The organism is Mucilaginibacter sp. P1_A3 (genome assembly GCF_056406855.1).
This window is the reverse complement of sequence record NZ_JBFTZJ010000004.1, coordinates 403,699-519,041: the sequence shown is the minus strand read 5'-3', so window position 1 is coordinate 519,041 and position 115,343 is coordinate 403,699. Positions and strand designations below refer to the sequence as shown.

Annotated in this window: 107 protein-coding genes (2 of these 107 only partly in view); 59 read left to right on the top strand and 48 right to left on the bottom strand. The window is 41.4% G+C overall.

Annotated elements, in window-relative coordinates; translation table 11 throughout:
* Window positions 1-1,459: the 3' portion of a zinc-dependent metalloprotease gene (locus AC1D0K_RS11105; protein WP_477395774.1), read on the top strand. The gene continues 968 nt to the left of window position 1, outside the view; the window shows 1,459 of its 2,427 coding nt (coding positions 969-2,427); its start codon lies beyond the left edge, outside the window; its stop codon occupies window positions 1,457-1,459.
* Between the two features lie 244 nt (window positions 1,460-1,703).
* Window positions 1,704-2,087 (top strand): hypothetical protein, encoded by a 384-nt coding sequence (locus AC1D0K_RS11100; protein ID WP_477395776.1) that lies wholly within the window; start codon window positions 1,704-1,706, stop codon window positions 2,085-2,087.
* 66 nt (window positions 2,088-2,153) lie between these two features.
* Here the strand turns inward: AC1D0K_RS11100 and AC1D0K_RS11095 are convergent, their stop codons facing one another.
* Together AC1D0K_RS11095 and AC1D0K_RS11090 are read right to left on the bottom strand one after the other, a co-directional pair.
* Entirely contained in the window at window positions 2,154-3,053 is a 900-nt protein-coding gene (locus AC1D0K_RS11095) for a nucleotidyltransferase family protein (protein WP_477441751.1), read from the bottom strand.
* 86 nt (window positions 3,054-3,139) lie between these two features.
* Window positions 3,140-4,255, bottom strand: a complete 1,116-nt coding sequence (locus tag AC1D0K_RS11090) for a M42 family metallopeptidase (RefSeq protein ID WP_477395780.1) — start codon at window positions 4,253-4,255, stop codon at window positions 3,140-3,142.
* A gap of 267 nt (window positions 4,256-4,522) precedes the next feature.
* Between AC1D0K_RS11090 and AC1D0K_RS11085 the strand changes: the two genes are divergently transcribed.
* Window positions 4,523-5,437: a DUF6340 family protein gene (locus AC1D0K_RS11085; RefSeq protein WP_477395782.1), complete on the top strand. Its 915-nt coding sequence runs from the start codon at window positions 4,523-4,525 to the stop codon at window positions 5,435-5,437.
* Window positions 5,438-5,557: 120 nt separating this feature from the next.
* Here AC1D0K_RS11085 and AC1D0K_RS11080 read toward each other — a convergent pair whose 3' ends face one another.
* Together AC1D0K_RS11080 and AC1D0K_RS11075 are read right to left on the bottom strand one after the other, a co-directional pair.
* Window positions 5,558-6,022 carry a GNAT family N-acetyltransferase gene (locus tag AC1D0K_RS11080; protein WP_477395784.1) on the bottom strand — a complete coding sequence of 155 codons (465 nt, stop codon included), beginning with the start codon at window positions 6,020-6,022 and terminating at the stop codon, window positions 5,558-5,560.
* 150 nt (window positions 6,023-6,172) lie between these two features.
* Window positions 6,173-7,714 carry an acyl-CoA carboxylase subunit beta gene (locus tag AC1D0K_RS11075; protein ID WP_477395786.1) on the bottom strand — a complete coding sequence of 514 codons (1,542 nt, stop codon included), beginning with the start codon at window positions 7,712-7,714 and terminating at the stop codon, window positions 6,173-6,175.
* Window positions 7,715-7,782: 68 nt separating this feature from the next.
* Here AC1D0K_RS11075 and AC1D0K_RS11070 point away from each other — a divergent pair, with 68 nt between their 5' ends.
* The 5 genes from AC1D0K_RS11070 (at window position 7,783) to can (ending at window position 12,180) form a co-directional block, all read left to right on the top strand.
* Window positions 7,783-8,154, top strand: a complete 372-nt coding sequence (locus AC1D0K_RS11070) for a hypothetical protein (protein ID WP_477395788.1) — start codon at window positions 7,783-7,785, stop codon at window positions 8,152-8,154.
* A gap of 77 nt (window positions 8,155-8,231) precedes the next feature.
* A complete protein-coding gene (locus AC1D0K_RS11065; protein WP_477395790.1) occupies window positions 8,232-9,836 on the top strand; it encodes a SulP family inorganic anion transporter in 1,605 nt (534 codons plus the stop codon).
* A gap of 9 nt (window positions 9,837-9,845) precedes the next feature.
* The gene (locus tag AC1D0K_RS11060; RefSeq protein ID WP_477395792.1) at window positions 9,846-10,568 is read left to right on the top strand and encodes a carbonic anhydrase; all 723 of its coding nucleotides are present in this window, start codon (window positions 9,846-9,848) and stop codon (window positions 10,566-10,568) included.
* A gap of 174 nt (window positions 10,569-10,742) precedes the next feature.
* Window positions 10,743-11,480 carry a YoaK family protein gene (locus tag AC1D0K_RS11055; RefSeq protein WP_477441755.1) on the top strand — a complete coding sequence of 246 codons (738 nt, stop codon included), beginning with the start codon at window positions 10,743-10,745 and terminating at the stop codon, window positions 11,478-11,480.
* Between the two features lie 37 nt (window positions 11,481-11,517).
* Window positions 11,518-12,180, top strand: a complete 663-nt coding sequence (can, locus tag AC1D0K_RS11050; protein ID WP_295721006.1) for a carbonate dehydratase — start codon at window positions 11,518-11,520, stop codon at window positions 12,178-12,180.
* A gap of 275 nt (window positions 12,181-12,455) precedes the next feature.
* On the opposite strand, the gene pruA is transcribed toward can, so the two are convergent.
* Complete coding sequence (gene pruA / locus AC1D0K_RS11045) at window positions 12,456-14,093, bottom strand: L-glutamate gamma-semialdehyde dehydrogenase (protein ID WP_477395797.1); 1,638 nt, start codon at window positions 14,091-14,093, stop codon at window positions 12,456-12,458.
* A 152-nt stretch (window positions 14,094-14,245) separates the two neighbouring features.
* Here pruA and AC1D0K_RS11040 point away from each other — a divergent pair, with 152 nt between their 5' ends.
* From AC1D0K_RS11040 to AC1D0K_RS11030, 3 genes are all read left to right on the top strand, one after another.
* Window positions 14,246-14,695, top strand: coding sequence for a WapI family immunity protein (locus AC1D0K_RS11040; protein ID WP_477395799.1), 450 nt, complete (start codon window positions 14,246-14,248; stop codon window positions 14,693-14,695).
* Between the two features lie 231 nt (window positions 14,696-14,926).
* Window positions 14,927-15,223 carry a hypothetical protein gene (locus tag AC1D0K_RS11035; protein ID WP_477395801.1) on the top strand — a complete coding sequence of 99 codons (297 nt, stop codon included), beginning with the start codon at window positions 14,927-14,929 and terminating at the stop codon, window positions 15,221-15,223.
* Between the two features lie 49 nt (window positions 15,224-15,272).
* Entirely contained in the window at window positions 15,273-15,620 is a 348-nt protein-coding gene (locus AC1D0K_RS11030) for an MmcQ/YjbR family DNA-binding protein (protein WP_477395803.1), read from the top strand.
* Window positions 15,621-16,257: 637 nt separating this feature from the next.
* On the opposite strand, the gene rpsJ is transcribed toward AC1D0K_RS11030, so the two are convergent.
* The 4 genes from rpsJ to rpsL form a co-directional block, all read right to left on the bottom strand.
* Window positions 16,258-16,563: a 30S ribosomal protein S10 gene (gene rpsJ / locus AC1D0K_RS11025; RefSeq protein ID WP_022830652.1), complete on the bottom strand. Its 306-nt coding sequence runs from the start codon at window positions 16,561-16,563 to the stop codon at window positions 16,258-16,260.
* A gap of 132 nt (window positions 16,564-16,695) precedes the next feature.
* A complete protein-coding gene (gene fusA / locus AC1D0K_RS11020) occupies window positions 16,696-18,807 on the bottom strand; it encodes an elongation factor G (protein WP_295721010.1) in 2,112 nt (703 codons plus the stop codon).
* 144 nt (window positions 18,808-18,951) lie between these two features.
* A complete protein-coding gene (rpsG, locus tag AC1D0K_RS11015; protein WP_091149764.1) occupies window positions 18,952-19,419 on the bottom strand; it encodes a 30S ribosomal protein S7 in 468 nt (155 codons plus the stop codon).
* 19 nt (window positions 19,420-19,438) lie between these two features.
* Complete coding sequence (gene rpsL, locus AC1D0K_RS11010; RefSeq protein ID WP_067190071.1) at window positions 19,439-19,861, bottom strand: 30S ribosomal protein S12; 423 nt, start codon at window positions 19,859-19,861, stop codon at window positions 19,439-19,441.
* 239 nt (window positions 19,862-20,100) lie between these two features.
* Between rpsL and AC1D0K_RS11005 the strand changes: the two genes are divergently transcribed.
* Complete coding sequence (locus tag AC1D0K_RS11005) at window positions 20,101-20,421, top strand: hypothetical protein (protein ID WP_477395806.1); 321 nt, start codon at window positions 20,101-20,103, stop codon at window positions 20,419-20,421.
* Between the two features lie 381 nt (window positions 20,422-20,802).
* On the opposite strand, the gene AC1D0K_RS11000 is transcribed toward AC1D0K_RS11005, so the two are convergent.
* The gene (locus AC1D0K_RS11000) at window positions 20,803-20,997 is read right to left on the bottom strand and encodes a hypothetical protein (RefSeq protein WP_477396590.1); all 195 of its coding nucleotides are present in this window, start codon (window positions 20,995-20,997) and stop codon (window positions 20,803-20,805) included.
* Window positions 20,998-21,119: 122 nt separating this feature from the next.
* Window positions 21,120-21,242, bottom strand: a complete 123-nt coding sequence (locus AC1D0K_RS10995; protein WP_477396587.1) for a hypothetical protein — start codon at window positions 21,240-21,242, stop codon at window positions 21,120-21,122.
* Between the two features lie 82 nt (window positions 21,243-21,324).
* Here AC1D0K_RS10995 and AC1D0K_RS10990 point away from each other — a divergent pair, with 82 nt between their 5' ends.
* Window positions 21,325-23,079: a DUF885 domain-containing protein gene (locus tag AC1D0K_RS10990; RefSeq protein WP_477396585.1), complete on the top strand. Its 1,755-nt coding sequence runs from the start codon at window positions 21,325-21,327 to the stop codon at window positions 23,077-23,079.
* A gap of 12 nt (window positions 23,080-23,091) precedes the next feature.
* Here AC1D0K_RS10990 and AC1D0K_RS10985 read toward each other — a convergent pair whose 3' ends face one another.
* The 10 genes from AC1D0K_RS10985 to AC1D0K_RS10940 all read right to left on the bottom strand — a co-directional run bounded on the left by AC1D0K_RS10985 (window position 23,092) and on the right by AC1D0K_RS10940 (window position 32,956).
* On the bottom strand, window positions 23,092-23,433 hold the full coding sequence (locus AC1D0K_RS10985; protein WP_477396583.1) for a type II toxin-antitoxin system RelE/ParE family toxin: 342 nt from the start codon (window positions 23,431-23,433) through the stop codon (window positions 23,092-23,094).
* Window positions 23,423-23,644 carry a hypothetical protein gene (locus AC1D0K_RS10980; protein WP_477396581.1) on the bottom strand — a complete coding sequence of 74 codons (222 nt, stop codon included), beginning with the start codon at window positions 23,642-23,644 and terminating at the stop codon, window positions 23,423-23,425. The genes AC1D0K_RS10985 and AC1D0K_RS10980 overlap by 11 nt, the downstream gene beginning before the upstream one ends.
* Before the next feature lie 26 nt (window positions 23,645-23,670).
* Entirely contained in the window at window positions 23,671-23,880 is a 210-nt protein-coding gene (locus AC1D0K_RS10975; protein ID WP_295721014.1) for a cysteine-rich CWC family protein, read from the bottom strand.
* A gap of 191 nt (window positions 23,881-24,071) precedes the next feature.
* Window positions 24,072-26,444 carry a ribonucleoside-diphosphate reductase subunit alpha gene (locus AC1D0K_RS10970; protein WP_477396578.1) on the bottom strand — a complete coding sequence of 791 codons (2,373 nt, stop codon included), beginning with the start codon at window positions 26,442-26,444 and terminating at the stop codon, window positions 24,072-24,074.
* Window positions 26,445-26,616: 172 nt separating this feature from the next.
* Window positions 26,617-27,588, bottom strand: coding sequence for a ribonucleoside-diphosphate reductase small subunit (locus AC1D0K_RS10965; RefSeq protein ID WP_295721016.1), 972 nt, complete (start codon window positions 27,586-27,588; stop codon window positions 26,617-26,619).
* Between the two features lie 574 nt (window positions 27,589-28,162).
* On the bottom strand, window positions 28,163-28,534 hold the full coding sequence (locus tag AC1D0K_RS10960; RefSeq protein WP_477396576.1) for a methionine-R-sulfoxide reductase: 372 nt from the start codon (window positions 28,532-28,534) through the stop codon (window positions 28,163-28,165).
* A 388-nt stretch (window positions 28,535-28,922) separates the two neighbouring features.
* Complete coding sequence (locus tag AC1D0K_RS10955; RefSeq protein ID WP_477396574.1) at window positions 28,923-30,293, bottom strand: serine hydrolase domain-containing protein; 1,371 nt, start codon at window positions 30,291-30,293, stop codon at window positions 28,923-28,925.
* Between the two features lie 466 nt (window positions 30,294-30,759).
* Entirely contained in the window at window positions 30,760-31,638 is an 879-nt protein-coding gene (sucD, locus tag AC1D0K_RS10950) for a succinate--CoA ligase subunit alpha (protein WP_477396571.1), read from the bottom strand.
* Window positions 31,639-32,112: 474 nt separating this feature from the next.
* Entirely contained in the window at window positions 32,113-32,715 is a 603-nt protein-coding gene (locus AC1D0K_RS10945) for a hypothetical protein (protein ID WP_477396569.1), read from the bottom strand.
* Entirely contained in the window at window positions 32,705-32,956 is a 252-nt protein-coding gene (locus AC1D0K_RS10940) for a hypothetical protein (protein ID WP_477396567.1), read from the bottom strand. The genes AC1D0K_RS10945 and AC1D0K_RS10940 overlap by 11 nt, the downstream gene beginning before the upstream one ends.
* A 192-nt stretch (window positions 32,957-33,148) precedes the next feature.
* Between AC1D0K_RS10940 and AC1D0K_RS10935 the strand changes: the two genes are divergently transcribed.
* From AC1D0K_RS10935 to AC1D0K_RS10925, 3 genes are all read left to right on the top strand, one after another.
* Window positions 33,149-33,550 carry a transcriptional regulator gene (locus tag AC1D0K_RS10935; RefSeq protein ID WP_477396565.1) on the top strand — a complete coding sequence of 134 codons (402 nt, stop codon included), beginning with the start codon at window positions 33,149-33,151 and terminating at the stop codon, window positions 33,548-33,550.
* 239 nt (window positions 33,551-33,789) lie between these two features.
* The gene (locus AC1D0K_RS10930) at window positions 33,790-34,230 is read left to right on the top strand and encodes a hypothetical protein (protein WP_477396563.1); all 441 of its coding nucleotides are present in this window, start codon (window positions 33,790-33,792) and stop codon (window positions 34,228-34,230) included.
* Entirely contained in the window at window positions 34,223-35,509 is a 1,287-nt protein-coding gene (locus tag AC1D0K_RS10925) for a hypothetical protein (protein WP_477396561.1), read from the top strand. Before AC1D0K_RS10930 ends, AC1D0K_RS10925 begins: the two co-directional genes overlap by 8 nt.
* 253 nt (window positions 35,510-35,762) lie before the next feature.
* Here AC1D0K_RS10925 and AC1D0K_RS10920 read toward each other — a convergent pair whose 3' ends face one another.
* The 4 genes from AC1D0K_RS10920 to AC1D0K_RS10905 form a co-directional block, all read right to left on the bottom strand.
* Entirely contained in the window at window positions 35,763-36,221 is a 459-nt protein-coding gene (locus AC1D0K_RS10920) for a DUF6843 domain-containing protein (RefSeq protein ID WP_477396559.1), read from the bottom strand.
* Between the two features lie 556 nt (window positions 36,222-36,777).
* A complete protein-coding gene (locus AC1D0K_RS10915; protein ID WP_477396557.1) occupies window positions 36,778-38,004 on the bottom strand; it encodes a dicarboxylate/amino acid:cation symporter in 1,227 nt (408 codons plus the stop codon).
* Between the two features lie 142 nt (window positions 38,005-38,146).
* Window positions 38,147-38,926 (bottom strand): hypothetical protein, encoded by a 780-nt coding sequence (locus tag AC1D0K_RS10910; protein WP_295721029.1) that lies wholly within the window; start codon window positions 38,924-38,926, stop codon window positions 38,147-38,149.
* A gap of 460 nt (window positions 38,927-39,386) precedes the next feature.
* Window positions 39,387-40,172: a hypothetical protein gene (locus tag AC1D0K_RS10905; RefSeq protein ID WP_477396555.1), complete on the bottom strand. Its 786-nt coding sequence runs from the start codon at window positions 40,170-40,172 to the stop codon at window positions 39,387-39,389.
* A gap of 238 nt (window positions 40,173-40,410) precedes the next feature.
* Between AC1D0K_RS10905 and leuS the strand changes: the two genes are divergently transcribed.
* The 3 genes from leuS (at window position 40,411) to AC1D0K_RS10890 (ending at window position 47,101) form a co-directional block, all read left to right on the top strand.
* Entirely contained in the window at window positions 40,411-43,239 is a 2,829-nt protein-coding gene (gene leuS / locus AC1D0K_RS10900; RefSeq protein ID WP_477396553.1) for a leucine--tRNA ligase, read from the top strand.
* Window positions 43,240-43,469: 230 nt separating this feature from the next.
* Window positions 43,470-44,426, top strand: coding sequence for an acyltransferase family protein (locus AC1D0K_RS10895; protein WP_477441763.1), 957 nt, complete (start codon window positions 43,470-43,472; stop codon window positions 44,424-44,426).
* Between the two features lie 131 nt (window positions 44,427-44,557).
* Window positions 44,558-47,101: a TonB-dependent receptor gene (locus AC1D0K_RS10890; RefSeq protein WP_477441765.1), complete on the top strand. Its 2,544-nt coding sequence runs from the start codon at window positions 44,558-44,560 to the stop codon at window positions 47,099-47,101.
* Window positions 47,102-47,321: 220 nt separating this feature from the next.
* Here the strand turns inward: AC1D0K_RS10890 and AC1D0K_RS10885 are convergent, their stop codons facing one another.
* The gene (locus AC1D0K_RS10885; RefSeq protein ID WP_477399416.1) at window positions 47,322-49,130 is read right to left on the bottom strand and encodes a MutS-related protein; all 1,809 of its coding nucleotides are present in this window, start codon (window positions 49,128-49,130) and stop codon (window positions 47,322-47,324) included.
* 67 nt (window positions 49,131-49,197) lie between these two features.
* Here AC1D0K_RS10885 and rlmH point away from each other — a divergent pair, with 67 nt between their 5' ends.
* From rlmH to AC1D0K_RS10855, 6 genes are all read left to right on the top strand, one after another.
* Complete coding sequence (rlmH, locus tag AC1D0K_RS10880) at window positions 49,198-49,671, top strand: 23S rRNA (pseudouridine(1915)-N(3))-methyltransferase RlmH (RefSeq protein WP_295721035.1); 474 nt, start codon at window positions 49,198-49,200, stop codon at window positions 49,669-49,671.
* A 256-nt stretch (window positions 49,672-49,927) separates the two neighbouring features.
* Window positions 49,928-50,857: a cation diffusion facilitator family transporter gene (locus AC1D0K_RS10875; RefSeq protein WP_295721036.1), complete on the top strand. Its 930-nt coding sequence runs from the start codon at window positions 49,928-49,930 to the stop codon at window positions 50,855-50,857.
* A gap of 24 nt (window positions 50,858-50,881) precedes the next feature.
* Window positions 50,882-51,244 (top strand): hypothetical protein, encoded by a 363-nt coding sequence (locus tag AC1D0K_RS10870; protein WP_477399414.1) that lies wholly within the window; start codon window positions 50,882-50,884, stop codon window positions 51,242-51,244.
* A 15-nt stretch (window positions 51,245-51,259) separates the two neighbouring features.
* A complete protein-coding gene (locus tag AC1D0K_RS10865; RefSeq protein ID WP_477399412.1) occupies window positions 51,260-51,733 on the top strand; it encodes a hypothetical protein in 474 nt (157 codons plus the stop codon).
* A gap of 26 nt (window positions 51,734-51,759) precedes the next feature.
* Window positions 51,760-52,035 (top strand): hypothetical protein, encoded by a 276-nt coding sequence (locus AC1D0K_RS10860; RefSeq protein ID WP_477399410.1) that lies wholly within the window; start codon window positions 51,760-51,762, stop codon window positions 52,033-52,035.
* A 34-nt stretch (window positions 52,036-52,069) separates the two neighbouring features.
* Window positions 52,070-52,480 (top strand): Dabb family protein, encoded by a 411-nt coding sequence (locus AC1D0K_RS10855; RefSeq protein WP_477399408.1) that lies wholly within the window; start codon window positions 52,070-52,072, stop codon window positions 52,478-52,480.
* Between the two features lie 348 nt (window positions 52,481-52,828).
* On the opposite strand, the gene AC1D0K_RS10850 is transcribed toward AC1D0K_RS10855, so the two are convergent.
* Window positions 52,829-53,341, bottom strand: a complete 513-nt coding sequence (locus AC1D0K_RS10850; RefSeq protein ID WP_477394762.1) for a DUF5606 family protein — start codon at window positions 53,339-53,341, stop codon at window positions 52,829-52,831.
* An 88-nt stretch (window positions 53,342-53,429) separates the two neighbouring features.
* Window positions 53,430-53,867, bottom strand: coding sequence for a peptidylprolyl isomerase (locus tag AC1D0K_RS10845; protein WP_295718332.1), 438 nt, complete (start codon window positions 53,865-53,867; stop codon window positions 53,430-53,432).
* A gap of 291 nt (window positions 53,868-54,158) precedes the next feature.
* On the opposite strand from AC1D0K_RS10845, the gene AC1D0K_RS10840 reads away from it, so the two are divergent.
* On the top strand, window positions 54,159-55,340 hold the full coding sequence (locus AC1D0K_RS10840) for an asparagine synthetase B (RefSeq protein WP_477394764.1): 1,182 nt from the start codon (window positions 54,159-54,161) through the stop codon (window positions 55,338-55,340).
* A 365-nt stretch (window positions 55,341-55,705) separates the two neighbouring features.
* On the opposite strand, the gene AC1D0K_RS10835 is transcribed toward AC1D0K_RS10840, so the two are convergent.
* From AC1D0K_RS10835 to lpxK, 3 genes are read right to left on the bottom strand one after another with little or no spacing between them, the layout of a single operon-like run.
* Entirely contained in the window at window positions 55,706-57,802 is a 2,097-nt protein-coding gene (locus tag AC1D0K_RS10835) for a putative porin (RefSeq protein ID WP_477394766.1), read from the bottom strand.
* A complete protein-coding gene (locus AC1D0K_RS10830) occupies window positions 57,802-58,617 on the bottom strand; it encodes a purine-nucleoside phosphorylase (protein ID WP_295718340.1) in 816 nt (271 codons plus the stop codon). Before AC1D0K_RS10830 ends, AC1D0K_RS10835 begins: the two co-directional genes overlap by 1 nt.
* Window positions 58,601-59,644 (bottom strand): tetraacyldisaccharide 4'-kinase, encoded by a 1,044-nt coding sequence (lpxK, locus tag AC1D0K_RS10825; RefSeq protein WP_477394769.1) that lies wholly within the window; start codon window positions 59,642-59,644, stop codon window positions 58,601-58,603. The genes AC1D0K_RS10830 and lpxK overlap by 17 nt, the downstream gene beginning before the upstream one ends.
* A 273-nt stretch (window positions 59,645-59,917) precedes the next feature.
* On the opposite strand from lpxK, the gene AC1D0K_RS10820 reads away from it, so the two are divergent.
* Both AC1D0K_RS10820 and AC1D0K_RS10815 read left to right on the top strand, forming a co-directional pair.
* The gene (locus AC1D0K_RS10820) at window positions 59,918-60,826 is read left to right on the top strand and encodes a serine hydrolase (protein ID WP_477394771.1); all 909 of its coding nucleotides are present in this window, start codon (window positions 59,918-59,920) and stop codon (window positions 60,824-60,826) included.
* A gap of 139 nt (window positions 60,827-60,965) precedes the next feature.
* Window positions 60,966-61,532: a hypothetical protein gene (locus tag AC1D0K_RS10815; RefSeq protein ID WP_477394773.1), complete on the top strand. Its 567-nt coding sequence runs from the start codon at window positions 60,966-60,968 to the stop codon at window positions 61,530-61,532.
* A gap of 95 nt (window positions 61,533-61,627) precedes the next feature.
* Here the strand turns inward: AC1D0K_RS10815 and purN are convergent, their stop codons facing one another.
* Window positions 61,628-62,206 carry a phosphoribosylglycinamide formyltransferase gene (purN, locus tag AC1D0K_RS10810; protein ID WP_295718351.1) on the bottom strand — a complete coding sequence of 193 codons (579 nt, stop codon included), beginning with the start codon at window positions 62,204-62,206 and terminating at the stop codon, window positions 61,628-61,630.
* Between the two features lie 110 nt (window positions 62,207-62,316).
* Window positions 62,317-62,838, bottom strand: coding sequence for a hypothetical protein (locus tag AC1D0K_RS10805; protein WP_477394776.1), 522 nt, complete (start codon window positions 62,836-62,838; stop codon window positions 62,317-62,319).
* A 216-nt stretch (window positions 62,839-63,054) separates the two neighbouring features.
* Between AC1D0K_RS10805 and yiaK the strand changes: the two genes are divergently transcribed.
* From yiaK to AC1D0K_RS10790, 3 genes are read left to right on the top strand one after another with little or no spacing between them, the layout of a single operon-like run.
* Window positions 63,055-64,080 carry a 3-dehydro-L-gulonate 2-dehydrogenase gene (gene yiaK / locus AC1D0K_RS10800; protein WP_477394778.1) on the top strand — a complete coding sequence of 342 codons (1,026 nt, stop codon included), beginning with the start codon at window positions 63,055-63,057 and terminating at the stop codon, window positions 64,078-64,080.
* Window positions 64,081-64,139: 59 nt separating this feature from the next.
* Window positions 64,140-64,451: a type II toxin-antitoxin system HigB family toxin gene (locus AC1D0K_RS10795; RefSeq protein ID WP_295718362.1), complete on the top strand. Its 312-nt coding sequence runs from the start codon at window positions 64,140-64,142 to the stop codon at window positions 64,449-64,451.
* A 5-nt stretch (window positions 64,452-64,456) separates the two neighbouring features.
* On the top strand, window positions 64,457-64,813 hold the full coding sequence (locus AC1D0K_RS10790) for a helix-turn-helix domain-containing protein (protein WP_295718366.1): 357 nt from the start codon (window positions 64,457-64,459) through the stop codon (window positions 64,811-64,813).
* Window positions 64,814-64,865: 52 nt separating this feature from the next.
* Here AC1D0K_RS10790 and AC1D0K_RS10785 read toward each other — a convergent pair whose 3' ends face one another.
* Together AC1D0K_RS10785 and panB are read right to left on the bottom strand one after the other, a co-directional pair.
* On the bottom strand, window positions 64,866-65,588 hold the full coding sequence (locus tag AC1D0K_RS10785; RefSeq protein ID WP_477394780.1) for an RluA family pseudouridine synthase: 723 nt from the start codon (window positions 65,586-65,588) through the stop codon (window positions 64,866-64,868).
* A 142-nt stretch (window positions 65,589-65,730) separates the two neighbouring features.
* Window positions 65,731-66,543, bottom strand: a complete 813-nt coding sequence (gene panB, locus AC1D0K_RS10780) for a 3-methyl-2-oxobutanoate hydroxymethyltransferase (protein ID WP_477394782.1) — start codon at window positions 66,541-66,543, stop codon at window positions 65,731-65,733.
* Window positions 66,544-66,893: 350 nt separating this feature from the next.
* Here panB and carA point away from each other — a divergent pair, with 350 nt between their 5' ends.
* Entirely contained in the window at window positions 66,894-67,994 is a 1,101-nt protein-coding gene (gene carA / locus AC1D0K_RS10775; protein WP_477394784.1) for a glutamine-hydrolyzing carbamoyl-phosphate synthase small subunit, read from the top strand.
* 96 nt (window positions 67,995-68,090) lie between these two features.
* Here carA and AC1D0K_RS10770 read toward each other — a convergent pair whose 3' ends face one another.
* The gene (locus AC1D0K_RS10770) at window positions 68,091-70,334 is read right to left on the bottom strand and encodes an ATP-binding protein (RefSeq protein ID WP_477394786.1); all 2,244 of its coding nucleotides are present in this window, start codon (window positions 70,332-70,334) and stop codon (window positions 68,091-68,093) included.
* Between the two features lie 122 nt (window positions 70,335-70,456).
* Between AC1D0K_RS10770 and AC1D0K_RS10765 the strand changes: the two genes are divergently transcribed.
* Together AC1D0K_RS10765 and AC1D0K_RS10760 are read left to right on the top strand one after the other, a co-directional pair.
* Complete coding sequence (locus tag AC1D0K_RS10765) at window positions 70,457-70,933, top strand: helix-hairpin-helix domain-containing protein (RefSeq protein ID WP_477394788.1); 477 nt, start codon at window positions 70,457-70,459, stop codon at window positions 70,931-70,933.
* A 255-nt stretch (window positions 70,934-71,188) separates the two neighbouring features.
* Window positions 71,189-71,365: a hypothetical protein gene (locus AC1D0K_RS10760; RefSeq protein WP_477394789.1), complete on the top strand. Its 177-nt coding sequence runs from the start codon at window positions 71,189-71,191 to the stop codon at window positions 71,363-71,365.
* An 86-nt stretch (window positions 71,366-71,451) separates the two neighbouring features.
* Here the strand turns inward: AC1D0K_RS10760 and AC1D0K_RS10755 are convergent, their stop codons facing one another.
* A complete protein-coding gene (locus AC1D0K_RS10755; protein ID WP_477394791.1) occupies window positions 71,452-73,026 on the bottom strand; it encodes a hypothetical protein in 1,575 nt (524 codons plus the stop codon).
* A 599-nt stretch (window positions 73,027-73,625) separates the two neighbouring features.
* On the opposite strand from AC1D0K_RS10755, the gene AC1D0K_RS10750 reads away from it, so the two are divergent.
* The 7 genes from AC1D0K_RS10750 (at window position 73,626) to AC1D0K_RS10720 (ending at window position 80,739) form a co-directional block, all read left to right on the top strand.
* Complete coding sequence (locus tag AC1D0K_RS10750; RefSeq protein ID WP_295718383.1) at window positions 73,626-74,390, top strand: ABC transporter ATP-binding protein; 765 nt, start codon at window positions 73,626-73,628, stop codon at window positions 74,388-74,390.
* A 145-nt stretch (window positions 74,391-74,535) separates the two neighbouring features.
* Entirely contained in the window at window positions 74,536-75,636 is a 1,101-nt protein-coding gene (locus AC1D0K_RS10745) for an ABC transporter permease (protein WP_477394794.1), read from the top strand.
* A 302-nt stretch (window positions 75,637-75,938) separates the two neighbouring features.
* Entirely contained in the window at window positions 75,939-76,676 is a 738-nt protein-coding gene (locus AC1D0K_RS10740; protein ID WP_477394796.1) for a DUF2490 domain-containing protein, read from the top strand.
* A gap of 96 nt (window positions 76,677-76,772) precedes the next feature.
* A complete protein-coding gene (gene eno, locus AC1D0K_RS10735; RefSeq protein WP_295718391.1) occupies window positions 76,773-78,068 on the top strand; it encodes a phosphopyruvate hydratase in 1,296 nt (431 codons plus the stop codon).
* Between the two features lie 139 nt (window positions 78,069-78,207).
* The gene (gene lspA, locus AC1D0K_RS10730) at window positions 78,208-78,738 is read left to right on the top strand and encodes a signal peptidase II (protein ID WP_295718393.1); all 531 of its coding nucleotides are present in this window, start codon (window positions 78,208-78,210) and stop codon (window positions 78,736-78,738) included.
* A gap of 214 nt (window positions 78,739-78,952) precedes the next feature.
* Window positions 78,953-80,278, top strand: a complete 1,326-nt coding sequence (locus AC1D0K_RS10725) for a DEAD/DEAH box helicase (RefSeq protein ID WP_477394799.1) — start codon at window positions 78,953-78,955, stop codon at window positions 80,276-80,278.
* 137 nt (window positions 80,279-80,415) lie between these two features.
* Window positions 80,416-80,739, top strand: a complete 324-nt coding sequence (locus tag AC1D0K_RS10720; protein ID WP_477394801.1) for an FtsB family cell division protein — start codon at window positions 80,416-80,418, stop codon at window positions 80,737-80,739.
* A 273-nt stretch (window positions 80,740-81,012) separates the two neighbouring features.
* On the opposite strand, the gene AC1D0K_RS10715 is transcribed toward AC1D0K_RS10720, so the two are convergent.
* The 3 genes from AC1D0K_RS10715 to fabG all read right to left on the bottom strand — a co-directional run bounded on the left by AC1D0K_RS10715 (window position 81,013) and on the right by fabG (window position 84,677).
* Window positions 81,013-81,438 (bottom strand): endonuclease domain-containing protein, encoded by a 426-nt coding sequence (locus AC1D0K_RS10715; RefSeq protein WP_477394803.1) that lies wholly within the window; start codon window positions 81,436-81,438, stop codon window positions 81,013-81,015.
* Window positions 81,439-81,589: 151 nt separating this feature from the next.
* Window positions 81,590-83,674 (bottom strand): hypothetical protein, encoded by a 2,085-nt coding sequence (locus AC1D0K_RS10710; protein ID WP_477394806.1) that lies wholly within the window; start codon window positions 83,672-83,674, stop codon window positions 81,590-81,592.
* 259 nt (window positions 83,675-83,933) lie between these two features.
* Window positions 83,934-84,677 (bottom strand): 3-oxoacyl-[acyl-carrier-protein] reductase, encoded by a 744-nt coding sequence (gene fabG / locus AC1D0K_RS10705; protein WP_295718403.1) that lies wholly within the window; start codon window positions 84,675-84,677, stop codon window positions 83,934-83,936.
* A 292-nt stretch (window positions 84,678-84,969) separates the two neighbouring features.
* Between fabG and purH the strand changes: the two genes are divergently transcribed.
* The 6 genes from purH to rodA all read left to right on the top strand — a co-directional run bounded on the left by purH (window position 84,970) and on the right by rodA (window position 92,524).
* Window positions 84,970-86,499 carry a bifunctional phosphoribosylaminoimidazolecarboxamide formyltransferase/IMP cyclohydrolase gene (gene purH, locus AC1D0K_RS10700; RefSeq protein ID WP_477394809.1) on the top strand — a complete coding sequence of 510 codons (1,530 nt, stop codon included), beginning with the start codon at window positions 84,970-84,972 and terminating at the stop codon, window positions 86,497-86,499.
* Window positions 86,500-86,774: 275 nt separating this feature from the next.
* Entirely contained in the window at window positions 86,775-87,797 is a 1,023-nt protein-coding gene (locus AC1D0K_RS10695) for a rod shape-determining protein (protein WP_090651245.1), read from the top strand.
* A gap of 102 nt (window positions 87,798-87,899) precedes the next feature.
* Window positions 87,900-88,724: a rod shape-determining protein MreC gene (gene mreC / locus AC1D0K_RS10690; protein WP_295718408.1), complete on the top strand. Its 825-nt coding sequence runs from the start codon at window positions 87,900-87,902 to the stop codon at window positions 88,722-88,724.
* A complete protein-coding gene (locus AC1D0K_RS10685; protein ID WP_295718409.1) occupies window positions 88,724-89,242 on the top strand; it encodes a rod shape-determining protein MreD in 519 nt (172 codons plus the stop codon). The genes mreC and AC1D0K_RS10685 overlap by 1 nt, the downstream gene beginning before the upstream one ends.
* Window positions 89,239-91,251, top strand: a complete 2,013-nt coding sequence (mrdA, locus tag AC1D0K_RS10680) for a penicillin-binding protein 2 (RefSeq protein ID WP_477442354.1) — start codon at window positions 89,239-89,241, stop codon at window positions 91,249-91,251. The genes AC1D0K_RS10685 and mrdA overlap by 4 nt, the downstream gene beginning before the upstream one ends.
* Window position 91,252: 1 nt before the next feature.
* On the top strand, window positions 91,253-92,524 hold the full coding sequence (gene rodA, locus AC1D0K_RS10675) for a rod shape-determining protein RodA (RefSeq protein ID WP_295718414.1): 1,272 nt from the start codon (window positions 91,253-91,255) through the stop codon (window positions 92,522-92,524).
* 156 nt (window positions 92,525-92,680) lie between these two features.
* Here the strand turns inward: rodA and AC1D0K_RS10670 are convergent, their stop codons facing one another.
* Together AC1D0K_RS10670 and AC1D0K_RS10665 are read right to left on the bottom strand one after the other, a co-directional pair.
* Window positions 92,681-94,768: a TonB-dependent receptor gene (locus AC1D0K_RS10670; RefSeq protein WP_477395851.1), complete on the bottom strand. Its 2,088-nt coding sequence runs from the start codon at window positions 94,766-94,768 to the stop codon at window positions 92,681-92,683.
* 81 nt (window positions 94,769-94,849) lie between these two features.
* The gene (locus AC1D0K_RS10665) at window positions 94,850-95,215 is read right to left on the bottom strand and encodes an MmcQ/YjbR family DNA-binding protein (protein WP_477395849.1); all 366 of its coding nucleotides are present in this window, start codon (window positions 95,213-95,215) and stop codon (window positions 94,850-94,852) included.
* Window positions 95,216-95,333: 118 nt separating this feature from the next.
* Between AC1D0K_RS10665 and AC1D0K_RS10660 the strand changes: the two genes are divergently transcribed.
* The 3 genes from AC1D0K_RS10660 to AC1D0K_RS10650 all read left to right on the top strand — a co-directional run bounded on the left by AC1D0K_RS10660 (window position 95,334) and on the right by AC1D0K_RS10650 (window position 101,040).
* Window positions 95,334-95,945, top strand: a complete 612-nt coding sequence (locus AC1D0K_RS10660; RefSeq protein WP_477395847.1) for a class I SAM-dependent methyltransferase — start codon at window positions 95,334-95,336, stop codon at window positions 95,943-95,945.
* A gap of 413 nt (window positions 95,946-96,358) precedes the next feature.
* Complete coding sequence (locus AC1D0K_RS10655) at window positions 96,359-98,773, top strand: glycoside hydrolase family 31 protein (protein ID WP_477442352.1); 2,415 nt, start codon at window positions 96,359-96,361, stop codon at window positions 98,771-98,773.
* Window positions 98,774-98,865: 92 nt separating this feature from the next.
* Window positions 98,866-101,040: a DUF5916 domain-containing protein gene (locus AC1D0K_RS10650; protein ID WP_477395843.1), complete on the top strand. Its 2,175-nt coding sequence runs from the start codon at window positions 98,866-98,868 to the stop codon at window positions 101,038-101,040.
* Window positions 101,041-101,144: 104 nt separating this feature from the next.
* On the opposite strand, the gene AC1D0K_RS10645 is transcribed toward AC1D0K_RS10650, so the two are convergent.
* A complete protein-coding gene (locus AC1D0K_RS10645; protein WP_477395841.1) occupies window positions 101,145-101,939 on the bottom strand; it encodes a class I SAM-dependent methyltransferase in 795 nt (264 codons plus the stop codon).
* Window positions 101,940-102,009: 70 nt separating this feature from the next.
* Window positions 102,010-102,303 (bottom strand): GNAT family N-acetyltransferase, encoded by a 294-nt coding sequence (locus tag AC1D0K_RS10640; protein WP_477395839.1) that lies wholly within the window; start codon window positions 102,301-102,303, stop codon window positions 102,010-102,012.
* Between the two features lie 277 nt (window positions 102,304-102,580).
* On the opposite strand from AC1D0K_RS10640, the gene AC1D0K_RS10635 reads away from it, so the two are divergent.
* The 4 genes from AC1D0K_RS10635 (at window position 102,581) to AC1D0K_RS10620 (ending at window position 106,677) form a co-directional block, all read left to right on the top strand.
* Entirely contained in the window at window positions 102,581-103,246 is a 666-nt protein-coding gene (locus AC1D0K_RS10635; RefSeq protein ID WP_477395837.1) for a hypothetical protein, read from the top strand.
* Between the two features lie 105 nt (window positions 103,247-103,351).
* Window positions 103,352-105,247 (top strand): DNA topoisomerase IV subunit B, encoded by a 1,896-nt coding sequence (locus tag AC1D0K_RS10630; protein ID WP_477395835.1) that lies wholly within the window; start codon window positions 103,352-103,354, stop codon window positions 105,245-105,247.
* A 278-nt stretch (window positions 105,248-105,525) separates the two neighbouring features.
* On the top strand, window positions 105,526-106,014 hold the full coding sequence (locus AC1D0K_RS10625; protein WP_477395833.1) for a cytidine deaminase: 489 nt from the start codon (window positions 105,526-105,528) through the stop codon (window positions 106,012-106,014).
* 3 nt (window positions 106,015-106,017) lie between these two features.
* Entirely contained in the window at window positions 106,018-106,677 is a 660-nt protein-coding gene (locus AC1D0K_RS10620; protein ID WP_477395831.1) for a GDSL-type esterase/lipase family protein, read from the top strand.
* 267 nt (window positions 106,678-106,944) lie between these two features.
* On the opposite strand, the gene AC1D0K_RS10615 is transcribed toward AC1D0K_RS10620, so the two are convergent.
* Window positions 106,945-107,373, bottom strand: a complete 429-nt coding sequence (locus tag AC1D0K_RS10615) for a nuclear transport factor 2 family protein (protein WP_477395829.1) — start codon at window positions 107,371-107,373, stop codon at window positions 106,945-106,947.
* Between the two features lie 167 nt (window positions 107,374-107,540).
* Here AC1D0K_RS10615 and AC1D0K_RS10610 point away from each other — a divergent pair, with 167 nt between their 5' ends.
* Window positions 107,541-108,053 (top strand): YdeI/OmpD-associated family protein, encoded by a 513-nt coding sequence (locus tag AC1D0K_RS10610; protein WP_477395827.1) that lies wholly within the window; start codon window positions 107,541-107,543, stop codon window positions 108,051-108,053.
* Window positions 108,054-108,060: 7 nt separating this feature from the next.
* On the opposite strand, the gene AC1D0K_RS10605 is transcribed toward AC1D0K_RS10610, so the two are convergent.
* The 3 genes from AC1D0K_RS10605 to AC1D0K_RS10595 form a co-directional block, all read right to left on the bottom strand.
* Entirely contained in the window at window positions 108,061-108,465 is a 405-nt protein-coding gene (locus AC1D0K_RS10605) for a GNAT family N-acetyltransferase (protein WP_477395825.1), read from the bottom strand.
* Between the two features lie 110 nt (window positions 108,466-108,575).
* Window positions 108,576-108,983 carry a DUF2251 domain-containing protein gene (locus AC1D0K_RS10600; RefSeq protein ID WP_477395823.1) on the bottom strand — a complete coding sequence of 136 codons (408 nt, stop codon included), beginning with the start codon at window positions 108,981-108,983 and terminating at the stop codon, window positions 108,576-108,578.
* Between the two features lie 102 nt (window positions 108,984-109,085).
* On the bottom strand, window positions 109,086-110,948 hold the full coding sequence (locus AC1D0K_RS10595; RefSeq protein WP_477395821.1) for a patatin-like phospholipase family protein: 1,863 nt from the start codon (window positions 110,946-110,948) through the stop codon (window positions 109,086-109,088).
* 160 nt (window positions 110,949-111,108) lie between these two features.
* On the opposite strand from AC1D0K_RS10595, the gene AC1D0K_RS10590 reads away from it, so the two are divergent.
* From AC1D0K_RS10590 to hutI, 4 genes are all read left to right on the top strand, one after another.
* A complete protein-coding gene (locus AC1D0K_RS10590) occupies window positions 111,109-111,618 on the top strand; it encodes a MarR family winged helix-turn-helix transcriptional regulator (RefSeq protein WP_477395819.1) in 510 nt (169 codons plus the stop codon).
* Window positions 111,611-113,170 carry a histidine ammonia-lyase gene (gene hutH, locus AC1D0K_RS10585; RefSeq protein ID WP_477395817.1) on the top strand — a complete coding sequence of 520 codons (1,560 nt, stop codon included), beginning with the start codon at window positions 111,611-111,613 and terminating at the stop codon, window positions 113,168-113,170. The genes AC1D0K_RS10590 and hutH overlap by 8 nt, the downstream gene beginning before the upstream one ends.
* Window positions 113,148-114,821: a urocanate hydratase gene (gene hutU, locus AC1D0K_RS10580; RefSeq protein WP_477395815.1), complete on the top strand. Its 1,674-nt coding sequence runs from the start codon at window positions 113,148-113,150 to the stop codon at window positions 114,819-114,821. The genes hutH and hutU overlap by 23 nt, the downstream gene beginning before the upstream one ends.
* Before the next feature lie 264 nt (window positions 114,822-115,085).
* Window positions 115,086-115,343 carry the 5' end (the start) of an imidazolonepropionase gene (hutI, locus tag AC1D0K_RS10575; RefSeq protein ID WP_477395813.1) on the top strand. Its footprint extends 963 nt past the window's final position, so only the first 258 of its 1,221 coding nucleotides appear in the window; its start codon is at window positions 115,086-115,088; the stop codon falls past the right edge of the window.

Below are 115,343 nucleotides of genomic sequence, written 5' to 3'. Positions count from 1 at the left end.
GTTCCAGGTGAAGTTGCTGCCAGAGGACGCCGATCCGATGGATATCCGTTACAATATTATTCAATGGATCCACCGCTCAACCAGGGGTTGGTCATACGGCGAGGGGATTAGTGATCCCCGTACCGGTGAAATCATTAAGGGGCAGGTATCACTCGGTTCGTTGCGCGACAGGCAGGATTTTTTAATAGCCGAAGGATTGGTGCAACCGTATGAAGATGGTAAACCGGTAAGTGATAAAATGATGAAACTGGCCCTTGCCCGGTTGAGGCAACTGGCCGCCCATGAGGTTGGGCATACACTGGGCTTACAGCATAATTTTACAGCCAGTGTAAATGGCAGGGCATCTGTAATGGATTACCCGCCGCCCGTGATCAGTTTGGATGCTGACGGCACCATCGATCTGAGTAAAGCTTACCGCACAGAAATTGGAGAATATGATAAACGCGCTATTCTTTATGGCTACCAGGATTTCCAGGCAGGCACTAATGAGGATGATGCCTTAAAGGGTATTGTTACTCAAACTATTAAACAGGGCTTCTTATTTATCTCCGATGATGACGCCCGCCCTGCAGGTAGCGCGCATCCGCAGGCACATCTTTGGGATAGTGGTACCAATGCCGCTGATGAATTGAATAGGCTGATGGTGCTTCGGAAACATGTATTAGATAATTTTTCTGAAAAAGCCATTCGCCAGAATGCGCCAATGGCCACGCTTGAAGAGGTATTGGTGCCTATGTACTTGATGCACCGTTTCCAGGCCGAGGCTGCTTCAAAAATGCTGGGCGGTTTGTATTATACCTTCGCTTTAAAAAACGATGGACAAACCATTACTAAGTTTGTTCCCCCTGCCGAGCAATGGAAAGCATTTGATGCATTAATGGGAACCATAGCTCCCAACGCACTTGCACTACCCGAAAAGTTGATCGAAAAAATACCACCGCGACCAATAGGGTACCCGCGAACAAGGGAAACCTTTAAATCGCACACAGGGTTAACCTTTGATCCTATGGCGGCTGCAGAATCTGCCGCTGGCGCAACGCTCTCTTTTATGCTGCAACCAGAGCGGGCGGCAAGGCTGATTGAATATCAATCACGGGATAATACCCAGCCCGGCTTATTACCGGTGCTGAATAAATTAGTGGCCCAAACCTGGAAAGCCCCACAGGCGGCAGGCTATAAAGGCGAATTGCAACGCCTGGTAAATAACTTAACCCTTAAACAGATCCTCACCCTTGCTGCCACTACCAGCGCGCCGGAGAGCGTTCGTGGTATAGCCCTGTTACAGGTTGATGAATTGAAGAAATGGATGCAAACTGCTGTAAATACCGCTACTGATTCCCGAAAAGCAAATTTGTTGTTCGGATTGTCGCAGATCAGTCAGTTTGAAAAAAATCCGGATAAGTTTCAACCTGCAACGGTGTTGAATATGCCAGATGGCTCGCCTATTGGTATGGATTAACGGATATGGGCATTTATTACCGACGAAGCCTGAAATTACACCGATGAAGGCTGCGTATTGAGCGATGAATGTATAATTGATTGATTGTTAGTGCGTTTATGAGTGTTTGCCGAGTGGGATAGGCTTTTGGTCTATAATAATATAACGATGGTCTATTGCATTTTTTTGATGCCGAAAGATGTTGTTGATTTGAATATTGAAACTAAAAACAAAATTCAAAAACGATATTTAAAATCAAAAGATCATGAAAAATTCAATCAAATTATCAGCATTATTCTTTCTATTAAGCGCCGGAATTTTTGCCACAACAGAAGCAAGTGCTAAAAACCATACCCCAAAAACTAATGATGTTATCACCGTATCAGCCATGAAGAAAAATCTTGGGGTAGCGGTTAATGTTATCAAAGCTGATGAAGGAAAATCAGTTGTAAGGATTTACGATAAAGAAAACCACATATTACTAAAAGACTTTTTGCCTAATAAAGCCGAAGCTTCAAAGGGTTATATTTTAACCAACCTGGAAAATGGTGATTATACCTTTGAAGTTACTTCAAACAAGGAAGTAGTTACCAAAACAGTTCACGTTTATGATGAAGACCAAAAGAAAACATTTTTCTTTGTTGACTAATCCGGAGTGTTATAAAACAAAAAAATCCCGCCATGAGCGGGATTTTTTTGTTTTATATAAGGGATATTAATCCCAAAGGTTTGTTGGATAAGTGCCATTGGCAACTAATTCCGAAATACACTTTTGTACAATAGGTTTATCTTCTTTATAAGTTACACCAAACCATTTTGCGCCGGTAGGGATAACTTTAAATGATGCAGTACCTGCTTTGATCAGCTCATCAGCAACTAGAGGGATAAAGAATTCCGATTTTGGGTTGTTCTCGTTAGCTGCGACAAATGTCCTGAACATTTCTTCGCTTTGCTTAAAAATAGCGGGGGTAAAGCCCCAGAAATTCATCGATACACGGGTTTCATTTGGTAATGGATGTTCGCCAGTGGCATCTTTATAGGCAACGCTGCCATCTTCTTTAAAATAAACCTCGGTGCGCTCGTTTATTGCTACCATATTGCCTTCTTCAACCTGGCAAACTCCACGTGATACGGAGCCATAATCGGAAAGCGTTCTGTCTATCTGGTAGCCTATTATAGAGTAAGTATCATCGGCAACTTCAGTAGTTAAAAATTTCGCCATTTTTTCAAACGAATCGTAACCATAAAAATCATCGGCGTTAATTACACAAAAAGGCTCATTGATTTGGTTGCGGGCGGCAAGTACAGCATGTGCGGTACCCCATGGTTTTGCGCGTTCAATAGTTTTATCAATGCCAAAAGGCTTCAGGTCGAAGCTTTGAAAAACGTAATCTGTTTCTATACGGCCTTTTAATTTGGGTTCAAATATCGCTTTAAAATTATCTGCAAATTCTTCACGTATAATAAAGCTTACTTTGCCAAAACCGGCTTTTATAGCATCATATATAGAATAATCAATAATAGTCTCTCCGTTGGGGCCAAAGCCGTCAACCTGTTTCATGCTTCCGTAGCGGCTGGCCATACCGGCAGCCAAAATAAGTAGTGTGGGTTTCATAGAGTGTCTGTGGGGTATTTGTTAAGCTAATTTTTTAATTGTGTATTAAGGAAGGGTTTAAGGTCGAAAATGTTTTAATGAGTAGATTATTTAATGTATCTGAAATCCTGTCCGGCTTTGATATTTAACAAAACTTCGTATATCAAACGGATAACATTATCAACATCCTCCTTGTGAATCATCTCCACAGTGGTATGCATATAACGTAGAGGTAAAGATATCAGCGCAGATGGTACGCCGTCATTTGAGTAAGCAAATGCGTCAGTATCGGTACCGGTTGATCGTGATGAGGCCTGGCGCTGAAAAGGTATTCCTGCCTTTTGGGCAGTTTCAATAAGCAGTTTATTCAGGTTGTTTTGTACCGCAGGGGCATAAGATACAACCGGGCCACGGCCGCAAGCCAGATCGCCCTGGGTAATCTTGTTGATCATCGGGGTTTGGGTATCATGCGTAACATCGGTAACAATAGCTACATTGGGTTTTATTTTATGAGCTATCATTTCTGCGCCACGTAAGCCAATCTCTTCCTGTACGGCGTTTACGATATATAAGCCAAACGGCAGTTTTATGTTGTTCTCTTTTAATAGGCGGGCAACCTCGGCAATCATGAAACCACCTGCGCGGTTATCCAGTGCGCGGCCAACATAATAACGATCATTCAGGATCATAAATTCATCCTCGTAGGTAATTACGCAACCAACATGGATGCCTAATTTTTCTACCTCATCTTTAGATGTACAGCCACAATCTAAAAAGATATTTTTAAGGGTTGGAGCTTCCTCTTTTTCGCCGCCAGAACGGGTGTGGATGGCAGGCCAGCCAAATACTGCTTTTACAATGCCATTATCGGTATGGATATTTACCCTTTTTGATGGGGCTATCTGGTGATCAGAGCCCCCGTTGCGAATAACGTATATTAAACCATCGCTGGTGATGTAGTTAACAAACCATGATATTTCATCGGCGTGTGCCTCAATCACTACCTTATAATCTGCTTTTGGATTAATTATCCCAACTGCTGTACCATAATTGTCTACATAATGGTCATCAATATAGGGCTTTAGATATTCGAGCCACAATTCCTGGCCTTTCCATTCAAAGCCGGTAGGAGAGGGATTATTAATGTATTTCTCGAAAAATGGTAGCGAAGTTTCGTTTACTATAGAAATATGCGAAGCGGAATCAGATTTTTTTTTAGCCATGTTATTTTTAGTAACCTTACGATATGCAATAAGCAAATATAATAAAGCCGTTGATAAAGCCTTAAAATAACTTGCCATAATGGGAATAAATGTGTGTTTTTATTATAAATTTAATACTTCAATATCCTGAATTGGTGTTTTTTTTAATTATTGAGTGTTTTAAACCATTTGATTAATTATTTGTCATTAACTGTGTACTTTACAGTAATCTGTAAAGTCGGGTTATTTATAATATTTTTGTTCTTTGCTACTTTAATTTACTACATCGTGAAACGATTTGCGCCTTTTTTTATTTTGATAATTGCCTTTTTAACGTCATGCAATGTTGTTCAGTACGTTACTGTGCCGGTTAATTACGGCCCAAAAATGGGTTTCAGGCATGATAGTACAACCATTGTAGTTATAAACAGGTATAAGCCCGATAGCATAAAGATAAGAGATCAGCGAAGGTTAACTGTTTTGAAAAAAATGGCCGTTACCTCTCTCCAGACGGCTGCTACACAGTTAAAATATTTACGCGGGGTACGTATCATTAATATTGTCGATTCTTTAAATTACGCCGTAAATACCGACTCTGTTAAATTCCTGGCATCAAAGTATGGTGCCCACTATGTTTTAGCGCTAAATGATATAACCGCGGGTATATATGCCGAGAATAGTTATTACAATGGTAATGTAAGTACTTATTATACAACCAAAGTAAAAACGATTCTTAACTTGTATGAAAACAACGGTCTTTATTCCAAAAGACTTTCAGGAATGGCCGAAGTGCCTCAGGATGAAATGTACTCGGGCGGCTTTGCGGCGTTGTTTTATCGCCCCTCTTACAGGAGTAGTATTCCCACTTTAACAATAGCTACACAAAATGCAACCCTGGATGCACTAAAGGATTATTTGCCATTCTCAATTTCAAACGAGCGACCGCTATACACAGATGGCGAAGCACTGCAATCATCAGCAGCGCTGATAAAAGCGGGGAAATTTGATTTGGCTTTCAAGATACTAAATCCCTTAATTGATGGTGCCGATGTAAAGCTGGCAAGTAAGGCAGCTTACAACCTTGCGGTAGTTTACGAGGCGCAGGGCGATATTGAGGAGGCATTGAAAACTGCTAAGCTATCAAACGACAAGCGCCGGAGCGAAATGGCCCAGGCCCTGATTGCCGATTTACTGAAGGAGTAGGTTTAAATGTGCAGATTACAGATGTGCAGATTTTTTTGTCTGAACCTGGATTTTAAGAATTTAGGAATGGGCAGAATATAAACGGCATTCTGTTAATTTATTAATTCGGTAAATTCTGGTTCAGACATCATCTGACATCTGCACATCTATACCCTTCTCCAATATCTCGTAATCAAAGCCATTTTTAGCAAATAGTATACCGGTCTGCTTAAAACCAGACTTTAAGTAGAAACCGATGGCTGATAAACGGGCATTGCACCATAAACGTTTGCCGCCATTTGTAACTGCAAAATCTGTAATGTGATTTAGCAACTGTTTGCCAATGCCCATGCCTTGTACTGATTCATCAATCCCAAATTTTCGGAACTGGAAATCATCACCCTTTTGAAACAAGGATACCACTCCAACAATGGCATTATCCTTAAAAGCTGCAAAGTGCAGCCCTTCATTATCCTCGTCCATTTCCATTTCATATAGTTTTTGGGCAGGGTATAAAACCTTTTGCCGTAATCGCCAGGTAAGCTCCGGGCGGATCTGCTCGATGCTTATTTCGGATTTCGGATGTTCGATCTCGGATTTGGTCATTTTGGGAATGTAGATTTCTGATTTTATGATGGTATCCTATTTTTTAAATTATGCAATTCAAGAATTAAAAATAAACCCGAAACGGAGAAATCCTCTTTAACACCCCTGAAAACAATTAAAGGTTAAAAATCGAACATCCCAAATCCGAAATCAAAGCGGAATATTTCCATGCTTTTTCCTTGGGTTGTTTACTACTTTATTTTCCAGCATTTTAAAGGCCTGGATGAGTTTAATGCGGGTTTCGGCAGGTTCAATTACCTCGTCGATGAAACCACGCTCAGCGGCACGGTAGGGGTTGGCAAAGGTATCGGAATAGAGTTGTTCCATTTCCTTCCATTTGGCTTCCTTATCTGCTGCGGTTGTAATCTCCCTTTTAAAAATGATCTCGGCTGCGCCTTTGGCACCCATTACAGCAATCTCTGCAGATGGCCATGCATAGTTCATATCGGCACCTATATGTTTGGAGTTCATCACATCATAGGCCCCACCGTAGGCCTTTCGGGTTATCACCGTAATACGCGGAACGGTAGCCTCGCAAAAAGCATACAGCAATTTAGCACCGTTGGTGATAATTGCATTCCATTCCTGATCGGTACCGGGTAAAAAGCCTGGAACATCTTCAAAAACCAGTAACGGAATGTTGAAGCTATCGCAAAAACGCACAAAGCGCGCTGCTTTGGTTGAACTGTTGATATCTAAAACACCGGCCAAAAACGCTGGTTGATTAGCTACAATACCAATGCTGCGGCCTGCAAGGCGGGCAAAGCCAACAACAATATTTTCTGCAAAATCCTTATGGATCTCTAAAAAAGATCCGGTATCTATCACATGATCAATAATCTCGCGGATATCATACGGGGTAGATGCAATCTGCGGCAAAAGGGTGTTCAGCTCCGATCGATATTCGTTTCCTATATCATAAGGCAAGGCCGGAGCCCTATCCTCACAATTTTGCGGCATGTAGCTTAGTAGTTTTTTTATGTTTTGAATAGCCTCAATTTCATTGGTACACGCAAAATGTGTTACGCCCGATTTGGTGGCATGAGTTGTAGCGCCGCCGAGTTCTTCAGACGTCACCACTTCGTGGGTAACCGTTTTTACAACGTTTGGCCCGGTCACAAACATGTAGGATGTGTTTTCCACCATCAAAATAAAATCAGTGATGGCAGGTGAGTAAACCGCCCCACCGGCGCAGGGACCCATGATGGCCGAGATTTGCGGAACAACGCCTGATGCCATGGTGTTTTTATAGAATATATCGGCATAGCCGCCTAAGGATACCACGCCTTCCTGTATGCGTGCGCCGCCTGAGTCGTTTAGCCCGATAACGGGAGCACCGTTTTTGATAGCGAGATCCATGATCTTGCAAATCTTTTCGGCATGAGTTTCAGATAAGGATCCACCGAAAACGGTAAAATCCTGGGAAAATACGTAAACCAACCTGCCATTTATGGTGCCATAACCGGTTACAACACCATCGCCCGGATATTTTTCTTTCTCCATTCCAAAATCGGTAGAGCGATGCGCTACCAGCATTCCGATCTCCTGGAAGGATCCTTCATCCATTAAAAAATGCAGGCGTTCCCGCGCTGTTAATTTCCCTTTTTTATGCTGACTTTCAATACGTACCGTGCCGCCGCCTTCAAATGCCTTCTGGCGTTTTTGCCTTAATAATCCAAGCTTTTTATCCACAATTCAGGTTGTTTGTAACATGATAAAAATAGTAATTAAATTGTAAGATAAGGGTAAATCTGCTGTACATGCTTTTAACAACCCCATTTTTACCTATATTTGTAATAATGAAGATCAGGAATTTTAAAATACTGGTAGCAATAATGTTTTTGGGTGTCTTTGTCATAAAGATGGCCATATCTCTTGCTCCTGCATTTTTATATCTTGATAATAAAACCGTAAGCGCGGTTATCCTGCAACTGGAGCAGGAATCAAAGGCCGAAAAGGACACACCTGATAAGGATACTTTTAAAGAAAAAAAGGTTTTTGATGAATATGATTTGCACGCAATTGATTTTATCACCTTTGTGGTAGAAACTAATGTGCTGCATAACCAGGAACATTCGCTCTACAAGCAGGTTTATCACCCGATAGTACCTACTCCGCCTCCCAACGTTTAAATGATTTAACCGGATATTCCTTATCCGGAAGCAACGCTTTATAATTCATTTAAATTTTCATTCAAACATTCATTCTCATGCAAATTAAGCAAGGTGGGTTTGCCGTTGGCAATCTTAACCTAAAAAAATACTTTTTACCCAAAAATCTAAAAAGAGATCTTCCGGCAAGTCTTGTAGTTTTCCTGGTAGCCTTACCACTATGTCTTGGTATAGCGCTGGCATCTGGCGCACCACTGTTTGCGGGTGTACTTACAGGTATTATTGGTGGTATAGTTGTTGGATCATTAAGCGGCTCGCAGTTGAGCGTTGCTGGTCCGGCGGCAGGTTTAACGGTTATTGTATTAAATGCCATTACCAGCCTCGGTTCCTATGAAACATTTTTACTTGCCTTGGTACTGGCTGGTGCTTTCCAGATTTTGCTTGGTGTTTTAAAAGCAGGTACCATTGCCAACTATTTTCCATCATCGGTAATTGAGGGAATGCTGGCGGCTATTGGAATTATCCTAATCATGAAGCAATTTCCGCATGCGGTGGGTTACGATGCTAATTTTGAAGGGGATGAAAGCTTTAGCCAGGCAGATGAACATAACAGTTTCTCCGGGATACTTGGCGCATTCGCTAAAATAAACTACGGCGCAGTAATAATCAGCGTGGTTTCATTGGCATTCATGATCTACTGGCCTAAATTTAAAAAGCTGGCAATGATACCCGCTCCATTATTAGTGGTGCTTGCTGGTATTGGTTTAAGCACAGCGTTTGCGGGTACCGATTTAGCCTTGCTGGATAAGCAGTTTGTGCGTATACCCATTGTGAATAGCAGCAGTGAATTTTTTGCTTTATTTAAAACAGCTGATTTTAGTGGAATTGGTAATAAACAGGTTTGGATAACCGCTTTTACCATTGCTATTGTAGCCAGCCTGGAAACGCTGCTGAGCCTGGAGGCCGTTGATAAAATTGACCCCATAAAGCGAATTTCGCCTACCAATCGTGAATTGGTTGCACAGGGAATAGGTAATATTACCAGTGGACTATTGGGTGGCTTACCCATGACTGCCGTTATTGTACGTTCATCGGCTAACGTAAATTCCGGTGCCCGTACCAAGATGAGTACGGTGGTTCATGGCTCGTTGCTGCTGGTGTCGCTACTGTTCATCCCTGTACTTATCAACCTGATACCACTATCATGCCTGGCAGCTATCCTGCTCATGACCGGCTATAAACTGGCCCGCATATCGTTATTTAAGCATATGTGGCATTTAGGTTTAAGCCAGTTCATTCCTTTTGTAGTAACTATAGCGGCAGTTGTGTTAACAGACCTGCTTATTGGTGTTGGTATTGGTATGTTGGTTGGGATCTTTTATATCCTGCGCACCAATTTACGCAACCCCTATTTTTACCAGATCTCCAAAAATGGCGATAAAAAGGTGATTAACATAAAACTTGCCGAAGAGGTTTCCTTTTTGAATAAAGCAGCGATACAGATCACTTTAACAAGTTTACCAAGCGGTACAGATGTGATCATTGATGGCTCCAACTCGCGCTATATTGACCCGGATGTACTGGAGATCATCCATAATTATAAGCACAACGCCTATACCAAAGGCATAATTGTGCAATTACTTGATATAAAGGATAAGTACGACGTACCTCCTTTAAAAGAATTAATGTATAACCCTAACTAAGAAAAAATCATGGCACTTATAGAAAATAAAAAAAACGAGAAACCGGTAATTGATACCACCAATCTAAAACTGGCCCAGTCTGATAGCTATAACGCGTTATTACGCGGAAACAATGAGTGGGTGGAGAGAAAGCTAAAAGAAGACAGCGACTTTTTCAAAAACCTGGCAAAAGGCCAGCACCCGCAGGTATTGTGGATAGGCTGTTCAGATAGCAGGGTACCTGCAAACGAGGTTACCGGTACCAAGGCAGGCGAGGTATTTGTACACCGTAATATTGCCAACGTATGTGTACACTCGGATATGAATATGCTGAGCGTACTGGATTATGCGGTAAACGTGCTTAAAGTAAAACATGTTATAGTAGCTGGTCATTATGGTTGCGGCGGTGTGGCAGCTGCCATGAGCAACAAGCAATTTGGTTTGATAGACAACTGGTTGCGCCATATTAAAGATGTGTACCGCCTACATAGTCATGAACTTGACCGCATTACCGACGAGACTCAAAGACAGAATCGCCTTGTAGAGCTTAACGTGAGCGAACAGGTTTATAACCTATGTAAAACATCCATCATTCAAAATGCCTGGATGGAACGTAATGATCTGGAAGTACACGGCTGGGTGATTGATTTGGGTACTGGCTTGGTGAAAGACATCAAGGTAAGCAGCAGCAGTCCGCATAATTTAGGTTATGTGTATGAGCTGGATAGCATCGAAGCTGTGGCTTCGCATTAAAAATAATAATACAATAATTTCTCTGTGCCGAAGGGGCACAGGGAGGTTTTTTTAGTTTGCCCCGGTTCATGCAAATGGCCGGGGTTTTTTGTTTACAGGAGGTTAACAATAGCGTAAGCAATAACTATAAATTTTTATCCTATTTTTATGCGTTGTTAATAAACAGCATTTACTATGCTAAGGCAATCAAAAGAAGAACGCACCCTTAAACAAAATTTATTGCTGGCTTCGTCAACGGCTTTTGTATCGGGCGTTACCAATGTTGCGGGGATGGTTGCTTTTTTAGCTTTTACCTCCAATATTACCGGGCATGTGGCCAACCTTGCCAAACATATTGTGGAGCAGAATTTCAGGGAGATCGTGGTATTTGTAATCTGGTTGCTGCTTTTCTTCGCGGGGGCTTTTTTATCCAATTTTATAGTGCGCTCCCTGGAGCATAAAAGTCGTTACCGGGCACATTCTACACCAATCATCATCGAAATTATATTGCTATTATTTGTTGCCGTGTATGGTCATAACTTTTATAAAGAAACAGATATTGAACGCGAGATTGTAATAGGAGTTATTATTTTTTCGATGGGTTTGCAAAATAGCCTGGTATCAACCATATCCGGCGGGTTGATCAAATCAACCCATTTAACAGGTTTGTTTACTGATTTGGGTGGTGATGTTTCTGAATGGCTACATCCCAATGTCGAAAAAACAACTATCATTCGCAATAAAATAATTGTTCGGGTTACGGTGCTCTCCTTCTATTTTATTGGGGCAATATTGGGTGGCTTTCTTTTTAATTTGTATGAGTTTGCTATTTTTTATTTCATACCATTAATTTTGCTTACTATATTGTATTACGATCTTTCGCCCGTTGCGCTGCACAAAATAACCCGTTTATTTTGGACTGAAAAAAGGTGATCGGCTTAAAAAAAATCTAACTATAAAACTATAAACTATGTGTGCCAAAAAAATTTTCCATGATACCAGCCATATTACATACGAAAGCTTGTTAGATGGCAATAAGCAATTTATTGAAGATGCTTTAGCCGAAGATCCTGAGTATTTTTTGAAACTGGCCAACGGGCAAACGCCACCTGTACTTTGGATTGGTTGTGCCGATAGCCGCGTGCCGGCCAACCAGATCACCAATACCTCTCCGGGCGAGATTTTTGTGCACCGTAACATTGCCAATATGGTTATCCATTCGGATATGAATATGTTATCGGTACTGGATTATGCTGTAAATGTATTAAAGGTAAAACACGTTATTGTAACCGGTCATTACGGTTGTGGGGGTGTAATAGCGGCAATGAGCAATAGTGAATTCGGCTTGATAGATAACTGGCTGCGCCATATTAAAGATGTTTACCGTCTGCATGCTGACGAACTTGACGCAATTGAAAACGATCAGGAACGCACTAACCGACTGGTAGAGTTGAATGTGATAGAAAACGTTTACAACCTATGCAAAACCTCCATTGTGCAAAATGCCTGGAAACACGGCCAGGAACTGGCAGTACATGGCTGGGTATACAGCATCAGCACCGGTATAATTAAGGATATGAAAGTGAGCACCAGCGACAATGCCAATTTGGGAGATGTGTTTAAGTTTAAATAGGGAATTAAGAGTCAAGAATCAAGAGACAAGAATCAAGAGTCAAGAATCAAGAGACAAGAGTCAAGAATTAAGAGTCAAGAATTAAGAGTCAAGAATCAAGAGTCAAGAATCAAGAGACAAGAATTAAGAGTCAAGAATCAAGAGACAAGAATCAAGACGGGAGAAAAGCCGACAATAAATTATATAAAAAAAGCGCAGGGAATAAATTTCCCCGCGCTTTTTTTTGATCTATTCAAAAGTCTTAACTCTTGTTTCTTGTCTCTTGACTCTATAACTTATATTTCTTTAGCCAAGAACGGGTACCTGTAATCCTTTGGTGGATCAAAGGTTTCTTTGATGGTGCGTGGCGATACCCAGCGTAACAGGTTGATCATAGAACCAGCCTTGTCATTGGTGCCTGATCCTCTTGCGCCGCCAAATGGCTGCTGACCAACAACTGCTCCGGTTGGTTTATCATTGATATAGAAGTTACCGGCTGCGTTGCGTAGCTGATAGGTTGCTTTGGCAATAGCATATCTGTCTTGTGATATGATAGAGCCTGTAAGCGCATAAATAGATGTTTTGTCTACAATGTTAAGCACCTCGTCAAATTGATCGTCCTCGTACACGTAAATGGTCAATACGGGGCCAAAAAGCTCTTCGCACATGGTTACATAGTACGGATCCTCTACTTTTAACACGGTTGGCTCAACAAACCAGCCTTTTGTTTTATCGTAGCTGCCACCGGCAACAATTTCAACACCTTCGTCTGTTTTGGCAGCATCAATGTATTTGGCCAGTTTATCAAATGAAACCTCGGTGATTACGGCATTAATGAAATTTTCAAAATCTTCAACCGGACCTATCTTAAACGAGGTGATATCGCGCTGCATGTTGGCTTTTACTGCAGGCCATAATGAAGCAGGCACATAAGCCCTGGAAGCGGCAGAACATTTTTGCCCCTGGTACTCAAACGCGCCACGAACAAGAGCTGTACTTACCACATCGGCATTGGCGCTTGGGTGGGCAAGTACAAAATCCTTACCACCTGTTTCGCCCACAATGCGTGGATAGGTTTTGTATTTATGAATGTTGGTGCCTATTGTTTGCCAGATGTTTTGGAACACCTTGGTTGATCCTGTAAAATGGATACCTGCAAAATCCGGGTGATTAAATATTACTTCGCCTGCAACTGGACCGTCAACGTAGATCAGGTTGATCACGCCATCAGGTACGCCAGCTTCTATAAATACCTTCATGATCACGTCGGCAGCGTAAATCTGCGTGTAAGCAGGTTTCCACACTACAACGTTACCCATCATGGCAGCAGATGCAGGCAGATTACCTGCTATAGCTGTAAAGTTAAAAGGGGTTAAAGCAAATACAAAACCTTCCAGTGGTCGTTGCTCTACACGGTTCCAAACGCCTTTGCCAGATACAGGAGGCTGTTGCTTGTAAATCTCGGTCATGTATTCCACGTTAAAACGCAGAAAATCTATCAGCTCACAAGCCGAATCAATCTCGGCCTGGTAAGCGTTTTTGGACTGACCCAGCATCGTTGCCGCATTTATAGCAGCACGGTATGGACCAGCAAGTAAATCAGCAGCTTTTAAAAATATGGCAGCACGCTGCTCCCATGGCAGGTTTTCCCAGTCGGCTTTAGCGGCAAGCGCTGCATCAATGGCGGCTGTTACGTGGCTGGCATCACCTTCGCTGAAGGTGGCTAACAAATGTTTATGATCATGCGGCGGACGAATTTCCAGCTTTGTGCCGGTGCGTACTTCCTTGCCGCCAATGTACATGGGTATGTCTAACTGCTGCGCGCGGGCCTCGTCTAAAGCAGCTTTGAGTGCTACTCGTTCAAGACTTCGAGGGCCATAGTTTAAAACCGGCTCGTTTTGCGGAGCAGGAACATTAAAAAATCCTTTAAGCATAATGGGTCGTCAATTTATTGGCGCAAAGATAGGGATTTTGGAGAAGATGGCGGGTGAGGGGATTGTCAAATTGTTAATGTAAGAAATAGAAGCGCGATGAGAGTAGTAATATTTTTATTATTTAATGCTTTTATTATTAATATATTTATTGTGTGAAAGAAAAGGAAGAATTATTTTTTGAATTAAATATAAATGGAGATTCAATCACGATGATCCCATTAAAAATAATTAATTATAATTCGGAATTATCCTGGGATAACAATTGGATAAAAACTCAAATAATAATTAAAGTTGGCGGTTTTAAAGGAGATTACACAGGCGAATTGATGGTTAGTGATTTCCTTAGGTTTAGGGATGAGTTAAAAGTACTGTATACCAACTTAGATAGTTCGGCAAAATTTAGCGGTTATGAAGGTTATTTAGAAATTGACATTAAAGGAGATGGTACAGGGCATTTGAACGCGGCATGTGTAGCTGTTGAGCGGAGTGCTACTCTCTTTGGGTCTGAATTGAAGTTTGAATTAGCTTTTGACCAGACATATATTCCAGGTTTTATAAAGCAACTTGATGACATCGCAAATCGATTTCCCGTTATTAAATAATATGAATAAATAAATTTGTAGTTTAATAAATAAATTTATAGTTTTTTTGAAGGCCTGATGCCTTATTTTGAACCACGAAGCCCTGCTAAATCGAAAGGCTATGTCATGGCAAAGAACATGTATTTATATGCATTGCAATTGTTGAGGTATGATAGAATTTCCGAAAACATTGTTTCAGTCAATTTGGTGCAACCATTCTAAAAAGAACAAATCGATGAATATTTAGGGGATATGGAAATTGACAATATCTTAGAAATTGGGATTGACAACGTGGGTAGATTATATATAAAGCCCGAAACGGAAAATTTCAGTATGATTTACCGGTTGGCTACCGAGGTTCATTGGGATAATAATGGAAGTTTTCTATATTCACCTAAGCCCAGGGAGTGGTCCTATTTTGAATGGTTTAAACATATGGTACTTGTTATTAATATAGAGTGCGGCGTTACCTTAAAAGTAACGCCTGATACTATCTGGACTTCCATTCCTGAACCCCTGAAAACAGAAATTTTAAATTTTGTAAGATAATTATTGGCCAACTTGGCATGTCCACCATAAAACCTATTCTCCGTATAGCATGACCATAGAAGATATTCAAGCCATTTGCCATCAACTACCCGGCGTTACTGAGGATATTAAACTCGGCGAACACTTATGTTTTAACGTGGGCGGTAAAACCTTCCTATTTACAGGCCCTGATTCGGTGCCTCCAACAGCCTCGGTAAAAGTGCCGGATGAGGATTTTGAAGAAACATTACAGAAGGAGTGCTTTTCGCCACAGGCGTATATTGGCAGGTATAAATGGGTACATATAGCCGATATCAGCTGTTTAAGCATCCCCGATTGGGAATTTTACATCAAACAATCGTATCGGCTTATTGCCGAAAAGCTTCCGGCCAAAGTGCGGAAAGAAATAGGGGTGTAATGTTGTATCAAGTAGTTAGTATCAAGTATAAAGATCAACAGAATCAATAATGTGTGCTGATGTAACGCTGAGATTCTGTTAATTTTTAAATTCGGTAAATTCAGGTTCAGACAAATATCGCGTTAGGGACAGGCGCGGATACCGGCCGAGAGCGTAATCCCTCCAGGCGTATGAGCAGATGGCCCGACCGCAGGCAACGCCCTAAAAAGGGACAAAGGACGAATAGATAATGGATAAAGGAACTTTTCATCTCCTGTCATTGCCTTTGTTACGAAGCAATATCCGCACAGGCAGGTAGATCAGGCAAGTTTTACACTATCATGTCCGCTCTGTATAGTTTGGAGATTGCTTCGTACCTTATAATGACATATTGGATTTTGAGGCGTGTGGGGCTGTCAGTCTGAGCTTGTCGAAGACTCGCGCGGAGAGGCCTTTGCCCGCTATCCTTCGACAGGCTCAGGATGACAGCCATTTTTGTTACGTCATTTTCTCTTTCAGAGTCCACCGGATTTTCAAACTTATAATGACGCGTGGGGGAGGTTTGCCGCAGAAGTAGCTTTATAACAAAAAAACACCACCCGAAACCGGATGGTGTTTTTGTATGTTATCCCACACCTTTCAGTGGGCCGGGCATCTATCAAACTTTGATTTCAACTTCAACTCCGCTTGGCAACTCAAGCTTCATCAGGGCATCTACAGTTTTTGAATTTGAGCTGTAAATGTCTAATAAGCGCTTGTATGAGCATAATTGAAATTGCTCACGTGCCTTTTTGTTTACGTGTGGTGAACGTAAAACGGTGAAAATTTTCTTTTCGGTTGGTAACGGAAGTGGTCCGCTAACTACAGCGCCTGTTGGCTTTACTGTTTTTACGATCTTCTCAGCAGATTTATCTACCAGGTTGTAATCGTAAGATTTTAATTTGATCCTGATTCTTTGGCTCATGTTAATTTGATTTTAACCACCCTAAGAGCTATTTATTAGGGCAATTGTTGAATTATTGATTTATTGAATTACTGAATTAGCTTTCTTGTGTTTTTGATTCACTCAATCACTAATTCAATAATTCAAAATTATTTATGCGTTTGCAGCAGCTTTTTTGCCTTTTACTTTGGCAACTACTTCTTCCTGTACGTTACGTGGTGCTTCAGAATAGTGATCAAACTCCATTGTTGAAGTAGCACGGCCTGAAGTGATGGTACGTAACTGAGTTACATAACCAAACATTTCTGAAAGTGGTACAGTAGCTTTAATTACCTGTGCACCTGCACGTGAATCCATACCTAAAAGCTGGCCACGACGACGGTTCATGTCACCGATAACATCACCCATGTTTTCTTCAGGGGTAAGGATCTCGATTTTCATGATCGGCTCAAGCAATACTGGTTTACATTTTGGCAATGCCTCACGGTAAGCCATTTTTGCAGCTAACTCGAAAGATAGCGCATCTGAATCGACCGCGTGGAATGAACCATCAATTAACCTTACTTTTAAGCTGGTTAACGGGAAGCCGGCTAATACACCGTTTGCCATTGAAGCAGCAAAGCCTTTTTCAACAGATGGAATAAACTCACGAGGGATTGAACCACCGCTAATTTCATTCACAAACTGTAAACCTTCTTTACCTTCATCGTTTGGAGAAAGGATAACCTGGATATCGGCAAATTTACCACGACCACCGGTTTGTTTCTTATAAGTTTCACGGTGTTGGATAGTACCTGTAATTGCTTCTTTGTAAGCAACTTGTGGCGCACCCTGGTTAACTTCTACTTTAAACTCACGTTTTAAGCGGTCCATGATGATATCTAAGTGAAGCTCGCCCATACCTGAAATTACAGTTTGGCCGGTTTCTTCGTCAGATTTTACGTGGAAAGTTGGATCTTCTTCAGATAATTTACCAAGAGCGATACCTAATTTATCTACGTCGGCCTGTGTTTTAGGCTCAATAGCTAAACCGATAACCGGCTCAGGGAAATTCATCGATTCAAGAATGATCGGGTGTTTTTCATCACAAAGGGTATCACCTGTTTTAATATCTTTAAAGCCTACTACCGCTGCAATATCACCTGCACCTACATTAGGGATAGGGTTTTGCTTGTTAGCGTGCATTTGGAAGATACGGGAGATACGTTCTTTGTTATCTGAACGCATGTTGTGTACGTATGAACCAGCCTCTAAATTACCAGAGTATACGCGGATAAAGCACAAACGACCTACGAAAGGATCGGTAGCAATTTTAAACGCTAATGCTGCAAATGGTTCTTTTTCTGATGGTTTACGTAAAATTTCTTCGCCTGTATCAGGGTGATGACCAATAATACCTTCAACATCCATTGGTGAAGGCAATAATTCCATCACATAATCAAGCATGGTTTGTACACCTTTGTTTTTGAAAGATGAACCACAAACCATAGGTACAATTTTAGCATCTAATACTGCCTTACGCAATGCATCTAAAATTTCTCTTTCTGTGATTGATTCTGGCGCTTCAAAGAATTTCTCCATCAGGCTTTCATCATAATCAGCTACTGATTCAAGCAATTTTTCTCTCCACTCAGTTGCTTCTTCGATCATATCCTCAGGGATAGGCACTTCTGTAAAGGTCATACCTTTATCATGCTCATTCCAAACAATACCTCTCCAGTTAATTAAATCAACAACACCTGTAAATTTCTCTTCGGCACCAATAGGTAACTGAAGTGGTACAGCGTTGCTGCCTAACATGCTTTTTACCTGTTTTACAACATTTAAAAAGTCGGCACCAGAACGGTCCATTTTATTAACGAAACCTATACGGGCAACGTTATAATTGTTTGCAAGTCTCCAGTTGGTTTCTGATTGTGGCTCAACACCATCAACAGCACTAAAAAGGAATACCAAACCATCCAATACACGCAGCGAGCGGTTTACCTCAACGGTAAAATCCACGTGACCCGGTGTATCAATAATGTTGATATGATATTTTTGTCCTCTGTAGTTCCAATCTACTGTTGTAGCAGCAGATGTAATGGTAATACCACGTTCCTGCTCTTGCGCCATCCAGTCCATTGTTGCAGCACCTTCGTGTACTTCACCAATTTTGTGGCTTACGCCCGAGTAATAAAGGATACGCTCGGTAGTAGTGGTTTTACCGGCATCAATGTGAGCGGCAATACCTATATTTCTTGTAAATCTTAGATCTCTTGACATGTTTTTTATTTTATGATTTCACTGATTTAATAAAACGATTACACTGATTTATTGATTTTGCTGTTTAGGGCGCAATCATAATAAATCAGTGTAACCTTAATATATAATCGGTGTAATCCTTTCTATATCGGTGTAATCCTTTAATTAAAATCTAAAGTGAGAGAACGCTTTGTTGGCTTCAGCCATTTTGTGCGTATCTTCTTTCTTTTTCACTGCTGCACCTTCACCTTTAGCTGCTGATATGATCTCACCGGCTAATTTCTCCATCATGGTTTTTTCACCACGACGACGGGCATAGCTGATTAACCATTTCATACCTAAAGCGATTTTACGCTCAGGACGAACTTCGGTTGGTACCTGGAAGTTAGCACCACCAACACGACGGCTTTTAACTTCAACTGCAGGCATAACATTGTTTAAAGCCTTTTTCCAGGTTTCTAAACCGCTTTCGCTGGTTTTCTTTTCAACAATATCAACTGCGTTATAAAATATGGCGTATGCGGTTGATTTTTTACCATCATACATCATGTTATTTACGAACCTTGTTACCATGGTATCATTGAACCGTGGATCAGGAAGGATAATTCTTTTTTTTGGTTTTGACTTTCTCATTGCTTTCTATCCTCCTTAATTATTTCTTTTTCTTAGCTGGTGCGCCTTTTGTAGGTGCAGCTGCCTGACCTGGTTTAGGGCGTTTTGTTCCGTATTTACTACGACGTTGGTTCCTGCCGGCAACACCTGATGTATCTAATGCACCACGGATGATGTGGTAACGTACACCTGGTAAATCCTTAACACGACCACCGCGGATCAAAACAATAGAGTGCTCCTGTAAGTTGTGACCTTCACCTGGGATGTAAGCATTTACTTCTTTTCCGTTGGTTAAGCGCACACGGGCAACTTTACGCATTGCTGAGTTTGGTTTTTTAGGGGTAGTGGTATACACGCGTGTGCATACTCCTCTTCGCTGTGGACAGCTGTCCAACGCTGGTGACTTACTCTTGTCAACCAGAGCTACTCTACCTTTTCTAACTAATTGCTGAATAGTAGGCATTTTTTCCTTTTTGTATTTACTGTTTTATCCTTATTTTAAGGACTGCAAAGGTATGGAGTATTTTTTGATTTTCAAGGGGTTGAGACGAAAAAGTTTTGTAAAGGGTTGATTGGGTGGGCGAAGGGGGGGAATAGAATCTGAAATAATGGCTTTTTGCCCTGAAGTTTGTTAGTTGTCTATAAAACGTTGACGGGTCACCTTTTCCAGATATGCGTATCAATGTCATGGCGTATTCCATCATGAAAGCAATTTTGAGATTCTGGAAAGATTGCCGGATAAGTATGGTTGTTTACCTGGTTTATCTGGCTCTTTACTTTAATCAAATTCATACGGAACGAAATTTTAGGGCATCAATAGGCCATATTAATACAGGCGAGCGGATAGCATGGGGAGAGGGAGTAATGTATGGCGAGCTATTGGTCTTTTTAATAGGGGTGGGAGGCGTATTTGTGTGTTTACTAATAGCCTTGATACATAAAGACCAGCGTAAACACTCTTTGATATTTGGTTTTCTGTTTTTAGTTTCGGTAACCTATTACTTTACTGCTCTTCTAAACTAATGTTATTTCCTGGTTTTTCTTATGGTCACATTCTGGTAATTTACAGGGCATTTGGCTTGGCGGTAACATTATTGGCCAAAAACAGGATATTGGCGGCCGGGTGGTATTCCTTACTCCATTAATCCTTTATCTAATAATGGCAATGCCTGCGGCCCGGGCTGTACGTTTATACTGCGCAGGCCTTAATCACAGGCCGGTATTCACTTCCATCCCTATTGCGGGCGTAGGGAGTCCACAACATGTTATTCTCCTTGTTTAATAAAATAATTCGGCTGGAATTTTCAGAAAGCAAGCGGTAAAAACCAATCGCCTATAAATAAACAAAGCGGTGATCACTCACCGCCTTGCCATCAATCACTCAAAAACAACACTCTTTATAAATTAATAATGGTTATAACCACCCTGGTTATAGTCGTGGTTATGGCCACGATCATGTCCGCGGTCATGATCATCATCATCATGGTGCCTGCCATGGTGATTTCCGCGGCCGTATCCATCACGTACAACACAACCAGATGATACCGATATTACTACTGTTGATATTAATAATGCAAATGCAACAAATCTCTTTTTCATGGTAAATAATTTTAGTGGTACACCTTATTTAAACGATGTACATATGTATGATACATTTTTACCGAAAAGGTTTAATTTCAATATAAAAGCCTTTAACTGGTTATGGTTAAAGGCTTTTATAATTATGCTGCTGCCGGCTTTGGCGGCGGTGGTGGATGTGGCATGTTGCGCGGCGGAGCGCAGCTTGTGGCGAATGTGGCAATTGTTACTGCAAGTAATAATATGCCGGTTAATCTCTTTTTCATAGTAGTATGTTTATTAATACAATACCAACAGGCCGGAAAATGTTTTTAAAACCATTATCTTAGATTCTCCAATTCCATCTGTATGAAAAAGTTAGCTTACCTTATCATTCCTTTTTGTATCCTTATTAGTTGTAAACCAAAGCCGGCAGATGAAAGCGCACTATCGGGTGATGCTGCATTTCAGAAACTGGCAGATGATTATCTTGATGGTTACCTGGCCTGGCGCCCTGCCAATGGTGTTGCGCTGGGCTATCATCAATACGATGGAAAGGTTACTGATATTAGTAAGACCTCGATAGACAAAGAACTGGCACGTTTAAAGGATTTTGATACCAAGCTAAGCGGAGCGGATACCGCATCTTTTAGTCCAAAGGTTTTTTATGATTACCGCATTTTACGTTCGGCTGTAAAAGGGGAGATCTGGACTTTTGATGATCTGGGAACTTTTACTAAAAACCCCATGACCTATGCCGGGATAGTTGATGTAAGCATTTATGTAAAGCGCAATTTTGCACCGATAGAGGAACGTGTAAAATCAATCATCGCTATTGAAAAAATGGCGCCCAAGCTGCTGGCTGATGCCAGGCTTAATTTGAATGATACTTTGGCCAAACCCTATGTAGAAACCGCTATCCAGATAGCGCAGGGTTCGGCAGCATTTTTAGGCGGCGATCTTAAAGTGGCACTGAAGGATGTTAAGAATGATACCCTGATGAAAGCTTTTAATACCGCTAACGATGCGGCAATTTTGGCCGTTAATGCTTTCGCCGATTACCTGAAGAAGGAAAAGCTGCCAAAAGCAAATAATAAATATGCCATTGGTACGGCCAGCTATCAAAAAATGCTGCTTTATAGCGAGGGAATTAAGCTATCGCCAGATAAAATATTGCAAATTGGCTTAACCGAATTGAAAGATGAACAGAATGCTTTTAACGATGCTGCTAAGATCATCAATCCAAATAAAAAGCCGGTTGATGTATATCACGACCTTCAAAAGGATCACCCTACTGCTGAGACTCTGATCCCCGATGCCAAAAAGAACCTGGAAAAGATCAGGCAGTTCCTGATCGATAAAAATATTGTGACCATGCCGTCCGAGGTAAGGGTTAAGGTGGAGGAAACCCCGCAATATGCACGCGCCACAGGCACGGCATCAATGGATACGCCCGGTCCGTTTGAAACTAAGGCAACTGAGGCTTATTACTACATTACTCCGGTTGATCCCAAATGGACAGCACAACAAAAAGAAGACTGGCTGAAACAGTTTGATTATTATACTACCGATAATGTAACTATTCATGAAGCGTATCCCGGTCACTATACCCAGTTTTTACACCTGAATGCCTCATCGGCAACAAAAATTGAAAAGATATTTGGCAGCTACGCCTACATTGAAGGCTGGGCGCATTACTGCGAGAAAATGATGGCAGATGAAGGTTATGGTCACAATGGCGATTCGGTAAAGGCTGCCAAATATCGCCTGGCACAAGCCGGTGATGCATTGTTAAGGCTCTGCCGTTTATGTGTATCTGTTAAAACCCATACCCAGGGTATGAGTGTTGATGAGGCTACTAAGTTTTTTATGGACAACTGGTACCAGGGCGATAAGCCATCCAGGCAGGAAGCCTTGCGCGGAACCTTTGATCCCGGTTATTTGTTTTATACCATCGGCAAGCTGGAAATATTAAAACTACGCGAGGATTACAAGAAACAGGAAGGCGCCAACTTTTCCCTCAAAAAATTCCATGATGAAGTACTTGACCACGGCATGCCCCAGATTGGTATGCTGCGCGAAATTATGCTGAAGGATAAAAGTACCTGGGGGGATGTTCTGTAGGGGGGATTCAAATTAGATATGTCCTAAGGATTTGACGATCTTTTTGATGTCTTCCTTATCAATCGTGGCTTCTTCTGATTTATCAAATATGGTTATCAGGTAGATGTCTGTTGATGTTGGAGTTTCTTCTATTAAATAGGTAATAACACGGAAGCCACCGCTTTTTCCTTTCCCTTGTGATTCGTCGGCAAGTCTTACTTTGTAGATATTTGAGCCGTAGTTGTCGCCTATTTTAGGATTTTCAATAAGGAGTTGTTCAAGGTGCAACAAACTCTTTTGCAGAGTGTGATATTTCTTTAGTAGTCGTTTGGCTTTTTTTAAGAAAAAGGCAGTAAGTATGATCTTATTTGGCATCGAAAAGGTCAGACATAGAATAAGATTTTGCTTCTCCTTTACGTATTTTAGCTACGTCTTTTAATCCTTCTTTTATTTCGTTTAAAAGTTTGATTTTTTTCGTGCTGGTCTTATCCGTAGAAATAGAAATTATCTCGCCACCCAATTCTTTTACAATTGCCGACAATTTGCCTTTGGCTTTTTCAGGAACTTGTATCGTTATCGTGGTCATAAATCAAATATAATTAATATCTACAATTAATCCAACCCCATCTCCACCCTGTATTCCTGCTGAATAACAAGCAGGCAATTAGCGCACAGGCATCCATCATACAATTCACTCACATACTGCACTTCGTTGATAGTGAGCTGCACGGTACTGCACTGGCATTTGGTGAATGAATTGGCTTTACATTCAAAAGTGGCCTCGCAGCGTTCGCAACGGATGATCTCGTGTTTTGGGTGCATAGTTTTAGTCCGGAAGTCGGGAAAGTCCGGGAAGTCCGAAAGTTTGTTTTTTGTTGTTTGTCAAAGGTCGACAAGTTTGATAGTAAATAAAAGCTTTGCGAATCATTATAATGTAAAAGACCGGTAAGCTGTTGAGCTACCGGTCTTCTTTTATCTTTCGGACTTTTCCGACTTACTGACTTTCCGACTGCTTACGCAGAGCAGGTAACGCAACCTTCTTCCATTGAGCAGCTTGGGCCTTCTGGAACATTATCTGCAAGTTGGTTTACATGTTCCGGAATAACAGGCTCCATGTTTGAGCCACCCTGGTTCTCTACTGTGAACTTAACAGCTTGCGACGCAGCTTGTGTACGCAGGTAATACATGCCTGTTTTTAAGCCTTTCTTCCATGCGTAGAAGTGCATTGAAGTCAGTTTTGAAGCGTTTGGCGAGTTGATGAAAAGATTTAATGATTGCGATTGACAAACATAAGCACCTCTATCAGCAGCCATATCAATGATGTTACGCATCTTTATTTCCCAAACTGTTTTGTACAGTTCTTTGATATCAGCAGGTATTTCGGCAATGTCCTGTACAGATCCGTTTGCTGTGATGATCTTATCTTTCATAGCAGGGGTCCATAAGCCAAGGTTAACCAGGTCGCGCAGTAAGTATTTGTTTACTACGATGAACTCACCGCTTAATACCCTACGGGTGTAGATGTTTGAAGTATATGGCTCAAAGCACTCGTTGTTACCTAATATTTGTGAGGTTGATGCAGTTGGCATTGGCGCTACTAATAGTGAGTTGCGTACACCATGGTTCATTACATCCAGACGAAGGTTTTCCCAATCCCAACGGTTAGTGGCAGGTGATACATTCCAAAGATCAAACTGGAATTTGCCTTTTGATAACGGTGAACCTTTAAATGTTTCGTAAGGGCCATCTTTTATTGCCAGATCTTTAGAAGCCGTCATGGCAGCGAAATAAATGGTTTCAAAGATCTCTTTGTTCAGTTGTTTAGCCTCATCGCTTTCAAACGGCATACGCAACTGGATGAAAGTATCCGCCAAACCTTGTACACCTAAACCAATAGGGCGGTGACGTAAGTTTGAATATTCGGCTTCTTTAACCGGGTAGTAGTTATAATCGATGATCTTGTTCAGGTTTAAAGTAGCCTGATAAGTAACATCATACAGTTTATTGTGGTCAAACGTTCCGTTGCTGATGTAACGTGGCAATGCCAATGAAGCAAGGTTACAAACCGCTATCTCGTTAGCATCGGTATATTCCATAATTTCGGTACAAAGGTTTGAGCTTTTTATAGTACCTAAATTTTGCTGGTTTGATTTGCTGTTGGCAGCATCTTTATACAAAAGGTATGGTGTACCGGTTTCTACCTGGGCATCTAATACGGCAAACCAAAGTTCCTGTGCTTTGATGGTTCTGCGGGCACGGCCTTCTTTTTCGTATCTGGTGTACAATTCAACAAACTCGGCACCAAAACAATCGGCCAAACCTGGTGCTTCATGCGGGCAAAACAAGCTCCACTCTTCGTTAGCCTCAACACGCTCCATGAAGAGGTCAGATACCCAAAGGGCGTAGAACAAATCGCGGGCACGCATTTCTTCTTTACCGTGGTTTTTACGCAGATCTAAAAATTCAAATATATCTGCATGCCATGGTTCAAGGTAGATCGCGAAAGCGCCTTTACGCTTGCCACCGCCCTGGTCAACATAGCGGGCGGTATCGTTAAATACACGCAGCATTGGGATAATTCCATTGCTTGTGCCATTTGTACCGCTGATGTATGAGCCTGTAGCCCTTACGTTGTGGATGCTTAAACCGATACCACCGGCACTTTGTGAAATTTTAGCAGTTTGCTTTAAAGTATCGTATATACCATCAATGCTATCATCTTTCATGGTTAACAGGAAGCATGACGACATTTGTGGTTTTGGTGTACCTGCATTAAAAAGGGTAGGAGTAGCGTGAGTGAACCAGCGCTCGCTCATTAAATGATATGTTTTGATGGCGCTTTCAACGTCTTCTTTATGGATACCAACTGATACACGCATAAACAAGTGTTGCGGGCGTTCCACAATTTTGCCATCCACCTTTAACAAGTATGATTTTTCAAGCGTTTTAAAACCGAAATAGTCGAAACCAAAGTCGCGGTCATAAATGATCGTACTATCTAACAGTTCGGCATTTTCTTGAATAACTTCCCATACATCATCGGCTATAAGTGAAGCATTTTTGCCTGTTTTGCCATCCACGTAATTGTACAGGAGGCGCATAGTTTCTGAGAACGACTTGATCGTATTTTTGTGCAGGTTTGATACTGCTATACGCGAAGCCAGTAAAGCATAATCCGGGTGCTTCGTCGTTAATGATGCTGCAGTTTCGGCCGCAAGGTTGTCAAGTTCTGAAGTTGTTACTCCATCAAATAAACCTTCAATTACCTTTTTTGCCACATCAATTGGGTCAACCAGTTGGAACCCATAACACAGTTTTTCGATACGAGCTGTGATCTTGTCGAATTTTACCGATTCTTTTCTACCGTCTCTTTTTACTACAAGCATATTTAATGGTATTTAGTAGTTAGTGTCAAGTAGCAAGACCTGAACCAACTTGTGTATATTGTATTTTGTTAACTCTTATTTTTTGTATCAAGTAGTTAGTATCAAGTAGCAAGACCTTTTACCAACCGGTGATTTTTACAGATAATTAAGCATCCCGATACTTGATACTGACTTAAAAGTCTTCATCTAATGAGAATGCTTTACTTTCGGCATTGTTTAATACACCGCTTTTTTGATAATCGCCAACGCGTTTTTCAAAAAAGTTGGTTTTGCCTTGTAGTGATATCATCTCCATAAAATCAAACGGGTTGCTGGCGCCGTAATGTTTTTCGTATCCCAGTTCGCCCAGCCACCTGTCGGCCACAAACTCAATATATTGACTCATTAATTTGGCGTTCATCCCTATCAGGTTAACAGGTAATGCGTCTGTAACAAATTCTTTTTCAATTTCAACAGCATCGGTAATAATGCTTAAAACTGCTTCGGCGCTTAATCTTTTGCTTAGCATTTTGTAAAGCAGGCAGGCAAATTCGCAATGCGAACCTTCATCACGGGAGATCAATTCATTGCTGAAAGTTAATCCCGGCATCAGGCCACGTTTTTTAAGCCAGAAGATGGAGCAGAAACTACCTGAGAAGAAGATCCCTTCAACAGCAGCAAAAGCTACCAAACGCTCGGCAAAATTACCGTTGTTTATCCAACGTAAAGCCCACTCAGCCTTTTTGCCCACACATGGTACCGTATCAATGGCATGGAACAGGCGGTCTTTTTCAGCCGGATCTTTAATATAGGTATCAATCAGCAAGGCATAGGTTTCTGAGTGGATGTTCTCCATCATGATCTGGAAACCGTAAAAGCAACGAGCTTCTGGTAATTGTACCTCGCTCATGAAATTCACAGCCAGGTTCTCATTCACTATACCATCGCTTGCCGCAAAGAAAGCCAGGATGTGCGAGATGAAATGCTTCTCGCCTGAATTCAGATTTTCCCAATGCTTCATATCGTCCGAGAGATCGATTTCTTCGGCTGTCCAAAAACTGGCTTCAGCCTTTTTATACATTTCCCAAATGGCCGGATACTTAATAGGTAGTATCACAAACCTGTCTTTATTCTCTCTCAGTAATATTTCGTCTTCCTGTATCATTGGTACCTGTTTTTTATTCGTTTTATCCCTACGTAGCGCCATCAGACACCAAAGCGAGCCTTATTAAAAATAAAGCTTTCAAGTTTTTGTGATTTAGCTTGACCAATCACAATGTTTAGTATGTAAATCTATGACAGCTAAGTGTTTGTATTGTGGATGACGAATGCATCCGCTGCCTGTTGAATACCTTTTTTATTACCTTGTAGAACAAAGTTAATGTTTGAGTTGGAATGCTTATAATGATAGTTTTTAACAAAGGCCAGAGTTATTAACACTTTGTGCCATAACTTTTAAAGCCGCCTGGCTAAACAGAAAATTAATGAACTTGATTACAGCTAATTAAAATTGAACCCTAAAAAGCATAGTGTAAAAACTTGCCGAAAACAATAATTTAACATTGTAAATTACTTTACTTAACACCGACAATCATTGAAAAATGCATAATGGCTTTGCTAAAGCCGGATGGGAATCTCGAAATCTGGCTCTGAAAATCGCCTCAAACCCGGTTTGTGGAAAACAAAACATCCCGGTCGACTTTAATCGACCGGGACATTCCTGAATTGTTTAAAGAAAATTATTTAATATCATCTGCCGATACAAATTTCATCGACACTGAATTTACACAATGGCGGGTGTTTTTTGGGGTGAAGTATTCACCTTCAAAAACGTGACCTAAATGCGCGCCGCAATTAGTGCACTCAATTTCAACACGGCGACCATCTGGATCTGGTACTCTTCTTACTGCCCCAGGTATTTCATCATCAAAACTTGGCCATCCGCAATGCGATTCGAATTTTGACTCGGAAGTGTAAAGCGGGGTGTCACAGCGTTTGCAAACATATAAACCCTGAGCATGATTGTTTAGCAAAGCGCCTGTAAACGGACGCTCGGTGCCTTTATGTAATATAATATATTCTTCTTCGGGTGTTAACTTGTTGTATTCCATTTTTATTTAGTGAGTTTATGAGTGGGTGAATTAGTGATGTTAGCTCACCTTTTTGCTACATAAAGATACGACAATTTAAAGGTTTTGATTGTTTTGGAAGGGGATGTTTACATTGGGTTGACTTGAGATTAGGTGTGCAGATGTGCAAATTTCAGATGTGCAGATATAACATTACGGTTCAGACAAATGCCGCATTGATACTGCCCCTTCAGGGGGCCGGGGGGCTAACGTCCAAATGATATTCCTGTATCAAAGGCGGATTCTCGGGCGTTAGCGTAAAGCTTACTTTAATATTGGCATTTTCGCCCCTAATAATGAAATATCCCCTTAACTGGTTCTCTGTAACTACATCACCAACGCTTATAGTTTTACCTGCTTTGGCAAAGGCTTATGCGGTAGCAATTTTTAGCTTTTCGGGAAAGTAATCCATGAAGAAGTTATCGGCGAAGATGCCGCTTTCTTTGGCCTTGCTCCAGTTGGCAATAACTTTGAGAAGGTCGTTTTTACGCTGATCAAGAATCAGGGAGGCCGGTAGCTGGCGTGGTTTTATGCCTGATAACGCCAGCAGGGTATCCAAAACCTGCGAGTTAGGGTAACCCGCGCGGGCATAAGTAAGGTTGGCAAAGGACACTACCCCGATGCCATAATCGGGCATAATGTTCCATTGGCTGCCGAAGCCCGGCAGGCCGCCGGTATGACCGATATAAACCCGGTTATCACAATCTTTAGCCCAGCGCAAGCCGTAGGCATAGGCACTTACATTGGGGCAGGGACGACCGGTTGTAGTTTTGGCGTTTGCCGTTAAATAATTTACATCCCATGGGTATTGCATTTCGCGGATGGAACTTCTTTTTATCGGGCCGGTTTCGGCGTTATCCCGTGGGGGCCAGGCATCCAGGTGAAGAGCCATGTAAATGCTGAAATCCTCAATGGTGGTGATCAGGCCTCCCATGGCGCCATAAGCACCATCATGCAGTAAAGGCTGCTCTACCCATTGGTTATCAAGCCATCGGTAGCCCAGCGCCAATTGCTCTTTGGGTACTTTGGTATATTCCCAGTAAGTATGGGTCATGCCTAATGGTTTCAGGATATTTTCGGTAATGTAAGTTTCATAGGTGTTGCCCGAAACTTTTTTAATGATGTAGCCTAAAGTAGCAAAGCCGAGGTTACTATACTCATAGCCTAAACCTGGGTTGTTGGAAAAGGAGACGCCTTTTTTATACAGGGCTATCAGTTCATCATCGCTTACGGCCAGTTGCCTGTCGCCCCAGGGATTATCTTCGGGGTAACCGGCGGAGTGGGTTAACAGATTCCTTACAGTTACCGGTGTGGCATCTTTGGTAAGGTAATGTGTGTTTTTCATTTCGGGGATGTATAGGTAAGCGGGGTCATCCAGTTTCAGTTTACCCTCATCGCGCAGTTTTAAAATGGCCATGGCGGTAAGGCTTTTGGTCATGGATGCAATGCGGAAATCGGATTTTGGGGTTGCAGCTATTTTATTAGGCACATCGGTATAGCCAAGGCCACCTACATGCACCAGTTTGCCGTCTACAACGATACCATATGCCAGGCCGGGCCAATGGTTTTTTTCGGCATAGTCTTTATAAATCTGGTCGATAACTGGATAAGTAGCCTCTATCTTTTTCAACCTGTCGGGATCGGTGAAAACGGCTGGTTTGTAGGTTTGAGCGAGGGCTGTTGTGCAACAGCCGGATATCAGAATTAAGCTGAGCAGTTTATGCAGATTCTTTGTGGTCATAAGTAAGTTGAAGCTTTACTTTCTAAAAATAAAGAATTTATGGCTGGTAAGGAAACAGGTGTTCGCTTTTTCAAGAGTATCCGTTGTTAGTGAAAATTCGAATATTTAATTATTTGTAAATCAGTAATTTAAGTGTTCGCTTGGTTTGGGTGTGGAAATTGCTGACGTTGATTATCAGTAATTTAAGTGTTCGGGGTGTTCGGGCTGTGGGGGAGGGGGTTGAAAAATGCGAACACTTGTTTTGGTGGTTTCCTATGTATGTAACTATTTTCAAATCTGCAGTGTGGACTGCGTTGCTTTAAGCCAAGTACACGTAAGCTGGAAGCTTACACCATGTCTCCCACGAGTTACGCTGCGCTAACCTCGCGGGAGTGATATGTTCTTTGATTCTAAATAAAAAATCCCGGCCAAACTGACCAGGATTCAAATATGTTTTTCCAGTTCCCCCTTTAGGGGGTTAGGGGGCTTAAACTAATTTAGCCAATTCTTCTGCCATGGCAGCGCCAATTTCGGCTGGAGATTCAACTACGCGGATACCGCACTCGCGCATGATCTTCATTTTAGCGGCAGCTGTATCGTCGGCACCGCCAACAATAGCACCAGCGTGACCCATTCTACGGCCCGGAGGCGCAGTTTGGCCGGCTATAAATCCTACTACTGGTTTAGTGCCAAATTCTTTAATCCAACGGGCTGCTTCAGCTTCCATGCTTCCGCCAATTTCGCCTATCATGATGATACCATGAGTATCAGGATCATTCATTAACAACTCAACAGCTTCTTTAGTAGGCGTACCAATGATCGGGTCGCCACCAATACCTATAGCGGTAGTGATACCTAAACCAGCTTTAACCACCTGGTCAACCGCTTCATAAGTTAAGGTGCCTGATTTTGAAACTACACCAACATTACCTTTTTTGAAGATAAAGCCTGGCATAATACCAATTTTACTTTCATCAGCAGTAATAATACCCGGGCAGTTAGGGCCAATAAGGCGTGCATCCTTATCTGTTAAATATTCTTTTACCGCAATCATATCCTTTGTTGGGATACCTTCGGTGATACAAACAATAACCTTAATACCAGCCTCGGCAGCTTCCATAATGGCATCAGCGCCGAAAGCAGGAGGTACAAAAATGATAGATACATCAGCACCTGTTTGGTCAACAGCGTCTTTAACGGTGTTAAAAACAGGCCTGTCTAAATGCGTCTGACCGCCTTTACCTGGTGTAACACCTCCAACAAGCTGGGTGCCATAAGCAATCATTTGCTCGGCATGGTAACTGCCTTCTTTACCGGTGAAACCTTGTACAATAACTTTTGAATCTTTATTTACGAGAACACTCATTGGTTTTTTTCGTTTAGTACGGCAAAGCTAAAGTTTTTGTCCGAATGTCAACCCCCTAATTTTCTAAAGGGCGAATAATTTTAAATGTTAACAAAAAAGTGACTTTGTGGTAATTGAATAATTGTTTCACCGGGTAGGTTTTGGATGTTTCCCCTGATAAAACCGGGAGCAGGGCTTTCCGTTGCAAGCACTCGTTTTGCGGTTGCCGCAGGTCCGCGTCGGTTGTGGGCTTTCACGCAAATCCTGGACGTGAGTTCATCCGGAATTTTGTATTTTTAAAATCTGCAAATTGATGGTGGAATGTTAAACATGTGGTTAATAAATTGAATTGTGCAGAAGAGATTTATGAAATAACTGCCTTCTCATGAAGTCACGAGTACTCCACGCTTTTGGCCATGGCTGCATACTCGCGCCAAATGGGGGGATGTTGAGGATTCACTTGCGGCAGCTTTTGCTTTGATACACTACCCACCTTCACATAGAACTTCCAGTGTGCACCAATATTTCAATTCGCTCAGTGTCGGCCAGTCTATAAATCTTATCTATCGATTTCAAATTAGAAATATATTCTTTATTGTAACACCCGTTATCAGGAAAACTTTCACTAAATGTTGTCTTGTTTGCTGGCAATGTCCAAAACTCACCTGATATTTTAGCAATGTTCAGCGTCAGGTGCCTTCCATTTGATAACTTAACCGTGCTAAATTCCGTCATCTTTTTGGAAAGCGGCAGCAGCCTCTTATAGTAATTTTTAGAAAATATTGCTTCCTGTTCAGCGCTGTTAAACTGGTAACGTAACCGGTTTTTTTTTAATGTGAGAAACGGCTCTTCAAATAATATTAATTTTTCAGTCAGTCTACAAATGATTGAGTCCTGGTCGCCAACTTTTAAACAGCCGTAAATAGAAGGCAAATCTTTACTTAGTAAATATTCGGTCACTGGTCGTCCATTATCTAATGTTCCCGAAACCAAGCAAATGAACACTGTATCTTTTATAGATTTACTAGGCTGTCCGTAAGATCGTTGCAAACAAGGCAGCAAAATAATAAGTCCCAGGATTCTAAGGTTACTTTTCATCTTTCTTTTCTGTTTTTGATTTGTCATCAGGGGGAGGAATATTCGGCAGCTGATCAATAACGGTACTGACATCTAGATCATTGGGCATATCCTGTTTGTCGTAAGAACCGATCGCCGACCCAGCGCCATCATAATCATAAAACAATGTATGAAAAATTTCATAGATTCTACTTCCCTGTTTGGCGCGAGTATGCAGCCATGGCCAAAAGCGTGGAGTACTCGTGACTTTATAAAAGCACATCTGGTTAGCAATGAAAATTTAAAAATTACAGAGGTAGTGATTCATCCCCGTGGTTTAAGTGATAGTTCTGAAGTTGTAATCACAGCGCATATATATTGATATAAGCTGTCGCGTATCCCCCCTTTTATTGTCATTTTCTACCCTTGCCCGTTTCAAAGTGATGAATTACTTTTATTCAGTAAAACTTTTGACATGGAAAAATATACGATTGAAAGAGATATTACTGTCATTTATGTACAAGCAACCTCTTTCCCTATGGGGGTTGGCGGCGCGTTCGCGGCGTTGGATGCTCTTTTGCCAGGTCGGGACAGGCTTTACGGTATTTCAAATCCAGACAAAGAAGGCCGGATCATTTACCGTGCTGCTGCTGAAGAGGCGTATCCGGGCGAGGGTAAAGAAAAAAAAGCGGAAACTTTCCTGGTAAGGAAAGGAACTTATATCAGTTTGTATTTAAAGGACTGGAAAAAAGATGAGGCCAGTGTTGGCCACGCGTTCAGGCAATTGCTAAGCTATCCTGATATCGACCCAAAAGGCTATTGCCTGGAAATTTATGAAAACGATAGTGATGTACGCTGCCTGGTACCCTTGGTGTAACGCAAATTATTAACCATTTGAACCATAGTGGATCATCCTAAAGTCATGGAGCATACTTAGCATGCAGGTAGTTTTAAACTACGGGCATAATCGTTCGAAGTCGGATACATTCGAACAGCGGGAGACTTCAGACAGCAAGGTTATTTGTTATCGATGAACTTTATCGACTATTATTTTATTTATTAAATATAAGTTGTAGTTTAGGAACGGTATTTAATAAAAGTATCCTATAACCTGCTATGAGTTTTGTATTTAAGTACAAGGATGAACACAACGATTTAACTTGCCCTTGCCCAAATTTAAAAGAGTTATCTTCTTACAATGGCTCTTTATTTAGAATCGTACATAACGATATAAATCATAGAAACAATTTCATACCTGTAACAAAAATAAGTAACAGGGAGTTTCAACTTTGCGAGAAACATTGTGATGGTCACGCTTTATCTTTTTTTGCTACCTTGGATAAAGCGGAAAAACACCTTACTAAATGTTTAAGCATCTCTCCATTATTTATTGAGACTGCTGGTTCTTGTATTTCTGAGGGAATTGTTTGTCAACATGATGGGTTAGTGAGTAAAAAGAGTAAGAAAGGACATATAAATTTACATGAATTTAAAAATACTGATTTCCGTAGTAGGTTTGTTATAGTAAAAGATTTAAGCGAGACAGAGTATGTTTAGGCAGACTAAGGGTATAGAAATTACAAATCTTCCGTTCCATTTAGAATGGGTTGGAGATTTGCTGTCTTATGATTGGCCTATTATTTCAGTTTACAAGGATAAATATAATCAACCCTTTATCAAATCTTGGGTGGAATCTAAGGATTCTTTCAATCGTCATTTAGTTTACTCAATAAAGGCAGAAGCTTTATCGCACTATATATTTGGTAAAACATCGTATGCACAGCTATTAGCAAACGCAATTAATCACATTATTTTTGTAATAGATGATAAAAATAAATTTGGGGATATTGCATGTAAAGTCAGCGTTGTTTCTGATTTACCATATGATTATCTACCTAATTCAGAGACAATGTTTGAAGATGAAGATTCTGAAGAATTGGAAGACATTATATTTGAATTTAGTTTAGATACGTATCGTCAAAAATCTGTAGTGAAGGCAGAAGAACAAACATTCAATATTTTAGAAGAATCAAGTAAGTCTGGAATTGAGTTATATAATATTCATATACGGTCAAGTAATGCTAAAGTTAGTTATGGGGTTATTAGGAGTTCTATCTTAGGTTCTTTACTTACGAGTTTCAGTGATATATCAGAAGCTACAGCAGTAAATATGTTTGATAGTCGTAAGCATGGAAAGAAAAAGAGAACAAAGGGCGAAATATCTAAAGTAAAACTATTGGGCGAAACAGACTTTGCTTATGTAAAGGCTGCTTCTTTTAGTGTTTTTCTGAAACCGTCAAAAAAGGATTTTGGGTTATTTTCTGATTCAAGTTCAAATAAAATAGCAGAACAGATATTTTATGTTTTTGATAAAAGTAGTAATTTGGAGTCTTTAAAGGAAAACACAATAGAACTATCGGATGATTTATTAAAAGCCTATACATCCTTTCTGAAAACAGTTAAGGAGAACGATATTGATATTACTGTCCAATATGGAGATTACAAAGATGCCATTGCTCTACAAGACAAATTTGACCTCAAAAAAGCTACGTTAATACTTGACAACTTAGATAAGTTGGAAATTTTAGAAAAGCAAACAAATATCCATAAAGGAGTTTTTAAGGCATTAGACTCAATTAGTAATAGTTTTAAATTTGAATCGTCTGATGAAAATATATTTTTAGGTAAGTTTAGTGATTCGCTTAAATCTGCTATAGCTGATTATAATTTAAAAGATATGTTTCAGATAACATTGGAAACATCTTTTGAAAAGAAACGGGGCAAAATTAGTGCGTCTGAAAAGCATACAATTGCTAACTGTACCGCTATTAATTAATTTTAATTTAGATTATTTATCTTTTTTAGGTGGTGGTACGCACCTTTGGCGCGAGTATGCAGCACTGGCCAAAAGCGCGGAGTACTGGTGACTTTATAGCTGCAAATCCCAGATGTTTTTTCATCCTGGACTTTGCAATTCGAGCCCTACCTATATGCATTAATTTGAATCATAACGTCTTTCCTAAAGGCGTGGCGCATACTTAGCATGCGGGTCACAAGGGTGGACCTTTGCGACAGCGAATAGATAAAATTTATAGTTTTGTTATATCCAACTTTTCGACATCTTCATAGGCTTTTGCTATTTCTTTCTGATTTCCAATATAGAATGCTTGAAATTCAATATACTGGTCATTATTTATATAAGCTTTTCCCATAGATCCCCCGGAAGCAAAAACAGCCTCAGCTTCACTGTTTTTGGGATTAGCGAAAAAAGGAATCAAATTATTGGAAGCAATACTTCCATAATAAAATTGAGGAATGTCAATGTACCCATAATTGTTCGGAAAATCAGTTTTTAGTATCCCATTACTCGGCACTCTATATAGTCGACTCCCTTTGTAGTATGCTCGTTTAGACTTGCCTATTTGATTATAAATTATTATTATGTAACCTTTATAGTTGGTCGGCACTACAATTACCTCTTTTTCGCCATGTTTACAGCCAAGAAGTAATAACCAACAACTCATTAGCATAATTAATTTTGCTTTCATTTTTTTAATTGGTCTTTTACGTATTTATTCCACTCTTCAACAGTATATTTCTTGTCGCATGGTTGAACCCCCCATTTGGCGCGAGTATGCAGCCCTGGCCAAAAGCGTGGAGTACTCATGACTTTATAATTTGCAAATCCATGATGTTAGTTTCACCCCGAATTTTGGTCATCCCAATTTTCGCGTAAGGGATTGTACCGGGTACCGGCCAACGAGCATAATGCCTGCAGGCGTATGAGGGGAAAGCCCGGCCCGCTTCTATCAGCGGGAAACGCCCGGATACAATTCGAATTTAATATCTTACTCGTTGACAACGCAAGCAAACCAAGCCTTAGATAAGAAGAAATTCAATTGCGCCGATAAGCCCCAACAACACCCATGAAGAAATGAAGATTATTCCAGCTTTTTTAAGCTTCTTTTTATCTCCCAAAATTCCGGGTATGAAATAAGCCAGTGTATAGCCCATTCCGGCGAACATGATTATAATTTTGAGCGCAAAAATCATCGCAGATATGTTAAGAGCATAAATCTAACTTTCTAATAAAAAACTCCCCCTTCAGGCAGTCGGTGATCTAAACTCCCCCTCGCTTTTCGCAATCACAATAGTAGCTACACCATTGCCAATTACATTGGTGATGGCACGCGCTTCTGACATAAACCTGTCTACACCTATCAGGATAGCCAAACCTTCTACCGGGATAATTTTAATAGCCGCCAGTGTGCTGCTCAATACAATAAAGCCACTGCCGGTAACACCGGCCGCGCCCTTTGAAGTGATCATCAGGATGCCTATGATAGTTAATTGCTGGGCAAGAGATAGCGGTACATTAAATACCTGCGCCAAAAAAATCACACACATAGATAAGTAAATGGTAGTGCCATCCAAATTAAAGGAATAACCGGTAGGGATCACCAGGCCCACCACTGATTTGGAGCAGCCGAATTTTTCCATCTTCTCCATCATGGCCGGCAGGGCCGACTCGGACGAGGATGTCCCCAGCACAATCAATATTTCCTCGCGGATGTATTTAAGGTATTGCCAAAGGCTGAATTTGTAGATGCGGCAAATGATATTCAGCACCACAAAGATGAACAGGAACATGGTTAAATAAACCGAGCCCATCAGGATAGCTAATGGCTGTAACGTTTTTAAACCGTACTTACTGATGGTAAATGCCATCCCCCCGAATGCGCCCAAAGGGGCTACCTTCATCACAATTTTCATGATGTTGAAGAATACTTTTGACAGCTTATCAAACAGTTGGATAACTGATTGCCCGGTTTCGCCCATGCGACTTAGCCCGATGCCAAACAAAATAGCGAAGAACAGGATCTGTAATATATCGCCTTTGGCAAAAGCCTCAAACACGTTGCCGGGTACAATGTGAGCAATGAAATCGCCCCAGTGCATTTCGGCGGCAGCTTTTTCATACACGGCAAGCTTACTGGTATCGGCAACGGCATGGTTTACAAAGCCAGCGCCGGGTTTAACAATATTGGCCACGGCAACGCCAATGATAAGCGCGAATGATGTAACTATTTCAAAGTAAAGCAAGGCCTTGCCACCCACGCGGCCCACCTTTTTCATATCGCTCATGCCGGCAATGCCCAGCACGATGGTAAAAAATATGATTGGCGCTATCAGCATGGTGATTAGGCTGATGAATGTTTTGCTAATGAGTTCGGCAGTTGGGGCAAAGCCCTTAAAGTTTAGTCCGACGATGACACCGAGGGTAATAGCGATAAGAACCTGGAAGGAGAGGTTTGAGAATAGGCGTTTCATGGTTTAACAATCCCTCAAGTTCCCTAAGGGGGGAGCAAAAGGTTTTATTTTGCCAATATAATAAGTTATTAGTTCTGATTATAACAAAAAAGAGCTCCCTCCGGAAACCGAAGAGAGCTCTTTTATTATTTAATGCCTTGTGTTAATTAGGCTTTACTTCGCCTGTTAGTAAATCAACAAGGTATTCGTGGTTTAAAAATGTCATTTGAGCTTTATGATTGCCTAAGAATTTAAGTGTTCCACTATAATCCCATCCGCCGCCATTGGTTTTTCCTTTTGAATTAAAAGTTGCAGAGCCGCTTGTGATATCAAAGTTATCATCGGCATGTACGTACAGATTGCTAAAGTTATAAACGTTATGAACAGACATGAACGTGTTATACTTGGTGTATTGATTATCGGTAAAAGATTTTAATTTTCCATCCAGTGAGAAATTGGAATTGTTGGTATTTAAACCTCTTACGTGGTAATCCTGAATAATGGCATAAGTAAAAGCATAGCCAGGGCCGCTGCCTTTTGTAGTAATGGAATCTATCAGATCGTATCCTATGGTTTTGTTATTGTTGCATACAAAGTAATAGTTTACGCCACCTGTTTTATGCGCCTTTAAGGTATCGCCCTGGTTAAAAGTAAGGTTTAAGCTGGTATCAATATAAAAGCCGCAATTGTAATTGTTGCTTTGTACTTTAAGCTTTGATGTTGAAAAACTGGCAGATGGATTAACCCCATCTTTAATACTGGCGCCGCCAAAAGCACCAACAATTGATTGTGCAAGGTTTTTACCAATTTCAACACTTGCCTGGGTTGTAGCCGGGGTATTGGGGGTGGTAGGGGTAGCGGTATTTTCAGTTTTTTTACATGCCGAATAAGAAATGACAACACCCATTAGTAACGGCAATACGATGCGTAGGTTTAGATTCATGATTTTGATTTAGATATTTTTATTGGAAAACGATACTCAATAAATATTCCAATCATACATTATATATCAAAGGATATTTTAATACCCTAAAACGGAATAATTAATTAATTTTCAGTTAAAGATTTGCCGGCTGAAAGCTTGTTTTTTGGTTGCGGGAGGGGTGTGTTTTGCACCAAATGGGGAATTGTTTGCAATGTTTAATTTCCCGCTACGGATTTTGGGATTTTTGGAGTAAGGAGCAAGGACTTTTGGAGCAAGGATCTTTGGACAAAGGACTTTTTAGACAAAGACCTATAAAACAGAAGTCATGCCGAACTTGTTTCGGCACCCCACATGCAAAGTCTGCAATATAATGTTGTTGACCTGTAATGTGGGATGCCGAAATAGTCGACATGACTTCGTGGTTTTTTTATAGCAATTTCCCCGATAGTAGTCGGGGGGTACATATTTTAAGTTCGGGTTATAACACCTGTCCGGTTTTAATGTTTATGGTGTAAACGTCGCCATTAATAGTAACCTTGGCTTTATGGCCACCGATGAATACTATGGTTCCCGAGTAATTCCAGGTGCCTTTATCATAAGTTCCTTTGGTAGAAAATTTTCCTGTTCCGCTTATAATATCAGCATCTGCAGAGCGGTCAATAACCAGCGCAGATAAACTGAAGTTGTATGAAGCTGCAACGGCTTTTGTAGTGGTGTTTTCTTTATAGGTGCCGTTTACAGATAAGTTCAACTTGCCATCCAGCTGAAGTTTTGCGCCTGTTTGACCCGGGCTAAGGCTTTTTAATAAAAAGCTTTTGCCATATTTTGCTGTAATGTTATTGCCGCCACCAACTATAACTAAACGTAAGCTATCATTAACATTTACGCTTGAAGGTATGCTGTTGGTGCACAAAACTTCGTACTTGATTTTTTCCCACAGGTCGAGCTTTGCACTGTCGGTATCAAAGTTGGCCGAGAAGGTGGTATCAATTTTAAAACCGCAAACCAGGTGATGGTTTGATTGAATTTTAATTTTGCCTTTGTGAGCAAAATCAAGGTTGCTTGGGTAGTCAATACCATCTTCGATGCTAAAGCCACCTTGTGCGCCATACAAAGATTCGCTAAGGCTTGAAGCCATTTGTGTGCTAACTACTTTGGTGCTAACTGTGCTGGTGTTGGGTTCGTCTTTTAATTTTCTGCAGGCCGACCATGTGAAGGCCACGCATAATAAGGCTAATAAAAGCAGTTTGTAATTGTGTTTCATGTTTAAGTTTAATAAGTGTCACCAAATTTAACTTTAATACGGTTAATTATATAATTAGTTAACTAAAAATATTAATATCTATTAATAATGATGAGGATGATGTTATTATGGAGGGTTTTGCAAGTATAACAAAGGTTATGTACCTTAAAAGGAATAGGTTAATCAACTAATCGCCAATAAACTACCATACTAATAGAGATTTTCTTAATTTCGCAACCTCATACGCGTAAACAATAAAATGGACTATCAATTTAAGGATATAGAGCAAAAATGGCAGCAGTTTTGGGCACAGAACGGAACGTTTAAAGCCGAAGATAAAAGCGCCAAACCCAAGTATTATGTACTGGATATGTTCCCTTACCCATCGGGTGCGGGGCTGCATGTGGGTCACCCGCTGGGCTACATCGCATCTGATATTTTTGCACGTTATAAACGGTTAAAAGGGTTTAACGTGCTGCACCCCATGGGTTATGATAGTTTTGGCTTACCGGCCGAGCAGTATGCCATACAAACAGGGCAACACCCTGCGGTTACTACCGAAGATAATATTGCTACCTACCGCCGCCAGCTGGATCAGATTGGTTTCTCTTTTGATTGGAGTCGCGAGGTGCGCACCAGTTCGCCCGATTATTATAAATGGACACAGTGGATCTTTATGCAGTTGTTTAACAGCTGGTATAATAAGGATGCAAACAAGGCCGAATCTATTGCCAAACTGGTTGCTCATTTTGAGCAAGAGGGGTCTGCTGGCATCAACGCTGTATGTGATGAAGAAATATTAAGTTTTACCGCCGGTGAATGGAATGGCATGAGCAACCCAAAGCAGCAGGCCGAACTTTTAAAATACCGCCTTACCTACCTGCGCGAAAGTACCGTAAACTGGTGCCCCGCTTTAGGAACCGTACTGGCTAATGACGAAGTAAAAGACGGCTTTAGCGAGCGCGGCGGCTACCCGGTTGAGCAAAAGAAAATGATGCAATGGAGCATGCGCATTACCGCCTATGCCGAAAGATTATTGCAGGGACTGGATACTATTGACTGGCCCGAGCCATTAAAAGAGATGCAAAGGAACTGGATAGGTAAAAGCACCGGTGCCAGTGTTAAATTTCCGATAGATAAAACTACTCACCACATACAACTTACCACTCACGATTACATCGAAGTTTTCACTACCCGTGTTGATACCATTTTTGGTGTTACATTTTTGGTGATAGCTCCCGAGCATGAGTTGGTGGCAACTTTAACCACGCCAGAGCAAAAGGCAGATATCGATGCTTATATAGCTGTAACCAAAAAGAAATCGGAACTGGATAGGATGGCTGATGCCAAAACGGTTTCGGGCGCGTTTACCGGGAGCTATGTGTTGAATCCGCTTAATGGCGAAAAGATCCAGATCTGGATTGCTGATTACGTTTTAGCCGGATATGGTACCGGGGCTGTAATGGCTGTGCCATCGGGAGATCAGCGCGATTATTTGTTTGCCAAACATTTTAACCTGCCGATAGTACCTATCCTCGATATACAAAATATTGAAACCGAGGCCGACCCTACCAAGGAAGGTAAATATATCAACTCCGACTTTATGAACGGGCTGGACTATAAAGCAGGTACAGCAGCCGTTATTGCCAAACTGGAGTCAATTGGCGCCGGTAAAGCGAAAATAAACTTCAGGATGCGTGATGCTATTTTTGGCCGTCAGCGTTATTGGGGCGAGCCGGTACCGGTTTATTTTAAAGAGGGCTTGCCACATTTAATTGAAGAAAATCACCTGCCATTGTTATTGCCCGAGGTTGACAAATACCTGCCAACTGAAAGCGGCGAACCTCCATTAGGCAGAGCTGAGGGGTGGAGCTACAAGAGTGAAACGGGGGGTGATGGTGCGAGCTATCATTACGAACTTTCGACCATGCCGGGCTGGGCTGGCTCAAGCTGGTACTGGTACCGTTATATGGATGCAAAAAACGATAAGGAGTTTGCATCAAGAGAGGCTATTGAATATTGGAAAGATGTTGACTTGTATATCGGTGGCAGCGAACACGCTACCGGCCACTTATTGTATAGCCGTTTCTGGAACAAGTTTTTAAAGGATCTTGACCTGGTGGTTGAAGATGAGCCGTTTAAAAAGTTAATTAACCAGGGGATGATACAGGGTAGAAGCAACTTTGTATACCGTTTGATTGATGAGGAAGGACGCGGAACAAATACGTTTGTATCACATGGGTTGATCAAACAATATAAAACATCGCCAATACATGTTGATGTGAATATTGTAGAGAACGAGATTCTGAATTTGGAGAAATTCAAAAAATTCAGGCCTGAATTTGATACTGCGGAATTTATACTGGAAAATGGCAAATACGTGTGTGGGCATGAAGTTGAAAAAATGTCAAAATCCAAGTTCAATGTTGTGAACCCGGATGACATCATTAGCCGTTACGGTGCTGATACCCTGCGCATGTACGAGATGTTTCTTGGTCCGCTGGAGCAGAGCAAGCCATGGAATACCAATGGTATTGAGGGGGTGTTCAAATTCCTGCGTAAATTCTGGAGGATGTTCCATAACGAGGCATGGGAATTTAGTGTATCTAATGCCGAGCCTTCAAAAGCCGAGTTAAAATCATTACATAAGATCATCCGCAAGGTGGAGGAAGATGTGGAACGCTTCTCGTTCAATACCTCGGTTTCCAGCTTCATGATCGCCGTTAATGAACTAACCGACCTGAAATGTAATAACCGCGCGATATTGCAGGATATGGTGATCATACTATCGCCATACGCCCCACATATTTGCGAAGAATTATGGACATTGCTGGGTAACCCGGCTGGTACATTGTCGTACGCGCCTTTTCCTAAGTTCATCAGTTCGTACTTAATTGAGGATGAATTTGCATACCCGATATCTATCAACGGTAAAATGAAAATGAACCTCAGTATTTCATTAAGCCTTGATGTAAAGGAAATAGAAGCTGCTGTTTTAGCCAGCGCCGATGTACAAAAATATCTCGACGGCAAAGCCCCTAAAAAGGTGATTGTTGTTAAAGGCCGGATTGTGAATATGGTTGTGTAGACAGCCGGTTTAAATATTTGTCAACCCAGTAGTATGTTCTGGAAAATGTCATTGACGATCATTTTTCAATAAATGACGTTTTAAAAAATTTGTCATCCTGAACATAGTGAAGGATCTATTCGCAGACTTTACAGGGCGAAGAAGCATAGTGCATAATAGATCCTTCACTATGTTCAGGATGACAAAAAAAGTCTTTTTTTAATTTCGTAATTAACCCGGTTTAAGTGGATGTGCTAACAATACCCCCGATCAGTACGCAGCAAAAAAAGCATATACCGCAGGTTGATTATATCCGCGCCATTGCTGCTATGGCTGTTGCGCTTTTTCATTTGGGAGGTAAAGCCCTGCCGGTTTTAAAGTATGGCTGGCTGGGTGTATACATGTTTTTTCTGCTCTCGGGTTTTATCATTTGCTGGGCCATCCCGCAAAACTATACCTGGAAATTAAGCGGGCGTTTTATTTTAAAACGTATTATCCGCATCGAGCCTCCCTATATTATTTCTATTGCGCTGGCCATCATTATTAAATTTTTTTGGGTAGAAAATTATAGCCCCGACTGGTTTAACGCCTTATGCCATTTGGCTTACCTCAATACCTTTGTAGGGCAATCTTATCTTAGTCCGGTTTATTGGACTTTGGGTATCGAGTTTCAATATTACCTGTTTGTTGCCCTGTGTTTCCCTTTGTTTACCAGTAAATGGGGGCAATGGTTGGTGTTACTATTAAGTATTTTGCCCATCATGATAAATGTACCGGAGGCCGGTTTGATCAATAGCTTTCCGGTGTTTGCGTTGGGCATTTTGTATTACCTATACCTGGTAAAAGGGAAAAACTTAATAGAAGTATTGGTTTTAGGTATTTTGATAACTACATGTGGTATATATACCCTTGGCTGGCTGCCAACCTGTGCTGCATTATTTGCTTTGGGGCTGTTGTTGTTACCTTTAAAAAAACACCCTGTAATTAGTTTCCTCTCCCGGATCTCGTTTTCATTATACCTTACACATGATATGATTGGCAGCAACCTTGTGGTATATTTAGGTACGCTGTTACCCAAAACATTTATTTTTAAAGGATTGGAGTTTATGACAGGGATTATAGTGAGTGTGTTATTTGCGTGGCTATTTTATTTACTGGTGGAAGGGCCTTGTATAAAACTTTCCAAAAAAGTTGCTTATAAAATATAAATAGGCATGGTGTTTAGCTGTATTAACTTAGTGTAACATATACATGACAAAAGGAGCTTTATTGAAAAAATAAAGGTTTACGGTGTAACATTTGAAGTATTTTCGCCTCCAATTACGAAAATATATAATAAATGAAACGTTTTTACATACTAATAGCACTTTTTTGTTTTACTCTTTCGGCCAAAGCCCAGTTTAGTGTGGGTGGTGGCGGCCCAAGCATTGTTGGTCGTATTTCAGGTACCGTTATAGATTCAATTACAAAAAAGCCAATGGATTATACTACTGTAGGCTTATACCGCAGTGGTGGTAAATCGCCGATAAACGGCGTTTTAACCGACGAAAAAGGAAACTTTAAATTAGATAACGTAAAGCCAGGTTCTTATAAACTGGTTATATCTTTTATCGGGTATCCATCAAAAACAATTGAGCCAATAACTACTACAGCTTCAAAGCCGGATAATAAAATGGGCGCTGTTTTTATATCTCCGGGGGCAAAAACATTGGCTACGGTTAATGTAGTTGGCCAGGCGCCACTGATTGAAAACAAAATAGATAAGATTGTTTACAATGCCGAAAAGGATCTTACATCTGCCGGTGGTAACGCTACCGATGTGCTGCAAAAAGTGCCATTGGTGGCTGTGGATATTAACGGTAACGTGTCTATCCGTGGCGACCAAAACGTTCGTGTATTAATTAACGGTAAACCATCGGGGGCAACATCGGCCAGTTTAGCTGATGTTTTAAAAACCATTCCTGCCGATCAGATCAAAAGTATCGAGGTGGTAACATCTCCATCAGCAAAATATGATGCGGAAGGTTCTGGTGGTATCATCAACATTATTACCAAACAAAAAAATGTTTCGGGTTTTAGTGGTTCGGTAAGCGGTGGCGTAGGTACCCGTCAAAATAACGGTAACGTTAACTTAAACTATAACAAAAACAGGTTTAGCCTGGGCATTAACGCGGGAGGGAACTTAACCTGGCCGCAAACATCAACAACAAACTTTGATCAGGTTTTTAGAGGTGAAAATGGGGAGGTTATCCGCCATAACTACAATAATTCATCAAGCCGTATTAAAAGGCATGGGGCAATTGGTTCTGTAACTATGGGTTATGAGGTTAATGCTTTTAACAGCTTTAACAGCACTTTCAGACTTAATGACGGTGGTTTTAATACTGATGGAAAAGGAATCAATAATGTTGATTTAGCAGGTATAGTAAGCAATTACAAAAGCACAACCCAATCGCATAATCACTTTGGCGGTTTTGACTGGAATCTTGATTATACGCACAAGTTTAAAAAAGAGGGAGAAGAGTTTACCCTTTCGGGCCAATGGAGCCATAGTATAATTACAACTAATTATACCAACTTATTTACCGCGGTTAACCCAAGCCAAATGGGCGCTAACAATGGTAAAAACAACGAATATACTTTCCAGGGTGATTATACATTGCCGGTAAGTAAAGTGCTAAAGATTGAGGCTGGTGGCAAAACCATACAACGCCGTATCAATAGTAACTATGATATATTTAACACAGACAGCCTTGGCAATAACGGGTTACGTGATTCATTAAACTCCAACCTGTATAACTATAATCAAAATGTATATGCTGGCTATGCGGTATTAACCTTCACTTTGCCTAAAAGCTACTCGTTGCTTGTAGGTGGTAGGGTTGAAAACACAAGGATAAAAGGTGATCCACAAAATCCTTTCCAGGACCCTAATAAATTGGGCGACCTTTACCAGGATTTAAAACCGTTCTCGTCCAGCTATACTACTTATGTACCAAGCTTAACCATACAAAAACAGTTGGGTAGCCAAACTTTAAAGCTATCATACAGCAAGCGTATTCAAAGGCCAAGTTTGCAGTTTTTAAATCCATTCATTAACCGTAGTAACGTACAAAGCCAAACTGTGGGTAACGTGAATTTATCGCCCGAGGTATCACAAACTGTGGAGTTAAACATCAATAAGTTCGTAAAATCATCTGTGCTTAACTTTTCGGTTTATTACAAGCATACCAATAACCTGATAGAAGGTATTGCAGATACTTTAAGTGAAAAAATAAATGGCCAGGTAATAAACGGAACCCGTACAGCGTATCAAAATGTTGGCAGAAACAATTCATTTGGTGCAAGTTTCTTTGGGTCGATAAACCCGATAAAGCCACTTACCATCCGTGCCAGCATTAACGCTTATACTTATAATCCGTCTATATTCCCTCAGTATGATATTGCTGCATCAAAAACAGGTGTTTATTTTCAATATTCTGCTTTTGGAAGTGCTTCATACCAGTTTCCACATAACTTTCTGGCAGAATTATTTGGCTTTACCAATTCATCACGCAGAACCATCCAGGGTACTAACCCCGCGTTTGGGATATATGCATTTGGTTTTAAGAAACAGTTTATGGATAAAAAACTGGCTATCGGTTTTAACACTGTACAGCCATTTGCCAGGGACAAACATTTTGACTCCAACATCAGCAATGCTTCATTTACACAAACCAGTTCAACTGCGTTTCCGTTCCGTTCATTTGGTTTAACGTTTAGCTATAGCTTTGGTAAACTAAGTTTCAGCAATCCGCAGCAACAGAAAAAAGGTGTAAACAATGATGACCTTAAACAAGGTGATCAGGGTGGACAGGGTAATACCCCAGCAGGCGGACGATAGGTTAATAAATTAGAGTCGGGAATAAAGACTTGAAAAATATAAGGGCCGGGAGATTTATTCTTCCGGCCCTTTTTATGTTCCATAAGGTCATGCCGAACTTGTTTCGGCATCCCATTTGCAAGGTGTACAGCATGTTGGCAACCTGTCCTGTGGGGTCCTGAAACAAGTTCAGGATGACTTCGGGGGAGAGGATTTTTGCGTTATGCTTACTCTCTCCCTTCTATCCCGCTTCTACGTCAATTCCTATCTGCTTCAGCAATAACGAAGCATTAAAGGTTTTGCATTCACCGTGTTTGATTTTATAGTCAAACAGCATTTCACCATCTTTTACCTGGATATCGAAGTAGAAGTTGCGTACATAATCAGGGTATTTATCTTCCAGGCGGGCAATCTGCAAATCATGAGTAGCAACCATGCCAACCGCGTTTTTACGGATCAGCTGCTCTATTACCGCTTTTGAACCGAGGTATTTATCAACCGAGTTGGTGCCGCGCAGCATTTCATCAATCAGGAAAAATATCTTGGGATGATTCTCTACTGCGGCAAGCAGCATTTGGAGGCGGTCAAGTTCGGCTTTAAAGGTGGATGTGCTTTCGTTCAGCGAATCCTTTATACGCATATAGGTAATCATGGTTATTACAGAAACACGCATGCTTTTAGCGCATACAGGTGCACCGCAAAGGGCCAGTACAGTATTTATGCCAATGGTGCGTAAAAAGGTGCTCTTGCCCGCCATATTTGATCCGGTAATGATGTCAATCTTGTGGGTGTCTTCCAGCTCATAATTATTTTCAATACGTTTTGCGGCACTAATAAGCGGGTGGGCAAGGGATTGCGCAATGAGTGTATAACCAGGTTTATCCTCAATTTGCGGAAAAGCCCAGTCGGGATAGTTAACTGCCAGTCCAGACAGGCTGATAAGCGCTTCAAATTCGGCAATTACATCAAAGGCTGTTTCCAGGCTCTCGGTATTTTGGCGTTTCCAGTTTTCTATGGCAATAACCTGGCGTATATCCCACAAAAAAAACAGGTTTAAAATAAAGCCTACTATCATATTTAAATGATAATTGAGTTTATTGATGAGTGAAGCCAGCTCTTTTATTTTGCCGGATGTTTTACCGGATTTTAACATTCCTGCATGTGAAACGTTATAGGTGGCATGCCATTGCTCTTCTTCAATGCGTTTAAATACATCGGCATAGTTGGTTAGCGTATTGCCAATTTTACCGGCAATCATATCTGCCTTGCTGATATACATGACCTTTGAAAACACGATACCCATATTGGCTATACCAATTATAATTGCAGCCAGTTTTGCCTGGGGGATAAACCATGCCAGTATTAATATACCTGTAAATAAATAAGGGGCAATTTTGGCATATAGCGCAAGCCATTTTTCGCCGGGCATATCCAATGGAAGGTGCAGGTATTTAAACAGGTTTTTAAGCTGATTAGCATCCTGCTGAATACCAAATAGCAGGCGGGTTTGGATCTCCAGTTTCCAATCTTTTTTAGTTGCTATTTCTTTAATCGCTTCCTGTCTTGGTAAAATAATCTCTTTGATTGATGGTTCGTCAAACCAATCGGCGAGTTTGGCATTACCGATTGATGTAGCGGTGCGGTTTACCAGTTGATACAGGGATGCATTGCCAAAAATATCCAGGTCGGCAGTGTAAAAATGTTTTTCGCTGGCAAAGCGGGCTCCATCGTTATAAATATTGGCGTGGGTTTGTATGCTGGCAACTTCGTTAAGGGTTACTTTTTGCAGATCATCAAAGTATTGTTTCAGCTTTTCGAACCGCCCTTGCCGCGATACCAGCCAGGCAAAAGCAAAAATAAGAACAACAAAAGCCACCGCCACAATAGTGAAATTATCTTGCTGCACGGCAATGCTGATAGCTACAACAATCAGCGCGAAAATACTTAGTCTGAGTAACGAATAGGTATTGGCCAGCTTTTTATATTTAGCGGCTTCCTGCTGTGCTGCGCTGGCCCTTTGATTGTAATCGTTAATAATATCCTGTTCCATTTTTTGTTAAAAAAGTTGAGGCTAAATAAACACATATATTTCAAATAAACGTTTATTTGTTTCAGATATGAAGATCACGTTTTTAACTGTTGGCAAAACCGAAGATGCCTATTTAAAAGAGGGCATAGATAAATATGTAAAGCGCCTGAAGCATTACACTAAAATAGAAATAGTTGAAATTAACGAACTGAAAAATACCAAGTCGCTCACTGCCGAGCAGCAAAAGGCTAAAGAAGCCGAGCTGATTCTCAAAAAAATAGCACCGCTTGACCATGTGATACTGATGGATGAAAAGGGTACCGAATATTCGTCGACCCAATTTGCGGCCTATATTAGTAAAAAGGAGCTCAGCTCATCAGCCACCCTGGTATTTGTTATTGGTGGTCCCTATGGTTTTGATCAATCGGTGTATCAAAGGGCAAATGATAAAATCGCCCTTTCCCGAATGACATTCTCGCATCAAATGGTTCGCCTGTTTTTTGTAGAGCAGCTGTACCGGGCGTTTACGATCATGAAAGGTGAGCCGTATCATCATGAATAGATGTGCAGATGTGCAGATTTCAGATGTGCAGATGATTGTTTGATTGTCTGAACCGTAATTACACGAATTGATGGAATTATTCGAATTTTAAAATCCCGTGTTCAGAAATTCTATTAATTCTTCAATTCTAAAAATTCCGGTTCAGACAAAAATATTACCAAATGTTAATCGCTGTTCACATGAACTTTTGATTAAGACAAACAATCTGCACATCTGAAATCCACGCATCTAAAATCATATTTCGTACCTTTGCTATATGTCAGGTCACGATCATTCTCATGCACACGGTCATCATCATCATGATCATGCCCCCAAGTTAGATCATTTGAACAATGCGTTCATCATCGGTATTATATTAAACTCGGTGTTTGTGATTGTGGAGGCTGTAGCCGGTTTTGTAACCCATTCTCTGTCGTTGTTAACAGATGCCGGGCATAACCTGAGCGATGTAGCTTCGCTGGCCCTGGCTTTGCTGGCCTTTAAACTCACTAAAGTAAGTTCCAATAGCAAATATACGTACGGCTATAAACGATCAACCATCATCGTATCTTTCTTTAATGCTATGATCCTGTTTGTTGCGGTTGGGTTTATAGTTTATGAGGCGATAATGCGCTTTATAAATCCCGAAACCATATCCGGCGGAACAATGGCCTGGGTAGCTTTTATAGGGATAGGCATCAACGCGCTTACCGCCTGGCTTTTTGTAAAGGATAAGGATACCGATCTTAATATTAAAGGAGCGTACCTGCACATGGCGGTTGATGCCATTGTATCTTTCGGCGTAGTGATATCGGGCATTATTATTTATTTTACCCGCCTGTACTGGATAGATAGCGTAGTGAGTATAGTAATTGCGGTAGTGATACTTCGCGGCACCTGGGGACTGTTAAAAGCCAGCCTGCGCCTGGAAATGGATGGCGTACCTGCCGAAATGGACCTGGAAAAGATAAAAGCCGAACTAATGAAAGGCAAAGGCGTTTTAGATGTGCACCACATGCACGTTTGGGCACTAAGCACTACAGAAAATGCCCTGACTGCCCACCTGGTTATTAAGCCCGAAGCTGTTGCCGATTTTGATAGCATCAAGCATGATCTGCGGCACCGCCTGCAACACATGGATATTAACCATAGCACTTTTGAGCCGGAGTTTGCCGATGAGGAGTGCAAGCATGTAGATTGCTTGTAGCGGAGATTGCTTAAATATTCAAGAATGGAATATATAGGAAAGAATGCAGAAGTAATAAGTTATCTAACCGGAAACAGGACTTTACTCGACGCAACAATAAGCAAATTTGACATCCATTTAGCAGAACATACTTTACAGATTGATATTTATTTCCACTTATGCCGTCGCGCTAAAGTTGATTTGAAAGTGATGCTGACATTTAAAGATGTTGTTGAATATTGCTTTTACCATAAATCAAATTATGCATTTTATGACGTTGAAGATCTAAAGTTTTTTGAGATAGAAGGAAAGTTTTATTTTTCCGGCGATCCTTATCACACTGAAGGTGTTTCTGAAAATGACAATGATTTTGTGATGAGCAATGAGCTTGAAGCTTATTTATTTTAAGTACGATAGTATATAATGACTTATCCAATCAACTTTAAAAATATCACAAACGAAGTTGATTTCTATCATGAATTACCTGCTGTTTATAAAAAATCTGTGCGTTATTTGCTTGGATTTAAATGGTGCCGGGAAATAAAGAACAGTTTTCTATACACTAATCTCGGTAGCATATTTTGCATATTTCTATTTGAAATAGAGAATACTCAAAGTACCATGGATAATTTTTTATGGGTGATTGTTGGCGACATTCCCTCCATGTATCTGGATACTTACGGACCTAAATCAACTACTGAGGTTTTAGAGGATTATATCCGGTTAGCCGAAGATTGGATCAATCACATAAAAGGAGGCAAATCAATTGATGAATGTTATCCCTTTTGTGCAGAACCAACAATAGAATTAGCGGAACTTTTAGAAGCTAAAGTATCATTTATGAAAAGCACTTTGATGAGTAACATGGAAAATGTTTCTTTGAAAATATCTAAATAAACTTCAGGCTCATTACTACAATTGATATGCTTATAAGATATTGGTTTGAATTTGAGTTTACCAACATTGATAAACGTCCTCCTGGTTTGGTTCTTGGTTGTGGTGTTACCGCGCATAATTATGAGGATGCCATTTTCATAATCCAAAGAAATGTATTTGAGGGTAATTCCATCCCGCCAATTAAAAAGCTAATTGAAAACGTAGATGTTACTACTTTAGATGCCGGGCATATTTTACCCAATATGTTTTCACCAAGTTGGCGAGGTATTTGGTTTCCGCAGGGATTTGAAGTTTTCAAATAATTCTTCCTAATTTAACGCTCATTATTTAACCTATATGAGCACCTCCAACAGAAGAAAATTTATAACCACCACAGCAGCCCTTGCAGCAGGCACGGTAGCTGCGTCGGCATTGCCATTAGTTCAACAAAAAGAAGAATGGCCAGTAGTTCACCATGTGTTTTTCTGGCTTAAAAACCCGGCTTCGATTGAAGATCGTGATAAGCTGGTAGCCGGCGTTAAAACCCTTTCAAAGATTGAAACCGTGCGGAAGCTGCGCGTAGGCGTTGTAGCCAGTACCGAAAAACGCGATGTAGTTGATAACAGCTGGGCAGTATCTGAGTTGATGTTTTTCAGCGATCTTGCAGGGCAGGCTACGTATCAAACTCACCCCATACACCTCGAATTTATTAAAAACTGCAGTCACCTTTGGGAAAAGGTTATAGTGTATGATGCTGTGGATGCGTAGGGGAGGGAACACTCCGTTATAGCAAGTTGAAATTTTTTGAGACTTTAAAGGGGAAGTGACGTTGATAAGAAACATAAACCTCAAATGGCCTGTCAGTCTGAGCCTGTCGAAGACTCGCGCGGAGAGGCCTTTGCCCGCTATGGTTCGACAGGCTCACCATGACATCCCACTGACCATCATTGCAAGATGTTAAATTAAAGGGAAACAACATTTTAAAATGTTGTTTCCCTGAACGCAGTGAAGGATCTAATTGCAGACTTTACAGGGCGGAAAAGCATGGCGAATAATAGATCCTTCACTGCGTTCAGGATGACAAAAAGGGTTTTTTTGCAAAAAGCAAAAAGCCGATTACTCGGCTTTTTTTGTAGTCTTTTTAGCTTTTGCTTTGGGGGCTTCGGCTGGTGCAGGCTCTGCTTCTACGGTTTCTGCAACCGGTTCTTCTGCAACCGGAGCTTCGACTGCAGGTGCCTGGGTTGGATCAACTTCGTTAAAAAGTGGTAAATCCTTTAATAACTGGAACCATGATATGATCTTTTTCATATCAGAGGCATATACTTTTTCTTCGTCGTGCTGTGGTGCTACTTCATAAAAGAAAGTTCTTAGCTTTTTACCATCAGCCTTAGCATCCGGAACATTTGAAGCAGCTTTCATTTGCTCAAATACATCCGTAAGCCTGATATCATCATCAACACCAAAAATGGTGATCTCGCTCAGTGCAGCTAATTTGGCTGTTGAAAGGTTGGCTACCAGTTTAGTTTTTTGAGCATCAAGGCTCTCCAGTACATAACCGGTTTTATTTTGTGCTAAAGCTCTCCACAAGCCCGGTTTACCCGATACGGCTACAATTCCTTGTAAATTCATTTGTTTTGGTTGATTAGGTGAGTGGTTGATTGAGCGAAGTTGTTTTGGAAATTTAACCTGATCAACTCAATCAACCGTTCACTATTCGCTATTCTTCTATTACTTCGATTGTTAAAATTTTATCGCCCTGGCGGATAGCATCAACTACGTCAACATTCTCAATCACTTTACCAAACACAGTGTGGTTACGATCTAAGTGAGCTGTATTTGCACGGCTATGGCAGATGAAGAACTGTGAACTGCCAGTGTTACGACCTGCATGAGCCATTGAAAGCACACCACGATCATGGTATTGGTTTTCGCCTGTAAGTTCGCAATCAATTTTGTAGCCTGCGCCACCAGCACCAGTGCCGGTTGGATCGCCACCTTGAACCATGAAATTAGGGATAACGCGGTGAAAGGTTACGTTATCATAAAACTTTGATTTTGCTAATTTTTTAAAGTTAGCTACGGTATTTGGGGCATCCTGATCGTAAAACTCTACGGTCATATCACCTTTTTCAGTTTTGATTATTGCTTTGCTCATTTCTTTGTTTTTTTAAAAACAGTTGGCAAAGGTAATAAAAAAGCATAAAGCCAAAAGCATAAGGCTTAAAGCTTTTTATACAATAGTTGTAAGATAAAAAGACAGACCTTGCATGGTAATACATTAACCGTTTATTCGTTACATTTGATAAATCGACACCCAAACAAATACTACCGGATAGTGAATAATCAATTATATAAGAAACGTTTTTTATCTTCTTTCCGGCTTTTAGCTTTCTGCCTTTTGCTTTTAGCTCCAATAATATCCCGGGCTGCATCTATCCTAATCCCCATGGATGAGGAGCAAAAAGATCACCTGAAATCATATGGTATCGCTTTTTTGGCTTTGAAAAATGGCGAGGAAGTTGACTGGCTGCTCAATTACCGCGGCGGGAGTTTTATGCTCAAGTACGATGAGAAGATAGAGCAGGAGTGCAAGATCCGCGGGGTAAGCTACCAGGTGCTGGCTGATGCTAAAGTAAACGAGATTGTTACCGAAGTAAGCGATCCATCTGTAAATATGGATTTGGTAAAACTGGAGAAGGCTCCCAAAATGGCAGTGTACTCGCCTAAAAATAAGCTGCCCTGGGATGATGCCGTTACGCTGGTATTAAAATATGCCGAGATTCCGTATGATGTGGTTTATGATGAGGAGGTAATAAAAGGCGATCTGCCTAAATACGATTGGCTTCACCTGCACCACGAAGATTTTACCGGGCAGTACAGTAAGTTTTATGGTGCATTCAGATTTGCGCAGTGGTATAATGATGATGTAAAAGGGCAGGAGGCATTGGCGCACAAACTCGGCTTTAAAAAGGTATCGCAAATGAAACTGGCGGTAGCCAAAAATATCCGTGATTTTTGCGCGGGCGGAGGCTTTTTATTTGCCATGTGCTCGGGTACCGATACTTTTGATATTGCCCTGGCATCGGCTAATACAGATATTTGTGAGCGCATGTTTGATGGTGACGCTGCCGATCCGGATGCGCAATCAAAACTTGATTTTACCCAAACCTTCGCCTTTCAGAATTTTACGCTTGATTTGAATCCGATGTCGCATCAGTTCAGCAATATTGATGTAACTACTACCCGGCAGGTTGAGCGTCAGCGTGATTTTTTTACCTTGTTTGATTTTTCGGCCAAGTGGGATGTGGTGCCAAGTATGCTTACCCAGGATCATGATAAAGTGATTAAAGGCTTTATGGGGCTTACCACTGCCTTTAACAAAAGCATGCTTAAGCCGGGCGTAACTATCATGGGCGAAATGAAAACATCCAACGAGGCCCGCTATATTCATGGCGAATTTGGAAAAGGCCAATGGACTTTCTACGGTGGACACGATCCCGAAGATTACCAACATGCCGTTGGCGACCCGCCAACCGATCTTAAACTACACCCAAATTCGGCAGGCTACAGGCTAATACTCAACAACGTATTATTCCCTGCCGCTAAAAAGAAGAAACAGAAAACGTAGTCAGGTGCCGGTTGCGAGGTGCGGGGATCGGGGTGCGGGGATCGAGTTTTTACCTTTTGCCTTTTGCCTTTTGCCTTTTGCCTTTTGCCTTTTGCCTTTTGCCTTTTGCCTTTTGCCTTTTTTTGAGAGGCCAATCAAGTTAGTTAAAATTCTGAAAATTCTGAAAATTCTGATTCAGACAAATGCGTAAGGGGTATTAGCGGATACCGTCCGCTAGCCAGCGGATAAGGCCTGTGTAGTATGAGCGGTTAGCCCGGCCCGCAGGGATACGCCCAGCAAGCTTTTAATTCATGACAAATTCTTTCTCCACGAACCTCGCAACTGGCAACGCAAACCTCGCAACCGGCAACCCGAACCCGGAACCCCTAATTATAAAACGTCCAGCTTACGCCAAATTTTAACAGGCGATCTTGTTGCGGGTATCGGTTAACAGTATAATATCCTTTGCTTTGAATACCTTGGTTGGCATAATCATACATCAGGAACAGGTTGGTACGTTGCAGGGTGGCTTTAAAATACACAGATGCAACAGGATACGAGGAAAAGGTAATATCTGGTCCGTTATAAAACTGGCCAATACCTACTGCATATGATGGCGCAACATACGGGCTATTATAACGAACACTCACACCAAAATTTGATTTCAGCACCCCGAAAAATGTTTTGTTGAAATACAGGTTGCTATAAGTGTAAACCTCTGGAGTGCGCAAGGTTGATTGATAGTCGGTTTTTTGATAAACCACATAATTATCAAAATGCAGGCTATGGTAGCTTAAGTTTTTACCAATACTGATTTTAAGCAGGTTTATATCATTGCTTAACTGGGCCGGGTGGGCATCAATGCCGCCTGGCTGTGCTGTAAAATACAGGTAGTTGGCTATCAAAAAATACTCGGCCTTAATATCTAACTGTAGTGGATTGTTCACATAGTTAAATGAGGCGCTTGTAGTTTTTTGATTATCAAAACTGTTGTGAAAAATGTAGTGATTTGATACCCAGTTGGTGTATATTAACGGAGGCGTGCTGTTTTGCGAGTAAGCTTCTAAAATAATTTTGCCTGCTTTGGCTCCACCGGCAAGGGTAAGCTTTGCGCCATAGTAATAATCGCCAAAATCGCGTCCCTGTACTATTTGTCGCAGATCGCCCTCCAGGCCAATTCTATCGCTAAAACGGTAACTTAGTTTTGCTTTAAGGGTGATATCCTGGAAGGTATTATTTTGAACCTTATTCTGGTGAATGTATTGGTAACCATATTGGTTTAAGGTAGTATCGCTTACATATTGCGCGTAATGATAAAGGTCATGTATCAGGCCCAGATCAAGCTTCAGCTCATTCTTTACAAACTTTACCGATTTGCTCCTCAGGTAAAAACTGTACGAAAATTCATTTTGAATATGCGTAACCACCAATGAATCTCTTGACCTGTTATTGCTGTAATAATAATCGGGGAATACATTATAGGTATCGGGCTGGTTGGTTTGCAGGTAATTGTAGGTGTTGTTTTGTACAAGAAACGTATGAGCAACGCGTTGTGTTGGCAATATTTTAGAATTGGCATTCCCTTTATTTAAGCTGTCAATCCGCCCTAAATAATAAAACTGTTTAATGTAAAGGCTTTTATCAGTCCAGTTTTCATAGCTGTTGGGCAGGCGTACGGCTGCGGAATTTTTATAAAAAAGGGTGTTGCCGGAGCTGGTAAAAACAGAGTCGTTGAGGATAGCGCCTGTTTCTGGTGATTTTAAGTTGTTGTATATCACATTAGCCAACAGGTTGTACCGCTTGCTTTTCGATTGGTACCAGGTAAATAATGCTGCGTTAACGTCGCTCACGTTTTGCTGCAGAACATTGCTGTAGCTATAGAACCCCCTTGATCCGTTAAAATTAAGGTTAAAGCCCACATTCCAGTTAGGCTTAATGTTTTGGGTATGAATTATCTTGAAGACCTGCTCGGCCGAACTGCCGAAACCGTTGAACAGGGTGAGGTTGGAGTAAGCTACCCGGGCATTGTAATATTTTATATCCTGCGGTCGTAAAGCATAAACATCAAGCGCATGCTGACCGGCATCAAAGCCAATAGTTTTACTGGGCTCAAATAGCAAACTCCTTTGCGACAGGCCCGTATAGCCCAAACTAATACGCGGGTTGCGCGGATCCATCAGGGGACTATAGTTTTCAAAATTATACAAACCTGTATCCAGGGCGAAGGTTTGTGTACTATCGCTCAGGAACCGTTCCATAGTTACCCGGATAAATTTGGCGCTAAAAACAACAGAGTCTTTTTTATTGTCTTCTTTTTTACGCAAACTATCCAGCAGTTGGTCGTCGCTAACTTTTTTTTCCGTTCTTAATGTATCCCTTGTTGATAGTGGTTTTGCACGGTTTATTTGGCCGTATTGCGCAAAAACAGTGTGCACATTGAGGCACAACAGTAACAATAAAATATATTTGAGCTCTTTACGCATTAATTACCTGCTATCAGATTTTTTAAGATCATGGTCAGTTTGGGTTCGGCATCCTCGGCAATTTTTATGATATCCTCAAGAGATACAGGTTCCAGTACATCGGTAAAGCCTTCGTCTGTTAATACAGATATGGCAAATACCGGCAGGCCCATGTGGTTTGCAACAATAACTTCCGGTACCGTGCTCATCCCAACGGCGTCGCCACCTATAATCCTTAAGTAAGTGTACTCTGCCTTGGTTTCTAAATTAGGGCCGGTTACAGCAACATAAACTCCCTTGTGGCAGGTAATATTGTTTGCAACGGCAATACTTAAAGCTTTATCAATAAGTACGCGCTGGTATGGCTGGCTCATATCCGGAAAACGCGGGCCAAGCTCTTCATAATTGCGCCCCACAAGTGGATTTTGCGGCTGCAGGTTAATATGATCGGCAATAACCATCAGGTCGCCTTTTTTAAAATCTGGGTTTAGTGATCCGCTGGCGTTTGATACATACAGAGTTTTAATCCCCAGGTATTTCATTACCCTAACGGGGAAGGTGATCTGTTGCATGCTATACCCCTCGTAATAATGTAAGCGGCCCTGCATGGCAACAACCTTTACACCGCCAAGGGTGCCAAATATTAATTTACCAGAGTGAAATTCTAGGGTAGAAATGGGGAAATCGGGTATATTAGAATACATTAATTGTTTTTCAACAACTATCTCTTTAACCAGGCCGCCCAGTCCTGTGCCTAAAATAATACCCACTTCGGGTTCAAAATCGCCAATACGGTTTTTAATATACCGGGCGGTGCTTTCAATATTGTCTAACATATTCAGTTACTAAATTATCAAACTGCTGCTGGCTTTTATTTAAAAAATTGATGCCTATTGGCAACACCAAAACAGGGAGTTTTTTTATGGCCGATTGCAATTCCTGTTCCCCTAAACGCTGCGCATCCTTTTCTGTTGTGATGATTATTTTTTTTTGTGATGGGCAGCCAGAAAAATCATCGGCAAGTTTACTGATATTTTTTAAGGTAAACTGGTGATGATCGGGATAATTATGGTGAATGATGAGCGGAGTGAACTTTTTTAAGTGCGATAATAATGGTGCAGGATTGGCAATGCCAGTAAGCAGGAATACGGTTGTATGCTCATCAATAGTATGATAAATAGTAGAGCCTTCCATATTGCGCAGGGGCAGATAGCTTATTGACGTAAAGAATAAAGACTGATGTGGGAACGGCTTTATACGTTTGCTAATCCTGGCCTGGTCCTCAGCAGATAACGTTGCCGGGCATTTACTGATGATGAGGATATTCGCCCTTTCGCGACCGCTGAAGGGTTCACGCATATTGCCGGCCGGTAATAAAAAATGGGGCTCAAATACGCGGCTATAATCAAACAGTAAAATGCTAAAACCGGGTTTAACTGCCCTGTGCTGGTAAGCATCATCCAAAATAATAACGTTATGTTTATAAGCAAGCTGCTTAATGCCTTCCACCCGCTTTTCGCAAACGGCAACCGTAACGCCGGGGAATTTATTTTTAAATTGGGCAGGCTCATCGCCAACTGATGATGCACCGGTTGTGTCATCAGCAATTAAAAAGCCTTTGGTTTTACGGCCATAACCCCTGCTGAGTGTGGCCAGTTTATACTTATCCTTAAACAGGCGAATCAGGTACTCCGTCATCGGGCTTTTGCCTGCACCGCCCACATCCAGGTTGCCTACAGCTAATATTGGTTTATTAAAAGTTGTGGTTTTAAATACCCCTGCATCATAACACCAGTTACGAATGGTAACTACCAGGTTATAAATTAGTGAGAAGGGAAACAGAAGCCAGCGCAGGTATTTCATATATGTTGTGAACTTCTTAAAACGTTATTGCTTTGTATTTTCCTATGACTTGTTTTAAAAAAAACTTTTTGTCATCCTGAACGCAGTGAAGGACCTACTAGGCGCTATGCTTCTTCGCCCTGCAATGTCTGCGAATAGATCCTTCACTGCGTTCAGGATGACAAATCTTTTTTATTATGTCATCTCCTCAAACCCGCAATAACGTTTTAAGAAAACAAATCTAATTATTTAAAGCCCATTTTAATAACTTAGTGTTTCAACGTATCATTCCTTATGAAATTTAAACTCTTTACTCTTTTTACATTTCTCACTCTTTCTTCCTTCGCTCAAACCGATAAAAAGCTTACCGCCCAATTGCAAAATGCCATTAGCGGTTTTCACGGGCAGGCAGGTATCTATGTGCAAAACCTTAAGACGGGTAAAACAGTTGCCATAAATGCCGATACGCTGTTCCCTACAGCCAGTATGATCAAGGTGAGCATTCAATGTGGCTTGATGGATAAAATAGAAAAGGGCGAATTGAAGTATAATCAGAAGCTTATTTACCGCGATTCGCTTTTGTACGCCGGCGAGGATATTTTGGGCTCGTTTAAAGATAAAGATACCGTACAGTTAAGCAAGGTGGCCATGCTGATGATTACCATGAGTGATAATACTGCCAGCCTGTGGCTGCAAAAGCTGGTTGGCGGCGATTATATTAATAGCTGGCTGCAACAAAATGGTTTTAAAGTGATGCGGGTAAATTCAAGGGTAGCCGGTCGCGAGGCTATCCGCAAGGTTTATGGCTGGGGAGTAAGTACTCCTTATGAAATGTGCCGTTTGTTTACCATGATAGGACGGGGAGAAGCGGTAAGCCCGGCGGCCAGCGAACGTATGGTCCGCAACATGGGCCGGATTTATTGGGATGAGAAAGCGCTTTCACAGATTCCGCCGTATGTGCATACCATATCAAAACAAGGCGCGGTTGATGAATCAAGATCCGAAACCGTACTGGTGAACGCTCCGCATGGCGATTATGTATTCTCCATTATTACCAACCACAATACCGATCAAAGCTGGGGTACTACCAATGAGGCTGGTTTGCTTATAAAAAAGGTATCGGCGCTTTTATGGCAATATTTTGAACCTGCCAGTACCTGGAAGCCTGCCGATGGCGTTGATAAATACATGCTAAATGAGTAAAATTCAGGTAAACGGGATAGTAAGGGTATTGAAGAACAGATAAGTATCACCCGGTTTAATTTTTACCATGTATTGAGCTAAGTATCAACAAATAAGGTAAGTTTTAATAAATTAGAGTGATTTATTAAAACTTACAATTATGACTCAGCCTACCTCATCCAAGTATAAAGTGTTAACGATTAAGAAAAAATTCCTGACGTTAATATGTCTCGTGGGTTTAACCTTGGTTTACCAACCATCCCGTGCCCAGGTAATTACCAAATACGGTGATAACGTGAGCACGCTTGACGGTATCATGAAAGCCTATTACGATGTAGTAACCGTGAAGAAAGGGGAGAAGGTAAGCTATGAGCGCGATAGCCTGCTGCATATTGCCGATGCGCGGGTAGGTTCGGGCTATATTGATAAGCAGGGAAAACAGCGTTTTAATTATATGACGCTTAAAGAATATCACCGCCTCTCGGATGGCTCACTTTCACGTGATGGCTTTGATGAAAGGGAGATTTCCCGGAAGGTGGAAAAGTTTGGCAGTATATACCATGTTTTCAGTACTTATGAATCGCGCAATATCAAAAACGGACCTGTGATTGAGCGCGGCATCAACAGCATCGAACTATTTAATGATGGTACCCGTTTCTGGATCCTGGCCTGGTTTTTTGATGGCGAACGGAAAGATAACCCTATACCAAAGGAGTATTTGAAGTAGGGGTATCAAGTAGTTAGTATCAAGTATTAAGACAAAAATCGGAATTGCAGCGAAAGGAAAAAATCTTGTCAATCCTGCCAAATCCTAAAATCGTGTTAACTTTTCATCTTTTTCAACAGCGCTTCAACTACTTTAGGGAAATGTAGGTGTTCCAGTTGCTGCCCCTTGAATTTTATCATTTCCAGGTTATCACCGGCCTCTATTTTGAATTTCGACTGGTGGATAACTTCTCCTTCATCAAAATTCTCGTTCACAAAATGGATGGTAATGCCGCTTTCTTCTTCTTTGGCGTCTAAGATAGCTTTGTGTACATGATCGCCATACATGCCTTTGCCACCATACTTAGGCAACAGGGAAGGGTGCAGGTTGATGATTTTATTGGGGAAGGCCTTTAGTAAGGATCCCGGTATCAGCCATAAAAAACCGGCCAGTACAATGAGGTCAACCTGGAGGTTTTTAAGCAGGCGAATTACATCATCTGTCTCAAAAAATTCATGACGGGTAAATATGTGCGATGGCACTTCAAAATTGTCGGCACGTTGTAATACGTAAGCTTGTGGGTTGTTGGTGAGTATCAGTACAACTTCGGCTTCGGCATTGCGTTTAAAATGCTCCATTAATTTTTGGGCGTTTGATCCCGAACCTGAAGCAAAAATGGCAATTCGTTTCTTCATTAAAGTTTATGCTTTTCAAAAGGTTATGAAGCTACCGGTAATCTGTATGCTACCGGTAATTAAGTAATAAATCGTTCAATTATATTTCAAATATATATTTATTACGTGTTTTAATTGGTAATTGTTGTCGCATTTTGCCTTATAAATCCATATCGTACTACCTGCCGCTTTTTCGTTGCCGAATAATTGGGTTCAACATCACCGGTTTGCAATACCAGCGAGTAGGTGCCAAGGTTAAATATCTGCGTGTTTTTAAATGGGGTACTTGTACTAAAGCCACCACCTGCTACATTAATCTTACAAACCATATCCGATGCAAAATATAGCCTGTTAGGCGTCAGTGTCCAGGTGCTGTTTGTGGTTTGATCAAGGCAGTCAAAATTTGTATAAGAACAGGTATTGTCTGTTTTAAAGGTGAAAAACTGTGATTTTAAACAGTCGGTATTTAATGTATCCGGGTCGCCTACCTGTGCATTGCCTAAGTAATGATAAACCTGTACAGAGGCCAGTTGCCAAACACCGGTTGTTAACAGGTGTGGTATATTGCTATTATTATCCTTTTTGCAGGAATTACTGAACAGGCTAAGCGTAACTAAACCAAGTATAAATATTAATGGGAGTTTATTTTTCATGTAAAGTGTACCCGCAAAAGTAAAAAATCCTGTTTATTAGTTGGCTATCAGGATGTATTTATAACTGTTTTAAAGAAAAATTATTACCTAACCCAATAACGGGCGTAAGAAAGGGCTTGAAAACCTGAAAATTGCCTACAGACCTGGTTATTGCTATAGCGCAAATTCTTGACTACAGAATCGGCATCAAAAATTGATTGTCCTGCTATAATAAGGATGGATTTTTTACATTTGAATTTTGACGTTAATGCTATGCGTATTCCCTTCCCTCAACTCAAAGCCGAATTTAAACGTGTTTTGCAAAGTCTTGATTTTACAGAAGCCAAGGCTGAAGCATGTGCCGATATTTTTGCAGGTAACAGCAGAGATGGCGTATATACCCATGGACTTAACCGGTTCCCGGTTTTTGTACGGCATGTGAAGGATGGTTTGGTAAAGCCAGCAATGGAGCCAAGCAAAGATGGTGGTTTTGGCGCGATGGAACAATGGAACGGTAACTACGGGCCGGGCATCCTGAACGCCATTTTTTGTATGGACAGAGCAATTGCGCTGGCTGATTTGAATGGGATAAGCTGTGTAGCTATAAAAAATACCAACCACTGGATGCGTGGCGGTACCTACGGCTGGCAGGCTGCCGAAGCAGGTTACATCGGGCTCTGTTTTACCAATACCATAGCAAACCTGCCGCCCTGGGGAGGGCTTGATCCACGTTTAGGGAATAATCCATTGGTTATAGCCGTGCCGCGTAAAGATGGTCACGTGGTGCTGGATATGGCTATATCACAATACGCTGTAGGTAAACTACAGCAATACAAATCAAATGATGAAGAACTGCCTTTACCCGGCGGTTATGATAGTGAAGGTAATTTAAGTACCGATGCCACTGCCATTCTGCAGTCTAAAAGATTGTTGCCGGTTGGTTTCTGGAAAGGATCAGGCTTGTCATTGGTGCTTGATCTTTTGGCTACGGTTTTAAGCGGGGGCAATTCTACAGCTAAAATTACTGAAAGCGGTGCAGAATCCGGCGTATCGCAGGTTTTTATATGTATAAAACCTAATAGCGATGCGCAAACAACTGCACTTATCGAAGAGATTATAACCTATACTAAAACCAGCGCTCCTGAGCACGAAGGCGGATCAATATCCTACCCGGGAGAAAACACCATTAAAACCCGCATCAAGAATTTAAGCGAAGGTGTTTTAGTGGATGAACGGATATGGGAAGAGGTGAGAGGGTTGTAAGGATGTTTCAATTCAGCAATTGAATAATAAATTCCCAATTCGGGAACTTTTCATTATGTTTGTTTAAAGAAAATGCTTTGAGAGTTATAGCAAAGAAAATACTTAGAGACTTTTGGGAGATACATCCAGACTGTCAGCAACAATTGAAGGCTTGGTTCCAGGAAACAAGTAGCAGTGAATGGCAACACCCAAACGATATTAAGAAAGAATATCCGAGTGCAAGCATTTTACAGGATAACAGGGTTGTATTTAATATTAAAGGAAATAACTATCGTTTAATTGTGAAAATAAGCTACAACTATCAAATGGTTTGGGTTAGGTTTATTGGAACCCATTCTGAATATGATAAAATAGACGCTACAAAAATCTAATCATCATGACTATAAAACCTATTAAAAATGAAAACGATTATCAACGGGCTTTAGAAAGGCTTGAATTGATATTTGATGCGCGAAAAGGTTCTGAAGATGGTGACGAGCTTGAAGTTTTAGGGATTTTAATTGAAAGGTACGAGGATGAGCATTTTCCAATCGATTTTCCAGATCCTATTGAAGCCATAAAATTCAGAATGGAACAAATGGGATATAACCAAAACGACCTTGCAAAAGTGATAGGGCTTAAAAGTAGAGCAAGCGAAATTTTAAATAAAAAGAGAAAACTGTCATTAGAAATGATCAGGCTTTTACATGATAACCTGAAAATTCCTACTGAAGTATTGATCCAGGCTTATTAATGATTAAAAATTTTTGATAATATACTAAATCAAGCTTTTATAGGATAGGAAATTAATCCATCATTCCCTCAAACTTTTCCCAAAAGCCATCATGTGGAACAGGCGCTATAATTTCAACCGGCTCATTTTTTACAGGGTGAATAAAGGTTAGCCTTCGTGCATGCAGGCAGATGCTTTTACGCAGGCTGCCACGCGGATAACCATACTTATTGTCGCCCACAATAGGGGTACCCAAAGTGGATAGTTGTACCCTGATCTGGTGAGGACGGCCGGTTATAGGGTCAACCTCAATTAAGTAATAGCCATTAAGCTCGCCAACCAATTTGTAACTCAGTTCGGCCCGTAAGCTGCCTTGTACTTCTTTGTCGTGCGCTTTAGTTACATTTTTCTGCGGATTTTTAACCAGCCAGTGCACCAAAGTACCTGCTTCGGGGTATGGTTTTTTGCGTACTACGGCAAAATAAGTTTTGTGCATTTCGCGCCCCTTGAACATTTTATTGATTCGCTCCAGGGCCTTGCTTGTTTTGGCAAACAGGATAACGCCGCTTACGGGCCTGTCAAGCCGGTGTACCACACCCAGGAAAGCGCCATTAGGTTTGCTGTATTTTTTGGCGATGTATTTCTTTACCTTGTCATCAAGCGATTCATCGCCGGTATCATCAACCTGCACAATATCGCCGGCACGCTTGTTTATGGCAATAAGGTGGTTATCCTCATAAAGAATATCCGCATCGGTAATATCGTAACTTGTATAATTAAATTCTGGGCGAGCCATTTTTATTTAGTTCATGGTTGATGGTTAATAGTACATGGTAGCTGCAAATGACTATGAACAATAATCTGCTAACTATTAACTATTTAATCGGTTCATTTTCAAATCTTCAAATCATTTGCATATCTGAAATTTGCACATCTATTTAGTATTGCTCCTTATCATTAGGGAAGCTCTTTGATTTTACATCGCTGATGTAGCTTTTAAAGGCCCCGTTCATTTGCTCATATAAATTGGCGTACTGGCGTAAAAAACGAGGTTTAAAGTCGTTATTGATACCCAGCATATCGTGCACCACTAAAACCTGTCCGTCGCACTGGCCGGCACCGATACCTATGATCGGGATCTGTACGCTTTCACTTACTTCCTGGGCAAGTTTGGCCGGGATTTTCTCCAGTACTATGGCAAAACAACCTAACTCCTGTAATTTTAAGGCATCTTCCCTTAATTTTTGGGCTTCTACTTCTTCTTTTGCACGTACAGTATAGGTGCCAAATTTATAAATAGACTGTGGTGTTAAACCCAGGTGACCCATAACCGGTATGCCTGCTGTAAGTATGCGGCTAACGGATTCTGCAATTTCTACGCCACCTTCCATTTTAACACCATGTGCACCTGATTCCTTCATGATACGGATAGAGGAGTTCAGCGCTTCTTTTGAGTTACCCTGGTATGAACCAAAAGGCAGATCGACCACCACCAACGCACGTTTTGCAGCGCGAACCACCGAAGAGGCGTGGTATATCATCTGATCGAGCGTTATAGGCAATGTAGTTTCATGACCGGCCATTACGTTGGAGGCCGAGTCGCCCACCAAAATAATATCCATACCGGCATCATCAACAATGGCCGCCATGGAATAATCATAGGCGGTTAGCATGGCAATCTTTTCGCCACGGTTTTTCATCTCCTGCAGTATATGCGTGGTGATTCTTTTAACTTCTTTGTTTACGGACATTGTTAATTGTATTAAAGAAAGCACAAAGGTATTGAAAGGCACGAATTTCACGAATTTAATCGAATCGGGCTAACTGGATATATGAAATGAATAAGAAATATCAACTTTCAAAAAGAGATTTAGGATGGGTTTCATAATCCTGCCAGTAAAAAAATGCTGCATAAATTCGTGAAAATCCGGTTTTCTAATTCGTGAAATTCGTGTTTTATAAATTTGTCTTTTAAATTCGAAATAAATTCCTACTTTTGCACCGTGAATCCGGAAGTTCCTTACTTCAATATTTCTATCAGTTTTCACGGGGCTTTGAACCAGGCGATCCGATTTAATAATCCATTCAATTTTTTTGCTAAATGACTTACTTCACCAAATTACCGGCTGTACTTTTATTGGCCGACGGAACCGTTTTTCACGGTAAAGCCGCCGGAAAGATTGGCACTACAACCGGCGAGATCTGTTTTAACACAGGTATGACCGGCTACCAGGAAATTTTTACCGACCCATCATACTTTGGGCAAATAATGGTTGCAACCAATGCTCATATTGGTAATTATGGCATTGCCGATAACGAAGTTGAATCTGGAAATATCCAGATCTCGGGCTTGGTTTGTAAAAATTACAATATCGCTTACAGCCGCAAACAGGCCAATGAATCTATTCAGGATTATTTTCAGACGCAAAATATTGTAGGTATCTCTGATGTGGATACCCGCCAGATAGTTCGTCACATTCGTGATAAGGGTGCTATGAATGCGATTATCTCATCTGAAATACTGGATATTGAAGAACTGAAAGCCAGGCTTGCCGAAGTGCCTTCAATGGATGGACTGGAGCTTTCATCGCAGGTATCAACTACCGAAACTTATACTTTTGGCGATGAGAACGCTGCTTACCGCGTTGCTGTGCTTGACCTGGGTGTTAAAAAGAACATCTTGCGCAATTTTGATGATCGTGATGTATATGCCAAGGTATTCCCTGCAAAAACCTCTTTTGCCGAAATGGAAAAAGATTTTGCACCAACCGGTTACTTTATATCAAACGGCCCCGGTGATCCATCGGCTATGCCTTACGCTATAGATACCGTAAAAGAAATTTTGGCGGCTGATAAGCCAATGTTTGGGATTTGCTTAGGCCACCAGTTGCTGGCTTTAGCCAATGATATTCCGACCAAAAAAATGTTTAATGGTCACCGCGGCTTAAATCACCCGGTAAAAAATATCATCATTAACCATTGCGAAGTGACTTCACAAAACCATGGTTTTGGAGTAGTGCCGGAAGCTGTGCGCGCATCTGATAAGGTAGAGATCACCCACGTGAACCTTAATGATCAGTCGATAGAAGGCATTCGTGTAAAAGATAAAAAAGCATTCTCGGTACAATATCACCCCGAGTCATCTCCTGGTCCGCATGATTCAAGGTATCTGTTTGATGACTTTATAAAATTGATGAAATAAGTTTTATAATTTGAAGATTTGAAAATCTGAGGATTTGAAAATGATTTTAAAAGCCTTTTGAGTTTTAAACTTGAAAGGCTTTTTTTGTTGCTTTATCTAAACGGCTACTGCATTAGCAACAACCATTACAGGCACTGTAAACATAAATTCAGTACCAACCCCCGGCTCGCTGGTTACCCATATTTTACCATGGCAGCGTTCAACCAGGTCTTTACAAAATAGCATGCCCATGCCAGTGCCTGACTCATTTTTGGTGCCAACTTTACTATTCACCTTACCCTTAAAAAGTTTTTCGCGCTGATCTGCAGACATGCCGACCCCGGTATCTTTTACTTTTATAGTGATTTGCTGGTCGTTATCCTGCCAGGCGGTTATCTCTATGGTATCATGCTCTCGCGAGAACTTTAAGGCATTGGTGATCAGGTTACGTATAACAATGCGGATAGAGTTGGGGTCGGCCAGGGCCGATAGATCATTAGGGATGCTATCTACCAGTTTAATGCCTTTTAACGCGGCCTGTTCCAGATAGCTGTCAATTTCAAAACTAACCAACTCCTTTATTGAAAAGTTTTTTACCGAAGCATCAAAGTTCTCCATCTGACTATTAATCCAGAACAATAAGGTATCTAAAAAGTCGGATGTGTATTCCAGTTTTTTCAATACATTGGGTATCATCTCCAGTAACTCATGGTGGCTGATGCTATCGTCCTGTAACAGATCAAACAGTCCCCGTAAAGTACTTAACGGTGCGCGCAGATCATGCGCTAAAATAGAGATAAGGCGGTCCTTTAAAACGTTCAGGTCATTTAGCTTCTCAGCCTGATCATCAATATTGGTTTTTTGTTGCAATATTTCATGATTTCTATCTTCAAGCAGGGCGTTTATCTTTTGCTGTTTGCGTTTTTGCCGGTAATAAATGCCAACGGTAACTATCATTGCCAGGATGATAATGAGGAATATAGCATTTATAAGGCGTTGGCTTTTTATTTTTTGCTGATATATCAGGTCGCGTTCGTGTTGCTGTTGGGTTAGTTGCCGCTTTTTTTCGGCAAATCCAAGTTCGTAATTATAGGAGGTGAGTTTTTGAATGCTCTCATTATCATTGACTTGATTTTTCAAGTCAATGTATTCATTCAGCAAGCGGTTGGCATCTTTAAACTTACCCAAACCTGCCATTGCCTTATTTAGCTGCAATGCCGCGTTTGAGCGTACCGATATGTTGCCTAATTTAATGGCATATATTTCACCGTGGATGGCATATTTATAGGCGTTTTTATAGTCCTTCATCAAATTATATACAGTTGCATAACCATTTAAGGCATAAGCCTGGTTGTATACAATTTTAAATTTGGTGGCTATTTGTAATGAAGTGTCAAGATAGGCTATTGCCAGTTTCATTTGGTTTTTGTTGGCATAGCACAGCCCAAGGTCGGTATAAACAGAACTCAGGCCATCTTTATCATCCTGTTTTTTAGCAATATTTATCGATTTTAGTAAATAAGTAATCGCCTCATCGTATTTACCTTGTGCAAGCAATACCTCACCAATGTTTTCATTTATGGTACCCATAGCTTGTTTGTTATTGGTGGTTTCAAACACCTGGGCGGCTTTCTTATAATTTTCAAGCGCATTTGGATATACCTCCATGCCTTGCAATACTACACCTATATCATTATAAATCTCTGCCGATGTGGTAGTGTAGCTGTTTTTCAGGGCAATAAAAAGGCCCTTGTAGTAAAAATCAAGCGCATTTGAAAGTTGTCCCTTACTAAAATAAGTAATACCAATGTTTTTATAGCAATCCGTTAATGTAGCTTCATCATTATCTCTGAGGCATATCAAACGCGCCATATCTAAATAGTTCAAAGCCAATTTATATTCGGCAAGCAGGTTGTACATGCGTCCGTATGAAATATAGCACTTGCTTAGTCCCTTATTATCATTCAGGCTTTTGAATAGGGCAATGGCTTCGTCAAAGTTTTGTTTGGCTTGTGCCGATTTACCTTTAAAATAATTTACGTGGCCGGTTTCAAGCAACCCATTGGCTATGCCGGCCCTGTATTTGATTTTTCGGGATAGCTCGATGCCTTTTTGACCGTAATAGAAAGCACTATCAGGATTGGATTTGAAATAATTCGCCGCCAGTTTGTTCAACGTATTTATGGTGGCAGTATCCGGAGTTTTTTGATGGAGCGCGGCAGGAGAAAGCGAGTTTTTGATGCTGTCGACCTCGGGATTCGATGTTGCAAATGCCGGTATAAACAAAAACAAAAAGAAAAGCATCGGCAAAAGCTTCGACGGATGAGGATTACCAGTATCGATATGTTGTGTGAATTTCAAACTCAGTTAAATAGTTAAAGTACTTTATACGAAAGTAATAGACGATTTAGTTCGGTTTATTTTTAATTAATAATTTATTGTTGTGCCTTTTGATTTTATATAAATTAGCTATTTGTTGAGCTATGAAAAAGAATATCGATCTGAAGCTAAGTGCCCCTGAAAAGGCTTTACTAAAAGTGCAAAAGATAAAAATAAGTGAGTTGGGCGGATATGCACCTGATGAAATTGCTTCCGTATTAAGAGCCCCGGCCCAACGGGCAAAAGAGATTGCTGCACTGATTGAATTTCAAAGCATCCCATCATTGGGGATCAATTTCGCTACCGAGCTGATTGATCAGGGTTATTATTCGTTACAACAATTGGAAGATAAAGATCCCGTTGAACTGTTTAATGCTTTTGAAAAACATTGCGGCGCATGGGCCGATCCGTGCGTGGAAGATTCATACCGTTTGTTAACCCACTATATTCAGCACCGGGACGATAGTAAACGCTGGTGGCATTTTACAGCTGAGCGAAAAGCTTATCGTGAAAAATATGGCTTCCCGACTGACAGGCCGGTTAAGCCATGGCATCAATTACCGCAATATCAAAAAATTTGAATGACAGTAATTGATTTCTGCGATTTGAGTTTAGCCAACTAATGTCAGACGAGCTTTTTATACGGGGGGAAATTTAAGAATCCATTTCGTACTAAAAAGTATCTTATCTAACTATAAGAAACGGGAGATTCTTAAATCTCGTTGGTGCATCGGTGATAAGCCGCGGCTCTGAGTGCCTGTGTATCTATATATATAGAATAGTAACCTTATTCTAAGCTTCTCGCGAGAACAGTCTGTACAAATCAGGGATTTTCGATGGAGCTCAATTTTGTAAATTATACATTTCCACAGGAGCGTATGGTAATGTGTAAACCAGTAAACGATGTACAGTTTACCTTCAGCACCGATGAGTGGGAAGATTTTCACGCCGCCATGGATGAAGGCATTTACATGCAGGAAGTATATTCTTTGATGGAGGGGGAAATAGATTGATAGATTTTAGATGAGGGGATTATCTGAAACAAAGCGGCGATGAAACTTGATTTCATCGCCGCTTTGTTTTTATTGAAAGTTAAGCGCTAAGGTTGCAACCAAACCAGTTTTACCCCTTTTTTACCGCTTTCTTTTGAAAGTTGTAGAGTTACATAAATATTGTTTTGTCTGTCATATTGTGATATCGCAAAAAGGCCTAATTCATGATCCCTCTTTTTTTCGGGATTGCCAAATACGTAGTCTCTTTTCAATATAGCATCTGGCCCGGTAAGCTGGTAATAAAAGCCATCGCAGTTGCTCACTCTTTCCATATCCTCAAGCTTGCCTTTTTCTTGTTTATCATTATTTTTTTCCGAATCATTAAATAATATGTAGCTTTTGGTTTTTCCATCTAAATAGGCAAATGATTTAAACTGTGTGCCTTTCTTTAATGATTGAGCTGTACCCTCCCTTGATGCCAGGTATAACAGGCCAAGATAAACCTGATTTAAAGTTTGACTTTTTCTGATCAGGTAATCGGTCATTGGTTCGCCTGTTTTACTGTAGTTAACAATAGCCATGTCTCCTAACAGGCTTATGGGAACTGTTCCATACTTACCACCGTATTCCACAGTTAATTCTTCAGATACAACGGTAAATGTGCCGTCATCATTTATGTAAAGATTTTGCGGCAAGCCCCTGAACCCTTTCTTTGAATATTGATCAATCCTTTTTGATGGTGATATAATATCAGAACGGTTTATCTTTTTTTCGTATGGGTTGATAAATGTTAAAATAGGAATGTAGCCATCAGATTTTTTCTTTTTTTCCTCAGCCATTGATAATAATAATAAAGAGTTAGTAGAAGGGTTAAACTTAGCCGCACAGTCAAAGGCGTCGAGCCCCTCCGGAAAGTTTAGTTTTGTAAAATTAACGTCCGACGATCCTTTATCAAGATTAGCCATCAATAATTCGCTTTCAGAATTGTTGGATTTGTTGTAGCCATAGGCAAATACGCATATTTTTTTGTCGCCCAAAACTACCATATCCCGGTATGCTATATATTTATATTTCCCCTCGGGCGATGCGTAAAATACTCTGTTTGTTTCCTTATTGTTAGCATCATAACTAATTATTTCAATCCGCTTGCTTCTATCCGATTCTAAAGAGTTAAAACGTGCTACAGCATAATTGTCACTATATGGGTCTTTTTTTATAAAGAACGATGGCCTTGAAATACCACCCCAGCTGGTCGCAAATTTGTCGCCAAATGTGAGTTTGTTTAATTGCTCAATATTATCCTCGCTTAATACTGCTCCCGTTTTCCCATCCAAAATAAGGCGATATAAAGTGGGGGTTTTTGAATCAACCTCGCTTATCATCAAAATAGCGTTCCCATTAATTTCAAAAATGTTTTCTATCTCGGCCTTTTTTAATTTAATGTAGGTGGGTTTAAAATTTGTAGCAGATATTTCGTGGTGTTGAGAGTCGTAAACTCTTAAATCGATACCGTCTTTTTCGGTTAACCGGAAAAATATGGTGCCTCCGCTTTTCATTTGTAAAATCTTGGCAAACCCTTCTTCAGGTTCTTTAAATACCGGTCCTTCGGCAATGAGTTTAAATTGGGCATTAGCGATGTTGAACGCTAAAATGGATAGAAATAGTAATAAGGTTTTTTTCATATTTTATAATAATAAGGAGGCTAAAGGTATAAGTAATACTTATAATCGGGGTTATGTGAAATAAACTTATATGACTATATCGTATTGATGCTACCGTTGTTTGGGATTGTTTTAAGTAAATTAATTAATATTTAATGTCTGCCCGCGACTTTTACCGATGCCGCTCCATTTTCACCATACATTCATCGGTATTTTTCCGCCGTTTACCGGAACTTTGGTCAACTTCGCCTAATAACTATTTCGTAAAGGGCTTTCTGTGTGCAATTTTGAATCAACAAATCGCAACCATCATGAAAACTTTACTTGCAATACAGATAATCCATTTGGTAATGAAGGCAGCCCAACATGCCGAATCCATCATTCACTCCATTGGTCACCTGGTAAAATAAGCCTCAACCCATAAAAGGGGCTTAAATCAAGAATTAAAAAAGGAAATAATTAACCTGGAACAGGGTGAAACCGGAAGCTTAAGGCACGATGAACCCGTAACCAAAATCATAAAAATGTAGCCTCACCCGGCTCTTATCCAACGGATAGGAGCCGGGTGAGGCTTAAAAATAATTCATGGTTATTTCATTATTCTGATGCATTTTTACGCTATGGCAAAACAACCTATTATCACTGTAAAAAACCTGGTAAAAAATTACGGCGATTTTGCAGCCGTAAAGGGTATTAGTTTTGAAGTATATGAGGGCGAGATATTTGGCCTGCTTGGGCCTAACGGCGCCGGAAAAACCACCACTCTCGAAGTAATAGAAACCCTTCGCGAAAAAACATCGGGCGAGATCACCGTTGATGGTTTCAATATTGAAACTGATAAAGACAGCATTAAACAACGCATCGGGGTACAACTACAAGCCGCAGGCTATTATCCAAATCTTAACCTGTCGGAGTTGATCGACCTGTTCTCTGGTTTGTATGGGATTGATAAAAGCCCGATGGAGATGTTGAGCAAGGTAGCACTTACCGATAAAGCCAAAGCAAAATACAAAGACCTCTCAGGCGGGCAAAAACAAAGGTTCTCCATAGCCACTACGCTTATTAATAATCCAAGGATCATTTTTTTGGATGAGCCAACTACGGGCCTTGACCCGCAGGCCCGCCGCAATCTTTGGGATCTGATCCGCGAGATTCGCGACCAGGGGACTACTGTTGTAATCACCACGCATTATATGGATGAAGCTGAAGTATTGTGTGATCGTGTGGCTTTTGTTGATGGCGGCCGCATTATTGGTATTGATACGCCCGATCATTTTATTGATCAGTTGGTCGCATCCGGTTTCGAACGCAAGAAGCAAGTAAAGTTGGCCAACCTGGAAGATGTATTTATAAAACTTACGGGTAAGGAGTGGAGAGAAGGGTAGCCCCGGCCCCCTGAAGGGGGAGCAAGTTTGCAGTTTTAAGTTGGCAGTTTAGGAGCCAAAAAACTATGGATGGATTACGCTGCAACCAAATGACCTGGCGATACTTCGCCAAAAAAGACCAATGAACTAATGAACAATTGAACCAATGAACCAAAATCCAAAATACAGCAATACAAAAGCAACCCTTGCTATTGCCAAAGCAAGTTTCCGGTCGATACTGCGCAGTCCTTCGGCGGTGGTGTTTACATTGGCTTTTCCTTTAATTTTCATTATTGTTTTTGCCAATATTGGTGGCGGTGGTGTTAAGGTTGATGTGGGCGTGGCTAAAACCAGCGATACCTTAAGCCCGGTTTACCAGGCGCTTAAAAACATAAAGGTTGTTCATTTGATACAGGATCAAACAGCGGAGGATATGAAGGGCAACCTGGCAAAGGGCATTATTGATGCCGTGGTTGATATTCATAAAAACAATGCGCAACCCATCTATACCATAAATGTACAGTATACCAAAGCATCTGCCGAAAAGGGTAATATTTTGCGGTCGGTTCTGAGCAATATTTACTATAATATTAATAGCAGAAGCCTTGGTGCTACCCCGCCTGTTGCCGAGATCAAAGAAACCACCGTATCGGGTCGTGAATACAAATACATCGATTTTATTTTACCCGGTCAGTTGGGCTTCTCTATCTTAAGCAGTGGTGTTTTTGGTACAGCCTTTGTGTTTTTAAGCCTGCGTTTAACGCTGGTGATCAAGCGTTTTTTTGCTACGCCGGTAAAACGCTCCAGCATAGTTTTGGGCGAGGCTTTGGCCCGTATCACCTTCTCGTTATTAGGCGCGTTGTTTATTATCCTGGTAGGCCATTACCTGTTTGGTTTCACGCTGATACATGGCGTAATTACGGTATTGAATATGCTGGTGCTCTCCACCTTAGGGCTTATCATATTTATGGGGTTTGGGTTTATTATATCGGGCATTGCCAAAAACGAAAGTACGGTTCCGCCGCTTTCCAATATCATCACCATGCCCCAGTTTTTATTATCGGGAACTTTCTTTTCGGTAACGGCATTCCCCAAATGGCTGCAGGCAATCAGTAACGTGCTGCCGTTAACGCATCTCAACAACGCCATGCGCAAAGTAGCCTTTGAAGGTGCAGGTTTAGGCGATGTAACTCATCAGCTTTTGATACTGCTCGTTTGGTTTGTAATTACTTACGCGGTTGCAGTGAAGACGTTTAAATGGGAGTAATAGGAATCAGGAAGTCTTCTGGTGTTTCTATCTAAGAGGCTGTCTGAAATTTGATTCATTAATGTTTTCATGCTTCTAATGAAGAGCATATTTTCGCGTCATTGCGAGGTACGAAGCAATCTCCCCGTAGTCAGATCGACCTTATGCCCCCCCTGTACAGCTTAGAGAATGCTTCGTACCTCGTAATGACGATTTTTAAGGCCTATTATCGCAAAAACTTAACATTAATTTAACATTAACACTCCTGTATTTAACATTGAGATAACATTAAGGAAATACATTTGCAGAATTAAACTCCTGTAATGATGTATAAAGTGTTTATTAATATTGTTTTAGTGTTTGTTTTATTAACGGTGTGTTCAATTACTGTTAAGGCGCAGGATTCCAAACTGGGTACCTGGGGTATTGCCACCGTAGTTTTACCTGGCGATAGCAGCCATAAATGGGGTGGATATTCGGAACTGCAAACGCGTACTAATGGTGCATTTACCCAATTCCAGTATTACGAAGCTAAGGCGGGTGTAAGTTATGATCTGGACAGAAATTTTACCGCATTATTAGGTACCGGTACTTACCATACTTATGACTATACAGATTTAGGTAAAGGCCCTACTACAAACGAGTTTCGGTTATGGGAGCAAATGACCGTTAACCAATTTCTTTATCGCTTTAAATTCGAGCATCGTTACCGTGTAGAGCAACGCTGGGTAAATGGTGATTTCAGAAACCGATTCAGGTACAGGTTAAACCTGTTTATCCCTTTAAATAATACCAAAATTGTAGCCAAAACGCTGTTTATATCTGTTTTTGATGAGGTGTTTTTTAATAACAAAGCCCCCAATTTTGAACGTAATCGTGTATCAGCAGCATTAGGTTATCAGTTTGATAAAAAATGGATAGTACAGGCAGGTTGGATAAACCAGCACAATTACACGCTTACGCAAAGTAGCGGTAAAAATAATATTATGTTAATGTTAATGTATCGCATTGGTCGCAAAAATGCGGTTGAGCAAGAGCATGTTCCTACAACAACAGATTAAGAATTATAACAAATACGAAATTTCCATTGTGATTTCTTGTTTTTGCTATTAACTTAGCCGCCGGTTTACAAATTACAAATATCTGACAATAAAGAAATGAGCTTAATAATTGACGTACACGCCCGCCAGATTTTAGATTCGCGCGGTAACCCTACTATCGAAGTAGAAGTATTAACTGAGAATGGTGCATTCGGTCGCGCCGCGGTACCTTCAGGTGCATCAACCGGTATACACGAGGCTGTTGAACTTCGCGATGACGATAAAACAAAATACATGGGTAAAGGCGTGTTAAAGGCCGTTGCCAACGTAAATGACATTTTAGCTCCGGAATTAAAAGGTATTGATGTTTTTGACCAAAACACCATTGATGCGTTAATGATTGAGATTGATGGCACCGAAAACAAAGGTAAAATTGGCGCTAACGCTATATTAGGTGTTTCTTTAGCAGTTGCAAAAGCAGCAGCACAGGAAAGCCGCCAGCCTTTATACCGCTACATTGGTGGTGTAAATGCAAACACATTGCCTATCCCGATGATGAATATCGTTAACGGTGGTTCACACTCTGATGCTCCTATCGCTTTCCAGGAATTTATGATCATGCCGGTTGGCGCGCCATCTTTTTCTGAAGCATTACGTTGGGGTACCGAAGTATTCCACAACCTGAAAAAGATCCTTCACGATCGTGGCTTATCTACAGCTGTTGGTGATGAAGGTGGTTTTGCTCCAACTTTTGACAGCACCGAAGATGGTGTTGAAACTATTTTAAAAGCTATTGAAAAAGCTGGTTACAAAGCTGGCGAAGATATTTTCATCGCGTTTGACTGTGCTGCTTCTGAGTTTTACAAAGATGGCAAATACGATTACACTAAGTTTGAAGGCGAAAAAGGTGCTATCCGCACCAGCGCTCAGCAAGCTGATTATCTTGCAGAGCTTGTAGCTAAATACCCTGTTATTTCGATAGAAGATGGTATGGCTGAGGATGATTGGGATGGCTGGAAAATTTTAACCGAAAAGCTTGGTAAAACTGTGCAGCTGGTAGGTGATGATTTATTTGTTACCAACACCAAACGTTTACAACGCGGTATTAACGAAGATACAGCAAACTCTATATTGGTTAAGGTAAACCAGATTGGTTCGTTAACCGAAACCATTAACGCGGTAACTTTGGCGCAAACTAATGGCTATACCTCTGTAATGAGTCACCGTTCTGGCGAAACTGAAGATGCAACCATTGCTGATTTAGCTGTAGCATTAAATTGCGGTCAGATCAAAACCGGTTCGGCTTCACGTTCAGACAGGATCGCTAAATACAACCAATTGCTTCGTATTGAAGAAGAATTAGGCAGCAATGCAAAATTCATTGGTAAAGATTTTAAATTCTACAAAAAATAATTTAACCTTATTAAAGAGCCATCTGCATAAAACAGATGGCTCTTTTTTATTTAAACCTATATATCAACCACAGTATTTTCGGTTGATAATTAAAGTAACTCCTGTTACGTTATATACTAATACCAGTAATTGAATTTTGATGAATAAGAAAAGGATTTCGCGCGGATTGGGTTTATTGTTGCTTTTAGCTTTCGTTATTGGTTTTGACAGGGTTACAAAAATATATGTTAGGGATCATATCCATTTTTCTATCGTGATCACCGTTATAAAGGATTTTTTAACCATTACCAGGGTTGAAAATACCGGCGCGTTTTTAAGCCTGGGTACTTCTCTGCAAAATCCATGGCGCTTTATAATTCTCAACCTTTTACCAGCGATAGCACTTGTTTGGGGTTTGCTTTATGTATTAATTAAACCTAATCTGCACCTGCTCAACCAGGTTGGTATTATAACCATTTTGGCTGGTGGTATGGGCAACCTGTATGACAGGGCTGTTTACGGAAGCGTAACCGATTTTGTACACATGAATTTTGGCATTTTTGAAACCGGCATATTTAACATAGCCGATGTAGCCATCATGATTGGTGTAGGCATATTACTGTTAAACGCTTATCTGCGTGAGCGAGATGAGAAGAAACAGGCTTCGGACGAGAAACCGGTTACGGTTTAAGTATCTATCCCCCTTTGCACATCTGGAAGCTGAGGTGACATACGCAAACAGCTTCCTGAATCCGCATATTTGTGCACCTAATATTATCTAAGATTAAAACTGTATCTTTGCAGAAATTTAATGCCTTAATTAAAACATGAGGACATTAGCAATCTATAATAGTACCAGCACATCTGCACATCTGAAATTTGCACATCTGCACATTTAAAGAATCATGTCATTCGAAAATTTAAAATTGATTGAGCCTCTCCTCAAGGCCTTAAAAACTGAGGGATATACAACCCCAACTCCAATACAAGCGCAAGCTATTCCTATTGTACTAAACCATCGCGACCTGTTGGGATGCGCGCAAACAGGTACCGGTAAAACGGCTGCATTTGCACTACCTACCTTACAGTTGTTGTACGAGGATAGGATGGCTCATAAAGAGCAAAAAACCATCAAGGCTTTGGTTTTAACACCAACCCGTGAGCTGGCCATACAAATTGCCGAAAGCTTTACTGCTTACGGTAAAAATACCGGACTGAAAAACCTGGTTATATTTGGTGGTGTATCACAAAATCCACAGGTTGATGCCTTACGTCGTGGTGTTGATATATTGATAGCAACTCCGGGCCGTTTGTTGGATTTAATGAACCAACGCTTTGTACACCTTGAGCACGTTAAAATGCTGATATTGGATGAAGCCGACCGTATGTTGGATATGGGTTTTGTAAATGATGTAAAAAAGATCATTGCCAAAGTTCCTTCAAAAAGACAAACGCTGTTTTTCTCGGCTACAATGCCTAATGAGATCCAGTCTTTGGCTAATACTATATTAACTAATCCGGAAAAGGTTGAGGTTACACCGGTTTCATCAACTGCCGATACCATACAACAGTCATTATTTTACGTACAGAAAAACGACAAAAAATCATTGTTGGTCCATATATTAAAAGACAAAGAAATTAAAACCGCGTTGGTTTTTACCCGTACCAAACATGGTGCCGATAAAGTGGTAAAAGATCTTGTGCGGGTTGGTATAACCGCCGAAGCTATTCACGGTAACAAATCACAAAACGCGCGTCAGCGGGCGTTAACCAACTTTAAAAACCGTACTACACGTGTACTAATAGCTACAGATATTGCCGCCCGCGGTATTGATATTGACGAGCTTACCCACGTTATTAACTACGAGTTACCAAACATTCCAGAAACTTATGTGCATCGTATTGGCCGTACCGGCCGCGCGGGTGCAAATGGCATAGCACTATCTTTTTGCGATGAAGAAGAGATCCTGTTTTTAAGGGATATTCATAAACTTATAGCTAAAGAAATTCCTGTTGAAGAAGAGCATCCATACCCTATGAGCCCTGTAGCCATGACAGCAACCTTAATGGCTGGTCAATCCAAAAAAGGATCGGGCAGCTTTAAACGCGACAGCGGCCGGGGCGGAAGCGGACGTAAACCATCAGGTGGCGGCGGCAGGCCGGCCGGTGGCGGAAGTCGCTCAGGTGGCAGCGGTATGAGTGGTGCAAGCCGTTCTTCGGGCAGGAGGTAAGTTATTGAGTTATTGGTTGATTAGGTTAAGTTGTTAGTTTTTTAGACTTAAATAGCCCAATCAACCAATAATTTGTTCAGCTGCCCGCTACTGAGCTTAAAAAATTTGTTTCCTTCAGAAAAAATAAATAGCTTTAAATGAAAATCATAGAGCTCATATCAATGCAACGCCTCATAAGCCTTTTTAAGAATAAATTCTTTTTGGTTACGTTGGCTTTTTTAGTGTGGATGATATTTTTTGATAAGAACGATCTGTTCTCGCAGTATGAGTATCGCCACCAGGTAACTAAACTAAAGCAGGAACGAGATTTTTATAAAGCAGAAACCGACCAGGTAACTAAAGAACTAAACGAGCTTAGCTCGAATCCGCAGCAACTGGAAAAATTCGCCCGGGAAAAATATCTCATGAAAAAAGATAATGAGGATGTTTACCTGGTAGTACCGGAGAAAACGGATAAGTAGAATCAAGAAATTAGAGTCAAGATATTTAATAGCGATGGGTTTAAACCTGTCGCTATTTTTTTGTGATAAAATATGAGGAGCAGAGGCCCAAGAGCGATTCCCTCCCAACGGGAGGGTGCAGGGAGGGGTTTCTGCGACATTAGAGCAAGCGCTACTGCTTTAATAAACCCGGGTCAAAAGTGTGATGAAATTAATAAAAGCAGAGGCCTCGTGCGATTCCCTCCCAACGGGAGGGTGCAGGGAGGGGTTTCTGCGACATTAAAGCAAGCGTTATTATTTTAATAAATCCAGGTTAAAATCCTTAGGTAATTTAATAGAAAGATCACTCCTGATAATTTCAATTACTTTACTCTCAAGAGTTCTTAATACATTAAGCATATCGTTTTTCATTTCGGATTCTGTAAAACGTAAAAACTGTATTCCAAAGCTTTCTAATTTTTGCTGTCTTATTTCATCTTTGGCAAATGCCTCTTCATTATTGTGCGACATGCCGTCAATTTCAATAGCCAGCATTAAATCCTTACAGTAAAAGTCAATTATATAATTGTCGATAAAGCGTTGGCGATCGAAATCGAATCCTAATAGTTTATCATTTTTTAATTCATTCCATAATAATAACTCGCCGTCGGTCATGTTTTTACGAAGCTTGCGAGCAAGGGCTTTTAAAATTGAGTTGTATGGAATGATCTTCTTAGCCATGGTAGTGCTGTTTTATGCCGCTTTAAGAAACCCCTCCCTGCACCCTCCCGTTGGGAGGGAATCGCACAAGGCCTCTGCTTTTGAATTGCTATGTTTAGCACTATTAAGCTTCTTTTTTCTTGATTCCTGACTCTAACCTCTTGATTCTAACTTAAACCTCTCCTTCACGCTTCCTTAAAAACCACTCCGCACATAGTAATAGAAGTATTAGTACAAACAGCCATTTTACATCAATAATGTCGGCGTAATGTTTGTCTTCATACACAACGGTTTTGATATTGTCATTCTTGCGGATTAGGTCTGCAAGTTGGTTTATTTGCGACGGCTGCAGCATTTGGCCTCCACTTTGTTTAGCAAGCGTGTTAAGCAGTTGGTGATTCGCGGCGCTTTGGCGGGTTTCCAGGTTAAGGGCCTTTACAGTTAGCTGTCCGCTGGCCTTAAATAGGTTTTTGCCGTTTTGGGTTGATGCATTGTAAGTGTATTCGCCAACGGGTAGGGTGCCAGCATCCAGTTGGTAGCTTTGCCCGCTGCGACTAAACAGGAAGCTATAGTTTTTGCCGCCTCCGCTTTTCAGGTCGATTTTAACATCGGGGGTGTTGATGAGTTCGAGGGCATCATTATAAAGTTCGGCGTTAAGGATTACATTTTCCCCTTCATCAAATATAGTACGTGCAGGGTAAACCCTAAAGCGCTGGCGGTTGGCGTTGGCGGTTAAGTATTGTACGGTTTGGCTCAACAGTTCATCTGTAGCATTACGGTTGCCATAGTTTTGATATTCGGCTAATTGCCAGCGCCAGATGCCTTCACCGCTTAGCACAGCTGTGCGTCTGCCTGCTTCATCTCCAAATGCAAGTAATGGATAGGTGGTAGTAACAGCGCCAATTTTTTGTCGCAGCAAAATATTTGTTCCTGTTGATGTTCCGTAGCTGCCGAAGGGCGCCAGTAGCGGCGGTAGTGTGGCAATCTTTTTACGGGACGAATCGGATAGGGTAAAGGCTGTGAAACCTGCTTCGGGCAGGGCATAAACTTCTTGCGTTTCGCTTCGGCCCGCGCTTATTTTTACTACATTTTGTTCGGCATTAAAAGCCGGCAGGTTACTTTGCGAACCTATGATGTACCAAACAGGTATTTTGCTTTTGGCGATGAAGTTTTTTACCGGTTCAATATTACCTGCGTTTACCTGGTAAAGGATTATTAAACTATAATCTGCCAGTTTAACGCCCGCCATATCTGGTAGCAGCACAGTTTTTACTTCAAAGTTTTTGTTGGTTTCTATAGCTTGTTTAATAACAGTGATATCCGGGTGAGCACTTTGGTAAAGCGCCAGTACCTTTTGCCGTGCATCCAGCACATCTATGTAAATAATTTCGGTATTGTTTTGGGTAGATAGCTCGTTTTTAACGGGGGCTATGCTGATGGTAAATTTTCTTAGCCCCTTCTTATCTGCAGTTAATTTTATGGGGACAAGCCATTTAAAATCAGCACCGGTTACTGGAATGGTTTGAGCGAAAACCTGTTTGCCATCTTCATTAACGGTTAGGCGCATGTTTTCGCCTTTGCTTTGATAGGCTGCCGTTAAAACCTCCACTTCAAAATCGTTGCCTAAAAAAGCGGTTTTGTTATAGTTTACATTGTCTATCAACAAATCGCGTTTGGCGGTGGTATCGCCCAGTGCAATGGTATAGATGCTGGTCTTGATGTTTTTGGCCTCGTATTGCGGATCGTCTCCCTGGTTATATACGCCATCGGTAGCCAAAACTAAAGCGCCTATGTTTTGATTTACAAATTTGTTATTCAGCTGGCGCAGGGCATTGGCAATATCGGTTTGTTTACCATTGAATTTATTGGAGAGGCCATTGTTCAGGTCTTTATCAAAATTAAATTCCTGTACATCGTATTTGTCACCAAGTTCCTGTTTCAATTTAGCCAGATCGGCAATGAATTTATCAGAATTGAAGCCGGGAGCTTTAAATGTGTTGATGGATGAAGAATTATCCTGCGCAACTAATACCAATGGTTTCTGCGGATCGTATTTTGTCGACTTGACCAATGGTGAAACCAGCAGCATCGCGATAAAAAATACCACCACTGCCCGGGTAACCGAAAGTCCGTATCTGAAATATTTGCCGAGGTTAACCGGTTGCCGGTAAAGTAACCATGCGTACAGTGCCCCCAATACCAAACAGGCAGGCACCCACCATCCTGAAACCGAACCCCATGTTAGTGAAAATTGCATATAAGTTTACGTATTACGCAATACGTTTTACGTTCACCTGCAAAATGCGAAATTATTGTGAAATGATTGGAATTAGTTTTAAGGTAGGGGGTATTAAACAAGTAAGGCAAGCTAAAAGCTTGCCTTACTAAAATATACTTTGTCATGCTGAACATCGTGAAGCATCTATTATCGGGTATGCAAATCTGATATGCACAGTTCGCAACAGATCCTTCGCTATCGCTCAGGATGACAAAAGGGTTTGTTTTTAACTTAATTACTACAACATTCCACCATCAACAGGGATAACCTGCCCGGTGATGTAAGTTGCCATATCTGATGCCAGGAAAACACATGCGTTGGCCACATCTTCAGCTTCGCCGGCGCGTTTAAGCGGGATTGCTGCTGCCCAGCCTTCAACAACCTTAGGATCCAGTACTTCGGTCATTTCGGTTTTAATGAAACCCGGCGCAACCACATTGGTGCGTATGTTACGTGAGCCTAATTCTTTAGCCATTGATTTGGAGAAACCGATAATGCCCGCTTTTGAAGCTGCATAATTGGCTTGGCCTGCATTACCCTGTACACCTACAACCGAGCTCATGTTGATGAACACACCATTGCGGTTCTTCATCATGATTTTGGAGGCTGCTTTGGTAACGTTGAAGATAGATTTCAGGTTCACGTTTAAAACATCATCCCAGGCCTCTTCGGTCATACGCATCAGTAAACCGTCTTTGGTAATACCGGCGTTGTTTACTACAATATGGAGGGTGCCAAAATCGGCTATAATGTCTGAGATCAACTTTTCGGCTTCATCAAATTTGGAAGCATCAGAGCGGTAGCCCTTTACCTGTGTGCCAAAACTTTGCAATTCCTGCTCAAGCGCCTGGCCTTTTTCTACAGATGATAAATAGGTAAAAGCTACGTTGGCGCCGTGCTCGGCAAACTTTTCGGCTATTTTACGGCCTATTCCTTTTGATGCACCGGTGATAAGTGCGGTTTTTCCTTCTAATAATTTCATTTATGTACTATTTCGGGCGGTGAAGTTAGTTAATTATTGTGAAAAGTCCGAAAGTTGGAAAGTCCGGGAGTCGGAAAGTTTGAATTGGATAAAAGGAATTGCTGCAAGATTTCATTGAAATTTATGCGATCGTAAAGCTCAAAAATTAGCCAGTACTTAATGTTGACTATCAAAAGATTGCTTCAAAAAATCAGGAGAAAAAAACTTTCGATCTTTTCTGACTTTCGGTCTTTTCTGACTTCTCGACTAACAAAAAATATCACTACCTTTGCGGCTCAAAAAATCACTGTAAATGAGCCAGTCTGTTCAAATAAAAAATGCTTTAATTTCTGTTTACTACAAAGATAATTTAGAGCCTATAATCCACGAGTTAAATCGCCTTGGTGTTAATATATATTCAACCGGTGGTACCGAAACTTTTATACGCAATTTAGGCGTTAATGTAATACCTGTTGAAGATCTTACTTCATATCCATCTATATTAGGCGGTCGTGTTAAAACCTTGCATCCTAAGGTGTTTGGTGGTATTCTGGCGCGCAGAAGCTTTGATAGCGACCAACAGCAACTGGCCGAATTTGAGATCCCGGAAATTGACCTGGTGATTGTTGACCTGTATCCTTTTGAAGAAACCGTACAATCTGGCGCGGGTGCTGAAGATGTGATCGAAAAGATTGATATCGGTGGTATTTCCCTGATCAGGGCAGGTGCCAAAAATTTTAAAGATGTAGTGATCGTTGCATCAAAAGATGACTACGGTACGCTTGAAGATATTCTGAAAACACAGGATGGCATTACTACTATTGATCAGCGCAAATCATTTGCCCATAAAGCATTCAATATTACTTCACATTATGATACTGCCATTTTTCAGTATTTTAACCAGGAAGAGCCTTTGCCTGTTTTTAAACAGAGCATTCAAAAAAGCCAGACTTTACGTTATGGCGAAAATCCGCATCAAAAAGGTGTTTTCTATGGTAACCTTGATGCCATGTTCAATAAGCTGCATGGTAAAGAATTATCATACAACAACCTGGTAGATGTTGACGCCGCGGTTGCTTTGATCGACGAGTTCACTGGCGAGCCAACCATCGCTATATTAAAACATACCAATGCCTGCGGTATTGCTTCCCGCTCATTTATTAAGGAAGCCTGGATAGATGCTTTGGCATGTGACCCGGTTTCGGCTTTTGGTGGTGTTATTATTGCTAATGATGAGATTGATGCGGCTACAGCTACCGAGATCAGCAAGATATTTTACGAAGTACTGATTGCCCCGGCTTATACAGATGAGGCGGTACAAATACTACAGGAGAAAAAGAACCGGATCATCCTGGTTCGTCAGCCTGTTGAGCTACCTGCCAAGCAATTTAAAACTTTACTGAACGGTGTTATTGAGCAGGATAAGGATGCTGTTATTGAAGGCCCGGCTCAAATGAACCCGGTTACTAACAGGAAACCAACCGAGCAGGAAATGAAAGACCTGTACTTTGCCAACAAAGTGGTAAAGCATACCAAATCAAACACTATTGTGTTTGCTAAAAATAACCAGCTGATGTCAAGCGGTGTTGGTCAAACATCACGGGTTGATTCATTAAGGCAGGCGGTTATTAAAGCGCACAGCTTTGGTTTTGATTTGAATGGTGCTGTAATGGCATCTGATGCATTTTTCCCGTTCCCTGATTGTGTGGAACTGGCTGCAGAGGCAGGGATCACGGCGGTATTGCAACCGGGAGGATCAATAAACGACAAGCTATCAATAGCCATGTGCGATGAAAAAAACATCTCGATGGTTACCACAGGAGTACGTCATTTCAAACATTAATTTGATAAACACGAATTGCACTAATTATTTCGAATTTCACGAATTAATAAGGCAAGAATTACATTAATTAAAACGTATTTTCACAAGAGGATATTTACACGAACTGCAGGGGTAAAAAGTAACAAATAAAAGGGGTGGGGATACGAATAAGGGAATTTTTGAGTTATTATAACCAACCTGCATTAATTCGTGAAAATTGTGTAGGCAACGCAAGGATTCGTGAAATTCGTGCCCTTATATTATTAACTTTGCAGATTATTTCAAGGAAACATTAGATGGGTTTATTTAACTTTTTTACACAAGAAATTGCTATTGATTTAGGTACCGCAAATACCCTCATTATACATAATGACAAAGTTGTTGTTGATGAACCGTCTATCGTTGCATTCGACAGGACTACTAATAAAGTTATCGCCATTGGTCGGCAGGCCATGCAAATGGAAGGTAAAACACATGATAATATCCGTACCGTTCGCCCGCTTAAAGATGGTGTAATAGCCGACTTTAACGCCGCCGAGCATATGATACGCGGGATGATCAAAATGATTAACCAGGGTAAAGGCTGGTTCTTCCCTTCATTACGTATGGTAATCTGTATTCCATCGGGTATTACCGAGGTTGAGAAACGTGCTGTGCGCGATTCGGCCGAGATTGCCGGCGCCAAGGAGGTTTATCTTATTCATGAGCCAATGGCTGCCGCGGTAGGTATTGGTATTGATGTGGAAGAGCCAATGGGTAACATGATCATCGATATTGGTGGTGGTACTACCGAGATCGCGGTTATCGCTTTATCAGGTATTGTTTGCGATCAGTCTATCCGCGTAGCGGGTGATAACTTCGACTCTGATATCGTTCAATATATTCGCCGTCAGCATAACATCATGATTGGTGATCGTACTGCCGAGAAAATCAAGATTGAAGTTGGCGCCGCATTGCCTGAACTTGCAGATCCACCGGCTGATTTTGCTGTACAGGGTCGCGATTTAATGACCGGGGTACCAAAGCAGATCATGGTATCATATACCGAAATTGCGCATTGTCTTGATAAATCGATTTCAAAGATCGAGGAAGCGATATTAAAAGCATTGGAAATTACCCCGCCCGAACTTTCGGCGGATATTTATCAAACCGGTATTTATTTAACCGGTGGTGGTGCCCTATTGCGCGGACTTGATAAACGTGTGGCAGCCAAAACAAAGCTGCCGGTTCACGTAGCCGAAGATCCGCTGCGCGCCGTAGTACGCGGAACCGGAACCGCCCTTAAAAACATAGGTAATTTTAAATTTTTAATGCAATAGTTGATAATGACTGAATTATTGAATTAGTGAATTAGCGATTTTTAATTGCTTCTTTTTCAATTCAATAATTCAGTCATTCACTAATTCACTAATTATAAAGCAATGCGTAACCTCTTGATATTTATCACTAAGTATAACGCGTTTTTTTTATTCCTGATTTTTGAAGTAAGCTCGCTGCTTATCTACATTAAATACAACTCTTTTCAAAAAGCTACTTTTATTAATTCGCAAAACCAGGTTACCGGTAGCTTATTTGCGCAGGTAAGTGAGTTTAAAGGATATTTATCTTTAAAAGAGCAAAATGATAGCCTGGCACGTGAAAATGCCAAATTGAGGGGAATGCTTAAAACCTCATTTTATGTTGATACAGTTGAAAAGCATAAAGTGGTTGATACCGTTTACAAGCAACAATACACTTACCTTGTGGCCAGGGTTATCAATAATTCAACCAATCAATCAAATAATTATATTACCATAAACAGGGGCCGCAAAGACGGGATTGCAAAAGATATGGGTGTAATTTGCGGGGCAGGTGTTGTAGGGATGGTGGCCGACGTTACAGATCATTTTGCTATTGTTAAATCGCTGCTGCATTCCAAAAGCCAGTTTAGCGCCATGCTGGCAGACGATAAAGCCGTAGGTTCGTTTACCTGGGTAAGTAATCTCGACCGGCATAGAGGGTTGCTGAGCCTGCAAAACGATGCAAGGCCAAAACTGGGCGAACCGGTAGTTACATCCGGCTATTCTCTTTTCCCTACCGGGATTCCGTTTGGTAAAATAACAAACCTTCATGCAAAGGAAGGTGGTTTATTGCTTAACGTTGAGATTGGCTTATCGGTTGATTTTGCGAAACTGCAATACGTATATGTGGTAGTTAACAAATTTGCACAGGAACAAACGGGGTTGGAGGCCGTACAAAGTAAATAATGGGCCGTACTATTATCATCAATACTATCCGCTTTTTGGTTTTGGTTTTTATGCAGGTATTCCTGCTTAAAAACATTGCCTTTTATAATCTTGTTACACCTTACTTCTATATCCTGTTTATTTTGCTGCTGCCGTTTGAGATTCCAAATGTGCTGCTGTTTGCATTGTCATTCCTACTGGGACTTACTGTAGATGCATTTTACGATACTCCGGGGCTGCATGCGGCGGCATGTGTAGTACTTGCTCTGGTGCGTATACTCTTTATAAACATAACCGTGCAAAAAGAAGGTTTTGATAATGAGCCCGAACCTACGCTGAGCATTATGGGCTTAAGGTGGTTTTTCACTTATGCGCTAATACTTACCTTATCCCACCATTTTTTCCTGCTAAACCTTGAAGTATTTAGTATTTCTGCAGTGCAGTACACACTAAGCCGTGTTGTTTTGAGTTCAATATCTACTGTGTTTTTAATATTGATTTCTGGCCTTCTATTTTTCAAAAGGAAAGAACGTAAATGAATAAATTTTTTGAACGTCGCTACGTTGTAACAGGTATTTTTATTGCTATAATTTTTACGCTGCTTGCAAGGCTTTACTATATTCAGATAGTTGACGACCGCTACGCTCTTTATGCCACTAAAAATGTTATCCGCAATTTTATTGTATACCCGGCCCGTGGACCTATACTGGACAGGAACGGTAAAGTACTTGTTCAAAATGAGCCGATCTACGATATCATGGTTAACCCAAAAGAGGTAAAACCTTTTGATACCCTTGAGTTTTGTAGAATGGTAGGTATTGATAAAGCCGGTTTTGATAAACGATGGATCAAGGCCGTTAAATATTCACCCAATAAAGATTCTCCTTTTGAAAAGCAGGTACCAGCCGAGCTGTTTGCTTCGCTGCAGGAGAAAATGGGAGATTTTGTTGGCTTTTACATATTACCCCGTACGGTGCGTACCTACCCGGATTCTGTAGCTGCACAATTTTTAGGTTTTATTGGCGAGGTGTATGACCGGGATATTAAACTCTCGGGGGGGTATTACCGCCTGGGTGATTATATTGGTAAAACAGGTGTCGAGAAAGCTTATGAAAATGTGCTTCGCGGCCAGCGTGGTGTTAAAAGCATGATGGTTGATTCGCGCGGGGCGCAAAAAGGCTCATTTGCCAATGGCGCTTTTGATACCGTTGCCCGTACAGGCGAGCGGCTTACCTCATCGTTAGATATTGACCTGCAAAAACTGGGCGAGAAACTAATGACGAACAAACTGGGTAGTATTGTAGCCATTGAACCTTCAACCGGCGAGATCCTAGCCTATGTAAGCAGCCCGACTTACGATCCTAATTTGATGGTGGGGCGCGAGCGTGGCAACAATGCGGCCAAAATGTACAATGATCCGTATAAGCCCTTTTTCATCAGACCCATACAGGCCCAATATCCGCCGGGTTCCTCATTTAAGCCATTAAGTGCTTTGATAGCGTTGCAGGAAAATATTATTTCACCTTCAGAAACCTACTATTGTACAGGTCACTATAGAGCTGGTAACCGATTGGTACCTTGTAACAACGGCGAAGCCCATGGTTCGGTTAATATGGGCAAAGCAGTAGCCGAATCCTGTAATGGTTATTTTTCGATGGTATTTCAACGTATTTTGGAACGTAACGGAACAAAGTATACCGAAGCCGAATTTACCAAATGGAGGGCCAACGTAATGAAATTCGGTTTAGGCACCCGGCTCGACCTGGATATGCCGGCCGAAAGCCGCGGAAACGTTCCAACTCCATTACACTATGATAACGTTTATAAAAAAGGTGCCTGGCGCGCCAGTACCATCATTTCTTTAGCTATAGGCCAGGGGGAGTTATTGGCAACGCCTTTACAAATGGCTAACCTGGAATGTACCATTGCCAATCATGGTTTTTTTTACAAGCCACATTTAATTAAAGCCATCGGCACCGAAAACGTAATTAAAGCGGAGTATACCAAAAGGAATTATGTTGGTATCGATTCGCAATATTTTGAACCTGTTATTAATGGAATGCAAGCCGTGGTTGAGGGTGGTACAGCCCGGAGATCAAAAATTCCCGATATTATTATGTGTGGTAAGACAGGTACCGCGCAAAACCCGCGTGGCGAGGCTAACTCTGTATTTGTAGCTTTTGCCCCGCGCGAGAATCCTAAAATTGCTATAGCCGTAGTGGTTGAGAATTCTGGCGAGGGTGCACACTGGGCCGCGCCAATTGCCAGCTTTATGGTGGAAAAATATTTAAAAGGAAAGATCACTCCGCGCGAATCGGGAATTACGGTTGATTATTTTGCAAATGCCAATCGACTGCCTGATCTTGGCCTTTATGAGCTCGACCTTAAGAAAGAGCGTCGGCGTGATAGTATCCGAACCGCAAGAGCCGATTCGATTAAAAAATTTAAGGCCGATTCTATAAAAAAAGCAGCCCGGAATAAACTGGCAAACAATAATAAGCGTGGTGTGTGGGTTAATTTTTTAGCCGCAGGGAGGACTGGCAAATAATATGAATAACAATAATAACCAGCGCAGTTTCTTTTTTAATGTTGATTGGGTTACGGTGTTTCTGTACCTGGTACTTTGCACCATTGGCTGGTTTAATATTCACGCGGCTGTGTTTGATGAAAGGCACCCAAGCATTATTGACGGGGCTACTAACTATGGCAAGCAGTTCATCTATATTATAGTAGCTGTAGTGGTGGGTATGATTATTTTATTGTTGGAGAGCCGTTTTTTTAGTGCGCTTTCTCCGGCTTTTTACGCTATAACGGTGCTGTTGCTTATCCTGGTTTTAATAATAGGCAGAAATGTGGGCGGCAACCAGGCTTGGATAAATATGGGTGGTGGTTTCAGGCTGCAGCCCTCGGAGTTTGCCAAGTTTTCTACCTGTTTATTATTGGCCCGTTACCTGAGTGGGCCTAATATTCGCGTTACCGAACCAAAATCATTTATGGCTGCAGCCGCAATTATTGGTGTGCCGATGGTGTTGATTATGCTGCAACCGGATACGGGTTCAACGCTGGTATTTTGCTCCCTTATATTTGTATTATACCGCGAAGGTTTATCCCCTTATTTCCTGGCTGTTTCGGGTTTGCTGATCACCCTTTTTGTGGTAGCACTTTTGTTTAATCCAATAAGTATAATTATTGGGCTGGTAGCATTTACGGCGCTGGTGATCTTTTTATTTAGACGCAACCGCAAGCTTATCACTACCATGCTGATAGGATTGGCCATTTCCATATCGTTTATTTTTTGCGTTAAATTTATTTATAGCCACGTTTTAAAACCTCACCAAACCGAGCGTATCAATATCCTGTTGGGTATTACTACTGATTTACGGGGTAAGGGCTACAATGTAAATCAATCAAAAATAGCTATTGGCTCGGGCAAATTATGGGGTAAGGGGTATCTGCATGGCACACAAACCAAGTATGCGTTTGTACCAGAGCAAAGCACCGACTTTATTTTTTGTACCGTAGGTGAGGAGTGGGGCTTTGCCGGTTCTGTTGTGGTAATAGGGCTGTTCCTGTTTTTAATCCTGCGTGTAATTTTTATTGCCGAGCGACAGCGATCGCCATTTTCGCGAATCTATGCTTACGGGGTGGCATCAGTGTTGTTCTTCCACGTCGTGATCAATATCGGTATGACCATTGGTGTGGTTCCTGTGATAGGTATCCCGCTGCCGTTTATCAGTTATGGAGGCTCATCACTGTTAAGCTTTACCATTCTCCTGTTTGTGCTTATTAAGCTCGATTCAAATAGAATGGGAATTATTTAGATTTCGGATTTGGGATTTTCGATTTCGGATTTATCATGATGTCAGTCTCAAAAAGTCTGACTAACCCCGTTAATCCTGGTACAGGCAAAAAAAGCCGCTTGTGAGAACACAAACGGCGGAAATAAAATCATAGCTGGGGTATCCCAGAAAATGGGCTTACAGTCTTATATTCATCCCCACATTATAATTTCGCAAAGGCGAAGCATTATAATACCGGTTACCAATAGCATTCAAGTCATTACCCAAACTGTATTTTTCATTCAGGATATTATCGGCACCGGCAAAAAGCTCTAAATGGTTGTTACGGCCGAAAGTTGGTTGCCAGCTAATTTTTGCCTGCAGCAGGTTATAATGCCCTGCATAAACGGTGTTGGCATCATTTAGCGGGATCTTTGAGGTATAGTTATGTTGTGCGAATAAGGAAAGATCTGCAGGGAACTTAACTTGAAATCCAGATACAAAAACATGCCTTGGCACCCCGGTTAAACGGTTACCCGCATAACTGGCGTTTGTAGTGGCATCATTATAATCCCTGAACGTGAATTTACTGTATGTGTACGATTCATTGAACTGCAGGCCACGGATAAAATGGGTATTGTTCTGCGCAATCAACCAGTCTGTAAATGCCAGTTCAAAACCGGGCTGGTTGGTGCCACCGGTGTTGATATAGTGTTCTGTTTCATTAGCATTTAAACGGCGTACAATGGCATTGTTTAACCGGTAGTAAAATACCGAGGCATCCAGCAACATGGTTTCATCAGTATTACGCAGTCTAAAACCTGTTTCATAATTCCATCCTGTTTGTGCTTGCAGGGCGGTGTTGATGATGTTATCGGTCGGCCTTACTTCTGCCGTGGTAGGTGTGGAGTACCCGCGGCTTACCGATGTTCGCCAAATAAAGTTATTGGTAACCTGGTAGCTTAAAGCCAGTCTGGGCATTAGTTGCGGAGTAAAATCACGGTTGGTAAAACCGCTTTGGTTAAGTGGGTAAATGTTCCTGAAATCGTAACCATACCAATTTAAGCTCAGCGCGGCTTCTACATGCAGGCGTTTAAAAATATCAGCAGCGTAACGGCTAAAAATAAAATGCTGGTTTGAGTGGATGTCATCGCTGGTTTGAGTAGTATCTTTCGCACCTTTTCTGTTGCCGTAATTGCTGATACGGGAGTTGGTTTGCTGCCACTCCAGCCCCAGGTTTACTTTCCAGTTAAAGTTTTCTTTGGGTGCGCCTGCCAGTTCAAAATAGGTACGCAGGCCGTAGGTGTTTTCGCTTCGCTGCTCAAAATTGGTAATGGCAGGGTTGGCAAAATCTACGTGGTTGCCAAACACCGAGATCACGTTTCTGATATGGTTGGTAAAATGATATTCATTGGTAAGGCCGCCCAGGTACATTTTGGTACTGATGCCTGTTTTTTGCTGAATGGCTCCCGGGAAAGCAGGTGTGGGCAAACGGGCCTGGCGGGGATTGGCTGTATACTGAGCCAGGTTTAATCCGCCGGGTGTTTCATAGGCAAGATTGGAGTAGATGCCTAAAATCCGCAATTCGTTCTTATCACTATAGTTCCATTTATCTGCAAGCTGGATATAATTACGATGGGTATCGCTGTTTTGCCTGTATCCATGATAGGTTTGGAAACTTTGGTTGATGTTAAACAAATTGGTACCCGAGTGTACTTGCAACGTTACCTTTTCATGAAACAAACCATAGCTCCCCGTATTTACTCCTGCTGATAAATAGCTGGAATCACTATACCGGTTTATAGGGCTTAATAAAACCACCCCGCCAGAGTTTGCGCCAAACAAGCTGCCATCGGGGCCTTTTAATATTTCGATACTGCCTATGCTGCCAATATCAATAGCGTTCAAATAAGAGTTTCCTCCCGCATCTGTAAGCGGGATCTCGTCGAAATAGATTTTTACATCCCTCACCCCAAAAGGCGACCGCAATAAACTCCCCCTGATTGATAAACGATAACTGCCCGGCGAACGCTCCTCTGCTCTTATACCAGGCACCGTGTTTAAAGCAGATACGAAAGAATTATCGGGCTGTAACTTTAACTGGGCCGAACCAAGCACACTTACTGAAGCGGGCACACTTAATACAGGTTGCTCGCTCAAATAACCATGTACGGTTACCGTGCCGAGGTGTGTAACACTATCTTTTTGGGCGTTTTTTTTGGTTTGAGCGCTTGCATTTATAATGAGGGTAAGTACAAGAAAAAGGGAGAGGTATAGTTTTGTCATATAATGGCTTGGATAGACAAAAGTAGCTGTTTTAACTTTTAAACCCGTATCGCGTTTTACTAACAAGTTAGATAGGGCCGCTTAATTACGCTCATTAGTTCTTAACGCCTCATACTCTTTTATTAGTTTTTTGGTAGCGCGTGCCAGGTAGGCGGTAATTAACAAAGTTTTAAGATCATCGGGCGATACCGTTTCAAGGCGTATCAGCATGTATTTGTAGTTAAGGTAATGATCGGTAATGAAAAATGTATGCGGATCAACTGCCATCCACTTTTCACGTTCAACGGTGTGTAAGGCAAGCAGTTCATTCTTTAGTTTCACATTGGTGAAAATCTTATTATTTACATAAAATGCAGGATCATCAAAACACATCTTCTCGGTAACTCCAGGTAAGGGGAGCAGCATACTGCGCAGAAATTGCATGAAGATAGACATATCTGTTGCCATATTTAAAGTTAGGTAAATGTGGCTGGTTTTGGATAGTACTATTTAATTTTCATTTATTGCCACTGGTTTTAACCAACAAAACACCCGGAGATTTATTAAAAAACGCTAATTTTCGACCATGCAAAACAACTTCCAGCAAGCATTTGGCAATATTGATATTTATCTGTTCGATCAGTTATTAAAGGGGCGGTTTGATAACTGCAAAACCATCCTCGATGCCGGATGTGGTGGCGGACGCAACCTGGTGTATTTTTTGCAGAACGGATATGAAGTACATGGGGTTGATCAAAGTGAGGCAGCTATTGATGCCATAAAACAGTTATCAGCTTTATTATCTCCCCAAAATTCTATAGATAATTTTACTGTTGCAGGGGTGGAGGCTTTACCTTACGGCGATGATTTTTTCGACCTGGTTATATGCAGCGCCGTACTGCACTTTGCACATGATGAGCAACACTTTGAAAGTATGGTACGCTCGTTATGGCGGGTGTTAAAGCCGGGTGGCTACCTGTTTGCAAGGCTGGCATCTGATATCGGTATAGAAGAATTAGTAGTATCAAGAGGTAACAGGCGCTACTTATTGCCCGATGGCTCCGAACGTTTCCTGGTAAATGAGGATACCCTGTTGCACTATACACGTGAATTGAATGGTACGCTTTATGAACCTATAAAAACTACCAATGTGCAAAACCTGCGGTGCATGACCACCTGGTGTTTGCAAAAACGGTAATCGTAAGAAGCCGTTTAAAAATAGAGAAAAAGGTCGTCATTTGCGAGGTACGAAGCAATCCCAAACTGTGCAGATCGGATTTGTAAAGCTACTCTGTAAGGCGGGGATTGCTTCGTGCCTCGCAATGACGGGTGGTTAAGTGCTTCATTAGAAGCATAAAAACATTAATAAATCAAATTTAAACAGCTTCTTATATTTCTTTCTTTTTTTCATGCTGATTGAAGTATCTATTTGTCGGGATGGATATTTGGTTAATGATTCTTCGATATGCTCAGGAGCAACGAAAGGGGTATTTAATTTCCAAATCCGTCAACACAAATATTTTTCTCCAATAAAAAAAAGTGACTATATTCACATTTTCAAAACTGGTGTTAATCTTACACTTATTATAAACCAAATTATTGCTGTTCAGTATGTTTAAACAATTACCCGCCTTAAATAAAAGAATAAAACAATCGATTGCGATGATGTTTTTATTGGCAGGAGGTATAGCAACTCTCCCTGCAAATGCTACCATTAAATCATTTAAAAAAGGGGCCGATGGTGTTACTTTTTCCTTAGATAAAGGCTTGATGAAAGTACTTGTACGCAGGGCCGACATTATTGAGGTAAAGTATACCATTTTTGACGCCTTTGAAACCAGGCCATCGCTGGTGGTAGTTAACAGTTGGAAAACGCCAACTGCTTACCAGGTTGCCGAAACCAAAACTGAGGTAGTTATTACAACGGCGAAATTAAAGATAAAGGTAGATAAAGGTACCAATGCCATTACCTATACCACTTTAAAAGGGGAACTTATTACCGGTGAGGATACCGAAAATAAAACCATAACCCCGGCAACTATCGCCGGTATCAGCACCTATAATGTAAGCACGCAATTTACTTCGCCACAAAACGAGGCGTTATACGGTTTAGGCTGTCACCCGCTTGATTCTTTATCCATCAATTACAAGGGCCGCAACCAGGAGTTGCTTATAAAATATCTTACGGGTGCTATCCCGGTATTACTATCAACCAAAGGGTATGGCTTACTTTGGGATAATTATTCAGCATCTAATTTTTACGGTGGCGAAGCAAACAATACTAAATTTAAGTATGTATCTGAAAGCGGTAAGCAAGTTGATTACCTCTTTTTTTACGGACCAACTTTTGATCATATCATTGATCTTTATCGTACGGCAAGCGGTCGTGCCCCGATGTTTGGTAAATGGGCTTTCGGTCTTTTCCAATCCCAGGATAGGTATATGAGCGAGAAAGAGATCATTGGCGTAAAAGACAATTACCGCAACAACCATATTCCGGTTGATGTAATTGTGCAGGACTGGTATTATTGGGATCCCTTGCCAATTGGTTCGCACGTGATGAAACCCGAGCGTTACCCGCATCCGCAACAAATGGTTGATGAATTGCACCAGGCAAATATTCATGCCATGATATCAATATGGCCGGTATTTGGCAAAGGTACGCCAAACTATGATGCATTGGAAAAAATGGGTGGATTAACAGATATTACCTGGGATAATGTGGTTACCCACACTTTTGATACTTATTACGATGCCCATAATCCAAAAGCCCGCGAGCTTTACTGGGATCAGGCGCGCGATAGCCTGGTAAAGCGCTATGGTTTTGATGCCTGGTGGATTGACCAGTGCGAGCCGGACAACGGAGCTTTGCAGGATGCACGCCGCCAGAGCAACTTCAGCATTGGTAAGGGGATTGATTATTTTAACACTTACTCTTTACAACATACCAAGGGCGTTTATGAAGGCTGGCGCAGGGATATCCCTAACAAGCGCGCGTTCTTTTTGGTAAGGCAATCTTTCGCCGGCGAGCAGCGTAATGCGTCAACTTTATGGTCGGGCGATATTGAATGTACATTTAAGGATTTTAAGAACCAGGTACCACAGGGTATAAATGCCTGTGCATCGGGCCTGGCTTACTGGACATCTGATATCGGCGGTTACCACTTTCATTGGAAAGCTGCCGATTGGTCGGAACCGGATAAGCGCGAGTTGTTTACCCGTTGGTTCCAGTTTGGTGCTTTTAGCCCTATCTTCCGGATCCACGGCAAAGGCGAACGTGCTTTGTTTAGCTCAAACTGGGATGCCAATACCAAAGCCATACTGCTTAATTTTGATAAACTGCGTTACCGCCTGATGCCATATATTTACTCATTGGCTGGCCGCACAACTACCGAAAACTATACCATGATGCGTGCCCTGACTTTCGATTTCAGGAACGATGACAAAGTTTATAGCATCCCAGATCAATACATGTTTGGTAATGCATTTATGGTGAACCCGGTTACAGAGCAGCTATACACATCGGCCGATGCGGACAAAAAAGCCAAAGCCCGCCAGGTTTATTTGCCGGCAGGCACCAAATGGTACAATTTCTGGAATGGCGAAGTATTGGATGGCGGACAAACCATTAGCGCCGCTGCCCCAATTGAAATTTTGCCTTTATATGTAAAAGCGGGCTCTATTATACCTATGGGGCCACATATGGAATATGCTACCGAGAAACCTGCCAATAATATCGAACTAAGAATATATCCCGGAGCTGATGGAACATTTAAGTTTTACGAGGATGAGAACGATAATTATAACTACGAAAAAGGTCAGTTTTCAACCTTCACCTTCAACTGGAATGATAAAACCCGTAAGCTTACGATATCAGATACCAAAGGTCATTTCCCGGGCATGCTGAAAAGCCGCACCTTCAATATCGTGATGGTGAAAGGTGCACACGGATCTGATGTCGAGGTAACAGCTAAGGCCGATAAAGTAGTTAAATATGCGGGTAAAGCTTTAGTGATTAACATGTAATCATTATCTTTCCGAACAAATATTTACCTCAGCCCGCAATAATATGCGGGCTGAGGTTTGATTAAACCTTTTATAATTTAAAGTATTAAAAATTGAATTCCTTAAAACCGGTATCACTATTAAAATTCTTATTGCTGCTGGTTTTATGTTTTTTGTATTTTTCTTCATCGGCCCAAAAAAAGAATGATGGGTATCAATACCACATCCGCCGGGCTGCATCGGCCATAACTATTGATGGCATTGTGGATGACGCTTGGCTTAAGGCTGACTCTGCCAGTAATTTTTTTATGGTTACACCCATGGATACCAGCCTGGCAAAAGTGCATACCGAGGTACGCATGACCTTTGATAACAATAACCTATACATTATTGCCGTATGTTACACCGCGGGGCCGGGCCAATACATGGTTGAGTCGCTCAAACGCGATTTTAATTTTGTTAAAAACGATAATTTCATTTTCTTTCTTGATCCTTTTGATGCCCGTACAGATGGCTTCAGCTTTGGAGCCAATGCCGCAGGAGCGCAATGGGACGGCACCATGTATGAAGGTGGTAAGGTTGACCTGAGCTGGGACAACAAATGGACCTCGGTAGTGAAAAACTATCCGGATAGGTGGGTATTTGAAGCCGCTATACCATTTAAAAGCATTCGCTATAAAAAAGGAGTGGGCCTATGGGGCATCAACTTTAGCAGAAACGATTTGGTAACTACCGAAAAATCGAGCTGGGCGCCGGTGCCAAGGCAATTTCCTACTGCATCACTGGCATATACCGGCTCATTAGTTTGGGACGAATTGCCACCAGATGCGGGCACAAATATCTCTATTATTCCTTATGCGCTTGGTGGGGTAGCTAAAGACTATACCGCTAAAACCAAAACAGATTGGCGAAAGGATTTTGGTGGTGACGCCAAGATTGGACTGACATCATCTTTAAACCTGGATCTGACTGTAAACCCTGATTTTTCGCAGGTTGATGTAGATCAGCAGGTAATTAACCTGAACCGGTATGAGTTGTTCTTTCCGGAGAAGCGCCAGTTTTTTTTAGAGAACGGCGACCTGTTTGGCAATTTCGGCTATGCCGATATTCGTCCGTTCTTTTCACGGCGCATCGGGTTAAATGCACCCATAAGGTTTGGAACAAGACTCACGGGTAAAATTGACAGAGACTGGCGTGTAGGGTTAATGGATATACAAACCGGCGAAGCGAGTGACGCATCACAGCCCGCGCAAAACTATGGTGTGCTTACCCTGCAACGCAGGATGTTTGGACGATCAAACATAGCGTTTATGTTCATCAATAAAGATGCAACGGGTACAGCAACTCCCGGAACTGCCTATAATCGTAATGTAGGCATGGAGTACAACCTGGCATCTCCAAGTAATTTGTGGACGGGTAAGCTGCTTGGGTTAAAATCATTTACGCCCGGCGTAAAGGGCCATGATATAGTAGGGGCCGCTCACCTGCAATACTTAAGTAAATACTGGACGCTTTATTTACAGGATGAGTACGTTGGTAAAAACTACACGGCAGGGGTTGGCTACGTGCCGCGTGTTGGGTATAATAAAATTAGTCCGCTGATATTGCATAACTTTTTTCCAAAAAGTGGTGATGTGCTAAGTCATGGGATACAATTAACCAGCAATTACTATTTTAACGAAAGCTTTAAGCGTACAGATAATGAAAGCAATCTAACCTATTTGATGACCTTGCGCAACAGGAATACTTTTTCGGTATCGGGTATTGATACTTATATAAAATTGCTGGTGCCTTTTGATCCTACAAACACGGGTAAAACGCCCCTTCCCATAGGTTCAGAACATCATTGGAAAACGCTTGATGTGCAGTTTGTATCCAAGCCGCAGGCTTTATTCACTTATTTAATTGATGCCTTGCATGGTGGATATTATTTAAATGGTAACCGTACAAGTATTACGGGCCAACTGGGCTATCGGTTTCAGCCTTATGTAAACCTGGCGGTAAACAGCTCATACATCAACCTGAGGTTGCCACAGCCTTATGGCAACGCCGATTTTTGGCTGATTGGTCCGAAGGCAGATATCACCTTAAGTAATACGCTTTACTTTACTACCTATGTACAATACAACGGGCAGGTTAAAAACATGAACACTAATATAAGGCTGCAATGGCGGTACAAGCCGGCCTCAGATTTGTTTATTGTTTATGGCGATAATTCAATACCATCGCCCTACACCATTAAAAACAGGCAGTTGGTTATTAAATGGACCTATTGGTGTAATTTGTAAAACTGGTTGCGTATTATTGGGAACAAGATTCAGGCTGAAGGTATTGCGGATTTTTCAACCACTCACCCAATTAACCACTCACCCAATTAACCCCAATTAACCATTCACTCCCCTTTCCCACACAGCATCGAAAAATAAATGGTTTCGCCGCTGTTAAACTTATTGTAAATGTTTGAGCCGGGAACGCCCACAAAATCATTGATGGGTTTACGAAAGGGTTTAAGTACAATTTTTTTTATCATTGCCTCTTTGTAGGGTGCACTTAATTCCATAGCTTGTAGCACATTGGGTGTAATATCCTGTTCGGTTATAACCTGTAAGCCGCATTCTGTTAACTGCGCCGGCCGTTTTGGATAGTGTACGCGGCCCATGAAATCAGCATATAAAAAAAAACCTCCGGGTTTAAGGGTGCGTGTTACTTCTTTAAAAAAATCACCACGGTTACCATAGCAGTGTGATGATTCCAGGTTAACAATAATATCAAAACTGTTATCGTCAAACGGGAGGCTTTCGGCATTGCCAGCCACGAAATTTAAATTTGCCTGCTGATAGGTTTGCTTGCAAAAGCTAATCACGTTTTCAGAAAAATCAAGCCCGGTAATTGTTTTAGGCTGATAGGCCAGCATGAGCTCGCAACCACCACCACGCCCGCAACCAACTTCAAGCATATTTTTACCGGCGAGCTGGGCCTTGCCAAGTAAATGGTGATAAAGGTTTTCGCTTAGTAAATTGAAATCATCGGTTACTTTACCCTGGGTATCTGCAAAGCCGTAGTTCATGTACTTCCAGTTGGTCAGTTTTTTAAACCTGCGGGCTATAAATTCGTAAAATAATTGCCAAAGGCGTAAACTCAATTTTGGAGAAAAATCAACCAGGTTCCGAAACAGTTTTGCGACCATATGTATATTTTATGCTAAAGTAATGCATCATACTTAGCAATCAACCGGAAATAAATAAAAGATATATAGCTTAATCGTGCACTGCCAGTAATCGGTTCCACTCGGGATGCCGTTTTAAAAAAGCCAATACATAAACACAAAGAGGCACCAATTTAAGGTGGTTGCTCTCTATATAGTTAAATGCCTTTTCAACAATAGCTGCTGCAACACCCATGCCTTCCATTTCTTCGGGTACTTCGGTATGGATCAGGTAAATCTTATCACCTTTTTGTTTATAATCAATAAAGGATCGTTTGCCGTCAATAATTAGTTCAAAATTATGTATAGCCTCATTATTAATAAGTGGAATGTCCTGGTATTTCATGAAATAGCAACCGATACTTTTTTTGATTTTGTATCGAGTCTAAATTAGTAACAAAATTTATAAAGCCAATTAGTTGCAGTATTTTTATGGCGATGTTTATATTCATCAAATAAAAATGATGATAATGGATTTGTTAAAGATTTTGGTGGGTGCAAATGCCTGATATTAACTTAGTTGTTTGAGTTTTTAAATTTTAATTAATTTTGATTTGTGCTTCTATTTTTATAAAATTACATACAGAAACGTCCCTGGTTTCGGCCGCTAATGAAAAACTATTGTGAAGCAATTTAAATGCACCATACTTCAGGCAATGCTTTTACTGTGCCTTACCAATGCAATGGCACAGGTAAAACAGCCGCGGTATTTGGCCAAACCTAAAAGAAAGCCCGTGCCGGCGCAAACCATTAGCCAGGTTAAGGGAAGCAAGCAGTTTAATGAGTTTTCGCAACTTTTGGCGCAGGCTAATGTTACGTTTACTTTTCCTAAAGGTTTTAAAGAAATCCCAGCAGTAAATAATGAAGATTTTTCTTTTGATTATGCTATGGAAATTCCCGGTCAGGAGTTTGAGATCTGGTTCCAGGTAAAATCATTAAAGCAAAACTGGCTCAGTTATGAGCGTAACCACGAGCAGGAAAACCCGGATTCGTCATACCTTAAAATGGGGAAGGCGCAAGCCGCGGCCTTTACCGGCGAGATGGATAATTTTATACGCGCCATACCTGCCAATGTACTTGCCCGTTACCGGGCCGATGCCGGTAAATCATACCTGCTTAACCTGCTTGATCTGCCCGAAACAAAGCATTACAAGTACGCCCTGCTTATAACGCTGCAGCGCAACCATACAGGCACTATTATGGCCGTATGTTTTACTAACGAAAAAGACCCTGAATTTTTCAAGAACATTGATAAAGCCAGTAATAGTCTCCAGTTTAAACCCCGGTAACATAATGTTAATAAGTTGACAGTTTTGAACGCTCAATTCAAACCCTAAACTATATTTTTGCACCCGGCGCATATTTGTGCCTTTTTTAAAAATTCTACTCAATAAATGGCAGAACCAGTTAATTATAGCGAAGATAGTATCCGCTCCCTCGATTGGAAAGAACACATCCGTTTACGCCCCGGTATGTACATAGGTAAATTGGGCGATGGCTCGGCTTATGACGATGGTGTATATGTGTTGCTTAAAGAAATTATTGATAACTCCATAGATGAGTTTGTAATGGGATCGGGCCGTACTATTGAGGTAAATATGAGCGATCATAAAGTATCTGTACGTGATTACGGCCGGGGGATTCCTTTAGGTAAAGTGATTGATTGCGTATCCAAAATAAATACCGGCGGTAAATATGATAGTAAGGCCTTCCAAAAATCTGTAGGATTGAACGGTGTGGGTACTAAGGCGGTGAACGCGTTATCAAACAATTTCATTGTACAATCATACCGTGATGGCCGTACCAAATTGGCCGAATTTGCCAAAGGCGAACTGATTAGGGATGAAGCTGAAAAAGAAACCACCCAGCGCAATGGTACCGCCATTAATTTTATTCCCGATGATACCATTTTCAGGAACTACCGCTTTATACCTGAGTTTGTAGATAGCATGATCTGGAATTATGTGTTCCTTAATTCGGGCTTAACACTTAATTTTAACGGTCAAAAATATTTTTCAGAGCGTGGACTTTATGATCTGTTAACTAAAAATACCGATGTTGAAACACTGCGTTATCCCATCATCCACCTTAAAGGCGAGGATATTGAAATAGCCATGACCCATGGTCAGCAATACGGTGAGGAATACTATTCGTTTGTTAACGGCCAAAATACAACACAGGGAGGTACGCACCAGGCGGCTTTCCGTGAGGCTGTGGTGAAAACTATCCGCGAGTTTTATAAAAAAGAGTTTGATGCGTCGGATATCCGTGCATCCATAGTTGCCGCCATCGCCATTAAAGTGCAGGAGCCGGTGTTTGAATCGCAAACAAAAACCAAATTAGGTTCGCAAAATATTGGTCCGGAAGGGCCATCTGTGCGTGGGTTTATTAATGATTTCCTTAAAAAGGAACTGGATAATTACCTGCATAAAAACCCCGCCGCGGCTGATGCCTTGCTGAAAAGGATCCTGCAGTCTGAGCGTGAGCGAAAAGATATTGCTGGCATTAAAAAACTGGCTAACGAGCGCGCAAAAAAAGCATCACTGCATAACCGCAAACTGCGCGATTGCAAACTGCATTTTGAAGATACCCACGAACGCCGCCAGGATACTACGCTGTTCATTACCGAGGGAGATTCGGCAAGTGGATCTATCACCAAATCGCGCGATGTAATGACCCAGGCTGTATTTAGCTTAAAGGGAAAACCACTTAACTGCTACGGGCTAACCAAAAAAGTAGTTTACGAGAACGAAGAATTTAACCTGCTGCAACACGCCCTCAATATTGAAGATGGCCTGGATGCGCTGCGCTACAACAATATTGTGATTGCTACCGATGCCGATGTGGATGGTATGCACATCCGCTTGTTGCTGATGACTTTCTTTTTACAGTTCTTTCCGGATTTGGTGAAGGCAGGTCACGTATTTATCCTGCAAACGCCATTGTTTAGGGTTCGTAATAAAAAGGAAACCATTTATTGCTACAGCGATGAAGAACGCCGTAACGCGATAGCCAAATTAGGCAACAAGCCCGAGATTACCCGATTTAAAGGTTTGGGTGAGATCTCGCCAGATGAGTTTGGTTTATTTATAGGCAAAGATATCCGCCTGGATCCGGTGATTCTTAAAGACGCAAATATTAAAGGTTTGCTGGAGTATTTCATGGGTAAAAATACCCCCGCCCGCCAGATGCACATTGTGAACAACCTGAGGGTTGAAAAAGACGACGAAAGCATTAATCCGCTGATTGCCGAAGAGGCAGATGGAATAGCTTTACCGGTTGCGGTGTAGTTAATTATAAATGCGTCATTGAAGTTTTGAAATCTTTGGACTTTGAAAGAGAATTGACGATTTAAAAGATTTGTCATCCTGAGGAACGAAGGATCTATTCGCAGACTGTGCAGGGCGAAGAAGCATGGTGGAGAATAGATCCTTCACTATCGTTCAGGATGACAAAATTTTTTTTTTCAAAACGACGTGAGAATATTGCTCACAAATTCCACGAGATTCTTCAATTTCGTAAAAAGTTCTTATCTTGTTTCCCCTTCTTTTTTTAAGGGGAAGCATTTATGACCAACCACGAAATAAAAATAGCTTTTGACGAATACGATTCTATAGAGCAATTGGATAAACCAGACTACGAGCTGTGCCTTGAGGCAGCTAAAGCGTTAAAAAATTCACATTCACCATATTCAAAGTTTAGGGTAGGGGCGGCGTTACGTCTGCAAAGCGGCCGTATTATTTATGGCAGCAACCAGGAAAATGTAGCTTATCCATCTGGTTTATGTGCCGAACGGGTTGCACTATTTTATTGGGGTGCCAATCATCCCGATGATCCGGTTGAGAGCATGGCAGTAACGGCCCAAACAGATGAGTTTATGTTGAGTAAGCCGGTAACATCCTGTGGTTCATGTCTGCAGGTTTTGGCCGAGGTAGAGAAAAAGCAGAAGAAGCCTATCAAAATTATATTATACGCGGCGGATAGCCCGGTTTGGGTAATTAAAGGCGTTGAAAACCAGTTGCCATTTTTGTTTTTTGAAGAAAGACTGATCTCATAAACTATGAAATTGAAATTGTTTTTATTTTTAATTGGATGTGCTTTTGCGGCAAATGTATTTGCACAACAAGGCTTTCCGTTTGATAGCGAGATTCGGGCATTTAAACACCAGGATAGCGTTAACTTCCCAAAAAAGGATGGTATTTTGTTTATCGGCAGTTCATCCGTTCGGCTGTGGAGCGATCTGGAGCAGCGTTTTGCAGATAAGCCCATTATTAAGCGTGGTGTAGGTGGTTGCGAACTTTGGCAATTGGTTGATTATTATACACCCTACATCCTTTTTCCATACCATCCCCGTAAAATATTTATTTACGCCGGCGAAAATGATATCGCAGCAGGCAAATCCGCGCAGTTTGTAGCCGACGAGTTTGCCAAGCTATGGGATATGATCCATGCTAAATTGCCCGGAGCCGAAGTTTATTTTATGTCGATAAAGCCAAGTCCGGTACGTGCTAAGAATTATGCGGAAGTATATAAGGCTGATGAGTTAATAAAAGCTTACCTGAAAGGCAAACCTAAAAGTCATTATGTTGACCTGGTAACGGCAATTTACAATCCCGGCACCACTACGCCAGATTCCAGCTTATTTAAAGGCGATTACCTGCATCTGAACCCCCAAGGGTATGATAAATGGGAATCGGTATTGAAGCCGCTGGTAAAGTAGGGTCTTAAAAAAAATCCCCTCTCGAGAGGGGGCGCGTAAGGCAGAGCGTAAGCAGGGGTGTGTTATAAAAGCGATTGGTAAACAATGTTTATTCGTGGCGTGGTAGAACACACCCCTCCACCCCTCTCAAGAGGGGAATCGCTCAATCCCGCCCCGCTTCAGTTCGTGACATTCGAATCAATTCGAATCAATTCGTGTCTAATAAAAAAGGCCCCGCCTGGCGGGGCCTATACTTACTTACATTTTAAACACTAAACTAAAACTATCTTATTTAAATACACTGTAAACGTTGGTGATTTTCCAGCCTTTGCCGGTATTAGCAACGGTTACATAATTGGTGCGTACAAAACCATCAAACTGCATATCAACTTTTACTACGGCCATATCGCTGTTACTTTCCATAATTGTTGTGCTGGTTGTGCAATTTTGTTCGGTATTTTTATTGGCTTTTATAGATTCAATCATTTCGCCTTTAGTAAAGCTTAATACGTTTTTACCACGTAATAAATTGAATTTGGCCGATTGGTCAACCACGTCGCCAAAGCCCTGAACTTTGCCGCGGGTCATGGCATCTACATATGTATTTATAGCAAAATTGCGGGTTAAGTTATCACCTTCTGTTGTTACATTTGCTTTTGCAACACCACATACTATTATTAAAGCTAAAGCTGCGAGTATTGATTTTAAGGTTTTCATATTGTTGTTGTTTTTGAGGTTATTTATTTCTTAATTTATATCTATAAGACAGCAGCATTATTCCATTCGTTACAGACAAATCAACCAATTTATACGATTTAACAAACATTTAACAATTGGTATTATTTATTAAATATTTAGCAACGTTAGGATAATAAACCACCGCAATGATTGATTTTAATACCATTATTTTACAATTTGCTGAACAAGGTGAAAAAACCGGGTGGACATATATCGAAATTCCGGTTGATATTGCCCAGGAAATGAAACCCGGAAACAAGAAATCTTTCCGCGTAATGGGCAAATTGGATAACCTGGATGTGCGGGGCATGGCCCTGATGCCCATGGGCGAGGGTAATTTTATCATGTCGTTAAAGCGCGAAATTTGCAAAGCCCTGCATAAAAGCCGCGGCGCCATGCTCAGGGTACAATTACAGCCCGATGACGACTTTAAGTTTACCATCCCCTCCGATCTGCTGGAATGTTTTGAATTTGAACCTGAGGGCGAAGTTTTTTTTAACAGTCTTGCCGAAAGCCACCGCGGCTACTTTATTAAATGGATAGATAGCGCTAAAACTGATGCCACACGCGCTAACAGGATTGCTGCAACTATAAATGCCATGGTGAGGCGGATGGATTACGGGATGATGCTGCGGGAATTGAAGCGGGCGAGGGAGTAGCGGATATTTACTTTTTTATGTACATGCCCTTTGACAGCGGCATAGTTTCCTGAAACCCAAACTGTGCATATAATTTATCGGCTTGTCCATCTGCTAATAAACTCACATAGCAGGTTGCTGGCAGCTTTTCATCTACGTATGATTTGATCTTCTCCATTATTTTTTTGCCTATGCCTTTACCTTGGTGTTGTGGTAGAACACAAATATCTACCACCTGGCAAAAACAGCCGCCATCGCCAATAACCCTGCCCATGCCAATGTAAGCCTCTTGGTCATTTTTTACCACTACAGCATATAAAGTGTGGGCTAAGGCGATGGTAGCAGCCTCAGCCGATTTTGTGGACAAGCCGCTGTCGCGTCTTAGTTGCAAGTAGGTTTCAAGTGGGATATTTTGTTCTATTATTTGCATCATTGTTTAATTTGAAAATATAGTTATTTACAATACTTTAATTTGTGCCCATTAATCCCGCTCACGGTGAGCTTTTATTAGAGTTCTCATGGGGAAAAAAATAAATGAAATAGCTATTTACCGCTCAAAAGCTCTTCTAACAAATCATCGGTTAATTTAATCCTGTCGTTTTGATTTTTCCACTTGCCGTTGCTGGGCGGGAATGCATTGCGTGAATAGCCTACCTTGTTTTTAAAATCAAATATGGCATGGCAGTAGTTATTGATCAATAAGGATGCAAGCTGCCAATCGTCAGTCCATACAATTTTAATGTTGCATGGTTGGCCCTTGTCGGTCACGTTATCCACGTCATAAATGTGCACTGCGTCCAAAATTTCCTGACCTGGTAATTTCCCAATCGCGTAAAAATATCCCGTTGTAAGGTTATCTTCAAAAACAACCCCATGTGATGAATCCGGACTTACACTATCAAAAAATGTATCCTCGCCAACAATAAATTCCTCTTCTACCTCTAAAATCATACTATATAGTAAAGCACTAATTAGCGCAGCGCTAAAGTATCATAAATTTTATTTACCGGCTTAAGTAATTATCTGTATAGCTATGTTCATGGTTCAATATGATTAAGGTTTCCAGTTTTCAGGAAAAGGAATTTCCTGCATAGAGACCGTTTTAAAGCCCGGGATCTTAAAATCCACTCCTGATTGGTTGTAATAGAAAAAGGGATTGGTTTTAAAGGCCGAGTAATCTGCCAGCATCTGTTGTTCTAATTTTATTAAGCGGTTACGGTATTTAGGGTCAAAAGGGGCTTCTTCTGGTTTTATAGCCAGTAGTCTTGTAATATATAACAGCAGATTATAACAGGTGGTAAACTGGCCGCAGGCTATTATACAAGCCTCGCTATGCACTTGCTCAGTCGATTGTTTATCAAACCATAGCGTTGTGCCTGTGTTAAAGGCTACCTGGGCTACAATCTGGATATCCTGGCTTGGGTCAAGCACAGGTGGCACCGGTGATTTATAACCATCATCGGCTTTGCGGTTAATGTTGTTTGAAAAAGAAAGATCATAGATATGGTTGCCCTTACCCCGGTTTTTCCATTGCGGCGAAAAATAAAATTTATTGTAAAGCAGCTGTCTTATCCGCTTTAAAAATATGCTCAGGTTAAGCATTAGCACGGATTCTGCCCTGGCGCTTATCAATTGCTTAATAATGCTTAACGGTGTTTTTGTAAAGTAACCAACCAGCAACGAAATTATCCTTTCGGTAAAGTTCTTTTTAAAGTTTAATATCAATGTAGAATTTGCGGCACCCAATAGCTGGCTTCTTAAATATAAACTCAATACAAAAAAGATTAAAGGCAGGGTGATAAGTGCAGAACAAACAATGGTTAATAAGGCGCAGTGTTGCTTTATTCCATACCAGATGCCTGCCGATAAAATGACAATAACTGCTGCGGCTATAAACACCAATCCTCTTAGGGATAATTCCCAGCCTTTTTTCACCTCGGGCATTTCATAAGGTTCAATAAAATGACTGCCAACGTCATTAACCATCAGCAGGTCAAAATGCCGCAGATCGGTTTCGTGCCTGGTTCTTCTGCCATCGGCATACATCATGCTTTGCAGGCCCTGGTTGTCGGTAATACCGCCATCCATCAACCCGAAATGTTTTTTGTTTATAAATTCCTTTTCCTGTTTATCGCCCGTTTGCGGCAGCATAGTAAGGGCATTTTTAAGTTCTAATGGGTACAAACCAGGGTATGTGAAATCATTAGGGAAAACTATAGGCTCAAAACCCGCCGGAAAACAGGATGATGCCGCCAGTATATCGCCCAGTTTAATTTTACCCGCAGTTTTTTTATCGAGGTATATAACCATATTACCATAAGTAAAATAGGGATCTTTACCGTTATCGGGTACCAGTTTTATATCCTGCCGAAAAGATTGGCCCGTAAAAAACTCGGTAGCGTTAAAACAAACCTCCTGTAAATGTTTGCCAGGTGATTCGTCATGAAAAAGCGATTCGAGGTTTGCGCAGTCAAATAAATGTTTATCATAAGCCAACGAAAACGCATTAATGATATTGCGACTTTTAAGCTCTCTTGTTTTCCAGTACTTTTTGTCGGCCAGCATTTCCATGGCGTTTTTTAGTAACTCATCGCCGCTTAGTGCCGTTAAAAGTTTACTATAGTAATCGCCGAAGCTTTTGCCCTTACTGTTATATAAAGCATACAACGCGGTTGCTATTGTACCGCCGGATGCCGACGACATATAGGTAACCCTTTGTAAGAGGCTGTGGCCAAAAAGTTCATCTGTTGTATCATCAAACTTTATTTTATCAAGGTATGATAAAACGCCTAATGAGAATGAAGCCGCACGAAAGCCACCGCCCGAAAAAGCGAGAGCGATGCTATCAAACGGTTTAATTATGGCAACCTCAAGCTTGTTTTCTGACAGCGGTTCGGGGGCTGGTATCTTATCCATAATAGCATAGGTTTTGGTTGTATAAATTTAGGTAATTATTATACAATATGTATAAGGTAAAAACATCTGTTTACCAGTGTTTTTATTGATCTTTTTAATCCGCCAAAAATTTCTTTCTCTCAAAGCTTGCATTTATATAAGCACTTATATAAATTGCACTATGAATTTATATCAAAGTTTAGGTTACCTGGTTTTGGGCAGTCGGTTAAGGCGATTGAGCGAAGCTTTTTTAGCCGAAATTAACCGGGCTTACCAAAATGAAGGAATTGATTTTGATGCCAGCTGGTTCCCGGTATTTTATTTGCTATCCAGGAATGATGCGCTATCTATAAAGGAGCTAAGCGAGCAGATTGAAGTTTCGCATCCGGCGGCAAGCCAGTTGATTACCAATTTAAAAAATCGCGGGTTGGTTACCAGTGCCACCTGTGCCGATGATGGCCGCAGGCAATTGGTAACTTTAACCGATAGCGGTCGTAAGTTATTAGTACAGATCCTGCCCATGTGGGATGCCATTTCTAAGGCGATGACCGAACTTATCGATAGCGATCCTTCCTCACAACAATTATTACCTGGAATAACCGCGCTCGAAAAAACATTTCGCTCGGTTAATCTATCCGAACTTATTAGCGAAAAATTAGTAACCGAACTAAAACCCGCCGATCATGAATAGTACGTTCAATTATGGAAGCGATCATTTAACCATCGGGGTTTGCCTGGATATAGCAGCGGGCAAAACCAAAGGTGTTATTAATGCTGATACTGATCAGGCTATCCGTGCATCGTGGGGCGAGGTTGCAAAAATTGTTCATGCGCAAATACCAGTTTACGGAATTAATACAGGTTTCGGTCCGCTTTGCGATACTCATATATCTGAGGCTGATACCAGCCTGCTGCAAAGCAATATCCTCAAGAGCCATAGCGTAGGTGTGGGTAAACCCATCCCGCAGGAAATTGCCAAGCTGATGCTGATCACTAAAGTACATGCCCTGGCCCAGGGCTTTTCGGGCGTTGCTCCCGAAACCTTGTACCGCATCATCTGGCATATAAATAATGATATCATCCCAATCGTTCCCGAAAAAGGATCGGTAGGTGCATCGGGCGATTTGGCTCCATTGTCGCATTTGTTTTTACCATTAATTGGCCTGGGCGAAATATATGATCGGGGCGAAAGAAAACCTGCCCGTGAGGCCTTAAAAAAACACAATCAGTTGCCTTTGGTATTGGGCCCAAAAGAAGGCCTCGCTTTAATTAACGGAACACAATTTATATTAGCCTTTGCCATAAAGGCGGTGCAAAGACTTGATGATGCTTTGAACCGTGCCGACCTGATAGGCGCCATGTCATTAGAAGGATTGATGGGGTCCACAAGACCATTTGATGCACGCATTCACGCGCTCAGGCCATTCGCGGGGACCCAAATGGTAGCCAAACGGCTGTTTACTTTGTTAAATGGATCAGGGATCAATACATCACATTTTAATTGCGATAGGGTGCAGGATCCTTATTCATTGCGCTGTATGCCACAGGTGCATGGCGCATCGCGCAATGCATGGCTTCACCTTAAACAGCTTACCGAGACCGAATTAAATTCAGTTACTGATAACCCTGTTATTTTTAGCGCCGATGATACCATCAGCGGAGGTAATTTCCACGGACAGCCATTAGCCCTGCCACTTGATTATGCCACTGTTGCCGCTGCCGAGCTGGGCAATATTGCCGATCGCCGGTGTTACCTCATGAGCGAAGGCCGTTATGGATTGCCTAAACTGCTTACGCATAATGCCGGGCTAAACTCAGGCCTCATGATACCGCAATACACCACGGCAGCGTTGGTTACCGAAAATAAAACGCTGTGTTTTCCGGCGAGTGCCGATAGTGTGCCTACTTCGCTTGGGCAGGAGGATCACGTTTCCATGGGTTCCATCAGTGGGCGTAAACTACACATGGTGATTGATAATATAGAATATATCCAGGCCATTGAGCTGCTCTATGCATCACAGGCGATGGATTTCCGCAGGCCGCTACTATCAACCCCTGTTATTGAAGCCCTGCACAGTTATGTGAGGCAGCACGTTCCTTTTATACAGGACGACCGTGTTTTTGCGGATGATATCAGCCAGTTACATCAAATTATTACCGATGGTTCATTTTTGGCAACTGCCAATGATGCGGCCATCAATAACCATATAAATCTCAGCCATGACGAGTTCGGAATTTATTAAAACCTACGCCAGCCATCCGGTGTATAAGTCGCCGCGCGGCATGCAGCTGCATGCCAAAAGCTGGCAAACCGAAGCGCCGTTAAGGATGCTGCTCAATAACCTTGATGGCCAGGTAGCCGAAAATCCCGACGAGCTGGTAGTTTACGGCGGCATTGGGCAGGCAGCGCGCAACCCGGAATCCCTCAGGAAAATTATTGAGTTGTTGTTGGAGTTGGATGAGTATCACTCACTGCTGGTACAATCGGGCAAGCCGGTGGGGATTGTCCGCAGTCACCCCGAAGCGCCACGTGTTTTAATAGCCAATAGTAACCTGGTCCCTGCATGGGCCAACTGGGAGCATTTTAATGAGCTGCGCGCAAAAGGTTTGATGATGTATGGCCAAATGACGGCCGGCAGCTGGATTTATATAGGTACGCAAGGTATTTTACAAGGCACCTATGAAACATTTGTAGAGTGCGGTAATCAGCATTTTAATGGCGATCTTACCGGTAAGCTCATCGTAAGCGCGGGTTTAGGCGGCATGGGCGGCGCTCAGCCATTGGCCACGACTATGGCGGGGGGCATATTTTTGGGTGCCGATGTTGATGCAACCCGAATCCAAAAACGGGTAGATACCCAATACATTGATCGTATGACCCATTCTTATGATGAGGCTATAGCCTGGGTAAAAGAGGCCATCGACAAAAAGGAAATACTTTCTGTTGGATTAGTAAGTGACGCCGGTGATCTGCTGGAAAGATTATTAAAAGACAATATTATCCCGGATATTTTAACTGATCAGACGTCGGCACATGATCCGCTAAATGGGTATATACCTAACGGCCTGTCATTAAATGAAGCCGCCGTTTTACGGAAAAGTGATGCTGTTGAATACAAGCGCCTGTCGCTAAAAAGTATGGCGAGGCATGTGGGGCTGATGCTTGATTTGCAAAAGAAGGGAGCGGTAACTTTTGATTATGGAAACAACCTGCGCGAGTTTGCCAAACAAGGCGGCGAGCTGGATGCTTTTAATTTTCCCGGCTTTACGCCGGCATATATTCGCCCGCTGTTTTGTGAGGGCAAAGGCCCGTTTAGGTGGGTAGCTTTATCCGGCGATCCGGAAGATATTTATACAACTGATAGGGCGCTCATGGAAGCATTCCCAGAAAATAAGCCATTGCTTACCTGGCTCAAAAAAGCGCAGGAAAAAATTTCTTTCCAGGGCTTGCCCGCCCGCATTTGTTGGTTAGGCATGGGCGAACGGGAAAAGGCAGGGCTGATATTTAATGACCTGGTGGCAAGCGGTAAAGTAAAAGGCCCGATAGTAATTGGCCGCGACCATTTGGATTGCGGCTCGGTAGCATCACCCAACCGCGAAACCGAGTCTATGAAGGATGGGTCGGATGCGGTATCTGATTGGCCCTTACTTAACCTGATGGCCAATGCCTCCGGTGGTGCCACATGGATCTCGTTCCACCACGGTGGTGGGGTGGGGATGGGCTACTCCCAACATGCCGGCATGGTTGTATTGGCCGATGGTACGGAGCGCGCAGCCAGCTGCCTTAAACGGGTTTTGTACAACGATCCGGCAATGGGCATTTTCCGCCATGCCGATGCCGGTTACGATAAGGCGGAGGAGTGGGCAGAAAAGTTTGGATTGAAGGTGTGGTAGGTGAGCTGAAAGCTTAAGGCCGAAGGCTTAAAGCAATTATTAAAAACACGTCATAGGTAGGCATAAAACCCACGGGCTCTGAAGGAGAAATGACGTTTTAAAAGGTTTGTCATCCTGAACGTAGTGAAGGATCTATTCGCAGAATTACAGGGCGAAGGAGTATAGCGCATAATAGATCCTTCACTATGTTCAGGATGACAAAAAGGTTTTTGTAAATACATCATAGTTATATACCTCGCAATGACGGTAGGAAAAGGTTAATAAATGAAAAAACTAATAGGTCCTTTTACTCAAATACTTCCTTTAACAGGATTGCCACTTAAAGGTGCACTCAGGGATGAACAATTGCACATCATTCCCGGGGGAGGTGTATTGGTTGAGGACGGGCTGATAATTGCTGTTGATGATTTCAATAAACTGCGATTAAACTATCCATCGGCACAAATTGAAGAAATTGCAGGTGACCATGTTTTACTTCCTGGTTTTGTTGACTGCCACACGCATTTATGTTTTGCTGGCAGC

Bases quoted from the DNA above. Each gene is read 5' to 3' on its own strand.
- AC1D0K_RS10590 (WP_477395819.1), top strand. From the start codon at position 111,109: ATGAATTTATATCAAAGTTTAGGTTACCTGGTTTTGGGCAGTCGGTTA.
- AC1D0K_RS10620 (WP_477395831.1), top strand. From the start codon at position 106,018: ATGAAATTGAAATTGTTTTTATTTTTAATTGGATGTGCTTTTGCGGCA.
- AC1D0K_RS11090 (WP_477395780.1), bottom strand. From the start codon at position 4,255: ATGGCTAAAAAAAAATCTGATTCCGCTTCGCATATTTCTATAGTAAAC.
- AC1D0K_RS11035 (WP_477395801.1), top strand. From the start codon at position 14,927: ATGGAAATTGACAATATCTTAGAAATTGGGATTGACAACGTGGGTAGA.
- mrdA (WP_477442354.1), top strand. From the start codon at position 89,239: ATGAATAAATTTTTTGAACGTCGCTACGTTGTAACAGGTATTTTTATT.
- eno (WP_295718391.1), top strand. From the start codon at position 76,773: ATGAGCTTAATAATTGACGTACACGCCCGCCAGATTTTAGATTCGCGC.
- panB (WP_477394782.1), bottom strand. From the start codon at position 66,543: ATGTCCGTAAACAAAGAAGTTAAAAGAATCACCACGCATATACTGCAG.
- fusA (WP_295721010.1), bottom strand. From the start codon at position 18,807: ATGTCAAGAGATCTAAGATTTACAAGAAATATAGGTATTGCCGCTCAC.
- lspA (WP_295718393.1), top strand. From the start codon at position 78,208: ATGAATAAGAAAAGGATTTCGCGCGGATTGGGTTTATTGTTGCTTTTA.
- AC1D0K_RS10850 (WP_477394762.1), bottom strand. From the start codon at position 53,341: ATGAATTTACAAGGAATTGTAGCCGTATCGGGTAAACCGGGCTTGTGG.
- AC1D0K_RS10855 (WP_477399408.1), top strand. From the start codon at position 52,070: ATGAGCACCTCCAACAGAAGAAAATTTATAACCACCACAGCAGCCCTT.
- purN (WP_295718351.1), bottom strand. From the start codon at position 62,206: ATGAAGAAACGAATTGCCATTTTTGCTTCAGGTTCGGGATCAAACGCC.
- AC1D0K_RS10975 (WP_295721014.1), bottom strand. From the start codon at position 23,880: ATGCACCCAAAACACGAGATCATCCGTTGCGAACGCTGCGAGGCCACT.
- AC1D0K_RS10715 (WP_477394803.1), bottom strand. From the start codon at position 81,438: ATGGCTAAGAAGATCATTCCATACAACTCAATTTTAAAAGCCCTTGCT.
- AC1D0K_RS10930 (WP_477396563.1), top strand. From the start codon at position 33,790: ATGAGTTTTGTATTTAAGTACAAGGATGAACACAACGATTTAACTTGC.
- lpxK (WP_477394769.1), bottom strand. From the start codon at position 59,644: ATGAAATACCTGCGCTGGCTTCTGTTTCCCTTCTCACTAATTTATAAC.
- AC1D0K_RS10840 (WP_477394764.1), top strand. From the start codon at position 54,159: ATGGATGAGGAGCAAAAAGATCACCTGAAATCATATGGTATCGCTTTT.
- AC1D0K_RS10985 (WP_477396583.1), bottom strand. From the start codon at position 23,433: ATGCCAAATAAGATCATACTTACTGCCTTTTTCTTAAAAAAAGCCAAA.
- AC1D0K_RS10645 (WP_477395841.1), bottom strand. From the start codon at position 101,939: ATGGTCGCAAAACTGTTTCGGAACCTGGTTGATTTTTCTCCAAAATTG.
- AC1D0K_RS10955 (WP_477396574.1), bottom strand. From the start codon at position 30,293: ATGACCACAAAGAATCTGCATAAACTGCTCAGCTTAATTCTGATATCC.
- AC1D0K_RS10875 (WP_295721036.1), top strand. From the start codon at position 49,928: ATGTCAGGTCACGATCATTCTCATGCACACGGTCATCATCATCATGAT.
- AC1D0K_RS11055 (WP_477441755.1), top strand. From the start codon at position 10,743: ATGCTAAGGCAATCAAAAGAAGAACGCACCCTTAAACAAAATTTATTG.
- mreC (WP_295718408.1), top strand. From the start codon at position 87,900: ATGCGTAACCTCTTGATATTTATCACTAAGTATAACGCGTTTTTTTTA.
- AC1D0K_RS10725 (WP_477394799.1), top strand. From the start codon at position 78,953: ATGTCATTCGAAAATTTAAAATTGATTGAGCCTCTCCTCAAGGCCTTA.
- AC1D0K_RS10980 (WP_477396581.1), bottom strand. From the start codon at position 23,644: ATGACCACGATAACGATACAAGTTCCTGAAAAAGCCAAAGGCAAATTG.
- sucD (WP_477396571.1), bottom strand. From the start codon at position 31,638: ATGAGTGTTCTCGTAAATAAAGATTCAAAAGTTATTGTACAAGGTTTC.
- AC1D0K_RS10910 (WP_295721029.1), bottom strand. From the start codon at position 38,926: ATGAATCTAAACCTACGCATCGTATTGCCGTTACTAATGGGTGTTGTC.
- AC1D0K_RS10640 (WP_477395839.1), bottom strand. From the start codon at position 102,303: ATGAAATACCAGGACATTCCACTTATTAATAATGAGGCTATACATAAT.
- AC1D0K_RS10990 (WP_477396585.1), top strand. From the start codon at position 21,325: ATGAAAAAGTTAGCTTACCTTATCATTCCTTTTTGTATCCTTATTAGT.
- AC1D0K_RS10750 (WP_295718383.1), top strand. From the start codon at position 73,626: ATGGCAAAACAACCTATTATCACTGTAAAAAACCTGGTAAAAAATTAC.
- AC1D0K_RS10860 (WP_477399410.1), top strand. From the start codon at position 51,760: ATGCTTATAAGATATTGGTTTGAATTTGAGTTTACCAACATTGATAAA.
- AC1D0K_RS10755 (WP_477394791.1), bottom strand. From the start codon at position 73,026: ATGAAAAAAACCTTATTACTATTTCTATCCATTTTAGCGTTCAACATC.
- AC1D0K_RS11100 (WP_477395776.1), top strand. From the start codon at position 1,704: ATGAAAAATTCAATCAAATTATCAGCATTATTCTTTCTATTAAGCGCC.
- AC1D0K_RS11070 (WP_477395788.1), top strand. From the start codon at position 7,783: ATGCTTTTAACAACCCCATTTTTACCTATATTTGTAATAATGAAGATC.
- rpsL (WP_067190071.1), bottom strand. From the start codon at position 19,861: ATGCCTACTATTCAGCAATTAGTTAGAAAAGGTAGAGTAGCTCTGGTT.
- AC1D0K_RS11060 (WP_477395792.1), top strand. From the start codon at position 9,846: ATGGCACTTATAGAAAATAAAAAAAACGAGAAACCGGTAATTGATACC.
- AC1D0K_RS11005 (WP_477395806.1), top strand. From the start codon at position 20,101: ATGAAAGCAATTTTGAGATTCTGGAAAGATTGCCGGATAAGTATGGTT.
- AC1D0K_RS10905 (WP_477396555.1), bottom strand. From the start codon at position 40,172: ATGAAACACAATTACAAACTGCTTTTATTAGCCTTATTATGCGTGGCC.
- AC1D0K_RS10915 (WP_477396557.1), bottom strand. From the start codon at position 38,004: ATGAAACGCCTATTCTCAAACCTCTCCTTCCAGGTTCTTATCGCTATT.
- AC1D0K_RS10655 (WP_477442352.1), top strand. From the start codon at position 96,359: ATGTTTAAACAATTACCCGCCTTAAATAAAAGAATAAAACAATCGATT.
- AC1D0K_RS10615 (WP_477395829.1), bottom strand. From the start codon at position 107,373: ATGAAAACCTTAAAATCAATACTCGCAGCTTTAGCTTTAATAATAGTA.
- AC1D0K_RS10630 (WP_477395835.1), top strand. From the start codon at position 103,352: ATGGCAGAACCAGTTAATTATAGCGAAGATAGTATCCGCTCCCTCGAT.
- AC1D0K_RS10805 (WP_477394776.1), bottom strand. From the start codon at position 62,838: ATGAAAAATAAACTCCCATTAATATTTATACTTGGTTTAGTTACGCTT.
- AC1D0K_RS10940 (WP_477396567.1), bottom strand. From the start codon at position 32,956: ATGTGCTTTTATAAAGTCACGAGTACTCCACGCTTTTGGCCATGGCTG.
- AC1D0K_RS10665 (WP_477395849.1), bottom strand. From the start codon at position 95,215: ATGGCAACAGATATGTCTATCTTCATGCAATTTCTGCGCAGTATGCTG.
- AC1D0K_RS11080 (WP_477395784.1), bottom strand. From the start codon at position 6,022: ATGACCAAATCCGAGATCGAACATCCGAAATCCGAAATAAGCATCGAG.
- AC1D0K_RS11065 (WP_477395790.1), top strand. From the start codon at position 8,232: ATGCAAATTAAGCAAGGTGGGTTTGCCGTTGGCAATCTTAACCTAAAA.
- leuS (WP_477396553.1), top strand. From the start codon at position 40,411: ATGGACTATCAATTTAAGGATATAGAGCAAAAATGGCAGCAGTTTTGG.
- AC1D0K_RS10925 (WP_477396561.1), top strand. From the start codon at position 34,223: ATGTTTAGGCAGACTAAGGGTATAGAAATTACAAATCTTCCGTTCCAT.
- rpsJ (WP_022830652.1), bottom strand. From the start codon at position 16,563: ATGAGCCAAAGAATCAGGATCAAATTAAAATCTTACGATTACAACCTG.
- AC1D0K_RS10710 (WP_477394806.1), bottom strand. From the start codon at position 83,674: ATGCAATTTTCACTAACATGGGGTTCGGTTTCAGGATGGTGGGTGCCT.
- AC1D0K_RS10745 (WP_477394794.1), top strand. From the start codon at position 74,536: ATGAACCAAAATCCAAAATACAGCAATACAAAAGCAACCCTTGCTATT.
- AC1D0K_RS10600 (WP_477395823.1), bottom strand. From the start codon at position 108,983: ATGATTTTAGAGGTAGAAGAGGAATTTATTGTTGGCGAGGATACATTT.
- carA (WP_477394784.1), top strand. From the start codon at position 66,894: ATGACTTACTTCACCAAATTACCGGCTGTACTTTTATTGGCCGACGGA.
- AC1D0K_RS10960 (WP_477396576.1), bottom strand. From the start codon at position 28,534: ATGGAATACAACAAGTTAACACCCGAAGAAGAATATATTATATTACAT.
- AC1D0K_RS10835 (WP_477394766.1), bottom strand. From the start codon at position 57,802: ATGCGTAAAGAGCTCAAATATATTTTATTGTTACTGTTGTGCCTCAAT.
- AC1D0K_RS10790 (WP_295718366.1), top strand. From the start codon at position 64,457: ATGACTATAAAACCTATTAAAAATGAAAACGATTATCAACGGGCTTTA.
- purH (WP_477394809.1), top strand. From the start codon at position 84,970: ATGAGCCAGTCTGTTCAAATAAAAAATGCTTTAATTTCTGTTTACTAC.
- AC1D0K_RS10760 (WP_477394789.1), top strand. From the start codon at position 71,189: ATGGAGCTCAATTTTGTAAATTATACATTTCCACAGGAGCGTATGGTA.
- AC1D0K_RS11000 (WP_477396590.1), bottom strand. From the start codon at position 20,997: ATGAAAAAGAGATTTGTTGCATTTGCATTATTAATATCAACAGTAGTA.
- fabG (WP_295718403.1), bottom strand. From the start codon at position 84,677: ATGAAATTATTAGAAGGAAAAACCGCACTTATCACCGGTGCATCAAAA.
- AC1D0K_RS10965 (WP_295721016.1), bottom strand. From the start codon at position 27,588: ATGATACAGGAAGACGAAATATTACTGAGAGAGAATAAAGACAGGTTT.
- pruA (WP_477395797.1), bottom strand. From the start codon at position 14,093: ATGCTTAAAGGATTTTTTAATGTTCCTGCTCCGCAAAACGAGCCGGTT.
- can (WP_295721006.1), top strand. From the start codon at position 11,518: ATGTGTGCCAAAAAAATTTTCCATGATACCAGCCATATTACATACGAA.
- AC1D0K_RS10605 (WP_477395825.1), bottom strand. From the start codon at position 108,465: ATGATGCAAATAATAGAACAAAATATCCCACTTGAAACCTACTTGCAA.
- AC1D0K_RS10695 (WP_090651245.1), top strand. From the start codon at position 86,775: ATGGGTTTATTTAACTTTTTTACACAAGAAATTGCTATTGATTTAGGT.
- rodA (WP_295718414.1), top strand. From the start codon at position 91,253: ATGAATAACAATAATAACCAGCGCAGTTTCTTTTTTAATGTTGATTGG.
- AC1D0K_RS10785 (WP_477394780.1), bottom strand. From the start codon at position 65,588: ATGGCTCGCCCAGAATTTAATTATACAAGTTACGATATTACCGATGCG.
- hutH (WP_477395817.1), top strand. From the start codon at position 111,611: ATGAATAGTACGTTCAATTATGGAAGCGATCATTTAACCATCGGGGTT.
- AC1D0K_RS10945 (WP_477396569.1), bottom strand. From the start codon at position 32,715: ATGAAAAGTAACCTTAGAATCCTGGGACTTATTATTTTGCTGCCTTGT.
- AC1D0K_RS11095 (WP_477441751.1), bottom strand. From the start codon at position 3,053: ATGAAACCCACACTACTTATTTTGGCTGCCGGTATGGCCAGCCGCTAC.
- AC1D0K_RS11030 (WP_477395803.1), top strand. From the start codon at position 15,273: ATGACCATAGAAGATATTCAAGCCATTTGCCATCAACTACCCGGCGTT.
- AC1D0K_RS10935 (WP_477396565.1), top strand. From the start codon at position 33,149: ATGGAAAAATATACGATTGAAAGAGATATTACTGTCATTTATGTACAA.
- AC1D0K_RS10660 (WP_477395847.1), top strand. From the start codon at position 95,334: ATGCAAAACAACTTCCAGCAAGCATTTGGCAATATTGATATTTATCTG.
- AC1D0K_RS10685 (WP_295718409.1), top strand. From the start codon at position 88,724: ATGGGCCGTACTATTATCATCAATACTATCCGCTTTTTGGTTTTGGTT.
- AC1D0K_RS10970 (WP_477396578.1), bottom strand. From the start codon at position 26,444: ATGCTTGTAGTAAAAAGAGACGGTAGAAAAGAATCGGTAAAATTCGAC.
- AC1D0K_RS10625 (WP_477395833.1), top strand. From the start codon at position 105,526: ATGACCAACCACGAAATAAAAATAGCTTTTGACGAATACGATTCTATA.
- AC1D0K_RS10865 (WP_477399412.1), top strand. From the start codon at position 51,260: ATGACTTATCCAATCAACTTTAAAAATATCACAAACGAAGTTGATTTC.
- AC1D0K_RS10720 (WP_477394801.1), top strand. From the start codon at position 80,416: ATGAAAATCATAGAGCTCATATCAATGCAACGCCTCATAAGCCTTTTT.
- hutU (WP_477395815.1), top strand. From the start codon at position 113,148: ATGACGAGTTCGGAATTTATTAAAACCTACGCCAGCCATCCGGTGTAT.
- AC1D0K_RS10595 (WP_477395821.1), bottom strand. From the start codon at position 110,948: ATGGATAAGATACCAGCCCCCGAACCGCTGTCAGAAAACAAGCTTGAG.
- rpsG (WP_091149764.1), bottom strand. From the start codon at position 19,419: ATGAGAAAGTCAAAACCAAAAAAAAGAATTATCCTTCCTGATCCACGG.
- AC1D0K_RS10885 (WP_477399416.1), bottom strand. From the start codon at position 49,130: ATGGAACAGGATATTATTAACGATTACAATCAAAGGGCCAGCGCAGCA.
- AC1D0K_RS10920 (WP_477396559.1), bottom strand. From the start codon at position 36,221: ATGAAAGCAAAATTAATTATGCTAATGAGTTGTTGGTTATTACTTCTT.
- AC1D0K_RS10815 (WP_477394773.1), top strand. From the start codon at position 60,966: ATGACTCAGCCTACCTCATCCAAGTATAAAGTGTTAACGATTAAGAAA.
- AC1D0K_RS10610 (WP_477395827.1), top strand. From the start codon at position 107,541: ATGATTGATTTTAATACCATTATTTTACAATTTGCTGAACAAGGTGAA.
- AC1D0K_RS10870 (WP_477399414.1), top strand. From the start codon at position 50,882: ATGGAATATATAGGAAAGAATGCAGAAGTAATAAGTTATCTAACCGGA.
- rlmH (WP_295721035.1), top strand. From the start codon at position 49,198: ATGAAGATCACGTTTTTAACTGTTGGCAAAACCGAAGATGCCTATTTA.
- AC1D0K_RS10830 (WP_295718340.1), bottom strand. From the start codon at position 58,617: ATGTTAGACAATATTGAAAGCACCGCCCGGTATATTAAAAACCGTATT.
- yiaK (WP_477394778.1), top strand. From the start codon at position 63,055: ATGGATTTTTTACATTTGAATTTTGACGTTAATGCTATGCGTATTCCC.
- AC1D0K_RS10670 (WP_477395851.1), bottom strand. From the start codon at position 94,768: ATGACAAAACTATACCTCTCCCTTTTTCTTGTACTTACCCTCATTATA.
- AC1D0K_RS10765 (WP_477394788.1), top strand. From the start codon at position 70,457: ATGAAAAAGAATATCGATCTGAAGCTAAGTGCCCCTGAAAAGGCTTTA.
- AC1D0K_RS10890 (WP_477441765.1), top strand. From the start codon at position 44,558: ATGAAACGTTTTTACATACTAATAGCACTTTTTTGTTTTACTCTTTCG.
- AC1D0K_RS10845 (WP_295718332.1), bottom strand. From the start codon at position 53,867: ATGAGCAAAGCAATAATCAAAACTGAAAAAGGTGATATGACCGTAGAG.
- AC1D0K_RS10740 (WP_477394796.1), top strand. From the start codon at position 75,939: ATGATGTATAAAGTGTTTATTAATATTGTTTTAGTGTTTGTTTTATTA.
- AC1D0K_RS10995 (WP_477396587.1), bottom strand. From the start codon at position 21,242: ATGAAAAAGAGATTAACCGGCATATTATTACTTGCAGTAACAATTGCC.
- AC1D0K_RS10820 (WP_477394771.1), top strand. From the start codon at position 59,918: ATGAAATTTAAACTCTTTACTCTTTTTACATTTCTCACTCTTTCTTCC.